Source organism: Azospirillum sp. Marseille-Q6669 (assembly GCF_965111635.1).
Map to the genome: position 1 here is coordinate 878,426 of NZ_CBCOOP010000002.1, position 113,066 is coordinate 991,491.

Sequence of the window (113,066 nt, forward strand, 5' to 3'; positions counted from 1 at the left end):
CAAAGCCGTACGCGGCGACAACGCTATTCAGAGTTACGGTGGAGCGGCTTATAAACACATACGTGAAGCGCGCTGGAAAATACAAGGAAGTCAAGAAGTTTATCTTCGACGAGCTGGAGAGGAAGGAAAAAGAAGTTAAAGAGGATCGGAAAAAGCTGTATCAGCCACAGTTGTCACATATGGTTAGCTGGGTCTGTAATGCAAGCGATCTTTTTCCCGAAGAGCATGCTCCTGAGTTGCTTGGAGCAATGAAAAAACTTAAGGATAACCTGAATGGAATAAATAAAGTGGTTCATGAAGGTGAGTTGACGAGCAGCCGCAAGTTATCAGTTATACGAGACGATTGCTGGCCAGTTATAAAGTTTATGCTCGAAAACGACCCAACGGAGCAGATATGAACTCCGATACGCCGCGCAGCATTCTATGCTGCGCAGCTCCAACCTTTTTGAGGATAACATAGAATTGCTCGGAGCCGTAGGGATAAAATACTCTCTGCCGACCAGCAGGAATCATTAGTTCCGCCACAAAAGCTCCCTAAAAGATATCATACCTCTCATCCTTGCCCTCCTCTAGAAGCTCACCCAGCTTCTGCCTGAGATAAGACACCGACTTTGTCTCACATTCCCAGACTATCACCGTGCGCCAACCGAGTTCCCCAAGAAGTTGCGTATTACGCGCATCTCGCGCGACGTTACGACGAAACTTTTCTTCCCAAAATTCAACATTGGAACGCGGCGTCGAACAACGACGGCAGCCAGCATGACGGTGCCAGAAGCAACCGTGAACAAAAATAGCAATCATATATTTCGGAAGAATCAAATCTGGTGAACCGGGGAGATTTTTGCGGTGCAGGCGAAACCGATAGCCCATGCTGTGCAGCAACCGCCTGACCGCGATTTCTGGGCTAGTATTTCGGCTACGCACTCGCGCCATCAACGCGCTGCGCGCTTCGGTTGACAGCCTGTCCATAGGCTTGAAATGGGGAATTGTACACTCAACGCAATGGGCAAATGTTGGTCGGTGAGTGCCGCAAATGTCGACGGCAATGCTGGAGTTGCCCCGGATCGGTAGCTCTCCGTCACTTTCGCCGTCTGCAATGCTGGACGGCGACCAAGATTTGGGGCCGCGTCGTCGCGGAACTGCGGGCCATGGCGCCGGATGCGGGCTAGGAGGACGCCCACATGCTAGACAGCAGTGTGGTCCGCGTCCACCGCCAATTCTCACGCGCACGATCCATAGCACCGCTTGCATGAACAGGCAGTTGTCCGCCGCCGACCAGACGAGATCGCCAGCTTTCCTAGAAGAAAGCTGTGCTAACTGCGTCCATTGGTCGCCTCGTAAAACCGTCCGATCCAGGGCCAGTTCCCTTTGCTGAGCCTTGGATCAGTTTTCGTCCGATGCTGGAATTCTCTTCTCCATTTAGATACCAACAGATCCTAGAAGACCCTCTTGCAGGAGAATGCGTCACCAGTGTAACCTCCTATGGTGGTTCTGACATGGCGTAATCATCCGACGTGGATGATTGCGCAAGTTTTTAGCATCCTTTTGCAAGAGAAATCGATACAGTAAGCAGGAACAATGCACAATTGCCCGCCACCTAAAGACGCGCTCAATGTCTGGCTTGACCCCAATGGGACAATTCATGCGGGCGTTTATGGTCATTTGCTGCTCGAACAGAAAAGCGAGATTGATGACGCGCTGATCAACGCGCTGCGTCCCTATTTCGAGTCGGCCCATCGCGACGCCCGCGAATATTTTGACAACCAGATCGGCATCAACCTTCATCCCGACGCGGGCGGCACGTTGGATATCGCCTATCCCAATTGCCTGCCGGACAAGGCCAAGCGTGGCCTGTTCGGCGAGGTGATGGCCGGGCTGGTCACCGAGGCCTATCAGGAGGAGTTTGTGGGCGGCCACGCGTGGAGGGTGCCCATCTTCTTGTTCCGCAAGCATGAGGATGTGGAAAATTATCTCTGGGCGCTGAAGTTCGATCGCGAACGCAAGCGCGAAATTTACGGCCGCCATGGCACTGATTTTATTGGCATCTCGCTAAATCGTTTCGGGGAGGTGGTCCGCGTGATCGTCGGCGAGGCCAAGTGGCGCAAGTCGCTGACCGACTCCGCGCTCGCGGAGTTGCTGTACGGGGAGAAGGTCAAGAACAAGGAGACCGGTGTTAGCGAGCACAATGGTCGGGGCATCTGGTTTGGGGTCAACCGGGATTCGCCGATTCCGTGGGGCCTCCGTCAACTCCAGCGCCTGCTCGAACATCGCGATCCAATGGGCCACGCCTCTGCGATCTACTCGATCGATCGCGCAGTGCTGGGCGTAGCGCCACCACCGCCGCGGACCGATCTGATCCTCATTGCCGGCGATGGCGCGAAGCGCCGGAAGAAGGGCATGGTCCTGATCGATCATGAGGAAGTGCCCGCCGACTACACGGCCGGCAACGACCTGCAGGTCGTGGAAGTCATTCTCGATGGCGGTGAGGCCTTGATCTCGGCGCTTTATTCTTCGCTCTGGGAGGATGCTTATGCCGGCACGTGATGAGGAACGGCTGGCGGCTGCGGAACAGGTCCGACGGGAGCTCGGCATCGAGAATGAACTGACACGCCCGCAGGCTCGGGCTTATGTGCGGTGCCTGCAATCGACCTGGCTGGTGCCGACAATCCAGTGGAGCGAACGCGATTCAGCGCGGCAGCTCAATGATGCGCGTCGTCTCCTGCATGCCGCCCATATCTTTCGCGCGATCGAAGGCGGTGATTCAGCGCGGGCCACGGATTGTTTCCGCCGCACTGGCGAGATCCTCGAATGGTTGTCGCGTGCGTCGGACAAAACGCGGCTGGTCGTCCCCATCGAGCTCCTGGCGGCGGCGGCTTATCAACTGGGCGGATTGCCCGCGATGGCCTCGGGACTGTTGCAACTGGTCGAGTCTGAGGAGGACGGCGTGCTGCTCTATGCGGCATTCCTCCAGGCGAATTTCGACTTGGTGCTGCGACGGGCGGTGCGCTTCTGGCGCAGTCATTCTGAGCTTTGGGGACGTGAGGCGGGACGCGCCCTGATCAGTGCCATGCGCACTGGGAGCGCAGGGAGGGAGGACAGCGAAGATGCGGAAGAGGATAAGGAGAGCGGCATCGCGCGCGCCTTCAGCGTCGACTTAGTGCGATGCCTCGGACTAGTGGCCGATTGCCTGAGGCGCGGTGACGATGACCGGCTCGAGATCGCGATGAAGAAGTTGCACGCGCTCGACCACATGGCGAACCGGATGCTCAGTGAGGACGCCGCGCTAGTGGTCGGGTTGATCCGAGAGGTGGCGGACGGTTATGCGGCAGCGACGATTTACAAGCCGCTCAGGGCGCTCGCGGTACTGCGACCTGAAAGAGCAAACAAACTCATCCGTTATGGACGCGACCAGTTTAGTCGTGGTCGGGGCATCCTGTGGACTTCGCAGTTGCATGGTCTGGATCGCCTTGTGCAGAAGTCATCCTTCGCGCTGTGCACACCCACGGGGTCGGGCAAGACGCTAGTGGCGAATCTTGCGCTTGTGAAGGAATTGCTGCTGCGCGAGCAGGACGGCCTGTTAGGGGCGCTTGCTCTTTATCTCGTGCCTTCGCGCGCACTGGCTGGCGAGGTCGAGGCCAAGCTCAGCGCCGAATTGCGTGGCGATGTCATCGTCACTGGACTTTATGGTGGCGCCGACTGGGGCATCACCGATTATTGGCTCACGAGCGAGCAGCCCGTGGTGCTGATCGTGACGGTTGAAAAGGCCGAGGCACTGCTGCGCTATCTGGGGTCGCTGCTCACGGCGCGAATGACTTTGCTGATTATAGACGAGGCCCATCAGGTCGTCCCTGAAGCCAATGAGGCCACCCGCATCAGTTTTTCAGACCACAGCAATCGGGCGCTCCGGCTAGAGAGCCTCGTCTCGCGCATTTTGGCGCAGCGGCCCGACGTTGTCCGGATCGCGCTGACGGCGGTCGCCGGCGGCGCGGCCGGGCCGGTCGCGCGTTGGATCGAAGGGCGCCCTGATGCAGAGCCGGTCGGCGTTCGGTATCGCAGCACGAGGCAGGTGATCGGCGTGCTGGAGACAACCCCGGGCACGCCAGGCCGGATCCTGCTCGATCTGATGAACGGTCGCCCGCTCTATGTGCGGGGCGAGGAGGATCCGGTTTATATCCCGCTGCGCCATGCAGCGATGCCTCAACTGCCGGCGGAATGGCGCAACAGCCTCAACCGATTCAACTCCTTGAGCGTTCTGTGGACCGCGTTGCATTTCGCCGAGGAAGAGCAGCGGATCCTAATCTCGGTCGCGCAGGAACCGGAACTCACCATGCGCTGGTACAAGGTGGCACTCGAACTCGGGCCATGGGCCAATATCGTCAAGTTTACGCCGCCAGAGGGCGACCTCCGCGCCCGGTTCGACGAGGCCCGGGCCGCCTGCCGCGACTATTGTGGATTGGAGTCGTTTGAACTCTTTCTTCTGGAACGGGGAATTGCGACCAGCCATGGCCAGATGCCACAGCGTCTGCGGCGCTTGATGGTTGAAATGATCGACCGAAAAATTTGCCCCATCACAGTGGCGACGGCAACGCTGACCGAAGGTGTGAATCTGCCATTCGACTTGATCTTCTTGACCTCACTCAAGCGGCGGTCTTGGGATCCGGTAGAGGAGAAGCCGGTCGTCGCGCCTCTCACGACAGCGGAGTTCCGCAACCTTGCCGGCCGGGCAGGCCGGCCAGGTGCAGCACACGGGATCGAGGGAATGACGCTAGTCGCACTTCCGACGCAGATCGCCACGTCGGCGCGGACGAAGATCGCCGTGCAACGCCGGCAGATGCGGGAGCAAAGTCAGGATTACGACCGTTTGCGTCAAGCGCTGGTGATCGAGGAGCGCGACGCAGACACGGCGGAGAGTCCGCTAGATTTGTTACTGCAAAGAATATGGCAGCAGGCGAACCAGTTGCTTGGCGTTACCCCCGAAGCCTTCATGGCGTGGCTGGAAGAGACTGCGCCAGCGGCAGTCAGCGCCGAGGCAGGCACAGGCGCGACCGATCACCGGTCACGGCTGGCCGATGCGATGGATGAACTCGACAGCGTGCTGCTGACCGCACTCGAAGAGGTCGCTCGGATCGAGGACGCGGCGATCACGCCTTCGCGCGCCGAAGAGCTCTTGCGCGACCTGTGGGGCCGGACCTTTACTGCGGCGGCGGCTGCGCGCGAGGGTTGGCTAACCGACGCCTTCATTGTTCGCGGAACCGGTCTGATCGAAAAGCTCTATCCGGACCCCAAAGAGCGAAAGCGCCTCTACCATTACGGATTTCCGCCCTTCGTCGGCCGACGCTTTGAAATGGTGGCCGGGGCGATCCTGGAGGTAATTCGCAGGGCCGACGACTACGGCGATCGGGATGCGGCAGGCCGCCTTGCCGTCTACGAGGCAATCGGTGCGCTGCTGCAGGATGATCGGGGTTTCGGGTTCAGAGTTCGCGAAACCGCGCAGGACCGACGCCTTCTCGAGACCTGGACTACGGTGCTTGGCTGGTGGATGAATGCTCCGGATGCCGAACATCCCGAACCTCAGGATCTGCGGGCGTGGCAAAGGTTCGTGACAGACAATCTCGAATTCCGGCTCGGCGTTGCGATCGGCGCAGTGGTCGCTCAAGCTTGGTCGGATGGCGCCCCGGATGCGCTGACGACGCCGAGCCTCGCCGACTGGAAGGAAACTACCGGACTACCCTGGTTCGGCTTCTGGGCGCGCGAGTTGCTGCGCTGGGGTACAAATGATCCCTTTGTCGCATTCTGCCTCTCGCAAGGCTTGGAGCAGACGCGCGAGGATGCTGCGATGCGCCGCCGCGAGTTCGAAAAATGGCTGGAAGAGGAACTCGAGGATGCTGACGCCGAAAGCCGGATCGACCCACAGCGATTTCTGGCGTGGCAACAGAGCTTCCCGCGGGAGGAAAGCAGTACCACTGCCCGCGTAGAATTCGGAGCTCAGCTAACCGGTACGCTGGGCAAACGTGGGTGCTATGCCGTAATTCCGGTTATCAGTGGCGACACTACTCATTGGCTTGATCCAGCTGGATTCGAGCTTGCGGTTACTCCAGAACAGCTAGCAATGCGCAGGAGTCAATTTCGCAACGATTATGAGCTGCGCGTCATCAGAGGCAATGCGACCGTCGAACGCGTGTTCAAGCCAGCCTAAGCTGGGCATCCATAAGGCCAAATTGCTCATGAGGCACGGGCCAATCAAGATGACACTTTCACGAAAAACCAAGCTCCACCGAAGAGGCTCCGTATCGGAATAAGGATGATACTTTAAGGGCCGCTCTCTACTTTCTTGTATTAAAGATCAATGGTCTACAGAGAAAATAAGATGATACATTAGCGTCTACATACAGTTCCGCCAAAGAAAAAGCCCCCGTCCGACCGGCGGGGGCTTTTTCGTTTCCTCACGGAGGGCCGGTCAGGATGCCCACTGGCGCTTCGGACCGACGTCCACATGGACGAAATTGCTCTCTGGATAATAGCCCACCCCGCCCCCGCGCAGGCTGAGCGCCGCGCGTTGCAGGGTGCGCAACGGCAGGCCGGGCACCCGCAGGTCGATGGCCTTGCCCTGCATGTGGAAGCTGTTCTGGGCGACGCCGCTGCCGTCCTGTTCACGCAGCCACGCGTTGGATTCGGGGGAGCGGTAGCCGGAGATGATGTGAACCGGCGTCTTGCTGCCGACCTTGCGGGTCAGGGCGTGCAGCAGGTCCAGAAGCTTCGGGTCGATGGGATGCACCGCACCGGTACGGTGGTCGCGCAGGAGGTGGTTGATTTCGCGCAGGCCGTCGCGCTGGTAGCGGCCCTTGGACCAGTATTCCGCCCGCACCCGCTCGCCAGTGTGGAGGTTGAGCAGGACCAATTGCCGCGGAGGGGCGCGCAACGCCGCCTCCGACACCTCCGGGGCCATCACCATCCCGGCGGCAGCCGTCGCCAGACCGATGCGCAACAGTTCCCTCCGGCCGAGCTTGGCTGCTGGGGTCGGTTGGAATTTGGCCTCGGTCATCATGCCTCCATGGGGTCCCGAACGGGGCTGCGCGCAGAGCACCCCCTTTTTGTCCGATGACTTTTGGCGGCAGAGCCCCCGCTTCTGTCAAGAAACCAATGGTTAATGTCTTTAAAAGGCCCGTGTTTCCTGGGCTTGCCAGGGCGGCCGTGCGATGGCCAGCAAGGCGACGGGTGCGTTACAGCGCTGAAACACAGCGCACCGCGCTTCCGATTCGCCCGAGTCTCACACTGGAACCGATCGTGACAAGGTCAGGGTAAAAAACGGCAACCATAAGGGGTAGTGCCGCGACCTTTACCGTTTAGCCTTCGGTAAGGAATCTACCCCCATAGTTTGGATAGCGAAAACAACTCCCGTCAGAATCCTGCCCGTGCCCCCCGTCGCCACAGCCCCTGCGCCGGCACCCTCCTATCTTCGGCCCGATCAGTTGGCCGAGGTGCTGGACCGGCACGCCCGTTGGATCAAGGGCCAGCCGGGCGGTGCACGCGCCAATCTGGCGCTTGCCGACCTGGAGGGCGCCGACTTGGCCCAGCGGGACCTGCGCGGCGCCCGGCTGGTCGGGGCGAAGCTGGCGCGCTGCCGGCTCAGCGGCACCAATCTGGCCGGCGCCGACCTGTTCGGCGTGGATCTGCGCGATGCGGACATCACGCGCGCCAATCTCATGCAGACGGATCTGCGCGGTGCCCGGCTGCGCTCCGCCGATTTCTCGAACGCCAACCTGCGCGGTGCCGATCTGCGCGCCGGAACGCTGGAACCGGGCGGCGGCGCCCGCCGTGGCACAGGCCCGGACGCTCATCCAGACGCCCAGGACGCCGAAGCCACCCGGCAAACCCACCGGACCGCCCTGGCCCGCCTTCAGGGCGGCGCCACGGCGGAGGGCGGCATTCCGACCGACCTGACCGGCGCCGTGCTGGCCTGTGCCAACCTGACGGAAGCCGACCTGTGCGGGGCGGTGCTTCAGAACGCCGATCTGACCGGCGCGGTGCTGACCGACGCCAACCTGTCGGGCGCGCGGCTGAACGGGGCCAACCTGACCGGCGCCCTGCTCGACGGCTGCACCTTCGACAACGCCGATCTGGTCGGCACACGGATGGTCGATTGCGACCTCTCGCAGGCCAAGCTCGGCTCCGCCTGTCTGACCCGCCCGATCGACAGCATGGGATCGGAAATCCAGAGGGCGATCTTCGACCATGAGCGTTGGATCGACAGCGTCGGCCAGCGTGGCGAGCGCGCCGAACTGGATGGGACCGACCTCAGCCGCGCCGACCTGCGCGGCGTCAATCTCAGCGCGGCCTCGCTGCGCGGCGCCAACCTGTCCGACGCGGCGCTGACCGGCGCCCGGCTGATGATGGCCGACCTGTCCGGCGCCAATCTGGAGCGCGCGAACCTGATGGGGGCCGACCTGTCCGGCGCCAACCTCAGCTTCGCCCGGCTGGCCGGGGCCGACCTGACGCGGGTCAACCTTGGCCCCGCCGAGATCAAGGACCCCAGCGGGCGTCCCACCGGCCGCTCCTGGGCCGCCAATCTGATGGGCGCCGACCTGCGGCAGGCCATGCTGACCGACTCCCGCATGGTTCAGGCGAACCTGACCGACGCCGATCTGGAGAACGCCGACCTGGATGGGGCGGATCTGGCCGGCGCGAAGCTCCAGCGCGCCCATCTCAAGGGCAAGACGCCGCGGCGGCGCTGACCCGCTCCCCTTCGTTTCCTTTCGCTCCACGACCGTCATCATCCCGCAAAGGATCGCGGGGCATAGTGCGGCACCTCGATCCGCCGGATGCTCTCCGCCATGCCCACTCTTCCCCGCCCCCTTCAGCGGCGTGGCGCCTTGCGCCTGATCCCCGCCGTTATCCTCGCCCTGTTCGTCCGCCCCACGCGGGCCGAGGACCCGCGCCTGTCCGAAATCTGGCGGTGCGGCGGCGGTGACTGCCCCGGCTACGAGTATCACCCCCGCGACGGCGACCCGGAGCACGGCGCGCCGGCGGCCACCGCCTTTCAGGATTTGCCGGCGGATTGGTTCTGCCCACGCTGCGGCGCCGGCAAGCCGGATTTCCGCCGGATGGGCGACTGATCCGAAAATTGACTTGTCATCACCTGTATGATCAGCAATTATTGCGGCTATGGACGATACAGACCGCAAAATCATTGCGCACATCCAGCAGGACGGACGCGCTTCCTACGCCGACATCGGGACGGCGGCCGGACTCTCGGTGTCCGCCGTGAACGAGCGGCTGAAGAAGCTGCAGGCCAACGGCGTGATCCAGGGTTGGGGGGCGCGGCTGTCGCCCAAGGCCGCCGGCCTTGATGTGCTGGCCTTCGTCGAAGTGCTGCTCGACCGTCCGGAGCATGACGCGCCCTTCCGCGACGCCATGCGCGCCACGCCGGCGGTTCAGGAGTGCCACCACGTCACCGGGGACTGGTCCTATCTGCTCAAGGTGCGCGTGGCCGACACGGAGGCGCTGGAGCGCTTCCTGTCCGACCGGCTGAAGGCCCTGCCCGGCGTCGTGCGCTCCCACACCGTGATCGCGCTCTCCTCGGTCAAGGAAACGCCGATCCTTCCCATCGCTTCAGATTGAGCCACCCGGAGCACCCGCCATGGACACGCTGCCCGCCCTGCTGAAGGGCCTGATCATCGGATTCAGCATCGCGGCCCCGGTCGGGCCGATCGGGCTTCTGTGCATCCGGCGCACCCTGGCCGACGGGCCGGCGCATGGCTTCGTCAGCGGACTCGGCGCGGCCAGCGCGGACGCGGTCTATGGCGCCATCGCCGGCTTCGGGGTGGTTCTGGTCACCGACGCGCTCCTGGGCGCGCAGGTGGCGCTGAAGCTGGTCGGCGGGCTGATGCTGCTGTGGCTGGGCTGGAGCACCCTGCGCGCCCGTCCGGCGGAGCGCGCCGCGGACGCCCGCGGCGGCGGTGGTCTGGCCGGAGCCTACGCCTCCACCTTCGCGCTGACCCTCGCCAATCCGGCGACCATCCTCAGCTTCGCCGCGGTGTTCGGCGGGCTGGGCGTGTCGGCGGGCGACGGGAGCAGCACCGGCGTGGCCGCCCTGCTCGTGGCGGGCGTCTTCACCGGGTCGGCGATGTGGTGGTTGGGGCTCAGCGCCTCGGTCGGGGCGCTCCGGCGCCGGGTCACGCCCGCCGCCATGCTGTGGATCAACCGCGTCTCGGGTGCGGTGCTGGGAGTGTTTGGGATCGCGGCCCTCGCCTCCCTCCTGTGAGGAGACGGGATACGCCGGTCACCCGTAGCACATCAGAACAGAATGGTCACCGGGCCGCCCAGCGCGACCGCGGCGACGATCAGGATGGCCACCGCCGTCAGCTTCTCCGCCGCCGACCAGCGCTGCCAATCCTTCTTGAAACTCTTGAGATCCTGGGCCATGGCAACCTCCGCCATCCCTGACTGTCCGTGTTGAGAGCGACATTGGACGCTTCCAGTTGATGTTTGGTTAACGTCGCCCGGAAACTCTTTCATCCATCGCAATGCCACAGGTAATCGGAAGAAAAACTGATGCAAGTCAAATAGAGGGCAAAAGCGGGTACAATTTTCGGCATCCCCCATGAGGAGGGCTCCGGGCGCGTCCCGCGTCCCCCGGATGGAAGGGTTTCCACCGACGGTCCGATGCCCCAAATCCTTTTGGACACCCATCGACGCGTCGGCGCCGGACAAGCCTGACCAAGCCCACAAGACATGAGGTGCTGGCGGTGAGCGGACTGAAGATCGGACTGGCCCTGGGCAGCGGGGCGGCGCGCGGCTGGGCGCACATCGGCGTTCTGCGCGCGCTGGAGGAGATCGGGGTCGAACCCGACGTGATCTGCGGAACCTCCATCGGCGCGGTGGTCGGCGCGGCCTACCTGACGGACCAGCTGGACGAGTTGCAGGCCTGGGCGCAGAGCATGGGCTGGCTCGGCATGCTCGGCATCATCGACCTGACCTTCCGCCGCGGCGGGCTGCTGGCCGCCGACCGCACCTTCGACCGCTTCCGCAACCACCGCACCGAAGTCACCATCGATCAGCTGCGCAAGCCCTTCGCCGCGGTCGCCACCGACCTCGGCACCGGGCGGGAGATCTGGCTGCGCGACGGGCCGATGCTCAGCGCGGTGCAGGCGTCGGCCGCCATGCCCGGCCTGTTTCCGGCGGTGCGGCGCGACGACCATTGGCTGGTGGACGGCGCGCTGGTCAACCCGGTGCCGGTGTCGCTCTGCCGCGCGCTGGGCGCGGACGTGGTGATCGCCGTCAACCTGAACAGCGAATTGTCGCCGCTGAGCCGCCCCTCGGGTCGCGGCGCCGCAAAGCTGCGCAAGGCGGCGGAGGCGAAGCCGGCCCAGATGCAGGAAGCCCAGATGCAGCAGGCCCAGCCCGTGCCGGAAGTGGCGATGGCCCCGGCGGGGGATGCGACCTCGCCCGTCTTCTCCACCCTGACCTCGCAGATCGCCTCCTGGATGGGACGGCGTCCGGCGGCGCGCACGCGCTTCCTCGCCGACCAGCTGACGCGCCCCCCGGCTTCCAACGTCCCGCCCAATGTGATGGACGTGATGGCCGGGTCGATCGACATCATGCAGGACCGCATCACCCGCTCCCGTCTGGCCGGCGAGCCGCCCGACGTGCTCATCGCGCCACGCCTCGCCCACATCGGCATCCTGGAGTTCGACCGCGCGGAGGAGGTGGTGGAGATCGGCTACGGCGCCGCCTCGATCCTCAAACCCGCACTGGAGCTGGCCCTGCGCCGGGCGTAGCCGCGCTCAGACGGGAGCCGCCGGCCACATCCAGGTCAGCTCGTGCTTGTTGTGGTTCAGGTGCAGCACCCGCCCGCCGGGGATCGCGGCGAAGGCGCGGGCCGTCTCGTGGTCCGTCTCGGCCTGGAACTTCAGCGTGCAGATGAAGCGCTTGGCCAGCCCGCTCTCCATCCACTGATTCACCAGCCGCAGCAGGCGCGTGGGGTAGCAGATCACGTCGCAGCACAGCCAATCCACCGGCCCGACGTCCTGCGGCTTCAGGCCGAAGGCGCTCTCCTGGCGGAACTCGATGCGCGGCAGGGCGGCGATGGCCGGATCGAGCGGCGCCTTGTCGACGCTGACCACGCTGGCGCCCAGCTCGTGAAGCACCCAGCTCCAGCCGCCGGGGCAGGCGCCGAGGTCGATGCAGCGGTCGCCCGGCCCCGGCTGTTCGCCGAACAGGGTCAGCGCTTCCCACAGCTTCAGATAGGCGCGGTTGGGCGGCACCGTCCGGTTCTCGACGAAGGTGACCTCGCCGTGGCGGTAGGGGCTGGAACAGCGCGCCGCCGCGACGATGGTGTTCTCATCCAGCAGCGTCCAGGAGCCCAGCGGGGCGGTCGGCAGCGGCGACGGGAAGACCACCGGCTTGGCCGAGACATGGGGCAGGTTGTCCTGGATCAGGCTGGCCCGGCGGTGATGGCGCAGCGTCCAGAGCGCCCAGTTGCGCTGGATGGAGCGCAGGGCCCGCGCGCCCTCCTTGATCGACGCGAACTCGATTCGCACCGGGTCGTGCCAGATGTTCTGGGCCCAGGCGGCGGAACGCGCCGGCCCGTCGGCGAAGACCAGCCGGTCCTCCACCGCCGCCACGTCGCCCAGTTCGGCCACGAGGTCCTGAACGAAGCCCTCGGGCGCCAGATAGATGGTCTGCCCCAGGGGGGTGTGCGCCGGCAACGGACGGGCGGACGAAGTGTCGGATGAGTCGCTCATGCCGAGGGGCTAGCGCCCCTGGCGTTCGATTGCAAGAGCGCGGTCGAAGAAATCGGCGATCTCCGCGTTGAGCCGCTCGTGAAAGGCCGCGCGGTCGAAGCCCGGCGGGTCCCAGGCGGGCGGCCCGAGCTCCGGCGCAAGGGGCGCCGGCACCGGCATCATGAAGGCGAAGTGCCCGGCATCGCGCACGACGTCGTATTCGGGTGGCACGGGCAACCGGTCACGCAGGCCCTCGACCTGGGAAGCCGCGATCTGCTCGTCCTGCTCCGCCCGGTACAGGCGGATGGGAATCGTCACCCCGGCGAGGCCGTCCTTGGAGAAAGGAACGCCGACCGGCGCCATCAGGACGGCGGCACGGATGCGCCGGTCGCGCGCCTCGACACGAGCCTGCGTCTCCTCGTTCCCAAGATGGCAGAAGCGCTCACCGGCGGGCGGGGTGTGGCAATGGGCGGCGATGCGTCCCAGCTCAGCCACCCCGCCGGCGGCCACCAGAACCGTGTAACCGCCGGCCGAGAAGCCGAGCGCGCCGACGCGTTCGCCGTCGAGCCGGCCGGCCAGATCCGGGTCTGCCAGAACGTGATCGAGCGCGGCGGAAAGCTGGGCCGGGCGGTTCCGCCACATCCGTTCCGTGCCGGCGTCCCGGTCGTCGTCGAAGGCGTTGCCCCGGTGATGGACCGTCGCGACCACATAGCCCCGCCGGGCCAGAGCCATGGCGGTGTCCGCGTGGCCGAAAGCGCTTCCCCCGGACCCGTGGGACACAACCACCAGCGGGTGGCGCCCCTCGGCCACCGGCCCGCCCTCCGCCACCCGGAACGTGAAGGGGCCGCGCCGCACCGGCGTTTCCGGCGCGTCCGTCGGATACCAGACCACCGCGCGGGCCATGCCGCCGTCCGCCGGATCGGTGAAGGCCAGCACGCGCATGCCCATCTCCGCCGCGGCAGCACCAGCCCAAAGGACCGCGCCCCCGGCGATCAGCAGCCACCCCATTCGCAGCACCGCATCCTCCCACCGCGTGAAGAAAGGCATCGACGACGGAGGTAGCCGCATCCCCCGTTCGCCAGGGCTGTGACATTCCGCCGCAATCCGCTCAAATTTGGTCGTCATGATTCAGATCAATTGACAATCATTCTCAGTCGCAGCACATTGGCCCCAGCACGACCGCACAACACGCACCGCTGCCGGGGGCCCATGTACGTCTGCATCTGCCACGCGCTGAACGACAAGCAGGTTACCAAGGCGCTGGAGAATGGCGCCCGCACCCCGGCCTCCGTCTTTCGGCATTACGAGCGTCAGGTCCAGTGCGGCAAATGCGTGCCGATGATGCGGGAGATGGCCCAAAGCCATTGCGCGAACCAGTGCGAGGCCTGCCCCAGCCACGCCTCAACGCAGCAGCCAGCCCTGTTGCCGGAGCCGGCCAACGCCGATAGCTTCCCCTACGGCGTCGCGGCCGAGTAACGGGCGCCGCCCTCCCCCTCCCTCCAAGTCACAGCAACAACAGCCGCCATCCCTTCGACGCGAACGTCTCCTTTAATCCAGAAGTCCGCCGATTTATTTCGAGGCTGGCTCACCGTTTTTGTGCCGCATTTCTGCCTCTCGGCACCAATCGGGATCTTCCATTGGGCTGCGACAAATCGCCATAGTCTTATACCCCTGGCCCGCTTGACGGGGCGGGGCCGATGATGCAGAAAGAGTCCGGACGGATTCAAGAAATCCGAAGACTTCGGAGCGGCATGGAACGCTTCCGATTGGGCCAGATACACAAAACGTCAAGTTCTTGGGAACTGGAAATGCCTTTCATACGTCTATGAAAGGCAACCAGAGGGATTTCTTATTTTGGCGCCGCAGCAGAGATTTTGCTGCAACGCACAGAATGCGGAAAATGGCATCCGCAGTGCAGCGCCGCCCCGGACCATAAGCCTGACGATCAGGCGAACGGCCCCAAGCGATCCGAAGGGAGGAGCGAGAGATGAGCTGCCGCAACCGGCACGCTTACGACGTCGAATGCCGCGACCTTCTCCAGGCAACCGCCGACCGGTTGGACCGGCTGCGGTCGCTGGTGGAGCGGTCCGGTCCCGAGGCTCGTGAAGCCATGAGCCGGGAGGACATGGAACGCGCGCTGGACGCCCTGCGCGGCCAGCACAACCGGCTGTGCGCCCGCGTCGAGGCGGCGCGCATCGCCACGGACGATGCCTGGGCCTTTGCCCGCGCCATCGCCGACCAGGCCGCGGAAGAGCTGGTCAGCGGCCTCGACCACATGGAAGCCTGCCTGAGGCGCAAAGCGGCCTGACCGCCACAGACCCGGCACCGGACCGCATCACTCCGCCTTGAACAGCAGGACGGCTCCACGTTCGGCGGGCGGAGTGGGCGATGGGGTACCGGGAAGGACGATGTTCACCACCGTGCCTTCTCCGGGGGCGCTGCTCAACGTCAGCCGACCGCCGTGGGCTTCCACAAAGCGCTTGGCGAGCGGCAGCCCCAGCCCCGTGCCGGAGTGGGCCTTGGTCATGTAGCTGTTCACTTGGCGGAACGGCTCCAGCGCGATCTTGATGTCCTCCGGCGACATGCCGATGCCCGTGTCGGCGACGGTCAGCGACACGCAGCCGTCCCCGCCACGCGCCGCATCCACACGCACCCGTCCACCCGCCGGCGTGAATTTGATGGCGTTGGACAGCAGGTTCAGGACCGCCTGCCGCAAGCGCATGGCGTCGGCCATCACCGTCAGGCCGGGTTCGACGGGAGAGCATTCCATCCGCACCCCCTTCTGGCCGGCCAACGCCTCCACCAACTCGACGCACTCGCCGAGCAGGACGGCGACCTGAACCGGCTCCGGATACAGTTCCAGGCGCCCCGCCTCCACCTTCGCCATGTCCAGCACATCGTTGACCAGCGACAGAAGATGCTGGCCGGAAACATGGATGCTGGCGATGTACTCCTGATGCTTCGGCGGGCTTGGACCGAACAGGCCGGACATCAACGCCTCGCTGAAGCCGATGATCGCGTTCAGCGGTGTGCGCAGTTCGTGGCTCATGTTGGCGAGGAAGTCGGACTTCGCGAGGTTCGCGGCCTCCGCATGCTCCTTTTCCGCCTCCAGCCGGCGGCGCTGCTCCGCCAACATGGCCTCGCGGGCCTGACGGGCCTCGCGCTCCGCATGGCGGCGGCGGCGGACATGGCGCGTCACCACCAGCGACAGCACCAGCGTCGCCAGACCGGCCCCCGCCGCACCGGCCAGGACGGTGGTGCGCGTCTGGTTCAACTGCCCGCTGATCTGCTCGAACGGGACGGCCACGATGATCGACCATCCGGTCTGCTGCGAGCGGTGGACGAGGACCAGCGCCTCATGCCCTTCCCGGGTCGTCGCCGAGAACAGCTTCGGATGCGGCTCCATCAGCCGGGGCACCATCATATCCCTGACCTTCTGACCGACATGCAGGTCAGGGTCATGGGAGCGCGCGGCGATGACCATGGAGGGATCGACCACCGACACCGTCCAAGCCGGAGGAATTCCCGATCCTCGCAGCACGGCGCCCAACCCATCCAGCCCGACCGCCAGCGACAGGACGTGCCGGACAGGCGCGCCCGGAGGGCCTTCCGGGTCCAGGATCGGCGCACGGACGATCAGTGCCGGGCGTCCCGGCGGCCCTCCCGGGGGCAAAACCCCACCGACCACCGTCCGCTGCGTGGTGACCACCTGCCGGGTCACCTCGTCCAGACGCGGGGGCGGCAGGGGGACGCCCAGCGGATATTGGGTATGGAATTGAAGGGACATATCCTCCACCCTCACCATTCCGATCGCCAGCCAGCCCGGCTGGCTTCGCACGGCCTCCGCGGCCTCCGACTTCAGCAGGGCGAGATCGTCCACCGTGTTGCGGCTCAACGCGGCCAGAAGCTCCAGAGGGCGGGCCTTGCTTTCCAGCTCCCGGTCGATGGCGACCATCACGGAACGGGCCTGCGCCGCCAACTCCGCCGCCAGCACGTCCTGCTGCCGGAGATCCAGAATCCAGACCACCACCGCCAGAAACAGCAGCAGCGGGGCGATGGCGGCTAACCCCAGACCAAGCGTCGATGAGGGCAGGCGCAAGGCACTCTCCGACCTTTGACGGAAATGGAATGGCGACCGGACTGGACAGGGGAAGGCAGCATGCACGTCCTACCCCAATGGGTCGCCCGCATCGGTCCGCCTGTCAAGCCCGTCGGTTGCTTTCCTTTGCTCCTCACCCCACCGCCGCGAGTATGCGGGCAAGCTCCACCGCCGTCTTGACGCCCATCTTTTCGAAGACGTGGGCGCGGTGCACCTCGACGGTCCGCATGCTGATCCCCAGCTCGTCGGCGATGACCTTGTTCAGCTTGCCGGCCACCACCAGCCCCATCACCTGCCGTTCGCGCTGGGTCAGGGTCGCCAGCCGGGCGGCGACGCCGGCCTGCCCGGCCTGCCGCGCCCGCTCCCCGGCGTCGAAGGCCAGCGCCTCGATCACCCGGTCGACGAGGTCGTTGTCGTTGAAGGGCTTCTCCACGAAATCGCGGGCACCCTTCTTCAAGGCCGACACGGCGATGGGCACGTCGCCGTGGCCGGTCAGGAACAGCACGGGCATTCGGCAGCCCATGGCGGACAGCCGGTCGAACAGCTCCAGCCCGCTCATCCCCTCCATGCGTATGTCGAGCAGAAGGCAGCCGGCCATGGCCGGGTCGTAATCGGCGAGGAACGCCTCCGCCGACGGCCAGGAGGCCACCGGAACGTTGCGGGACTGGAACAGCCAGCCGAGAGCGTCGCGGATCGCCTCGTCGTCATCGACGATGTGCAGCTTTGGCTCACACATCAGTCGCTCTCTCGTCGTGGGAGTCCGCCGCGCCGGTCACCGACGGGTCGCACAGGACCGGCAGGGAGAAGAGGAACACGGTGCCGCCGTCCGCTGCGGGCTCGAACCACAGGCGCCCCTGATGATGTTCGATGATGGACCGGCAGATGTTCAGGCCCATGCCCATGCCCTCGGTCTTGGTGGTGAAGAAGGGAGAGAACAGTTTTTCCGCATTTTCGGGCGAAATGCCACAACCGCGGTCCTGGATGCGCGTCAGGACCGCCCCGTCCATCGCCTGCACCGTCACGCTCAGCCGGCGGCGGTCGCGGCGGGTCGAGGCCATCGCTTCGATGCCGTTGCGCATCAGGTTCACCACCACCTGCTGCAGCAGGATGCGGTCGGCCATCACCGCCGGCAGGCCACGCCCGATCTCCAGCACCAACTTAACCCCTTGCTGGCGGGCGTCGGCCTCCATCAGCGCCACGCAATCCTCCAGAACCTCGGACAGGCAGCAGGGAGCGACGTTCGGTTCGCTCTTGCGCACGAAGTCGTGGATCCGGCGGATGATCTGGCCGGCACGCTTGGCCTGCCCGGACAGCTTCTCCAGCGCCGTGGCCAGCTCGTCCGGCCGGATGCTGCCGGCTTGGAGGCGGTTGAGGCAGCCGGTGCAATAGCTGGCGATGGCCGACAGCGGCTGGTTCAGCTCATGAGCCAGGGTCGAGGCCATCTCGCCCATGGTGATGAGCCGTGCCGTCTGCTGGAGCCGTTCCTGCTGCTGGCGGGCCAGCTCCTCCGCCCGCTTGCGCTCGGTGATGTCGAGGACGGAGCCCATCCAGCCGGTGTGCCGCCCCTTGGCGTCGATCAGCGGGGCCTCGTAGATCAGCGCGTCGAACCGCTCGCCGTTAGCCCGGCGGAAGCGCAGCTCGAAGCCGTTGGCCGGCGCGTTGCCGGCCAGGACGGCGCGGAAGACCTCCTCGGTGTGGACGAGATCCTCGGGCAGCCAGTAGGGCATGATCGGCCCCGCCCCCACCAACTCCTCCGCCGACCAGCCGACCATGCGGCAGAAGGCCGGATTCACATAAATGATGCGCCCGTCCAGGTCGCGGGCGCGCATGCCCACCGTCAGGCTGTCCTCCATCGCCTTGCGGAAGGCGTGCTCGGCGCGCAGGGCCTCCTCCGCCCGGATTCGCCGGGCGATGTGGCGGCGCACCGCCCACAGGCTCCACAGGGCCGAAACGGTCAGCGCGAAGATGGCGGCGATCAGGATGTTGCGCCCGAGGTTGCCGGACAGCTGATGCAGCGTGGCGACCAGGGTCAGGCCATGCCCCGGCGGATCGAAGGGCACGATATGGCTGCGCCGGGGCTCCGGCATCGCGATGCGCGACTTGGTCCCCAGCACCGCGCCATAGGGGTCGATGACTTCCAGCTGGTAGCGCTGGGCGAACCACCAGGGCACGTGATGGGTCAGCAGGGCGTCGATCGACAGCACGCCGGCGAGCGCGCCCGCGAACTGGTCCCCGCGGAAGATGGGGATGACGATCTCGAAGGCGGTGTCCGCGGCCCCCAGCCGGTAGGGCGCCGAATAGGCGCGGCGGCCCGAGGAGCGGGCGATCAGGAAGGCGTCGGCGCGCGGGCTGGGGCCGAAGGCGTCGTCCAGCGCCGGCCCGTCGTCCACCGGCGGCTCCGACCGCACCGGCCGGCCCTGCGGGTCCAGCCGCACCACCCGCTGGATCGCCGGATTCACCGTCACGATGTGGCGCGCCATCACCGAGTAGTTCACCGGTGTGGTGTCCTCGCGCCCCAGCGATTCGGCGAGATACTGCAGCTTCTCCTCGTCGGAGGTGAGCTGGAAATGCAGGTTCTGCTCCACCCACAGCACGTCCTTGATGAGGGTGAGAGTCTCCTCCTCCCGCTCGCTGCGGTGGAGCACCCACAGGAAGACGCCGAACAGAAGGACGACCAGCGCCATCGCCACGATGGGCATGGCCTGCACCGGGCCGCGCTGACCGAGGCCATGGGCGGCGCTGGCCGCACCGCCGGTCATGGGGGGGAGAGGTGTTGGCACGGCAACCAATATGTCACGTTCACAGCTACGGATTTCCACAATAGCGTCAGGGGAGAAATTATCGAACAATGAAAGAATACCAAAGGCCGGACCATCAGTCTGACCAACAACAAGTGGAGGATGACCCCTATGAAGTTCGTTTCGCTGCTGTGCGCCACCGTCGCCGCCGGCTGCCTGATGGCCGCCACCGCCGCCACCGCGCAGGAGCCGATCGTCATCAAGTTCAGCCACGTCGTCGCTCCGGAAACCCCGAAGGGCAAGGGCGCCGAGAAGTTCAAGCAGCTGGCCGAGCAACGCACCGCCGGCAAGGTGAAGGTCGAGGTCTACCCGAACAGCCAGCTCTACAAGGACAAGGAGGAGCTGGAGGCCCTGCAGCTCGGCGCCGTGCAGATGCTGGCCCCGTCGCTGGCCAAGTTCGGCCCGCTGGGCGCCAAGGAATTCGAGATCTTCGATCTGCCCTACATCTTCCCCTGCAAGGCCGCCCTGGTGAAGGTCACCACCGGCACGATCGGCAAGCAGCTGTTCCAGAAGCTGGAGAACAAGGGCATCACCGGTCTGGCCTATTGGGACAACGGCTTCAAGATCATGAGCGCCAACAAGCCGCTGCACGCCACGGCGGACTTCAAGGGCCTCAAGATGCGCATCCAGTCCTCGAAGGTGCTCGACGCGCAGATGCGCGCGCTCGGCGCCCTGCCGCAGGTGATGGCCTTCTCCGAGGTCTATCAGGCGCTGCAGACCGGCGTCGTCGACGGCACCGAGAACCCGCCGTCCAACATGTACACCCAGAAGATGCACGAGGTGCAGAGCCACGCCACGCTCTCCGACCACGGCTATCTGGGCTACGCGGTCATCGTGAACAAGAAGTTCTGGGACGGCCTGCCGGCCGACGTCCGCACCCAGCTCGACGGCGCGATGAAGGAGGCGACCGAGTACGCCAACAACATCGCCCAGGAAGAGAACGACAAGGCGCTGGAGGCGATGAAGGCCGCCGGCAAGACCAAGTTCTACGAGCTGACCAAGGACGAGCGCGCGTCGTGGCGCCAGGCCATGCTGCCGGTCCACGAGGACATGGCGTCGCGCGTCGGCAAGGAATTGCTGGCGAGCATCAAGACCGAGACCGACGCCGCCAAGTGCGAGTAACACGGTTCGGGTAACCGGGCGGCACCCCCGCCCGGTCTTTCAAGAAAACAAGACAAAAGCACGGCCTTCGGCAAGCGCCCGCGCACACGACGCGGGCGCTTCCTCCTGCGCGCGGAGCCACCATGCCCATGAAAATCCTAGACCATCTGGAGGAGATTCTTATCGCCTTCCTGATGGCCGCGGCGACGACGATCATCTTCGTCGCTGTCGTCCACCGTTATGCGTCCGGCATCCCCGTCATCCAGGACTACATCCTGCATTGGAATCTGGCCTGGGCGCAGGAACTCTGCATCTACATGTTCGTCTGGATGGCAAAGTTCGGCGCCGCGTACGGCGTTCGCACCGGCATCCATGTGGGTGTGGACGTGCTCATCAACAAGCTGTCCGTCCCGATGCGGTCGAAGTTCATCGTGTTCGGCCTGCTGGCCGGCGCGACGTTCACCGGCGTCGTCGGCACGATGGGGTCCACCTTCGTCTGGCACATGTCGAACACCGAGCAGGTCTCGGCGGACCTGGAATGGCCGATGTGGATCATCTATCTGGCGATCCCGGTCGGCTCCTACCTGATGTGCTTCCGTTTCCTTCAGGTGATGGTCAACTTCCTGCGCACCGGCGAGCTCCCGCACCACGACCACGGCCATGTCGAGGGTCTGGAGGAGGACACCACCGACCCGCAGCGCGCCGCGCAGGACGTCAACTGGTACGAGATGGACGACAACCTGCACCCGCACGACATCGCCCATCACGAGGGCCGCAAGCCCGGAAATGGCCCGGCCGCTGGCCCGACCGCCGGTAAGGGACCGAAGGAGAACGACCGATGAACGCCGCCATCATCTTCGGCCTTCTGCTGGTTCTGATGCTCACCGGCATGCCGATCTCGATCTCGCTCGGCCTGACGGTTCTGACCTTCCTCTTCACCATGACCCACGTGCCGATCGAGGCCGTGGCGCTGAAGCTGTTCACCGGCATCGAGAAGTTCGAGATCATGGCGATCCCGTTCTTCATCCTGGCCGGCAACTTCCTGACGCACGGCGGCGTGGCCCGCCGCATGATCAACTTCGCCACGGCGATGGTCGGCCACTGGCACGGCGGCCTCGGCCTCGCCGGCGTGATGGGCTGCGCCCTGTTCGCAGCGGTGTCCGGCTCCAGCCCGGCGACGGTGGTGGCCATCGGCTCCATCGTGCTTCCGGCGATGGTCGCCCAGGGCTTTCCGAAGCAGTTCGGCGCCGGCGTCATCACCACCTCAGGCGCGCTGGGCATCCTGATCCCGCCGTCCATCGTGATGGTGATGTACTCGGTCGCCACCAGCGGCAGCCCGCAAGCCGCCTCGGTCGGCCAGCTCTTCATGGCGGGCGTTATCCCCGGCCTGATGCTGGCCTTCGTGCTGGGTGGCGTCACCTGGTACCGCGCGCGCAAGTTCGGCTACCCGCGTCTGCCGAAGGCCAGCTTGGCCCAGCGCCTTAAGGCTCTGCGTGAAGCGATCTGGGGCCTCCTGCTGATCGTCATCGTCATCGGCGGCATCTATTCCGGCGTCTTCACGCCGACCGAGGCCGCGGCGATGAGCGCCGTCTACGCCTTCATCATCGCGGTCTTCGTCTACAAGGACATGCCGCTGCGCGGCGTGCCGAAGGTGCTGCTGTCCTCGGCCAGCATGTCGGCGATGCTGCTCTACATCATCACGAACGCGGTGCTGTTCTCGTTCGTGCTGACGTCGGAGAACATCCCGCAGGGCATCGCCGACTGGATCGTCGCCCAGGGGCTGGGTGTGATCGCCTTCCTTCTGGTGACCAACATCCTTCTGCTGATGGCCGGCAACTTCATGGAACCGTCGTCGATCGTGCTGATCATGGCGCCGATCCTGTTCCCGGTCGCCATCAAGCTGGGCATCGACCCGGTCCATTTCGGCATCATGATGGTCGTGAACATGGAGGTGGGCATGTGTCATCCCCCGGTGGGCCTGAACCTCTACGTCGCGTCGGGCATCACCAAGATGGGCATCACCGAACTGACCGTGGCCGTCTGGCCGTGGCTGCTGGCGATGCTGGGCTTCCTGGTGCTGATCACCTACGTGCCGATCATCTCCACCTGGCTGCCGCGCGCGCTGGGGATGATGTAATCCCCGGCCCCGGGCGATGGCCCCTAAGGAAAACCCCTCGCCGGAGCGCTCCGGCGAGGGGTTTTCTCTTTTCGGGGAAGCTGGAGGACGTCACGCCTTTTTGACGAATTCCGACTTCAGATTCATCGCGCCGATGCCGTCGATCTTGCAGGCGATGTTGTGGCCGTCCGCCCCGTCGACCAGACGGATGTTCTTCACCTTGGTGCCGCCCTTGACGACCAGGGACGAGCCCTTGACCTTCAGATCCTTGATGACCGTCACCGCGTCGCCATCGCTCAGCGCGTTCCCGTTGGCGTCCCGCACCCCCTGATCCGCCGTAGCCTCCGCGCCCGCGCCGCCTTCGGCCTGCGGGTTCCATTCATGGGCGCATTCGGGGCAGATCCACAGCATGCCGTCCTGATAGACATGCTCGGAGTTGCATTTCGGGCACTTCAATCCGTCGTCCATATCATCCTCGCCTTTCGGGAGCGGCATCCTAGTGCGGCGAGGCGAAATCGGGAAACGCAACTTGGCCGCGGCGGGCATGCGCGCCCATCGCAGGCAAGTTGCGTGTCATCGCGGGCCGTTTACGCCGCCTTGATCGAGGCCAGGAACTTCTGCACCTCGTCGCGCAGATCGACGAAGCGGGCTTGGAGGGTCTGGGCGACCTCCACCGACTCGCGGGCCGCCGTCGCCACCTCCGACGAGGCGCCGGAAGCGACCGCGATGCTGCGGGTCACGGTGTCGGCCTCGCCGGCCACGGTGCGGACCTTCTCGGCGATTTCACCGGTCGCGGCCAATTGCTGCTGGACCGAGGCGGCAATCTCCGCCGAACGCTGGCTGAGCTGGCCGATGGTTTCGGTGATGGCGCCGATGGCGGACACGGTCTCCTGGGTGACCGACTGGATGGCGCCGATCTGGGTGGCGATCTCCTCCGTCGCCTTGGCGGTCTGGCTGGCCAGATTCTTCACCTCGGACGCTACGACCGCGAAGCCCTTGCCGGCCTCCCCGGCCCGCGCCGCCTCGATGGTCGCGTTCAGGGCCAGCAGGTTGGTCTGCCCGGCGATGGAGGTGATGAGGCTGGTGATCTCACCGATCTTGGCGGCGCCGGCGGCCAGCGCCTCCACCGTCTTGCGGCTGGCGTCGGCGCGGTCGATGGCCTGGGCGGACATGGCGACCGACTGCTTCACGCTCTCGGCGATGCTGCGGATCGACTGGGTGAGCTGCTCCGCCGCCGCGCTGGCGGTCTGGACGGTGCGGCTGGTCTCGTCGGCGGCCCCGGCCACCGAGGCGTTGCACTGGTCGGCGCGCAGCGCGCTCTCCAGCATGCTGCCGGCGCTGCCCTTCATCTGCGAGGCGGCGGTGGAGGCCTCGCCGACCGTCGCCTGGACCGAACGGTCGAAGGCGGCGGCGAGGCGGGTCAGCCGCTCGCCCCGTTGCGCCTCCTCCACCTGCCGGGCCAGCTTCTCGGCTTCGAGCTGCTGGCGGTGCTGGGCGTTCTGGCGGAGCATGTCGATGGTGCGGGCCATGGCCCCCATCTCGTCACGGCGGTCCAACGCCGGCACGGCGACCGCGTAGTCGCCCTGAGCCAGCCGCCCCACCATCGCGGTGATCTGCATCAGCGGGCGCGTGATGGCCGAAACGACGAGGTAAAGCGCCGCCATGATGGCGAGGAAGGCGACCGCCCCGACGGCGATCTGGGTCACCGCGTCGGCGGTCACCCGCGCCTCCACCCGGTCGGTGCGCAGGCGCAGGACGAACTCGCCGATGGTCTTGCGCTGCCCGGCCTGCCCGCCGACGATGGGTTTCACCACCTCGATGAAGCCCTTCGCGGCCTTGGTGTCGCCCACCTCGGCGACCACCTTGGCCTTGTCGTCGCGCACCTGGGCGCCGAGGAAATCGGGGTCGGAGGACGGCGCCTTGGCGACCTCGCGCACCTGCTCGGTGTCGAAGTCGAAGAGCGGGATCGCCGCCGCGCGGGCCTGCAGCGACGCCACCATGTCGGCGCGCGCCGCCAGCGTCTCCTTCGCCTGGTTGGCCGAGCTGTGCACGCCCCAGGCGATGGCCAGCACCTGATAGACCAGCAGCACGCCGCCGATCAGCAGCAACGCCCGCAGGCGCAGCCCCAGACCACCGCCTTGATTCCCGCTGTCCTGCGTCCCGTCTGCCGCGCCGCTGACCGTCATGATCCGCCCTTTTCTCTTGCTGAACAATCGGTTGCCGAACGGTCGGCGTCCACCTCGGCGCTATTGGGTCGCCTTGAACCCGGCTTCGAGCTTCGCCAGAACCGCCGCGGCGTCGGGGGTCTTCTTCGACACGACGATGTAGACGTCCAGGCTCTGGACCGGCGTCGCCTTGAGGTCGGCGAGCGTCTTCCCGCCCAGCACCTGCTGCATGGGCAGCGAGTATTGCAGCAGCGTCGGCGCCCGCCCAGCCTGGAGCAGTTGAAGCGCTTGGTCGGCGGTGCGCGCGTCGACCAGCTGCACCTTGTTGGCCGGGTCCTCCATCCAGGCGCGCCAGCCGCCGTAGGAATAGCCGTTCAACGCGATGACCGCCTTGCCCGACAAATCCTCCTTCGCCTTGACCGCCGGGGCTTCACCGATGCCGTAGGCGTTCAGCTCGATCCGGGCGATCGGGGCGGCGCTGATCAGCGTGGAGCCGTCGAATTCCTTGACGGTGCGGATGCCCAGGAAGATGTTGAACTCGCCGTCCGCGATGCCGGAGAAGAGGCGGCGGGCCGGGGCCGATTCGGCGGTGTAGGCGATCCCGGCCGCCATGGCGGCCTTGTCGAAGGCCTCGATCAGGCTGCCCTTCGCGGCCCCGCCGTCGGTCTGGGTGTAGGGCGGGAATTCCACATAGCCGAGCTTGACCCCGTCCGCCCACGCCGTGGCGATCCCCGGAGCGGCCATGCCGGCAACGGCTCCGACCATGGCACCGAACAGGCTGGCGAACACCCCGGCCCGCAGCGTCCGCCGGGCGCCTCCGGCAACATTCGCGATCATACGGCTTCCCCTTGCTGTGTCGTTCCGCGCTCGCCTCGGCGCACAGGCCGCTTTATGCGAGTATTTTCTGAAAAACATACATCTTTCCGCGACGCACCTCCACAAGGATAGGGCTGCAATATTGAAATCTGATGGCAGTCCTTAAACAATCCTGACCGGTTGCGGAATGCCGGACGCCGGACATAAGCTGACCGTCGCTTTTTCCCCGCCGAGGCGTCCCTCCGTGAACTCCGTCTTCCTGCCGACCGCCTGCCCGCACGATTGCCCCAGCACCTGCGCCCTCGAAGTGGAACAGGTCGCGCCGGACCGCATCGGCAAGGTCCGCGGGGCCGCCGCCAACAGCTACACGGCGGGCGTCATCTGCGCGAAGGTCAGCCGCTACGCCGAGCGCGTCCATTCTCCCGACCGGCTGAGGACGCCCCTGCGGCGCACCGGCCCCAAGGGGTCCGGCCAATGGGCGGAAATCGGCTGGGGCGAGGCGTTGGACCGCATCGCCGACGCATTTCTGAACGCCGAGCGGGTCCACGGCGCGGAAGCCGTCTGGCCCTATTTCTACGCCGGCACCATGGGGCTGGTGCAGCGCGGCGGCATCCAGCGGCTGCGTCATGCGAAGGGCTATTCCCGGCAGATCAGCACGGTCTGCGACACGCCGGCCAACATGGGCTGGCTGGCTGGCCACGGCGACATCCGCGGCGCCGACCCGCGCGAGATGGCCGACAGCGACCTGATCGTGAACTGGGGCGGCAACCCGGTGGCGACCCAGGTCAACGTGATGACCCACGTCAGCCGCGCCCGCAAGGGCCGCGGGGCGAAGCTGGTCACCATCGATCCCTACCGGACCGGCACGGCGGAGGTGTCGGACCTGCATCTGATGCTGCGCCCCGGCACCGACGGGGCGCTGGCCTGCGCGGTGATGCATGTGCTGTTCCGCGAGGGGCTGGCCGACCGCGCCTATCTCGACCGCTACGCCGCTGGGGCGGACCGGTTCGAGGCGCATCTCGCCACCCGCACGCCCGAATGGGCGGCGGCGATCACCGGCCTGACGGTGGAGGAGATCGTCGGCTTCGCCCGGCTTTACGGCACGACCAAGCGCAGCTATCTGCGTCTGGGCTACGGGCTTACGCGCGCCCACAACGGCGCGGCTCAGATGCACGCGGTGTCCTGCCTGCCGGTGGTCACCGGCGCCTGGGCGCACAAGGGCGGCGGGGCGCTCTACTGCTCGTCGGGCATCTACAGCATCGACCGCACCCTGTCGGAGGGGCTGGACCGGTTGGACACCACCGTGCGCGGCTTCGACCAGTCGCGCATCGGCGCGGTGCTGACCGGGGAGGACATCGCCAGCGGTCCGCCGATCACCGCCATGCTGATCCAGAACACCAACCCGGCGGCGATCTGTCCGGACAGCGCCCGCGTGCGCCGCGGTTTCCTGCGCGACGACCTGTTCGTGGCGGTGCACGAGCAGTTCATGACCGACACGGCGCAACTGGCCGACATCGTCATCCCCGCCACCACCTTCCTGGAGCATGACGACCTCTACCGCGGCGGTGGGCAGATGCACATCCTGATCGGCCGCAAGGTGATCGAGCCGCAGTTCGAATCGCGCGAGAACCACTGGGTCATTACCGAACTGGCCCGCCGCGTCGGCGCCGAGCATCCGGGCTTCGGCATGAGCGCGCTGGAGATCATCGACTCCATGCTGAAGACCTCAGGCCTGATCGACGCCGCCACCCTGACAGAGCGGCGCTGGATCGATGCCCAGCCGGATTTCGAGACCTCGCATTTCCTGAACGGCTTCGCCTTCCCGGACGGGCGGTTCCGCTTCGCGCCGGATTGGGCGGCGCTCGGCCCCTACGGCGCCGGCCAGTTGCCGGACCTGCCGGACCACATGGCGCCGGGCCGCCCGGCCGATGCGGAGCATCCCTTCCGCCTCGTCACCGCCCCGGCCCGGCAGTTCCTGAACTCCAGCTTCACCGAGACGGTGACCGCCCAGCGCCGCGAAGGCCGTCCCACCGTCCTGATCCATCCGGAGGACGCGGCGGACCTCGCCCTGGCCGAAGGCGACGCCGTGCGCCTCGGCAACGGGCTGGGCAGCGTCGTCGTCCACGCCAAGCCCTTCGCCGGGGTGCCGCGCGGGGTGGTGATCGTGGAGGGCATCTGGCCGAACAGCGCCTTCCTGGAAGGGATCGGGATCAACACCCTGACCTCGCCCGAGCCGATTCCGCCGGCGGGCGGTGCCGCCTTCCACGACACGGCGGTGTGGCTGCGCGCGGCGTGACGTGGCTATGGCCTCCCATCACCGGACATGATCCGTACCATCTGAACAAATCATTTTTCACGATGGCCGGACTGCCCTAGCCTCCCTCCGCGGACCATTGAAAGCGGAGGGCGGCGCGATGCCGGTTTACACCACACTGACCCAGCGCCTGGGCCTGTCCCACCCCATCGTCCAGGCCCCGATGGCCGGGGGTGCCGACACGGCGGACCTCGTCGCCGCGGTGGGCGAGGCGGGTGGCATCGGCTTCATCGGGGCGGCCTATATGACCCCGGACCAGATCGCCGAGCGGGCGGGCGCGATCCGCTCCCGCACTTCCCGCCCCTTCGGGATCAACCTGTTCGCCCCGCTGCCCGCGCCCGAAGCACCGGACGCCGGGAGGATGGACGCGGCGGTCGCGACCATCGCGCGCTACCACGCCGATCTCGGCCTGCCCGCTCCCGGGACACCGGTCCTGGGAGCCGACGGCTTCGCCGCCCAATTGGCGGCGGCGCTGGACTGCGGGGCGGCGGCCTTCAGCTTCACCTTCGGCATCCCGCCCGCCGACGCGCTGGCCGCCATCAAGGCGCGGGGCATGCTCCTGATCGGCACGGCGACCGGCGTCGAGGAAGCCATTGCGCTGGAACGGGCCGGCATGGACGCCGTGATCGCCCAAGGGGCCGAGGCCGGCGGGCACCGCGGCAGTTTCGCTACGGGCTCGGGAGAGGTGGACTTCGCCGCCGGTCTGGTCGGCACCATGGCATTGGTTCCACAGGTGATGGACGCGGTGAACCTGCCCGTGCTGGCATCCGGCGGCATCATGGACGGGCGCGGCATCGCGGCGGCGCTGGCTCTGGGCGCCGCCGGTGTGCAGATGGGAACCGCCTTCCTGACCTGCGCGGAGGCCGGCATCCCCGAGGCGCACAAGCGGGCGATCCTCGACGCCCGCGAGACGCAGACGCGCGTGACCCGCGCCTTCTCGGGCCGCCCGGCGCGCGGGATCGTGAACCGGGTCATGGAGGACATCGCGGACGGCGACGCCCTGCCCTTCCCCCTTCAGAACGCGCTGACCCGCCCGATGCGCACCGCCGCGGCGCAGCAGGGGCGCGCCGAGTTCCTCTCGCTGTGGGCCGGACAGGGCGTCCGTCTCGCACGGCGGCAGACGGCGGCGGAACTGATGGCGCGGCTGGTCGACGAAACCGACGCCGCGGTCCGGCGCCTGACGGGAATCACCTGATGGGCGGCGCTCAACCCGCCACCGTTCCCTCCGCACAAACGCGGTTCCGCCCGCCGCGCTTGGCGGTGTAGAGCGCCTCATCGGCGCGGCGCATCAGGGCCAGCAGATCCTCACCGGGACGGTACTCCGCAGCCCCGACCGACAGGGTGACCGAGCCGTAATTGGCGTTGCGCGACCGGTTGATGATCTGCCGCGACCCCACGGAGGCGCGAAGCTGTTCTGCCAGCTTCACGGCGTTCTGAAGCCCGGTGTGCGGCAGGACGACGCTGAACTCCTCGCCGCCGTAACGGGCGACGGTGTCGCGCCCCTTGACCCCTTCGGTCAGCACCTTGGCGACCAGCTTCAGGACGTGGTCGCCGACGAGATGGCCATGGGTGTCGTTGAAGCGCTTGAAATGGTCGATGTCGACCATCAGCAGGGTCATCGGCATTCCGGTCTGCGCCGCCTCCTCCGCGGCGGAGGCCAGCGCCAGATCGAAGCCACGCCGGTTCGCGATTCCGGTCAACCCGTCGGTCATCGCCTCGCGACGCGCGGAATCCAGGACAACGCGCAACTCGGCCAACTGCTGGCTGGATTCGAGAAGCTGGCTCTGCAGGCGGGTCTGGCGGTCCACGATGGCGGTCGTCTCCGCCGCGATGGCCGCCACCATGGCGCGCAGTTCGGCCAAGCTCATCGGCTGGTCCAGTTCCCCCCGGAAACCGGCCAACGCCTGCCCGTAGCGGTCCGTCTCCGAGCCAACACTGCCCAACTGGTCGAGGATGCGCCCCAAGGCGACGCGCGCCCGCTCCGACGTTTCGCGGATGGCCTGGGCTTCGGCGTCGAGCGTGAAGAAGCGTTTGTACAGTTCGTCGCAATGGCCCTGCGACAGCCTGGCGCCGTCGCGCTGAGCCAGTTCGATGGCGCGCGTCAGGTCCGGGTTCTGCCCGCCAAAATAGGCGTACCAGAGGGTAAAGTTCTCCGGGTTCGGCAAAAGCCCATGGACGGCGATCCGATCCATGGCGCGGCTCGCGAGAATCCGCGCCGTCTCGAAATCCTCTTCGCCCGCCATTGCCGCCGCCTTTCCACTGCTCATAGGGAAAAAAGGCTACCGCAGCGGGAAAGAGGCGGGCAAGCAACTTTCGGGTAAGGTTATTATAATACGGTAAGAGGCAAATTTACTTGCCGTTTCATCAGTTGCACTGTCCCACGGATTTCTCGGCGCACACCGTCGTGCCGTCGATCCAGGTGGCGCCCGACAGATCGGCGTGCCGCAGGTCCGCACCGCCCAGCCGCGCCCCGGTGAAGTCGGCCTTTTGCAGGATGGCGTTCACCAGCTTCGCGTTGCGCAGGTCCGCTTCCTTCAGGGATGCCCCGGTCAGGTCGGCGCGGGTGAAATCGGCCTCGATCAGGCGGGCGCCGTCCAGCTTCACCCCCGGCATGGTGGCGCTGAAGAACTTCGCACGATAGCCGTCGGTCTCCGACAGGTCGGCATCCTTCAGCGTGGCCCGCTGGAAAGTGGCGTCGCGCAGCATCGCCCCGGCAAGTTTCACAGACGACAGATCGCGCCCGTCGAAGTAGCAGCGGCGCCAGTTGACCTTCGGCTGCGCCGGGTCGGTGCATTCGGCCAGAGCGACGGAGGGAACCAGGGCTGTGCCCAGGAAGGTGGCAAGTACCGCGAAGGCGGCGAAAATTGTCGTCTTCATGCGCCAACAGATAGTGTCGCGCATGTCGAATAACAAAGGGTCCGGCGCAACAAAAAGCCGTGGCGGGCAGCGACTTACCGTCACGCCCCCCTCGGGGTCCGCAGCCCGACCGATCGCCCGGCCTGCGGCGGCACGGAAAGCGTGGCGTGCTCCGCCGCGGTCCAGGCCAGCCGTTCCGCAACGTCCGGAGCCAGCGGCACCGAACGGCGTTCCGCCAGATCGACATGGAGCAGAACGAATTCCGCCGTAGCGGCGAGGAAGCCGTCCTCCTCATGGCGCATTTCGTGGAACAGATGCAGCCGTTTGGCGTCCGCGCCCAGGACCAGGGACGTGAAGGTCAGCCCGTCGCCCTCCGTGACCTCGCGGGCGTAGGTCAGGTGCGCCTCCACCGCGAACATCGACCGCCCCTCGCCCTCCGCGTACGCCTTGCCGATCCCGAAATGGTCGAGCACGGCGTCGGTCGCGTGGTCGAAGGCGAGCAGATAGTAGGCCACGTTCATGTGGCCGTTGTAGTCGATCCACTCCGGGCGGACGGTTTCCCGGTGCAGGCAAAGCGGGGTGGGCGAATGGTTCATGCCCTCAAGGATAAGCGATGCCGCTGCGCTTTGGGAACCGGCTTGGATGGTCAGCCGGGCCGGTTCCGACCCTCCTGAAGGCGCCTCCTTCCCCATCGTAACGCAGGAAAGGAGGCGATGCCCCGGTCCAGGCCCCGCATCACACGCTGAAGTATTTCGCCCGCGGGTGGTGCAGGACGATGGCGGACGTGCTCTGCTCCGGGTGGAGCTGGTGCTCGTCGGACATCTCCACGCCGATCCGCCCGGCGTCGAGGAGCTTCAGAAGCTGCTCCTGGTCGGCGAGGTTCGGGCAGGCCGGGTAGCCGAAGCTGTAGCGGCTGCCGCGATAGGCCTGCTGCAGCAGCTTCTCCTTGTCGCGGCTGTCCTCGGCGCCGTAGCCCAGCTCGGCGCGGATGCGGGCGTGAACGTACTCCGCCATCGCCTCGGTCATCTCCACCGACAGGCCGTGCAGGTAGAGATAATCCTGGTAACGGTTCTCGGCGAACCAGTCCCGCGCCACCTCGGCGCAATGCTGGCCCATGGTGACGATCTGCAGGCCCAGCACGTCGCGCTCGCCGTCGTTCACGTCGCGCAGGAAGTCGGCGATGCACTCGCCGTCCTCCTTGGCCTGACGCGGCAAGGTGAAGCGGGCGACCTCGCTGGTCCCGTCCTCGGCGAACAGGATGACGTCGTCGCCGTCGGCCGCCGCCTTCCAGTAGCCGTAGACCGCCTGGGGCCGCAGGATCTCTTCCTTCGCGGCGATCTTAAGGATGCGGTCGAGCACCGGGCGAAGCTCCTTCTTCGCCCACTCCTTGAACTCCTCGAAGGACTTGCCGTCCTTCCGGTAGCCCCACTGGAGCTGATAGAGCATGCGCTCGTTGAGGTAGGTCACCAGCGTCTTCAGCGGCACATGCTCGATGACCTTCGGCCCCCAGAAGGGCGGCGTCGGCACCGGCACGCCCTCGGCCAGACGGGTGCGGCGGGCACGGGCGGCATCCTTGTCCACCGGGCCGACGGTGGCGCTCGTCGCCTGCCCCAGCACACGGCGGCGGTTGACCGCCCGGCCCGCCCGCTTGGCCTGCTGGATGGCGAGCTGCTGGTCGAAGCTGCCGCCCACCACCTGATCCATCAGGGTCAGCCCGTCGAAGGCGTCGCCCGCATAGGCCACGCGGCCCGAGCCGTAGGAGGCCACGCAGTCCGTCTCCACATAGGCGCGGGTCAGGGCGGCGCCACCGAGCAGGACCGGGACCTCCAGCCCTTCACGGGTCATCTCCTCCAGATTCTCGCGCATGACGACGGTGGACTTCACCAGCAGGCCGGACATGCCGACGGCGTCGGCCTTGTGCTCCTTCGCCGCCTGGATGATGGCGCCGATCGGCTGCTTGATTCCCAGATTGACGACCTTGTAGCCGTTGTTGGTCAGGATGATGTCCACCAGGTTCTTGCCGATGTCGTGGACGTCGCCCTTCACGGTGGCCAGCACCATGGTGCCCTTCTGCTGGCCGTCCAGCTTCTCCATGTGCGGCTCCAGCCACGCCACGGCGGCCTTCATGGTCTCCGCGGACTGGAGCACGAACGGAAGCTGCATCTTGCCGGCGCCGAACAGCTCGCCCACCACCTTCATGCCGTCGAGCAGGTAGGTGTTGATGATCTCCAGCGGCGGGTGGGTCTTCATCGCCTCGGCCAGATCGTCCTCCAGCCCGGTGCGGTCGCCGTCGACGATGCGCTCCTTCAGCCGCTCCTCGACCGTCTCGGCGCGGGCCTTCTTCTTGGCGTCCGCGGCCTTGCGGCCCTCGAACAGTGCGATGAAGGCCTGGAGCGGGTCGTACCCTTCCGCACGGCGGTCGAAGATCAGGTCCTCGGCGGTCTTGACCTCCTTCTCGGGGATCAGATGCAGCGGCATGATCTTCGACACATGCACGATGGCGCCGGTCATGCCGCGCTTCACCGCATGGTCGAGGAAGACCGAGTTCAGGACGTGGCGGGCCGCCGCGTTCAGGCCGAAGGAGACGTTGGACAGGCCCAGGATGATCTGGCAGCCCGGCATCTCGCGGCTGATCGCCTCAATGCCCTCCAGCGTCCAGATGGCCAGCTTGCGGTCGTCCTCGTTGCCAGTGGCGATGGTGAAGGTCAGCGGGTCGAACAGCAGGTCGTGGGCCGGCAGGCCGAACTCGTTGACCGCCAAGTCATAGAGGCGCTTGGCGATGGCGAGCTTGCGCTCCGGCGTCTTCGCCATGCCCTCCTCGTCGATGGTCAGCGCGATCACCGCCGCGCCGAACTTCTTGGCGAGCGCGAGACGCTTGCGGGCCGGCTCCTCACCGTCCTCGAAGTTGATCGAGTTGATGATCGCCTTGCCGCCGTAGAGCGCCAGCGCCTTCTCCAGCACGATGTATTCGGTGGAGTCGATGACCAGCGGGGCGGTGACCGAGCCGGCGAAGCGCTGCACGACGGCCTTCATCTCCGCCACCTCGTCGCGCCCGACGAAGGCGGTGCAGACGTCCAGCGTGTGCGAGCCTTCCTTCACCTGCTCGCGCGCCATCTCGACGCAGCCGTCCCAGTCGTTCTTCTCCTGAAGCTCGCGCCACTTCTTGGAGCCGTTGGCGTTGCAGCGCTCGCCGATGGCGAAGAAGGCGTTTTCCTGGCGAAGCGTGACCTGGGAGTAGAGCGAGGCGACCGCGGGCACCCAATGGACCGTGCGGCCCTTCGGGTTCGGGCGGTGCGAGCCGGCCGGGGCCAGCTTGCGCAGCATCTGGTTGGCCGCCGCGATGTGCGGGACGTTGGTGCCGCAGCAACCGCCGACGAGGTTCACCCCGTCCTCGGTCACGAAGCGCTCCAGCCAATGGGCGAAGTCGTCGGCGCGCAGCGGGTAGTGCGTCTTGCCGTCGACCAGTTCCGGCAGGCCGGCGTTCGGCTGCACGGAGACGAGGCCCGGCCAATTCTGGGTCAGCCATTTCACATGCTCGCTCATCTCCAGCGGGCCGGTGGCGCAGTTCAACCCGATCAGCGGCACGTCCAAAGACTGGATCACGGTGGCCGCCGCAGCGATGTCGGTGCCGACCAGCAGCGTGCCCGTGGTTTCCACCGTCACCTGGACGAAGACCGGCGTGTCCGACCCGGCCTCGGCGCGGGCGCGCTTGATGCCGTTGACGGCGGCCTTGATCTGCAGCGGGTCCTGGCAGGTCTCGACCAGGATGGCGTCGGCGCCGCCGGCGATCAGTCCGGCCGCCTGGACGAAGAAGCTGTCCTCAAGGTCCTGATAGGGGATGTGCCCCAGGCTGGGCAGCTTGGTGCCCGGCCCGACCGAGCCGATCACGAAGCGCGGCTGCCCGTCCGTGAAGGTTTCCGCCGCCTCGCGCGCCAGCTCGACCGCGCGCTGGTTGATCTCGAACGCCTTCTCGGAGATGCCGAACTCGCCCAGCGTCACCGGGGAGGCGCCGAAGGTGTCCGTCTCCACCATGTCCGCGCCGGCCTCGAAATAGCCGCGGTGGATCTCCCGCACGATGTCCGGGCGCGAGAGCGGCAGGATGTCGGTGCAGTTCTCGTGCCCCCAGTAGTCCTTCTCCACATCGAGGTCGAGCGCCTGGATGCGGCTGCCGAACCCGCCGTCGCAGAGCAGGACGCGGTCGCGGAGAGTGTCGAGAATGTGCGGCATGGGAAGGGTCTGGTCCGTTTCGGAAGGAAGGTCGGGCGGAAAGTCAGGGAATCAGCGTCTCAGTCGAGATCATGGCGGTTCACCGGCCACCAGCCTTCGTCAAGAAGCTGTTCAAGTCCGTAAGGGCATTCGGAAGGAAGGGCCTGTTCGTCGACGCGATCCTGTCCGAGCCCGTCGGTGGCAAAGCCGCGTCCACGGCGGAATGCGGACGGAAAATCGACATGCCCCTTCAGGCTGGGACTGTCGGCAAGCGCATCGACGGCCGCCGCACGCTGTTCGCGTACGGACTTCCGCCAACCGCTGCGCGGGTCGGAAGCCGGAGAGAATTCCAGTTTCAGAAGATGCTCGATGATACGGGCAAGGTGGCTGTTGATCGCGCGCCGGTCGTTCCTGCCCATATCCTCGATTTCCTCCGCCACATGGCCCCAGTCGATGGGCGTGTTGAGGTGTTCGCGGGCGGCTTCGCGCAGCAGACGGGCCTGCTCCTGGGTCCAGGCGTAGAAATCGTCGTCATACCCGATCCGGCTGTCCATGGCCCTTCCTCCGCGACCGCGATCATCCGCAACACCCTAGCACAGGGAGGCAGTCAGGAAACCGCCGGCTGCTTCGCCTTCACGCCCAGCATCCGGCAGATGGCCACCGTCAGGTCCGAGCGGTTCAGGGTGTAGAAATGGAACTCCTTGATGCCCTGGGCCTGGAGCGCCTGGCACTGCTCCGCCGCCATGGTCGCGGCGACGAGCTGGCGGGTCTCCGGATCGGAATCCAGCCCTTCGAAGGTTTCGGCAAAGCGTTGGGGCATCGCCGCCCCGCACTTGCCGGCGAACTCCACCGCGCGGGCGAAGTTGGTGATCGGCAGGATGCCGGGCACGATCGGCACGGTGATGCCGGCGGCGGCGCAACGATCGAGGAAGCGGAAATAGGCGTCGTTGTCGAAGAAGAACTGGGTGATCGCCCGCGTCGCCCCGGCGTCCACCTTGCGCTTCAGGTTGTCCAGGTCGAACTGCGCGCTCGGCGCCTCCGGATGGCACTCCGGATAGGCGGCGACGGAGATCTCGAAGTCGGCAACCTTCTTCATCCCGGCCACCAGATCGGCGGCGTAGGCATACCCGCCGGGATGCGGGACGTAGCGCCCGCCGACCCCGCCCTCGGTCTCCGGCGGATCGCCGCGCAGGGCCACGAGATGGCGGATTCCGGCGTCCCAATAGGTGCGGGCGATGGCGTCGATCTCCTCGCGCGTCGCACCCACGCAGGTGAAGTGGGCGGCGGCGGGGATGCCCGTCTCCTTCTGGATGCGCGTCACCGTGTTGTGCGTGCGTTCGCGCGTCGAGCCGCCGGCCCCGTAGGTCACCGAGACGAAGGAGGGGCTGAGCGGGGCAAGGCGTTGGATCGCCTGCCACAGGCTCTGTTCCATCTTCTCCGTCTTGGGCGGGAAGAATTCGAAGCTGACCGACGGGATGCCGGACGTCATGACTGGGCTCCGCTGATGGAGAGGATGGAGGGGTCGGCCGGGGATGCGCCCTTCGCGGCGCGCACCGCCGGCCAGATGGATACGGTAAGCGGTTCGCCCGGCAGATGCACCACGGCACCGCACTCCAGACCGCATTGGCGGCACCAGCCGGTGACCTCGGCGTTGGAGAAGCCCAGCCGGCGGTGCGCGTGCTCCGCCCGCAGGGATTCCAGGGCGTGGGGAGCGAAATCGACCAGCAGCAGCAGGCCGCCGGGCCGCAGCACCCGCGCCGCCTCGGCCAGAAGATCGGCCGGCGCCTCCGCGAAATGCAGCACCTGATGGACGACCGCCGCGTCGAAGGAGCCGGACGGAAAGGGAAGCTGGTACATGTCCGCCTGCCGGACATGGCAGTGGCGTAGCGCCGTGTCCTCCAGCTTGGTGCGGGCGATGGACAGCATTTCACGCGACTGGTCGACCCCCACGGCGCGCCGGGCGCGCGGCCCCAGAACCTCCAGCATGCGGCCCGTGCCGGTGCCGATGTCCAGGAGATCCCCGATCCCGTCGGCGGGGATCAGGCGCATCAGCGCCTCCTCCACTTCGCGTTCCGGGACGTGGAGGGAGCGGATTTCATGCCAGCGGGCGGCGTTCTCGCGGAAGTAGCTGGCCGCCGCCTCGGAGCGGGCGCGCTTGATCGCCTCCAGCCGCTCCAGATCCAGCGTCATGGTCGGATCGTCGGACGGGATCGCGTCCACCAGCACCCGCGCCAACTCCGCCGAGGCGCCGCGCTCCGTCAGCCGGTAGAAGGCGAAGGTGCCCTCCCGGAAACGGTCGAGAAGACCGGCGTCGCACAGCAGCTTCAGATGGCGGGACACCCGCGGTTGGCTCTGCCCCAGGATCTGGGTCAGTTCGGTCACCGTCAGCTCGCCATGAGCGCACAGCGCCAGCAGCCGAAGCCGCGTGGTCTCCGCCGCCGCCTTCAATGTCGCAAGCAGTTCGTCCATGACCGCCGACACCGTCCCGAATCGCCCCGAAGGGCCGGCCGGCCACCACGGCCCGCCATGCGGGATACAGATATAAAGATATCTTTATGCAGCGTAAACACGTTTTCACCGGTCACCCTTCCAATCGGGCGGCACCGGCTGACGGGGCACCCGGTCGGCACGCGAAGGGCGCGGCAATCCTACCACATAGGGCGGTATCCGTATGGTGACCTCGCGTGGCACGCTGGTCAAAAGGCGGCGCCTGTGTTAGGCACGGAACAAAGGGATCGCACGGATTTTCCGGGCGATGTCCTGTCCGGCAGCGCCTGTTGCCGCCCGGCGAGGGGACGAACCCTTCGGACGTGGCGCGATGGGGCCGCGGAATCGGATGCCCCGCCCAAAGTCGTGTCCCCAGAAAGAGCCGTCGCCGATGAAGCTGGCCAACCTCTCCCGCTCCCTTCTTCGCTCGGCCGCCGTAGCCGTCGTCGCCTTCGGCATGGCGGGCTGCGCAACCGCGCCCGGCAGCAACGAAGCCGATGTCACGGTCAGCGATCCCCTGGAGATTCCCAACCGATTTGTCTTCGCCGTCAACGAGACCGCGGACATCCTGCTGATCCGCCCGGCGACGGAAGTGTATGTGGGCGTCGTCCCCGACCCGCTGCGCCAGGCGGTGCACAACTTCATCCAGAACCTGCTCGGCCCGCTCTACATCGCCAACAACCTGCTGCAGGGTGATTTCGAGGGCGCCCAGGTCGCCACCGGCCGGTTCATGACCAACACCATCCTCGGCATCGGCGGCCTCGCCGACGTGGCGACGGAGGCCGGGATCGGCGACCGTCCGGAGGATTTCGGCCAGACGCTGGGCGTCTGGGGTGTCGGACCCGGCCCCTACGTGGTGTTGCCGTTCCTCGGCCCGTCGAACGTCCGCGACACGCTGGGCTATGGCGTCGACACGCTGGCCGACCCGTTCCGCATCGGCACCAACGCCGCCGGGGCGGACAACGCGATGTATGGGCGGACCGCCGCCGCAGGCCTGGACCGCCGCTCGCAGCTCCTGCGCGAGATCGACGACCTGCGCAAGAACTCGCTGGACTTCTACGCGACGGCCCGCAGCCTCTACGCGCAGCAGCGCCGCGCCGCGATCGCCAACGACATCGCGCCGGCGACGCCGGAATTCCCCGATTTCGACGAACCCGCCAAGAAATAAAGGAGGAGGCCTGCCGCGGCACGACCGTCCGCGCTCGATCCCTTGTCCGATTGAGTGTTGACAAAGCCCCCGCGGCAGCCACTTTTGCCTTGCCATGCTGACACGTCGCCTGTTTCTCGTGTGCGCGGCCCTGCTCGCGGTGAGCAGCTGGGCCGCCCGTCCCGCCGCCGCGCAATCGGCTGATCCGGGCGCGACCGCGTTCATCCAATCGCTGGGGAACGAGGCCGTCGCCACCTTCTCGAACAAGAGCCTGTCGCGCGAGCAGGCGGTACAGCGCTTCCGCGGCCTGCTCTATCAGGGCTTCGACGTGGCCTACATCGGGCGTTGGGTGCTGGGCCGCTATTGGAACTCCGCCACGCCGCAGCAGCACGACGAATACCAGAAGCTGTTCGAACGGCTGATCGTCAACACCTACGCAGACCGCTTCGTCGAGTATTCGGGCGAGACCTTCCGCATCACCGGGTCCCGCGTCGAAGGCGAGGCGGACACCATGGTCAGCACCCAGATCGTCCGCCCCAACGGCCCGCCGGTGAATGTGGACTGGCGCGTGCGCAAGCGCGACACCGCCTACAAGATCATCGACGTGGTGGTCGAGGGTGTGAGCATGGGCGTGACCCAGCGCCAGGAGTTCGCCTCCGTCATCGGTCAGAACGGCGGGCGGGTTGAGGGGCTGCTCCAGGCGCTCCGCCAGAAGGTTGGCAGCGCCGGCTGATCCTTCGCTCCGTGCAACCGGGCCATCTCACGGGCCGCCTTCGGGCGGCCCTTTTTCATGCCTGCTTTTATGGCCCTTTTTCCTGATGGTCCAAACGGCGATTCCGTGACGAACACCGCCGGAAGGGGTATGGTCGCGCCCGAAGCCTCTCTTGTGTGTTGCAGCAGCGGGCGCCCCATCCGATGGCTGACCGGACTCCGAACGAGATCGAAGAGATCAAGGCGATCATCCTCGCCCACCAGACGTGGCTGACGCGCCGCGGCGGGCGGCGGGCCGACCTCAGCTTCCGCGATCTTTCGAATCTCAACCTCGACCGGGTGAACCTGAACGGGGCGAAGCTGGCAGGCGCCAATCTGGTCGGTGCCCGTCTCATCCGGGCCGACCTCTCGCAGGCCGACCTGTTCGGCGCCGACATGGAGGGGGCGAACCTGACCGCCTCGACGCTGATCGGGGCGGATCTGCGCGGCGCCAACCTGCACCGGGCCATCCTGACCGACGCCAACCTGCGCGGCGCCGACTTCCGCGCCGGGTCGCTGATGAGCGGAACGGACGACAAACCACGCAGCGACGGCGTCACCCGCCTGACCGAGGCAAAGATGGAGCGCTCCATCCTGGCCGGCGCGAACTTCACCGGCTGCGACCTCAGCGGGGCGGACCTGAACGACGCCGATCTGACGGGCGCCGACATGACCGCGGCCGTTCTGGTCGGCGCCGATTTCTGGGGAGCCACGCTGGACGGCGTGACCTTCGACGGCACGACCATCGACGAGGCGACGCTCGACCGCAACTACCTGCCCGCCTCCCTTCCCAAGAACGCCATCGTCAGGCCGGTCTACAAGCCGATGCCGTCGGGCGCCTTCCTGGAAGCCGTCGCCGAGCATGAGCGGTGGGTGAACAGCCAGGGGGCGGAAGGCCGCCATCTCGATCTCGACCTCGTGTCGGTGATCGGGGCCGACCTGACCGGCCGCGTGCTCGCCGCGGCGCGGCTGCGCCGCTGCCGCCTGATGGGCGTGCGGCTGCGCAAGGCCAGCTTGGAGATGGCCGACCTCTCCTACACCGAGATGATCGGGGCAGATCTGACGGAGGCCTGCCTGAACGGCACCAACCTGCGCCGCGCCGGGCTGTCCCGCGCCGTCCTGGCCCGCGCCGACGCCCGCCCGGCCCGGCTTTCCGGAGACCGTCCCTGGCCGACCAACTTCGACGGTGCCAACCTGACCGGCGCCGACCTGCGCGACGCACGGATGGAGGATGCGGTGCTGCGCTCCGCCAAGCTGGGCGGGGCGAAGCTTGACGGCACGGGAATCACGGTGACGGTGGACACCGCGCCACCGCCGCTGCCAGCGCCGGAGGAACGGCGGGCGCAGAAGCGCTACGCTCACCCCTGCCTGGTTGTTCAGACCGACCGTGGCGCCCATTCCTCCCGCAACTGGTCGATCGGCGGTGTCAGTTTCTACGCTCCGGACGATCTGTTCGAGGAGGGCGAGACGATCGAGGGCCGCCTGTCCATCACCGGGCGGGACGACATCATGGCCACCGCGCGGATGGTCGTGGTGCACAAGGGCGCGGGTAAAGGCCAAGTGTCCGTGCGCTTCCACCAGTATGGCGACGATCTCAAGCAGCTCTTGAAGACCGCCTTCCTGGAGCATCAGAAGCTGGAAGGGTAACGGAAGAAGGCTCCCCCTCCCGGGTGGGGAGAGGGAGCCAGCCGGAGCCGCCGCTCAGGAACGGACCAGCGGCTTGTACTTGATGCGGTGCGGGTTCACCGCATCCTCGCCCAGACGGCGTTTCTTGTCGGCTTCGTAGGCTTCGAAGTTGCCCTCGAACCACTCCACGTGGCTGTCGCCCTCGAAGGCCAGGATGTGGGTGGCAAGGCGGTCGAGGAACCAGCGATCGTGGCTGATGACCACGGCGCAGCCGGCGAAATTCTCCAACGCCTCTTCCAGGGCGCGCAGCGTGTCGACGTCCAGATCGTTGGTCGGTTCGTCGAGCAGCAGCACGTTGGCGCCGGACTTCAGCATCTTGGCGAGGTGGACGCGGTTGCGCTCACCGCCGGAGAGCTGGCCGACCTTCTTCTGCTGGTCCGGACCGCGGAAGTTGAAGGACGAGACGTAGGCGCGGCTGGGCATCGACTTCTTGCCGAGGTCGATGATGTCCAGCCCGTCGGAGATTTCCTCCCACACGGTCTTGTTCGGATTCAGCGAATCGCGGCTCTGGTCGACATAGCCCAGCTTCACCGTCTCGCCGACGCGGAAGGTGCCGGCGTCCGGCCCGTCCTGCTCGGTGATCATGCGGAACAGGGTGGTCTTGCCGGCGCCGTTCGGGCCGATCACACCGACGATGCCGCCCGGCGGCAGGCGGAAGGACAGGCCGTCGATCAGCAGACGGTCGCCGAAGCCCTTGTTGATGCTCTCGGCCTCGATGACGACGTTGCCCAGGCGCGGCGGCGTCGGGATGACGATGCGGGCCTCGCCCGTCGCTTCCTTGCCGCTCTCGGCCAGCAAGGTCTCGTAGGCGGAGATGCGGGCCTTGCTCTTGGCCTGACGGGCGCGCGGGGACTGCCGGATCCATTCCAGCTCGGTGGCGAGCTGCTTCTGGCGGGCCTCCTCGGCGCGGCCTTCCTGCTCCAGGCGCTTCTGCTTCTGCTCCAGCCAGGAGGAGTAGTTGCCCTCCCACGGAATGCCCGACCCACGGTCGAGTTCGAGGATCCAGCCGGTCACGTTGTCGAGGAAGTAGCGGTCGTGGGTGACCAGGACGACGGTGCCCTTGTAGTCCTCCAGGTGCTTCTGCAGCCACGCCACGGACTCGGCGTCCAGATGGTTGGTCGGCTCGTCGAGCAGCAGCAGGTCGGGCTTCTCCAGGAGCAGCTTGCACAGCGCGACGCGGCGGCGCTCACCGCCGGACAGCTTGGTCACGTCGGAATCGCCCGGCGGGCAGCGCAGAGCGTCCATGGCGATCTCGACCGTGCGGTCGATGTCCCAGGCGTCGGCCGCGTCGATCTTCTCCTGAAGCTCGGCCTGCTCGGCCATCAACGCGTCGAAGTCGGCGTCCGGGTCGCCCATCGCTTCCGACACGGCGTTGAAGCGGTCCAGCAGGCCCTTGGTCTCGGCCAGGGCCTCCAGGACGTTCTCCTGCACCGTCTTCGTCGGGTCGAGCTGCGGCTCCTGCGACAGGTAGCCGACCTTGGCGCCCTGCGCGGCCCAGGCCTCGCCCGAATAATCCTTGTCCAGGCCGGCCATGATCTTCATCAGGGTCGACTTACCGGCGCCGTTGACGCCGAGGACGCCGATCTTCACGCCGGGCAGGAAGGACAGCCAGATGTTGTCCAGAACCTTCTTGCCGCCGGGGTAGACCTTGGACAGGCCCTTCATCACATAGACATATTGATAGGACGCCATGCGCCGCTCCGACCCTTCTGCACAAAAAGGAAAAATCCAGGACGCCACCCGCGGCGCCACTTCGCTCGCTCAGGGTTTTAGCGCATAAGGACGCGGCATGAAACGGCGAAGGAGGGAAGCCGGGTGGTCGAGATTTATGTGGATGCCGATGCCTGCCCGGTAAAGTCGGAAATTTACCGGGTGGCCGGGCGCAACGGAATCAAGGTCTGGATCGTCAGCAATGGCCCGCTCCGCCTGCCCAACGAGTGCCTGTCGGAACTGGTCGTCGTCGGGGCGGAGTTCGACGCCGCCGACAACTGGATCGCCGAGCACGCGACCGAGGCCGATATCGTGGTCACCGCCGACATCCAGCTCGCCGACCGCTGCGTCAAGAAACGCGCCGTGGTGATCGGCCCGACCGGCCGCCCCTTCACCGACGACAGCATCGGCTCGGCCATCGCCACCCGCGCGCTGATGCAGGATCTGCGCGACATGGGCGTGGTCAGCGGCGGCAACAAGCCGATGAGCCAGCAGGACAAGTCGAAGTTCCTGCAGACGCTCGATCAGGCGGTGCAGGCGCTGAAGGCCGGGCGGCGGCCGAAATGGCGGTAAGGCGTCACTCGGGCAAAGTTCAATCGGCCAGGATTCACTCGTGCAGGATTCACTCGGGCAGCGCGCCGGCCTGACCGGCGGCGAAGGCGCGCGCCTGCCCGTGCGTGGCGATCCCCCGCTGGTCCAGCCGCGTCAGCAAACCCGCGGCCAGCTCCGCCTCGACCAGGGCGGGGGCGAAGGGACCCATGCGGCGGTCGGTGGCGATGCCGAAGGCGGCGGCCAGTTGCTCCAGCGAGGCCTCCTCCAGCGCCGGATCGAGCGCCGCGGCGAGCCGCGCGAGGTCGAGCGTCGGCGGCGCCTCCGGCTCCGGCAGGCCGGCGTCGCGGCAGGCGCGGGCCAGCGTGCCGAGCGCCGTGTCCACTCCCCAGCCGACCACCGCGCAGCCGCGCAGGGCGTCGGCGATCACTGGCCAAGCCGCGGCGAAGGGGCGCGCGCCTTCCACCATCGCCGCGGTCACGCCGTGGAGCGCGGTGCCCTCCGCCGGGATCGGCGCGCCGGGATCGATGAACAGCTCCAGCGACAGGCTGCGGAAGACGCGCGGCCCGACCATCCGCACCGTCCCAACCGCGACGATCAGCCCCTCCTCCGGGCGCCCGGTAGCAGTGGCGACCCACAGGCTGACCATGGGCAGGGCCAGCAGCGGATCCTCGTCGCCGAGATGGGCGGGACGGGCGTTCGGACGCAGCAGCCGCCGCTCGCCGGACAACAGCGGCTGCGCCTCACCCGCCTTCGCCGGGAAGACCAGGGCGATGCCCGACTGGAGCCCGAGATCCTTGACGCGGACCGGCACCTCGCCGCCCTGGGCGCGGCGCAGCAGGGCGGAGACCATCTGGCCGTCCTCGCGCGCCCGCTCGATGGCACGGAACAGCTCGGGGCGCGACAGGTGGTCGTAGATGTCGGCCCCCGCCGCCAGCCCCAGATGAGCCGAGGCCGCGGGATTCAGCGTGTCGATCCGCCCGAAATCATCGAGCACCACCACCGGCTCCTCCAGCGCGGCGATCACGCCGGCCAGCCGCTCGCCGGGGCGATGCTCGCCGTGACGGCCATGGCGCAGCGCCTCCGCCGCCGCGCGGGCGAGGTCGCCGGCCTCGTCCTCCTTCGCATCGGTGGCAAGGGAGGACGCGCTGCGCCCGCGCCATGTCGACAGGGTCTCGCGCAGCCGCCCCAGATCGCGGAAATGGCGGTTCAGCCGGGCAAAGGCCATCCACAGCGCCAGCACGCCGAGCCCGACCGCCCCCATGTCCAACAAGGAACGCTCAGGATCGGCGACGGCCAGCCGCCCGATCTCCACCCCCAGGAAGGCGAGCGCCATGCCCGCCACCGCAAAGCCCAGCACCGCCGAACGCCACGCCCCGCCCCGCATCGGGCCGCCTCCACACACCGTACGAATGGCGCGACTGTAACGCTCCCGGGTGCCGGCGGAAAGGGAGCGGGCGGGTCAGCCCTCCCGCTCCCGCCCTGCTAATCCGCGGCGAAGCAGTAGAGCAGCCCCGCGCCGCCCGTGCTCTTCAGGGCATCCTGGCTGCAACCGCCCCGCGTCAGGTGGGAACTGTTCCAGGATTTGGCCGACGGATCGTCGCCGAGCCCGATGCGGTCGTGATGGCCGACCATGGCGGCGCCCTCCATCCCGCTGCGGGTCCAGTTGCCGCAGGTCCGGTCCTCCGCACCGTCGAAGGCCCGACCGTCCGGCTGGCTGCCGGTCAGAATATCGTGGGTGTTCGGGGTGTCGCCTCGGCCTTTGACCGTTTCGCCGGTTTCGGTCAACCCGGTCTGCTTGGTCAGGCCGTTGGTGGCGTGCAGATCCTCCACATTGCGGGCGATCACCTGCCCCTTGGCGTTCTGCCAGGGGCCGGCTCCGATGCGGTCGCGGGCGTTCACCGCGGGCCGGCCGTCCGCCGCCTGGGTGGACAGATAGGCCTTCCAGTCGCGGCTCCCCGCCCCGACGGCCTGCGCCAACTGCCGGCAATGGCGGTCCGCGCCCTCCAGCCCACCGAAGTCGGCGCCCTTTCCCGATCCGACGCTGGTGACGAAAAAGCTCATGCCCGTGGAGCCCCCGGATGTCTGCGCCGGCGCCGGTGCCGCCGTCAGCAGAACCGCCGCCGAAATCGCAGCGCCGATACCAGCCCCAAAGATGGTGCGGACCATGGATGCCCTCCCCTGCCTTATTGTTCAGACGATGGTGGTTCGTGGACGCCGGGGCGAACGGCTTTATTCCCGCATCCTTTCGGCGCATCACCCAGCCGCATGGCCGATCCTTCTTTTTTCCCCTTCCGGTGCAGCACGAAATCCTTATCGTCCCTGGCGGCTCCCTCACGCTGGCGCAGTCGCAAGATTTAATACGAATTTCGAACCACTTTATTCCCATAACAATAAAAAGGTTTGCGGAACTCATAATAATAATGAGAGAAAACGCGAACAAACACACGCCCTCGTTATCACGCTTTTAAACATTCAAAGACTTATTCGAACGCTGTTAATCGCTCATTAAGGCAAATCCGGCAGATTTGATCTTGCGTTCTCCTTCACATTTTTGGGTCCGGCGATGGTGATGGTCTACCACCCTTACGCGCTCCAGCATCGGCAGGAACGGCGCTCCGGGCGCAAGCTTGCTCTGGCCTTGATCGTCGCCCTCGGCCTCCCCCTGGCGGTGGGCGCCGGCTACACGCTGGAGACGGTGCGCGGCTACGCGGTGCAGGCCCGTCTGGCGCAGGCGGTGGACGCGGCGGCCCTGGCCGGCGGACGAGTGATGTTCGACGACCAGCGCGACGGCCACATCCGCACCTTCTTCGACAACGCCTTTTCCAAGAGCTTCCTGGGCGCCCACACCGCGGTGCTGAGGATCGAGGACGACACGAACAGCGGCGTGCTGACCGTGCGCGGTCGGGCAACCGTCAAGGCGCTGTTCACTCGCGTCCTGGGCGGCAGCGATCTGGTCGTGGAGGCGCAGTCGGTCGTCCGCCGCAACGTCCGTGGCCGCAAGGGGGCTTAAACCCCTCGAAGGGAGCGCCTCGGCGCCGTCGGATGGACAGCCACCACGGCGCCGCGCGCCCGCCCGAAATTTTTAAGGCATCGGGAAGCTTTGCGCTGATACGATGCGGGATCAGGTTCACCGACAACCCGCCGCGCTCCCGTGTCCAGCATCCTGTCCCTATCATCGCCGTCGAACGCGCAGTCCCCGTCCGGGATGGGTCGGCTTCGTCAGATGCTGGCCAGCGAGGCCATTGCGGTGCAGCCGATCCGGCGCGTGCCGGGGGAGCCGGAACGCCGAAGATCCGACGATGTTTCGGCCACCGACGATGCGCTGAAAAGCGGAAACCGGACGGAATTGGGCGGAGCGGAAGGCAACCGCGCCCGCCGCTCCGGTTCCCCATCCCGATTTGCTCTGGACGACGCGGAGGGTGGCGACCGACCGGTCACCGGCGCGTCGCCGCGCCTGAGCGCGACGCCGAACGCCGGATTCATCGCGCAGAGCATCCATCAGGACGCCATGGGCAGCGGCCTGCACATCGAACCCTGGTCCGCCGCCATCACCGCCTACCGCAAGGCCGACGCCGCGGCCTATGCGGCCGGGACGTCGGCGGGAATGTCCGTCTAGACGGCGGACCGTTCCCCATCGCTTAGGACCCCATCGCTTACGATGAAGAATCCTCGCCGTAGATCTGCTCCTGCTGGTAGGCGGTCAGGCCCACGCGCTGGATCAGGTCGAGCTGGGTTTCCAGCCAGTCGATGTGCTCTTCGGTGTCCTCCAGAATCTCCCGGAAGATCTCGCGGCTCTGATAGTCGCGCACCGCGTCGCAGTCGGCGATGGCTTCCAGCAGATTGCCCCGGTTGTGGCTCTCGATGCCCAGGTCGGCGGTGAACATCTCCGGCAGGTCCTCGCCGATCTTCAGCTTGTGCAGGTCCTGAAGGTTGGGAAGCCCTTCCAGGAACAGGATGCGCTCGATCAGCTTGTCGGCGTGCTTCATCTCGCCGATGGATTCCTCGTAGACCTTGCCCGCCAGCCGGTGCAGGCCCCAGTTCTTCAACATGCGGGCGTGCAGGAAATACTGGTTGATGGCGGTCAGCTCGTTCGTCAGAATCGTGTTGAGGTGCCGGATAACCTTCGGATCACCTTTCATCTACCCCTCCGTCTTGATTGGCCACGCGGGATCGCGCGCGGCGCGCTGTTCTTTTGCCCGACGACTGCCGCCAAGTGTAAGCCAATAGCGCAGGATCGCAATCGGCTTCCGGTTCGGCTGGCTTCAGGACCGCTCGCCGCGGACCGCCTCGGCCAGCCGGCGCAATCCCTCGTTCTCGGCCATCGCCTCGACCGGCACGCCCAGGCGGCGGCGCCAGTTGGGGTGCTGGTCCACGGTGCCTGGCAGGTTCGGCTGCTCCACCTCGCCCAGCGCATCCTCGATCTGCACCATGGCGATGCGGCCCGGCGAGCGGGCGAGGTAGCGGTGAACCGCTTCCATCAGCTCGCGCGAGAAGGGTTGCGAACCCTCATTGTTCGGGTAGCGGACCGGGCGCAACCCTTCCCGCTCCAGCGCCTGAAGCATCCACCAGCGGTCCACGCCGCGGTCCCAGATGTCCTTGTTCCGTGCCGCCTCGTCGGGATAGAGGTCCAGTTTGGCGCGCCAGTCGAGATCGCGGTTGGTCCAGAAGCCCTTGAAGGTGGCGAGGTCGTGGGTGGTCACCGTGACCATGGCTCCCGCGGGATACTCCTGCGGCGCCTTGAACCCGCCGTCGGCGCTGCGCTCGAAATACAGCACGCGGTAGCTGAGGATGCCGGCCCGCTCCAGCGCCGGGCGGAAGCCCTCCGGCACGGTGCCGAGATCCTCGCCGATGACGATGCAGCCATTGCGGCGGCTTTCCAGAGCGATGATCCGCAGCAGGTCCTCGAACGGGTATTCGACATAGGCGCCGTCGCTGCCGTCCGCAGGAATCCAGAACAGGTGCTGCAGGGCCATCACATGGTCGATGCGCAGCGCCCCGGCGTGGCGCATGTTGGCGCGCAGCATGGCGATGAAGCTGCCATAGGCCGATTCGCGCAAGCCCACCGGCGACAGCGGGGCGAGGCCCCAGTTCTGCCCCTTCATGTTGAACTGGTCCGGCGGCGCGCCGACGTTGGCCCCCTGCACCAGGATGTCTGAATCCCCCCAGGCCGCCGCCCCGCCGGGATGCGCCGCCACGGCGAGGTCGCGGTAGAAGCCGATGGGCAGCCCGGCCCGCCGCCCGCGCTCCGCCGCCGTGCCCAGCTGGCGGTCGGCCTCCCATTGCAGATACTGGAAGAACTCCACCCGCTCGGCCTGCTCGGCGGCGAAGGCCTGGACCTCGGGGCTGTCCGGCTTCTGGAAGGCCGGTGGCCAGCTCCGCCACATCCACTGGGACGGGTCGCGGCGGTAGAAATGCTCGTGCAGCGCCTCGAACACGGCGTGGCGGCGCAGCGGCTCGCCCATCTCGCGCCGGAACGTCTCGAACGCCTCGCGCCGCGCGTCGCTCTCGCCGAGCGCGCGGAAGGTGGCGTGCAACGCCTCCAGAACCGGCATTTTCAGGGCGGAGACGGCGGGATAGTCCACCAACTCCGTCGCCCGCGCGGCGGCCAGCCGCTGCCGGAACTCCTCCGACGCGACGAGGGCCTGCGCCTGCGGCGTGGCCGCCAGCTCGGGCACCCGCTCCACGTCGATGTAGAGGCTGTTGAGGAAGGTCCGGCTGCTTGGCGAATAGGGGCCGATGTGGTTGGGGTCGGCCGGGAACAGCGCGTGCAGCGGATTGAGCCCGACCAGCCCGGCGCCGAGCCCCGCCGCCGTCTCGGCGAAGCGCCCCAGATCGTCGAAGTCGCCGATGCCCCAGTCGTCGCCGCTCTTCAGCGAGTAGAGCTGCAGCCCGATCCCCCAGGTCCGCCCGCCGGGGACCACATCCTCCACCGTCAGGCAGCGCTGCGGGGCGACGATCAGCACCGTGCCGCCCTCCAAAGTCCCGCCCATGCCCTGGGGCCGGATCACCACCGACAGCCGGTGATAGCCGAGCGGCAGGGTCGGTGGCAGGCGTGTCGAGACCGTTCGCCGCTCGTAGGCCACGCCGTCGAGCACGCGCTGTTCGGCCAGCGGCAGGTTGCCGACGCGCAGCGACGCGCGGTGGGCGAGTCCGCCCTCCTCGGTCAACGTCCAGGTCAGCTGCGCGTCCTCCAGCCCGGCCGGAACGGCCAGCGCGAGGCTGAGCGGCGCGCCCTCGTCGATCACCAGGACGGGGGGCAGCATCCGCCGCCACGACCGGTCCTCCACCGCATGCAGGCTCGCCGTCAGTTCCTCGCCGGTGCCGGCGGGGTAGCCCATGGCGGCGGACAAGGCCCGCTTCGTCGCGTCGGAGGTCTCGCGCCGGTTGCCCCAGATGTCATGGTAGAAGGGCTCGATGCCAAGCCGTTCGGCAAGCCGGTCGAGATCGCTCATTCAGGGGTCCCCGCGTTTGTCGGTCGTGGCGTCTTGGTGGCGTCATTCTGGCCGCAACGGCCTGCGCGCGAGCATTGCGCGTCGGGCCAATTCCGTCCAGCCCCGAACATTCGAATTTTCACATTGACCGCAACGCTTTCGCGCACGGCGACGGGGCAAGGGTGACAACGCGCCGCAACCCTGGATGATCCGGCCTTCTTCAGCGGCTCACCGTTTGCGGGATCACGAGCCGACCGCCTCTTTCGCGGCATCGCCATTCGCCGCGGGCACGATTGTGGCGGCCCGCGCGGCCTCCGCCTTGGCCTGCGCCATCTGCTCCAGGCGGGAGCGGTAGCCGGCCACGGCGACCGACACCTCCGCCATCATCGCATCGAGCGGACGGGCCGCATCCACCGCCTGCATCAGGTCGCGGGCGAGCGCGCGGACGCGCTCCAACTCTTCCGCCGCGACAGCACCCGATTCGGTCTGAAGGCGCAAGCGTTCCGCCATCATCTTCAGGGACTTGGCCACAGACTCCGCCGCCCCCGGCTCACTCAGATCGTCGAGGCGGCGCAGCAGGTCGTCGAGGAAAGCCGGGACGCGGGCCAGATGCTCCACCGCCATACGCTCCGGCGGGCGGCCAGCCAGGCCGGTGGCGGCGAACTCGATCAGGAAGGCGACCTGGACGCTGATGCGCAGCAGCTTCTGCTCGTTGACGAAGTGGTTGGCCTCGGCCATGAGCTGCCGGGCGTTGATGTGCGCCCAGCGGTTGGTCGCCTTCAGCCGCAGCGTGTTCGGCGCGTCGAGCAGCGGCACCTGGGCGCCCTCGCGCGGCGACTTGCGCCGGTCGGGGCCGGTGTAGTCGGCGGTCACCACGAACTTCTTGCGCGATTCGATCAGGGCGGCCAGCCGCTCCTGCACCTGCTTGGGGGAAACCGGTTTCACCAGCAGATCGTCGGCTCCGCTGTTGGTGACGCGCATGACCAGAAGCGGCGTCGGCTGCCACGTCGTGGCGACAATGCAGGCGTAGGGATTGCGGGTGTCCGGCTCGTTGCGCAGGCGGCGGATGAGGCGCAGCGCCTCCGCCTCCTCCCCGTCGATGTCCAGCAGGATCAGGTCGGGGGTGGCCGCCGCCGCCATGTCCGCCGCGTCCCGGACCGAGCCGTAGGTCTCCGCCCGCTTCATCCCCAGCCGCGCCAGAACCTCGCGCAGGACGCGCTGGGTGTTGGACTGCGTGTCGATGATGGCGGCGTCAACCAGGGAATAGTCGTAATCGGGCATGCATCGATTCCGCGGAAACCGGAGGTGGAAGGGCCACCTCAGGGCAGGACGTTAGCACAGGCGGAAAAGACCGCCTATTGACCCGCATCAACGAGCGGGTGAATCAACCTGCACGAACACCAGCGCGGCCCGCCCATCCACCGGCATCGTCCGCCCGGCGAGTTGCATCCGCCCGTCGCCGGCCCCGTCCACCACGCGGGTGTCGAGCACGCAGCGCCAGCCGCGCGCGTTGGGGACCTCCGGCAGGGTGACGTTGACCGTGTCGGTGTGGGCGTTCAGCACGATCAGCAGCACCCCGTCGTCCTGCGGCGCACCGTCCACCCCGGTGTAGGTTCCGGCATGGCCGTTCAGCAGCAGCATGATGCAGCGCGCGTGGCCGTTGCGCCAATCCTCCGCCGACTTTTCGACCCCCTGCGGCGTGTACCAGACGATGTCCTTCAAGCCGTCCGCGGAGGTGCGGCGGCCGTGCAGGAACACCGGACGGCGCAGCACCGGATGGGCCTTGCGCAGCGCGATCAGCCGCTTGACGAAGGCCAGCATCGGCCCGCCCTCGCCCTTCAGCCGCGCCCAGTCGAGCCAGGAGGTCTCGTTGTCCTGGCAATAGGCGTTGTTGTTGCCCTTCTGGCTGTGGCCGATCTCGTCGCCGGCCAGCATCATCGGCGTGCCCTGCGACAGGAACAGGGTGGCCAGCAGGTTGCGCTTCTGCTTGGCACGGGCCTCGCGGATCGCCGGGTCATCGGTCTCGCCCTCCACCCCGTGGTTCCAGGAATGGTTGGCGGAATGGCCGTCGCGGTTGTCCTCGCCGTTGGCCCAATTGTGCTTGTCGTTGTAGGAGACGAGGTCGTGCAGGGTGAAGCCGTCGTGCGCCGTGACGAAGTTCACCGACGACCAGGGCCGCCGCCCGCGCTTCTCGAACAGGTCCGATGAGCCGGCGATGCGCCCCGCCAGTTCCGGCAGCATGCCGTCGTCGCCGCGCCAGTAACGACGCACGGTGTCGCGGTAGCGGTCGTTCCACTCGGCCCAGCCCGGCGGGAAGTTGCCGACCTGATAGCCGCCGGGACCGACGTCCCACGGCTCGGCGATCAGCTTCACGTCGGCCAGCGCCGGGTCCTGCCGCACCGCGTCGAGGAAGCCCGAACCGGGGTCGAACCCATAGGGCTCCCGCGCCAGCACGGTGGCGAGGTCGAAGCGGAAGCCGTCGACATGCATCTCCGTCACCCAATAGCGCAAGCTGTCCATGACCAGCTGGAGCACGCGCGGGTGGCTGAGATTCAGGGTGTTCCCGGTGCCGGTATCGTTGATGTAGAAGCGCGGGTTGTCGGGGAGCAGCCGGTAGTAGCTGAGATTGTCGATGCCCTTGAAGGACAGGGTGGGGCCGAGATGGTTGCCCTCGCCCGTGTGGTTGTAGACCACGTCGAGGATGACCTCGATCCCCGCCTCGTGCAGGCGGGCGACCATGGTCTTGAACTCCGACAGCACGCCGGTGGTCATGTAGCGCGGCTCGGGCGCGAAGAAGCCGACGCTGTTGTAGCCCCAGTAGTTGCGCAGCCCCTGCCCGACCAGATGCCGGTCGTCGGCGAAGGACTGCACCGGCAAGAACTCCACCGAGGTGATGCCCAGCGCTTTCAAATAGTCGATCACCGCGTGGGTGGACATGCCGGCGAAGGTGCCGCGCAGCGGGGCCGGCACCTCCGGATGGCGCATGGTGAAACCGCCGACATGAGTCTCGTAAATCACCGTGTCCGACCAGGGCACCGCCGGGTGGCGGTCGTGCCCCCAGGTGAAGGCGCGGTCGACCACCCGGCATTTCGGCATGCCGCGGGCGTTGTCGCGCCGGTCGAAGGACAGATCCTCGCGCGTTGAGCCGACGCGGTAGCCGTAATGGGCGTCCGACCAGCGGAACGGCCCGAACAGCGCCTTGGCGTAGGGGTCGAGCAGGAGCTTGTTCGGGTTGAAGCGGTGCCCCACCAACGGCTCGTAGGGGCCGTGGACGCGGTAGCCGTAGAGCAGGCCGGGCCGGGCCTCCGGCAGATAGCCGTGCCAGACCTCGTCGGTGTGCTCCGGCAGGACGACCCGCTCGACCTCGCGCTGGCCGGTCTGGTCGAACAGACACAGCTCGACCTTCTCGGCGTGCGCGGAGAACAGGGCGAAGTTGACCCCGAACCCGTCCCAATTCGCTCCGAGGGGATAGGGCTTGCCGGGCCAGACGGCGGTGCGCGTGGCGGTGGAGATGGACATTGGGGCAGACTCTCCACGGACACGAAGGTCGGGCGGAACCGCAAGCGGCTTGCGCCGGGCGCAGCAGGTGACTTGGCCGAAGCGGATAGCCACCTGCTGCAATAAAGGAGCGGCGCACCGGTCGCGTCAAGTGCGGAACGCTGCCGTCCTCTTGTCCCTACGGGGGAAAGCCCTTCGGTGGAAGCCCGCCCCTACCCCGCCTTGCGTTCCAGCACCAGCGTGCCCAGCGGCGGCAGGGTCAGGGTGATGGAATGCGGACGGCCATGCCACGCGGTTTCCTCGCTCTCCACGCCGCCAGCGTTGCCGACGCCGCTGCCGCCATACTCCGGCGCGTCGGTGTTCAGCACCTCCTCGTACCGGCCCGGCAGGGTGACGCCGACGCGGTAGCCGTCGCGCGGCATCGGGGTGAAGTTGCAGACCACGATCACATGGTGCTCCGGGTCCTCCCCGCTCTTGCGCAGGAAGGCGAGGACGGAGTTGTCGCTGTCGTTGGCCTCGATCCATTCGAAGCCCGCCGGGTCGCAATCGGTCTGGTGCAGCGGCTTCAGCCCGCGGTACATGCCGTTCAGGTCGCGCACCAGCGCGTGCAGCCCATGGTGCAGCGGCTCCTCCAGCAGATGCCAGTCCAGGCTGCGCGCCTCGCTCCACTCGCGCCACTGGCCGAATTCACCGCCCATGAACAGCAGCTTCTTGCCGGGATGGGCGAACATGAAGCCGTAATAGGCGCGCAGGTTGGCGAACTTCTGCCAGTCGTCGCCTGGCATCTTGTTGATGAGCGAGCCCTTGCCGTGCACCACCTCGTCGTGGCTGAGCGGCAGGACGAAGTTTTCCGAGAACTGGTAGATCAGGCCGAAGGTGAGCTGGTGGTGGTGGTAACGGCGGTGGATGGGGTCCTTCGCCATGTACTCCAGCGTGTCGTGCATCCAGCCCATGTTCCACTTGTAGCCGAAGCCCAGCCCGCCGAGATAGACGGGCCGCGACACCGCCGGCCAGGCCGTGGATTCCTCGGCCACCGTCATGATCCCCTGATGGTGGCCGTAGGTCAGCTCGTTCATCCGCTTCAGGAAGGCGATGGATTCCAGGTTCTCGCGCCCGCCGAAGCGGTTGGGAACCCACTCGCCGGCCTTGCGGCTGTAGTCGAGGTAGAGCATGGAGGCCACGGCATCGACCCGCAGCCCGTCCAGCCGGTAATGCTCCAGCCAGAACAGCGCGTTGCCCAGAAGGAAGTTCTGCACCTCCGTCCGGCCGAAATTGTAGATCAGCGTGTTCCAGTCCTGATGATAGCCCTGGCGCGGGTCGGCGTGCTCGTAGAGGTGCGTGCCGTCGAACCAGCCCAGCCCGTGCGGGTCGGTCGGGAAATGGCCGGGCACCCAGTCGAGCAGCAGCCCGATCCCCGCCGCGTGGCAGGCGTCCACGAAATACTTGAAGTCCTCCGGCGTGCCGTGACGGCTGGTCGGCGCGTACATGCCGATCGGCTGGTAGCCCCAGGAGCCGTCGAAGGGATGCTCGGTGATCGGCAGCAGCTCGATGTGGGTGAAGCCGAGATCCTTGACGTAGGGCACCAGCCGCTCGGCCAGTTCGCGGTAGGTGAGGAAGCGGTCGCCCTCTTCCGGAACCCGCGCCCAGGACCCGAGATGGACTTCGTAGATGGAGATCGGCGCGGTCAGGTCGGCGCTGGCGGAGCGGGTCCGCTGCCAATCGGCGTCCTGCCAGTCGTAGGACGGCAGGCCGTGCACGACGGAGGCGGTCTGGGGGCGGAACTCGGCCTGGAAGGCGTAGGGATCGGATTTCAGCGGCAGCAGATCGCCGCCCGCCCCCTTGATCTCGAACTTGTAGCGCTGGCCGACGGTGGCGTGGGGAACGAAGATCTCCCACACGCCGGCTTCCGTCCGCTTGCGCATCGGCAGGCGCCGGCCGTCCCAGTCGCAGAAGTCGCCGACGACGCTGACCCGCCGTGCGTTGGGCGCCCAGACGGCGAAGGCCACGCCGGCCACCCCGTCGATCTCCCGCGGGTGGGCGCCCAGCCGCTCGAAGCTCTTGAGGTGCGTGCCCTCGGCCAGCAGATGGATGTCCAACTCGCCCAGGACGGACCAGAAGCGGTAGGCGTCCTCGAACTCCACCGTCGCCAGCGGGAATTGGACGCGCAGGCGGTAGCGGAAGCGCTCCTTGCGGTCGGGCAGAACGGCGACGAAGAAGCCCTCGTCATGGACCTTGTCGGCCTCGCCCGCCGGGTCGCCCGACGCGCTGTCGACCACCCAGAGCTTTTCCGCGCCGGGGATGAAGGCGCGGACCTCGACGGGCTGATCCTTGCCGGTCTGGTGCATGCCCAGGATCGCGAAGGGATCGCCGTGGTCGGCGCGGACGATGGCCTCGATGCCGCCGCTCAACGGCGACACGGCCTTCGGCGACGCTTCCTGCGCCTTGGCACGGTTTCCCGTTCGGATGTCGTTCGGCATCGGCTGACTTTCCCCTTACCCTTGCTCGTTCCTGGGGTGTGAACATAGCGCCGGGGCGTTTGTCACACCACGCCCGCGGCGTCCTATGTCCCGTTTCGGGTTTCGGCTCAGGACTCGCCGTCCAGAAGCCCCAGCACGCCCTTCACCGGAATGCCGATCCAGTTGGGCCGGTTGGCGGCCTCGTAGGCGATCTCGTACAGCGCCTTCTCCATCAAGAAGAGCGCCAGCAGGCGGCGGTCGCCAGCGGTTCCGTCCGGCACGTCCGGGCAGGCCCCCATGGCGGCGCGGTAGGACTCCAGGAAGCTCTGCATGCTGCGCCGCTCCCAATCGAGCGCCGCCTCCATCACGGCACCGGCCTCCTCCAGCGCGCCCGTCTCGTCGATCCGGAACAGCGCCGCCCAGGTGGCGTAGTTGAAGGAGCGCAGCATCCCCGCCACGTCGCGCAGCGGGCTGTGCTTGGCCCGGCGCTCCTCCAGCGACTTCGCCGGCTCGCCCTCGAAATCGATGATGTACCAGTCGTTCTGGGCGCGCAGCACCTGCCCCAGATGGTAGTCGCCGTGGATGCGCGTCTTGTCGCCCTGCGGCGGGGTGTCGGCCAGTTCGGCCAGCCGGTTCATCACGTCGGCGCGGCGGCCCAACAGGGATTCCGCCTGCTCGCGCACGGCGGGGGCCAGCCGGTCCAGCGCGCCGGGCAGCGCGGCGAAGGCGGCCTCGGCCTGACGGCGGGCGGCCTCGCCCCAGCCCTTCAGGTCGTCGGCGGTGACCGGTTCCGGATCGAAGGCCGGATCGCCGGTCCGCTTCGCCAGCGCGCAGTGAAGCTCCGCCGTGCGCTGGCCAAGCGTCGCCATCATGGCGGCGTGCATGCCGAAAGGTTCGCCCTCGGTCGGTTCCTCCGGATCGTGGGCGAGGCCGAGACGGATGTCGTCCAGCTCGCGCACCAGCGAATCGACGGTGCTGCTCCAGCCGTCGCCCTGATTGCGGACATAGCCCTGGAGAACGAACAGCGCGGTCGGCGTGCCGTCCTCCGCCACATGCTCGACGGAGCCGAGCAGAGGCGGCGTGTTCTGGAAGCCCGCGACCTCGGTCAGGAAGCGTCCGACCTCCAGTTCCGGATGGGCGCCGGGGGTCAGCCGGCGGAAGGCCTTCAGCACAGCCTGGCTGCCGACCAGGATGGAGCTGTTGCTCTGCTCGACGCCCAGGCGGCGGATCTCCGTGTCGTCGTCCACCACGAGGTCGGCCATGCAGGCCGTCGGCGAGAAGCGCAGGTGCCCGTGCGACGCCGGGATCTCCCGCCCCTCGCGCAGGGCGGTCAGCAGGCTGCGGGTAAAGGCGTCGGCCTGCATGGCATCGTAGATGGCGCCGGTGCGCGGGCCGCGCCGGGCCTTGGCCAGCGTGAAGGGCAGCAGCGGCCAGCCGGTGTTGCCAGCGTTCTCCTCCCAGCTCATGGCGAGCGGCAGGAAGTAGGATTGCGTGCCGCCACCGGAAAGCTCGACCTCGGTGTGGAGCAGCATGAAGCCGTCGCCCGGCCCGTTCAGCCGCGCGGACACCGGAACATGCGCGCGCTCGATCCGGCGGTCCTTGGCGGCGAACCAGCGCTGCTGCGGCAAATAGGCCTGCAGAATGTCGCGCGCCAGCTCGGCCTCCGCACGCCCGCTGATCAGGCTCTTCCAGCCGTCGCGCACCACAATGGTCAGCAGGTCGGGCACCGGCTCCGGCATCGTCTCATGCCAGGAGGGCAGCGCCGCCTCGGCGGCCAGGGCGAACCAGTAGAAGCCGTAGGCGGGGATGGTCAGCAGGTAGGGCAGATCGCCGACCGGCGGGAAGACCGTGCGGCCGAGCATCTCCACCGGCACGCGGCCGCGGAACTGTTTCAGATCCAGTTCCACCGCCTGGGCGGAACGGGACAGGTTGGCCACGCAGAGGATGACCTCGTCGCCCTCTTCCGTCGAATGGCAGCGCAGATAGGCCAGAACCTTGCGGTTGCCCGGATAGAGGAGCTGGAAGCTGCCGCGCCCGAACGCCTTGTGCTGCTGGCGGACGGCGATCAGCCGCTTCATCCAGTTCAGCAGAGACGACGGGCTGCGCTGCTGCGCCTCGACGTTGATGGCCTGGAAGCCGTAGATCGGGTCCTGGATCGCCGGCAGATACAGCCGCGCCGGGTCGGCGCGGGAGAAGCCGCCGTTGCGGTCGGGAGACCATTGCATCGGCGTGCGCACGCCGTCGCGGTCGCCGAGATAGATGTTGTCGCCCATGCCGATCTCGTCGCCGTAATAGAGCACCGGCGTGCCCGGCATGGACAACAACAGGCTCTTCAGCAGCTCGATCTTGCGGCGGTCGTTCTGGAGCAGCGGGGCGAGGCGCCGCCGGATGCCCAGGTTGATCCGCATGCGCCGGTCGGCGGCATAGAAGTCCCAGAGATAGTCCCGCTCCCGGTCGGTCACCATCTCCAGCGTCAGCTCGTCATGGTTGCGCAGGAAGATGGCCCACTGGCACTCGTCCGGGATGTCCGGCGTCTGGCGCATGATGTCGGCGATGGGGTGCCGGTCCTCCATGGCGACGGCCATGTAGATTCGCGGCATCAGCGGGAAGTGGAAGGCCATGTGGCATTCGTCCCCACCCTTCTCCAGGTCGCCGAAATAGGGCAGCACGTCCTCCGGCCACTGGTTCGCCTCGGCCAGAAGCATGCGGTCGCCATAGCCCTTGTCGATCTCCGTCCGGATGGCCTTCAGGACGTCGTGGGTTTCCGGCAGGTTCTCGTTGTTGGTGCCCTCGCGCTCCTTCAGGTAGGGCACGGCGTCGAGCCGCAGCCCGTCCACCCCCATGTCCAGCCAGAAGCGCATGACGTTCAGCACCTCCTGAAGGACCTTCGGGTTGTCGAAGTTCAGGTCGGGCTGGTGCGAATAGAAGCGGTGCCAGAAATAGGCCTGCGCCTCGGAATCCCAGGTCCAGTTGGACTTTTCCGTGTCGCAGAAGATGATGCGGGTGCCCTGGTACTTCTGGTCGGTGTCGGACCAGACGTAGAAATTGCGGTGGTTCGATCCCGGCTTGGCCTGACGGGCGCGCTGGAACCACGGGTGTTGGTCGGAGGTGTGGTTGATGACCAGTTCCGTGATGACGCGCAGGCCGCGGTCGTGGCATTCGCGCAGAAAGCGCTTGAAGTCCTGGAGATTGCCGTAGGACGGATTGACCGCCTTGTAGTCGGCGATGTCGTAGCCGTCGTCGCGCAGCGGCGAGGGGTAGAAGGGCAACAGCCACAGCGTGGTGACGCCAAGCTCCTGGATGTAGTCGAGCTTCTGCGTCAGGCCGGCGATGTCGCCGATGCCGTCGTTGTCGGCGTCGTAGAACGCCTTGACGTGAAGCTGATAGATGACCGCGTCCTTGTACCAGAGCGTGTCGTTCCGATCGATCCGGCCATTGTCCGAGTTCTTCATACCGCCCCGTCGCTCCGCTGGTCTGGTGGAGCGGGGCCACCGCACGGGCGGGGAATCCCGCGCCCATCCGGCAGCCGCGCCACATCATAAACCAGTTAGAGTTGGGTCCGTTCCACGGCAAAGGCAACGTTGGACGCGAAACCTGCGATGGCGGACCACCATCGGAGGCGGTGCAGGACTCAGGCGGAGACCCACCTTCGCTTGGTGCCCGGGGTCAGGCTGCGGTAGACGCCTTGGTCCTCTTCGATGAAGTGCGCGATCAGGCGGTGTTCGACCCAGTTGGTCAGTTCGTTGGGCGTGCAGAAGACGACGCCGTACGGCCCCTCGAACCGCAGGGCCAGCAGTTCTTCGGTGATCTGCCGGTGCAGGCGCTTGTGCTTCTCGACGGCGGCGCTCTTGGCGTCGATCCAGAACTGTTCCTCGTCGGAGAAATGCTCCTCCGTGTACTTCACCAGGGCGGCGAAGGCGTTCTGGATGATCTTGTAACCCTGCCCCGCCGCGACCGCCATGTGCAACAGCCCGGCCAGTTCCAGAAGGGTCCGGTGCTGTTCGTCGATGGACTCGTTTCCGACCGTGTATTCGGACTTCCACGGGAAGCGGGCGGATGGCTGCATGGGGGGCCTGCCGACGAACGGCTGTGCTGAAGGTGCGGGGAACGCCGCAAGATAGCATCCCAAACCGTCCGCCGGGGTCGGACAACTTGCCGCAAATCGAATCCCCGCCCAACGCGATAAATACAATTTTCGGCAAATTACCACAGAAGCGCCGGATCAGCCTTTTACCGGCTTCGTCATGTAAGTCATGCCGCCACCGTAGGAGGCCAGCTTGGCCGCCAGCCCGGCCCCACCTTCATGAGGAAAAAATCCTTGCGCGTCCCAGAAGGCCCGCGCGCCGGGGGTGGAGGTCAGGGCCAGCCAGGGAAACCCCTGCCGCGCCGCCAGCGCGTTCATGCGCTCCAGGGCGGCGACTCCCAACCCCAGCCCCCGTGCCGCGGGCAGCAGAGCGACGTCGTGCAGATAGAGGCAGTCCGGCACCGCCGGCAGCGCGCCGAGCGACGAATCGAGCGGCGGCGGAACGCCCAGCCGCCCCGGATGCATGACGATATAGCCGACGCCGAGTCCATCCGCCTCCGCTATGGCGCAGCCCTCCGGGTAGAGGGCCAGACGCTCGGCGAAGACGGCGCGGTCTTCCGGGTAATCGGGGTGCACGATCTCGGCGATGGCCATCACACGGTCCAAGTCCGTCGCTTCCATGGCGCGCCATCCCGCGTTCATCCGCATTCTCCCATCCTTCCCGCCCTTTCAAGCCTTCCAGCCCAGCATCCGGGCGCGCTATGGTGACCGTTCGCACACCAGCCGACCGGAGGACCACCCATGACCGACACCGCCGCGGCGAGCCTGCTGCCCAAGGTGCGGACCATCGCCCACGAAGCGGGTCAGGTGATCCTGCGCTTCTACAACGACGGCATCGACGCCGCCACAAAGGTCGACGGCAGTCCGGTCACCCAGGCCGATCTGGCCGCCGAGCATGTCATCACCCCGGCCCTGCACCACATTGCCCCCGGCATCCCGGTGGTGGCGGAGGAGGCCGTGGCCGCCGGGCACCGGCCGGACATTTCCGGCGGACGCTTCTGGCTGGTCGATCCGCTGGACGGCACCAAGGAATTCATCAGCCGCAACGGCGAGTTCACCGTCAACATCGCCCTGATTGAAGGCGGGCATCCGGTTCTGGGCGTCGTCTACGCGCCGGCCACGGGCGATCTCTACGCCGCCTGCGGAGCGGGCACCGCCGTCCATTGGGTGGAAGGCCGCCATGACTATCCGATCCAGGTCCGCAAGCCGCCCCCCGACGGCCTGACCGTGGTCGCCAGCCGCTCCCACGGCAGCGGCAGCGAAATGGAGAGCTTTCTGGCCGGCTATACGGTGAAAAACCGGGTGACCTGCGGCAGTTCCTTGAAGTTCTGCACGGTGGCGTCGGGCAAGGCCGACCTCTACCCCCGCTTCGGCCCGACCAGCGAATGGGACACCGCCGCCGGCCACGCCATCCTCGCCGCCGCCGGCGGGCGGGTGGAGCAGCCCGACGGCTCGCCCTTTCTCTACGGCAAGGCCGACATCCTGAACCCCCATTTCGTTGCGTATGGATGGTGACGACTCTGTGTGAGGCGGCTGTCGCGGTTCTGACCACCGCGGCGCCGCTGGAGAAGGTGCGCATGACGCGGGATTACGCCGCGGCGTGGCGCGACGGACGCATCACCGGGTTCGGCGCGCTGGTCCCGCCGGAGCGCCCCGCCCGTCCGGAGCGCCCCCCGCTGATGCTGCCCCGCGACATGCCCAAGCGCGGGCGCGGCGGCAGTGCGCAGAACCGCGTCGCCCTGCTGCACGCGCTGGCCCACATCGAGCTGAACGCCATCGACCTCGCCTGGGACATCGTGTGCCGCTTCGTCGGCGAGGGGATGCCCAAGGGATTCACCGACGACTGGGTGCAGGTCGCCGACGACGAGGCCCGGCATTTCCAGATGCTGGAGGAGCGGCTGAACCAGCTCGGTTCCGGCTATGGCGAGTTGCCGGCCCATGACGGGCTGTGGCAGGCCGCGACCACCACCGCCCACGACCTCGCCGCCCGGCTGGCCGTGGTGCCGATGGTGCTGGAGGCGCGCGGGCTCGACGTGACCCCTGAAACCGTCCGCCGCCTGGGCGAATTCGGCGACGCGGAGAGCGCCGCCCTGCTCCAGATCATCCACGACGAGGAGATCACCCACGTCGCCGCCGGACGCCGCTGGTTCGGCCATCTCTGCGCCAAGCGCGGCGTGGACCCGGTGGAGACGTGGCAGGATCTGGTGAAGCGGTATTTCCGCGGCGGCCTGAAGAAGCCCTTCAACGTGACCAGCCGCCAAGCCGCCGACTTCGGCCCGGAATTCTACGAGCCGATCGCGGAGTGACGCCCGTATCGTTCGCGCCCCTCTCCCGTGTCTGGAGAGGGGCGGCTGATTCACCCCCGCAGCAGCTTCGGATTGGCGATGCCCAGCCGGGCCTGGACGATCTCCTCCAGGCATTCCATCAGCACGTCCTGGCCGTCGTGATCGAAGTCGCCCGCGGCGATCTCGATGCACAGCCGGTGCTGAAGTGCCTCCACCCGCTGGCGTAGGTCGGCGCCGGACAGGCTGTCGTCGGCGTCCTCGCCGTAGAGCAGGGCCAGCGCCGCCAGCATGGCGTGGCCGGCCTCGTCCGCGCCGGCCAGTTCGCGCTGCACGATGCCGAGTGCGTTGGCGATCATCAGCGCCGTGTAGCGCTGGGCCGGTGGAATGTGGGGAAGCAGGTCGGTGCGGAAGGTCTCCGCGACGATGCTCAGCAATTCCTGGGCGTCGAGGCTGGTGCGCATCAGGCGACCCTTTCTTCGCCGGCATCGCCGGACGGTTCGGCACCGACCGCCGCCGGGGCGGAGACCGTCAGCCCCAGCCCATGGATGTGGCGCAACAAGTCCAACTCGATCTCCGGCAGCATCCGCCCGGTCAAAGCCAGCTCCAGCGACGGCTCCTCGCCGGAGGTATGGCGGCGCTCCTGCAGGACCGCGATGGCCGCCCAGCGCATGTAGGCGGCGGTTTCCCAATAGGCGACCGCCTGCGGGTCCACCCGGCGGCCCGACGTCTCCTCATAGCCGGCGTAGAAATCCTCCCGCCCGGCCAGCCCACCCGCCTCGCGGTCGTGGCGCCCGAACCGCCAGGAGCGGGCGCAGAACCAGCCCAGATCCTCCATGGGATCGCTGAATCCCGCAAACTCCCAATCCAGGATAGCGGTCAGCCCGCCGTCCTTCACCAGATAGTTCCCGGTGCGGTAGTCGCGGTGGCACAGCACCAGATCGCCCGGCGGCGGCGCGTGAATCTCCAGCCAGCGCAGGCCCCAGGCCAGAACGGCGTCGCGCAGCGCCAGATCGCCCAGCCAGTCGCGGTAGGCGTGGACGCAGTCGAGCGCCGGCGATGCGGCCGGCACCGGCAGGTCCTCCAGCCCCGGCGTGTCCGGCCCGGCCTTGTGCAGGCGGCCCAACTGCCGGCCAAGCTCGCGGGCGAGGCCGCGCTGCGGTTGGTCGGCCTTCACCACCTTGTGCCCGGCCCCGATGCCCTCGGCGCGGCGCATGATGTAGAAGTCGGCGCCGAGAACCGCCGGGTCGCCGCAGGCGGCGATGGGTTCCGGCGCCGCCACCCCGGCGCCGAAGGCGGCGCGCAGCACGGCGAACTCCTGCGCCTTGGAAATGCTGGCCTTCATGCCGGACGCCGTTGCACCGCCGCCGGGCTGGGCACGCAACACGCAGGCGTGCCGACCGGCTTGCGGCCCGCCGTCGATGTCCAGAGTCACCGCAAGGTTGAGCGAGATGGCTCCCCCGCCGAGCGTGCCTTCGTCGGCCACCGACACGCGCGTCGCGCCGGTCGCCCCGGCCAGCCACGATTCCAGCCGCGGCCGGCTTTCCCCGTCGATCAGTGCGCCCATCCCATCACCCCCAGGCCCAGAAGCCGTCGCCCTCGTCCATGTAGAATCGCGCCAGGACCATCTTGTGGACCTCCGACGCCCCGTCCACCAGCCGGGCCTGCCGGGCGTAGCGGTACATCCACTCCAGCGCCGTGTCCTTCGAATAGCCCCTGGCCCCGCAGAGCTGGATGGCCGTGTCCACCGCCTTGTGCAGCGTGTCGGCGACATGGACCTTGGCCATCGACACCTCCTTGCGGGCGAAGTCGCCGCGGTCGAGCTGCCACGCCGCCTTCATGATCAGCAGCCGCCCGATCTCGATCTGCATGGCGACGTCGCCCATCATCCACTGCACGCCCTCGTGCCCGGCGAGCGTGGTGCCGAAGCTCTCGCGCTCGCGCACATAGGCGGCGGCGATCTCCATGGCCCGCTTCGACAGGCCGGTCCAGCGCATGCAATGGGTCAGCCGCGCCGGGCCGAGGCGGATCTGCGTCGCCTTCAACCCGTCGCCGATGTTCATCAGGACGTTCTCGTCAGAAACCTCCAGCCCGTCGAAGCGCAGTTCGCAATGACCGCCATGCTCCTCCGGCCCCATGATCGGGATGCGGCGGACGATCTCCCAGCCGGGCTGGTCCTTGTCGAACAGGAAGGCGGTCAGCCCCTTGCGCTTGTCGTCGGAGGTGCGGGCGATCAGGATGAAGTGCTGCGCCTCGCCCGCCCCGGTGATGAACCATTTGTGGCCGGAAATCACCCAGCGGTCGCCCTTCCGCTCCGCCCGCGTCTTCATCATCGAGGGGTCGGAGCCGCCGCCGGGATGCGGCTCGGTCATCACGAAGGCGGAGCGGACCGTGCCGTCGATGATGGGCTGGAGCCAGCGCTCCTTCTGCGCCTCGGTCGCGACCTTGTTGAGAAGCTGCATGTTGCCGTCGTCGGGGGCGGCGCAGTTGAAACAGACCGGCCCGAAGATGGAACGGTTCATCTCCTCATAGGCGGCGGCCATGCCAACGATGCCCAGCCCTTGTCCGCCACGCTCCTTCGGCATTTGCGGCGCCCACAGCCCGGCGGCCTTCACCTCCCCGTGCAGGCGCTCCAGCAGGGCGGGCGCGATGTTCTCATGCGCGTCGTAGGAGGCCGGGTCCGCTTCCAGCGGCAGGATGCGCTCCTCCACGAAGGCGCGCACGCGGCGGCGGAATTCCTCGATCGGCGGGGGCAGGCTGAAATCCATCGGTTCGGGTCCTCTCCGTCGTTTTTTCTTGATTACAAGGTGCTGACCAAGTGCCCGCCGTCCACCGGCACCACCGCTCCGGTCATGTAGGCCGACGCGTCGGAGCAGAGCAGCAGCAACGGCCCGTCGAGGTCCGCCAGCCGTCCCAGCCGCCGCTGCGGCACCCGCCGGATCAGCGCCTGCCCGGCGTCGGTCGCCAGGAAATCGCGGTTCAGGTCGGTTTCCATATAGCCGGGGGCCAGCGCGTTGACGCGGATGCCGTAACGCGCCCATTCCAGGGCCAGCGCCTGGGTCATCTGCACCAGCCCGGCCTTCGACGCGGTGTAGGCCACCACATGGCCGGCCACCCGCAGCCCGAGGATGGAGGCGATGTTGACGATCGACCCGCCCCGCCCCTGCTCCCTCATCACGCGCGCCGTCTCCTGCGCGGTGAGGAAGGCGCCCTTCAGGTTGGTGTCGATGACGCGGTCCCACTCCTCCTCCGCGTAATCCAGCGCGGGCTTGGCGACGGTGGCGCCGGCGTTGTTGATGAGGATATCCAGCCCGCCGAGCGCGCCCGCCGCCTCGCGGACGCCGGTGCGGACGGAGGCGGCGTCGGTGACGTCCAGCGGCACGGCGATGGCCTGCCCGCCTGCCGCTTCGATTTCGGCGACGGCGGCGTCCAGGCTCTCGCGCCGCCGCGCGGCCAGAGCGACGCGGGCGCCCGCCGCGGCCAGCACACCGGCGAAGTGGCGGCCCAGGCCGGCGGAGGCCCCGGTGACCAGGGCGGTGCGGTTGGTGAGGGAGAGGGTCATGGGGGTCCTGGATTTATGAAGGTGGGGTTCATGCGTCGGGCCCCCTCCCTGACCCTCCCCCGCTTCGCAGGGGAGGGAACGGCTCCTCCCCCTGCGCAGCGGGGGGAGGTTGGGAGGGGGGCCCGATGCGACCACTCCCTCACAACCCCCTCGCCTGCTCGCGCAACACGAACTTCTGGATCTTCCCGGTCGACGTCTTCGGCAGGCCCCCGAACACCACCGTCCGGGGCGCCTTGAAATGGGCAAGATGGTCGCGGCACCAGCCGATCACCTCGGCCTCGGTCACCCGCCCCTCCGATCCCGGCTTCAGCGTGACGAAGGCGCAGGGAGTCTCGCCCCATTTCGCATCGGGACGGGCGACGACGGCGGCCTCCATGACGTGGGGGTGCTTGTAGAGAACCTCCTCGACCTCCAGCGAGGCGATGTTCTCGCCGCCGGAGATGATGATGTCCTTGGCGCGGTCCTTGATCTCGACGTAGCGGTCGGGGTGCAGCACGGCGAGGTCGCCGGTGTGCAGCCAGCCGTCGCGCAACGCCTCGTCGGTCGCTGCGGGGTTCTTCAGGTAGCCCTTCATCACCGTGTTGCCGCGCAGCGCCAGCTCGCCCAGCGTCTCGCCATCGGCGGGCACCTCGCGGCCGGTGTCGGGGTCCAGCACGGTCTGCTCTGACATGGTGACGTTGGGCACGCCCTGGCGGGCCATCTTTACGGCCCGTTCCTCCAGCGGCAGGTCCGCCCAGCTCTCCTGCCACGCGCAGCCGGTGGAGGGGCCGTAGCATTCCGTCATGCCGTAGAGGTGGGTCAGGCGGAAGCCCATCCGCTCCATCCCCGCGATCACCGCGCTGGGCGGCGCGGCACCGCCGGTCGCCACCTGCACCGGGCCGTGGTCGAAGCCGCGCTTCACCGCGTCCGGCGCGTGGATCAGCATGGTCAGCACGACCGGCGCGCCGCAGAGGTGGGTGACCTTCTCCTCGGCGATCAGGCGGAAGATCGCCGTCGGGTCCACAGCGCGCAGGCAGACATGGGTCGCCCCGACCGCCGTCACCGCCCAGGGGTAGGTCCAGCCGTTGCAGTGGAACATGGGCAGCGTCCACAGATAGACGCTGTCAGGCCGCAGCCCGAAGGTGATGACGTTGCCGAGCGCGTTCAGATGGGCGCCGCGGTGATGGTACAGAACACCCTTGGGGTTGCCCGTGGTGCCGGAGGTGTAGTTGAGCGCGATGGACTCCCACTCGTCCTCGGGCGTCCGCCAGGGCGCCTCGGGATCGCCGGTCTTGAGGAAATCCTCATACTCCAGCTCGCCCACCGGGTCGGCGTCCTGCGCCGCCGGGTCGTCGATCCACACCACCCGCGGCGGGGCCGCCATGCGCTCCAGCGCGGCGCGGGCCACCGCGGACAGGCCGCGGTCCACCAGGAACAGGCGGCTTTCGGCGTGCTCCAGGATGAAGGCGACGGCGGGCGGGTCGAGGCGCGTGTTGATGGCGTTCAGCACCGCCCCGGCGCCGGGGATGCCGAAATGCGCCTCCAGCATCGCCGGGGTGTTGAAGGCCAGGACGGACACCACCTCCCCCGGCAGGACGCCGGCCCGGCTCACCGCGGAAGCCAGCGCGCGGGCGCGGCGCTCCACCTCCGCCCAGCTCCGCCGCAAGGGGCCGTAGACCACGGCGGTCTTGTCCGGATAGACCATCGCGGAGCGGCGCAGGAAATCCAGCGGCGTCAGCGGCACATGGTTGGCCGTGCGCCTGGATAGGTCTGCGGACGGAGTGGTGGCGCCCACGCTCGTCTCCTTCCCTGTTCTGCAGTCCCGGATTCAGGGCCGGCACCTCATACCGGGCGCCTTGCTGACGATGGTAGTCACGAACCATTGGGCAGAACAAGATTCACCTTTGGTCGGTCCCTTCCCCTATGCCCGCAAGAACGTGGCAGGGACGGGCGAGCGCGTTACCGCCTCTGGCGCTGCGGTTGCAAGCCCTCCGCCCGCTACACTGTCTGGCATCGAGCCGTATGGGGGCGACCATGACGACGGTGCGAATCGCGTTCGACAAGGAACTGGTGCTGTCCGGGCATTTCCTGCTGAAGCATCTGGAGAAGCCGGAGTTGCAACGCCTCGCCGCCAGCGCCCGGCTGGCCTATTTCCGGCCCGGCGCGGTCATCTTCCAGAAGGGCGACCCTGGCGACAGCATGATGGCGGTCATCCGCGGGCGGGTGAAGATCTGCTCCCACTCCACCGACGGCAAGGAGCTGGTGCTGAACATCATCAACAAGGGCGGCCTGTTCGGGGAGATCGCCCTGCTCGATGGCGAGCCGCGGACCGCCGACGCCGTGGCGCTGGAGGAGACCGACCTCCTGGTGCTCGACCGCTCGAAGTTCGTGCCGCTGCTCAACGAGCGTCCGGCGGTCGCGCTCCAGCTCATCACCGTACTGTGCAAGCGGCTGCGCCAGACCAGTGAGCATCTGGAGGACACGCTGTTCCTGGAGGCGTCGTCGCGCTTCGCCCGCGCGCTGATGCGCCTGGCCGATGTGTTCGGAAAGCCGGCACCGGGCGGGTTGAAGCTGGACATCAAGCTGTCGCAGCAGCAGCTTGGATGTCTGGTGGGCGTCTCGCGGGAAAGCATCAACAAGCTGCTCGGCGAATGGCAGCGCAACGGCGTGATCGCCATGGAGTCCGGGCGGATCACCCTGCTCGACCGCAATGCGCTGGAGGAGATCGCCGAGGCGAATGGGTGAATGGTCGTTTCGGACCCCACCCCTCAATTTAACTCTCTCAACACCCTCACCCCGTTGTTCAGGTACCGCACGTCGGGATCGTAGAACAGCCGCGCCGTGTCGGTGATGTCAGCCAAGCCGCCCCGCCAGGACCCGCCGCGCAGCACGCGCTCCCGGCAGTTGGCCGGGGTCCAGGCGCTGCCGTCCGTCGGCGCGCCCGCATAGTCCGCGTGCCAGCAATCGGCGACCCACTCCGCCACCCCGCCGTTCATGTCGTGCAGCCCGAAGGGGTTCGGCTTGTAGCTGCCGACCGAGGCCGGGGTGAGCCGCTCCTGCGCCCCGCCGCAGTCCTTGCAGTTGGCGAGCGTTCCCGTCTGACCGTCCCACCAGTAGCGGCCAGTCGTGCCGCCGCGCGCCGCGTATTCCCACTCCGCCTCGGACGGCAGGCGGTAGCGCTGGCCGGTCTTTTGGCTCAGCCACTTCACATAAGCCTGGGCCTCCAGCCAGGAGATGTTGTGGATCGGGGTGCTGTCGGTGGGCTTGGTCATGCGCGGCATGCCGCCGGTGCAGCCGCCACCCTCGACGCAGGCGCGCCACTCGGCCACCGTCACCTCGTAAGCGCCGAGCGCGAAGGGCTTGGCGATGGTGACCTTGTGCACCGGACGCTCCGAGCGGTCGCCCTGGTCGCTGCCCATGCTGAAGCTGCCGGGTGCGATCCGCACCATCACCGGACAGGCCGGGCAGTCCTGGAAGCTGGCCGACCGGCTGTGGTTGCGCACCGCGCTGTTCCCATTGCCATTCGGGGGCGCTGCGGCCACCTGCTCCGGCGCTGGCACGGGCTGCGGCGATGTCGGTGGGGGCGGCGCCGGTGGGGGCGGTGCCGCCGCCTCGACCACTGGAGCCGGGGGCGGGACCGGAGGAGGAGCCGATTGGGCCGGTGGCGGCGGCCGAGCCGATGCGACCTCCGGCGGCTTGGCGGAGGGGGTGAGCGCGCCCAGCTTCTCGCGCGCCGGCTTGGCGTAGGTGCCGCTGCCGAACAGGCGCAGGAAGGCCTCGAAGTCGGCGGGCTCGCGGCTGCCCTTGACCATCTGCCACAGCGATTCCTCAAGCGCCGGCGCGGCCGGAGCGGCGCCCGGCGGGGCGATCTCCAGCGTCACCGTGCCGGTGGCCTTGCCGCCCTTGCCGTCCTCCACCTGATAGGTGAAGGCACCGGCGGCTCCCGCCCGCTCCTGCTCCGGGTCGAAGGTCAGCCGGGTCAGCCCCTCGGCCGGCAGGCGGTCGCCAGGGCGGATCAGGGTGGCGCCATCGCGCACCTTGCCGCGGTCGGGCACGGCGGTGACGGTGATGGTCAGCGGGTCGCCGTCGGGGTCCACCGGCGCCTCGATGGCCAAGCGATTCGGCAGGGCGCGGATGGTGCGCGCGCCGGCCACCACCGGCTCACGGTTGCTCGGCTTGATGGTGATCGCCACGCCGCCCCGCGCCACGCCGCCCCGCCCGTCCATGATCGCGAAGTCGAAGCGCCCGGCATTCCCAACGACGGTCGCGTCCGGCTTGAAGCTGGTGGCGGCGAGTTGCTCCACGGTCAGGTAGTCGCCGATCAGCACGATGCGGTCGCCGATGCGCACGCTGCCGCCGCGCGGCAGGCCGGAAATCTGGGCGAAGAGCTGGTCGTCGTCGGGATCGGTCGGGCGCCCGATGCGCAACGGCTCGGCGTCGGCGCGGTCGGACAGCTCCAGCGGGCGGATCTCGCCGAGCACCGGCGGCCGGTTCGGCGGGCGCGGGTTGAAGTAGAAGGGCGCCGCCCCCAGCGAACCAAAGATGTAAGGCTCCTGCCGCCCGTTGGTCGCCTGCCGCACGGTGTCGCGCACGTTGCGGAAGAACAGGCTCAGCTCCAGCCCCGGCGTCTGGAGATGCTGGAGCAGCGCGTCGGTGTAGGGGCTGTGGTCGCCCTGCCCGTCCTCGGCCAGCTGGTCGGCGCGGGTGGCCATGGCGACCAGCGTGTCGCTGGGCGTGTCGTCGACGCGGGCGAAGCCGTAATTGACCTGGATGCGGTTCTGTCCGGCCTGCTTCAGCCGATCCACGAAGGGGTTGTTGCGGCAGGAATCGAGCATCAGGATGCCCAGCTTGCGCGCCTGCGACAGCTCGCCCATCATCAGATTCAGCGGCATCGCCTCGTAGACGAGGTCGCGCTCGCGCTCCAGCCTGGCGTCGGCCGGGACGATGTAGTTGTTGCCGCCCACCTGGATGCCGTGCCCGGCGTAGAAGATCACCGCCACGTCGGCCTGCGAGGCGCGGATGCCGAAGTCGCGCAGCGCCCGCTCGAAGCTGCGGTTGTCCATGTCGAACTTCTCGTCCACGTCGAACTGAAGCGTGCGCAGGGCCTCGGCGATGGCCTTGGCGTCGTTGACCGGGTTCTGGAGTTCGGGGGCGAACTCGTACTTGCCGATGCCGACGACCAGCGCGATGCGCTTCTCCGGGGACTGGGAGGCCTGGGCTGGTGGAGATTGAGGGGGAGAGGATTGGGCGGCCGCGCGTGGAGCCCATCCGAAGAGGCCCAGCAACAGCAGGACGAGGGCGAGCGACCAGAGGTCCCTGCCCAAACGAAGCTGCGTCGAGTGTCCGTCGAACATCGGCCGGCTCCATGGTGGGAAGGCGGTTGCGCACCCCATACCCGGCACCCGTCGGCATAAAATTGCCAATTAGCCGATCTTAATATTTCGATTCCTGCGCACCAAGCGTTCATTCAGCCTAATCCCGAATACGGAGAATGGGTGATTACTCCCCAGCCTCCGCAGCGGGCCGCACCTCCTCCCCCTCCCGGTCGAGGACCAGCCAGGCGCGCACCGCCTTGCGCTTGCCCTTCAGCGCCATCTCGCCCACCGGCAGTCCGGCCACCGTGCCCTGCACCGCCGTCCAGGTCGGTTCCCCGATGACGATCCGGCAATGGGGGGAGGAGCGCATGGCCACCGTCTTGCCCAGCGCCTCCAGCCGGGCCGCCGTATTGGCGGTGTCGCCGAGCAGCGAATATTCCATGTGCCGCAGCCCGCCCAGGCTGCCCGCCACCAGCGGACCGGTGTGGATGCCGACGCGGATGCCGATGGCCGGCAGCCCCTCCGCCTGCCAACGCTTGTTCAGCTCCCGAAGCTCCCGCCCCATCTGGATGGCGCAGCGCACGGCGCGCTCGGCGTCGGCGTCGATCTCCGCCTGGGTGGTGCGGGCGACGGGGGCGCCGAAGACCGCCAGGATGGCGTCGCCGATGAAGCGCAGAACGATCCCGTCATGGGCCGCCACCACCCGCACCATGGCGTCGAGATAGCCCTCCAGCCAGAGGATCAGCGGTTCCGGCTCCAGCGCCTCGCAGACGGTGGTGAAGCCTTCGATGTCGGAGAAGAAGACGGTGGCGGTCAGCTCCTGCGGGCGGGGGCGCCCGCCGGCCAGGAAGGTCGCGCGCTCCCGCCATATCTCGTCGGCGACGGGCTGGGAGACGTGGTTGGCGAACAGTTGCATCAGGCTGCGGCGGTCGGTGCGCTCCTTCAGCGACAGATGCGCGGTCATCGCGGCGATGCCGCCCAGCCAAGCCGCCGAGGGTGCCATCATCGCCACCAGCGGCCCGCCCTGGGCGAACAGCGCCAGCGCCGCCGCCCACAGGGCGAGCAGCCCGAGCAGGCTGGCCGGCACCAGCAGCCACACCGGCCAACCGGCCACCGCCAGCGCCACCCCGGCGGCACCCAGCACCAGCACCAGCGCGATGACCCCGCCGAAGGACAGGTCGCGGCTGGTCCGGCCGTCGAGGATCTGGGCCAGCGCGTGGGCCTGGATCTCCACCCCCGGCGTGGACAGGCCGGCGACCGACAGCGGCGTGCGGTGCTGGTCGACCCCGACCAGGACGGTGCCGACCACGGCGATCCGCCCGGCCAGCCAGCCGCGCGGCAGCATCCCCACCATGTCCGCCGGATAGGTCGGGAAGGGCGGCGCGTCCGGCGACGGGCGGGCGTGCCAGTCGATGCGGAAGGGCTCCTCCGGGACCGCCTTCCCTGCCATCCCCCCTGCCGCCCCCCCTGCCGCCCCTCCGGCAAGCTGGGCCATCCGCGCCGGGAAGCTGGGCAGTCCGTCCGGCCCGCGCGGCACATGCCAACGCACCGTGCCGTCCAGCCGGTCCTTGGCGAGGTTGGCGTGGCCGTGCGGAATGCCGCCGAGGAACCGCCCGAGATAACGGCGCTGCCCCTCCGTCAGCGCCGTGTCGCCGAGCGCCGTGATGGCGACCACCGGCACCTTTGCGCGCTGGATGCGCTGGCGCAACCGCTCGTCGAGTGCCGGCAGGGTCGGCTGGTCGAACAGGATGTCCAGCCCGATCGCCCGCACCCCCGCCGCCTCCAGCGTCCCCACCAGATCGGCGAGGAAGCCGCGGTCCACCGGCGACCGGCAGGCCAGCGTGGCGAACAGATCCTCTCCCAGCGTCACCAGCACGATGCCGGGATGCTGCGGGGCGGGCGGCGTGAAGTAGGCGATAGCGAGGTCGCGGAAGCTCTCATCGGCGGAGCGCAGGGGCGGCACCAAACGGGTCAGCCCCAGTGCCGCCGCCGACACGCCGACCACCGCGGCCAAGCCGACCAGTCCTTTGGCGAGCCACGGGGCTTTCGCCCAACCCGGCCTGCCCCCCGATGTCCCCAACGGCGGCGCCCTCACTCCACGCGCAGGATCACCTGCGCCATCACCAGTTCGGTCTGCTTCAGCGAGGCGAGTGTCCGCTCCAGCCGGGCCGCCGCCTCGTCGGACAGGGGCCGGAAGGCGTCCTGACGCCCTGGCAGGTCAGCGCCGAGATCGCGCCCGGCGGCGAAGCAGCGCACCTCCTGGTCGGCGGACAGGCTCCCCGACCGCTCCGCCGCGCGCAGCGGCACCGGCATGCGGTCGCCGGCCAGCGTCAGGGTGCGGTGCCCCTCCACCAGCGAACTGGCCGATGGGCCCGGCGGGTAGATCGGCGTCAGCTGGCCGCGCGTGTTGCGCAGGTAGCAGTAAAGGTGCGCGTCCCGGTTCGTCTGGAGCACCAGCGTCACCGCCTCCCCGGACCGGTAGGTCGGGTAGAGGCCTCGGTCGGTGGCGAGATAGAGGTTCAGCGGCGCCACGCTGTCCCGCACCGGGTCGAGCAGGGCCGCCGCCTGCGCGGCGCAGCCGGCGCCGGCCAGCCGGATGGCCAGCTCCGCGCCTTGTCCCGTCCCGATGCCATCTGCGGCGATCACGCGCAGGGTCAGGCTGTGGCGCACCCGCCCGTCCGGCCCGGCGACCGAGACGGCGGTGCCGTCGGTCATCGAAATCTCGCGCGGCCAGGGCACCGCGGCTCCCTTGTCCCAGCGCAGCGTGGCGGCCTCGCCCCCTCCCGCGCGCAGGGTGGCCGGGATCAGCGCCGGATCGGCGGGCTTGCGCAGCAGCACGGTGCCGCCGGACTTCACGCATTGGGTTCCGGCCCGGCCGGGGTCGAGGGTGAAGACCTGCTCCTCCCCCTTCTGCATCGGGGTTCCGACCGCGCGGGCGGCCCCCAGGTCGGTCTGGAAGAAGCGCTCCCCGCCGACGAGGCTGCCCACTCCGCCCCAACCCGAGGCGTCGGGCATGCGGTCGAGCGACCCGTCGAACGGTCCCTTGATCCGCAACATACGCCCGTTGGCGAAGAGGAACATGGCGTTGGCACCGTCCGGCACGGTGACCGCCGCGCCGTCGGGAACCAGTTGCCCCTGGGCGTAGCCGGGGGCAGTGGAGGCGACGACCACCGCCTGCTCCGCCGCCGCGCGGCCGGCGGTGAAGCCGACCGCTCCGACGGCGGCCAGCGTCAGGGCCGCCACCACGAGTCCGCTCAGGGTCCTGTGCGCCATGCTGGCCTCCACCGGCGGGGATCGCGGAATCATTGGCGTTTCCCGGACGCCTGTCCAGGCGGCGAAGGGGGAAGGACGGGGCTGCGGACCCGGCCCAAAGAAGGGCGGACGCCGTGAACGGACGAGCATGGTCGGACCTCCGAAATGATGCGCACCGGCCAAACCGCCGGCCCGTCGAGGCTAGACGGCGGAAGACGGCGGCCGCTGTGAGGCGCAGCACAAAGTTGCGCAGAAGTTGGGCACCCTCCAACGTACTGAGTGTGGCGGGCGCCACAGCGCGGCCCGGTCCAGCCCCTTAGAGTGCCGGGCAGGACCGGCGCCCCGTTGGTCCGCCCCAGCGCCCGAGGAGACCGACCATGACCGCCCGCCGCACCAAAGCCGATGTCGCCGAAGGTTTCGATGACCGCTTCGCCCGTCATGGAATCTTGGAGGTCGCCTATCTGCGGTCGGTGGAAATCGACGGCCTGCCCGCCTACGCCGTGTACGCCGCCAATGGCACCTGCCTGTGGCTGGACACCGACCGCGCATCGGCAGGGGCGACACTTCAGGAGCATGGGATGGAGCTGGTCAGCGTGCATTGAGAAAGCGGAGTTGATGGGGGCATTGCCCCCACCCTCCCCACGTCGTGGGTCCCCTCCCTCCCCGCTTCGCAGGGGAGGGACTTTTCGTGCGTGCAACGCCAATTCCCCCCTGCGAAGCGGGGAGGGTCAGGGTGGGGGCAATACTCCCCATTCATCATTCCTTCGGGCTCAACAGGCACGACGTCCGGTTCCGCGTCACGATGGCGAGGCTGTTCTCCGGCTCGCCGGCCCGGCGGAAGCGCAACGCGTTCAGTTGGCTGGCGACGCTGAGCGACAGGACGTTCAGATCCGTCTCATCGATGATCTTCTCGCCGTCCTGCCAGCACTGGATGCGCACGCGGCCCTTCGGGACCCCGACGTCGATCCCGCCGGGCTGCACGCCCGCGTCGCTGCTCTTCTTGCGGACCACCGTCGCGTCGGCGCCCCCCGACGAGGGGGAGCGCCGCGACCGCCACCAGGAGAAGGAGTTTCCGGACCATGGCGCGCCCTCCTTCCCGATCGATCACTGGATGGGCCGGAACTCGACGCGCCGGTTGCGGCTGTCGGTCGGGTCGGGGGTCAGCGGCTGGCTCTTGCCCAGGCCGGCGATGGCGATGCGCTGCGGCTCGATGTGGTGGACGCGCACCAGATACTCGCCCACCGACACGGCCCGTCGCTCGGAGAGGGCGAGGTTGTACTGCTCGCTTCCCACGGCGTCGGTGTGCCCCTCGATGACGAGGCGGAGCTGCGGGTCCTGCGACATCAGCCCACCGACCGCGTCGACGTAGGAATAGAACTCCTTCGGAACGTCGGCGGAGTTGAAGGCGAAGTTGATGCGGAAGCCGAAACCGTTGGTCGGCCGGCTCTCCGCCGGGGTTTCCGGCGCGGAGAGGGTGGCCGGCTGCACGCCGTTGGAGCGGCGCGGGGCGGCCGGCGGCGGGGCGACGGGCGGGGCCGCGGCTTCCTGAACGGGCGCGCGCTTGGGCTTCGGCTGTGGCGCCGGCTCCGCCACCGGGGCGGTCGGCGGGCTGTAGCTCGGCGGGCTGTAGCTCGGCTGCGGGGCCGCCTGCTGTTGAGCGGGCGCGCCGTAGTTCACGCTGTCGGTCGGACGCGGGCGGTTGGCGCTGTTCATGCCGCCGCCGATGATCTCGATGCTGCGGGTGCGGATCTTCGGCTGCTCGCTGCCGTCCGTCGCCGCCGGGCCGGGCTTCACCGCCTCGCGCAGCTCGTCCACGGTCGGCGGGCGCTCGAACATCATGACCCGGTTGCCGCCGGAGCCCTCGACGGTCTGCGCCCGCGCCGGGACGGCCATGCAGGCCAGGGCAATCATGGGCAGGGCCAGAACGGGAAGCGCCACGCCGTTCAGCCGTCGGGCGATGGTCTTGGAGGTCGGTCGCGGCATCGCTGGTCTCCCATGATTCGGCGCCATGATCTGGCGTGGTGTTCTGCTGCCCCTTCTTTACCCCCGTCCCCCACCCCCGCGCTGTGAGGCGGCCCACAACTGCCCGCTCTTACCGCTGCGCCGATCCTATCGTTGAGCCGACACGGCGGGCAGCACCTGCACCGCCATCTGCCGGCTGCGCACGTTGGTCCCCTGGATGCTGCCGTAGGCGCCCACCACATCCTCCAGCGTCGCGCCGGGGATGGGCTGAAGGTCCTCGGTCTTGTAGCGGTCGGCGATGCGCGTCCCGAGCTCGTCGGGCGAGACGACGCAGGCGATGGTCTCGGAGGCGCCGGGACGGTCCATGCGCAGGTTGAAGGGCTTCTGCGCTCCCGGCGGGACTTCCACCTGCTGGTTCGCCTGGACGAAGCTGTCGGGCTGGAAGCGGTTGGGGAAGATGCGGGCCACCGACCCGGCGGCGTCCTGGTAGTAGCAATAGACGAAGCCGTTGGCCGTCGGCTGCACCTTGACCACCAGAGCCTCCCCGGCACGGTAGCGCGGCTGCGGCCCGCGGTCGGAGCTGAGGACCAGATCGGGCGGCGCCCCGGCCGGCGCCGGCGTGGCGCGCGGCAACCCCTCCCCGCCCGCGTTCGACACCGATTGCAGGCGCGGCGCCCCCGGCCCCTTCTGGCCGCTGGGCTGGGCGAGCATGCGCTGATAGAGGTCGAAGTCGATGCGCCCCGTGGCGATCAGGTCGTTGTCCGCCTGATAGCGGGAAATCGCGTCGCGGGTGCGCTCGTCGAGCTGCCCGCTGTCCGATCCGTCGTAATAGCCCTCGGCCAGCAGGACGCGCTGGACGTAGGCGACGCGCTGGGACGGCGCCATGCCGTCGAACCAGTCGCGCGCCTGCCCGGCGAAGGCCGGGTTGGTCTGGTCGATGCCCAGGCACTGCCAGTAGGGGGTGCGGGTCATCTTGCCCAGCACCTCGATCGTGCTGAGTTCGATCAGCGTGCGCACCGCCTGATGCAGCCCTTCGGACTTGTTGAGCGAGACGTTGAAGGACAGGCCGGCCTTGCCGATCACCGCCCCGGCGTCCGCCCCTTTGCCCGACGAGATGATGGCGAGCGAATTGCTGGCCGACAGGCCGGGAATGATCTGGCGGGTCGCCAGCTCCCCGATGTTCAAATCCACCGAGATCACCGACATCACCTGATCGGCGGAGATGCCCAGGTCGAAGGTTGGCAGGGAGATGCCGGCGCTGGCCGCCTCGCTCACCACATTGTCGTCGAGTTGGGTGATGGCGCCGCGCACGTAGTAGGACGGCGCGCGGAAGTTCGGCTGCACCCCGATCATCCAGTAGAGCGCGTTCACGTCGTCCAGCGTCGGCTCGAAATCGACGAAGCGGAAGGCGTTCGACCGCTCCGACATGCGCGACACGGCGGTGATCAGCATCTCCTTGGTGCCGCCGGCCACCCGGCCCGTGGCGTCGGGGATGCCGTTGGAGGTGATGAAGATGTCGCGCTTGCCATGGTTCCACATCAGCGTGTCCATGCAGCGCAGCGCCTCGCTGAAGTTGGACACGGTGCGCACGGGCGGGGTCTTCGGCTTCTGGACCACGGTCGCCTGTTCGCCCGAAGTGACGCAGGCCCCCATCAGCAGGAGCGATGCGACGGCCGCCGCTCTCGCGACACCGGTGCGCCGGAGGAATCCCATGGTACCAAACCCCAAGGCCTCAAATCCCATGGCCTCACTCCCTGGACGTTCAGCGGACTGGATCAGCGGGCCAGATCAGCGGACCGACACGCGCGTGCTGTCGCCGCCCGGACGCACGGTGATGGTGATCTTCTTGGACAGGATCGGCGGGTCGTGCGGGATGTGCTCCGCATCGCCCAACAGAAGCTGAAGCGTGTGCCGGCCCGGCGGCAGCTCCAGATAGGTCTCCGTCTGGCCCTTGCCGAAATGGATGTAGTTGCGGTTGTTGGGGATCGGCTCGTCCATCGGCGGCAGGTCGGCGTCCACCAGCAGGTGATGGTGGCCGGTGTTGTTCTTGCGCACGCCCGCCGGGGCCACGCCGAAGTTGCGCAGCCCGAACCACACCTTGAAACGGCCCCTCACCACCTCGCCGTCGTTGGGCCAGCCGATGTAGATGTAGGCGTCCTTCGGCGCCGCCGTCCGCCCGGCCTGCGCCGCATCGGGGGTGGAGGGCGTGCTTTCGTGCTCGTGCCCGGGGCTGGCCGGCTGCTGCGTGTTGGTGGTGTCGGACAGCGGCTTGTCGAGCGGGTCGGCCTCCGGCGACGACTGCGCGGCGACCGGCCCGGCGGAGAGCAGGACGGCCAGAAGGACCGGGACGACGGTGCGCATCATGACTTCCTCCCTGTCGCGCTCCCGTTAGGGCACGATGGTTCCCGTTAGGGGACGATGATGGTGACCTTCTGCGACATGATCGGCGGGTCGTGCGGCACATGGTCCGCGTCGCCCAGGATCATCTGGAGCGTGTGCCGGCCCGGCGGCAGCTCCAGCCGCACCTCCGTCTGGCCGCCGCCGAAATGCAGCGACTGCTTGGTGTTCGGGATGGGTTCGTCGTAGGTGGCGAGGTCGGTGTCCACCAGCAGATGGTGGTGCCCGGTGTCCTCCTTGCGGATGCCAGCCGGGGCGATGCCCATGTTCTGCAAGCCCATGCGGACCCACAGCTTTCCACCGGAAATGGTGGTGCCGTTGGACGGCCACATGATGTAGGCGCGGGCACCCTCCGGCGCCTTCTCCCGTCCATTCGTGCTTTGGGCGTTTGCGCTTTGGGCCGACGCCGCGCCCGGCAACAGGAGCAGCGCGGCCGCCACGATCATGGCAGCATGAGGCATGGACACCTCGCTCTTCTGGCTCTTCTCTTTGGGAGCTTCAATCTTATGCTTGGTGGGCGGACAATGTTCGCGGTTTTTCGGACCTCATCCTTTCTCTCCCCACCCTCCGAATATTAAGGAGCGAAGGCGTTCACCAACCACCCCACTTTGCGCGAAGGCCGGGGCCGCTTCGCCTATTCCTATTTTGGGCTTGACGGTTGCGCTCGCGGTGCGAAGGTCACGGGGCAGGAGGTTGCCGATCCCGCATGCCCGATTCATCCCGCCTCGCCCCGCTTCCCGTCGGCCCCACCGGCGCGCCGTCGCGCCTCGGTTTCCGCCACCTGCTGGCCCCGGCGCTGCTGACACTCGGGGCGGCCGCTTTGGCCGGGCAGCGCCCCTGGCTGTCCGGCCACATCACGCCAATCGCCGGCGCCATGGTGGCGGACGCGCTGACCTCTCTGCTCGCCGTGGTGGCGTGGCTGGCGGCGGCGTGGCTGGGGTCGCGGGTCATCGACCTCGTGGTGGCGAGCCACCCCCGCGCCACGCCGATGCCGCGCCTGCTGACCGACCTGCTGCGCGCTCTGCTCTACGGGCTGGCGGTGCTCGGCATCCTGGCCTTCGTGCTGGGGCAGCCGGTGACCGGGCTGGTCGCCACCTCCGGCGTGGTGATCGCGGTGCTGGGCTTCGCGCTGCGCAACATGATCGCCGACATCTTCTCCGGCATCGCGCTGAACGTCGAGCATCCCTACCGCATCGGCGACTGGGTGGAGCTGACCCCCGGCGTTACCGGGCGGGTGGACGAGATCAATTGGCGGGCCACCCGGCTGGTCACGCTGGACGGCACGGCGCTGGTGGTGCCGAACGGGCTGGCCGCTGGCAACCGCATCACCAACTACAGCCAGCCCGGCACCGGCTTCCGCGCCGGGGTTCCGGTGACCCTCGACGCCGAGGTGCCGGTGGCCCGCGCCAAGCGGATCATCCTGTCGGCCATCGTCTGCTGCGACGCCGTCCCCACCGAGCCGCGGCCCGATGTGGTGGTGGACTCGATCACGCTGAACGGCGTCACTTATCAGGCGCGCTTCTGGGTGGCGGATTATTCCCGGTTGGCCGCCACCCGCGACGCCGTGGCGACCACCATCCTGGATCATCTGGCCCGCGCCGGTCTGGAGCCGGCCAGCCCCAAGCAGGAGATGCGCCGCCGCAGCAACCGCCCTCCGCCCTGTTCGGCACTGGGGCTGGGGCGGGACCTGCTGTCCCATGTGGATCTGTTCGCCGCCTTCCGCCCGGAGGAGATCGATGAACTGGCGTCCGGCATGCATCTGCGCCACGTCGCCGCCGGTGAGGCGGTGGTCCGCCAGGACGAGACCGGGACTTCCCTCTTTCTGGTGGCCGAGGGCGCGCTGGACGTGCGCGGGGCCTTCGGGGGGCGGACGCTCCTGCTCGACCACATGGGGCCGGGCGACGTGTTCGGGGAAATGTCGCTGCTGACCGGCCAGCCGCGCAGCGCGTCGGTGATTGCCAACACCGACGCCGTGGTCTACGAGCTGGACAAGGAAGCGCTCGACCCCGTCCTGCGCCGCCGTCCGGAGCTGGCCGCCCGGCTGGCCGACCTGATGGGACTGCGCCAGCGCCGCAACGACGCTCACCGCCGCGCCAGCGCCCCCACCGCCGTGACCCAGACGACGACCGAGCATGACCTGCTGGCCCGGCTGAAGACCTTCTTCAGCCTGTGACTCAGCTGTTCAGCGGAGAGAAAGGCATCCCCGCCTGCTCCAGCGCCTTTTCGATCACCTCCGCCGAGGTCTGGTCGAACAGTTGCAGCAGCAGGTCGTCGATCTCCCGGTCCTGGCTGTTGCCGCAGGCGTCGAACAGGGTGGCGATGGCCTCCGTCTGGAAGCGCTCGCGCCCCTCGTCGCCGCCGCGGTAGTCCAACGCCTTCGCCACCGCGATGGCAACGCGGAAGGGCTTAAGCAGGGTGAAGGACAGGCCCGCCTTGGCGAACAGCCCCTTCAGCGCATGCGGCCCGCCGTCCCAGGCGAGCTGACGGGCGTTCTCCGGCGGCAGGTTGGCGCGCACCGCGATCCCGGCGTCGAACAGCGCGATCTCCCCGGCGCACAGCGCGCGGAAGAGCAGCGGCGCCGACAGCCGCCCGCGGATCAGCAAATGCCGGGCGAGAAGCTCCACGTCCGCCTCGCGCGGGGTCAGCGGCTTCAGCAGAAGCAGGGTCGCCGCCTCCCGCGCCCGCTCCACCAGGACGCCGATCAGGCGGGGGTTGAGCCGGTGGCTGCGGATCAGCCGGTTGCGGATCTCCTCCGACACGAAGAGGATCAGTTTTTCCACCACCGCCGCCGACAGGTCGGGGCGCGCCGCCATGGCCTCGTTCACCGTGGCGACGCCGCCCCAGCGGTCCAGCACGCCGTGCAGGGACGGTTCCGGGATGACCGCCCCACGGTTGCGCAGAAGCTCGGTGATGACGATGACGTTGCCATTGCGCACCAGCGCGTCGGACACCGCGGGCGAGACGGAGCGGCGCCCGGCGATGGCCAGTTCCTTCGCCGGGCGCCGTTCGCGCAGGATGTCCAGGAGCAAGCCTTCGCTGAGCTTTTCCGCGTGGCGCAGGATGGGAAAGGCCACCCGGTCGACGTCGCGGGCCAGCTTCTCCGCCAGCCCCTCCGTCAGCAGGGAGGAGTTGTGGATCTGCCACGCCACCGCCTCGCGCACGGCGGTCACCGCGTCGGCGGCGAAGCGCTGCAGGATGTCCATGGCCAGCGCCCGCTCCGCCTCGGCGAGGTCCCCCGCCTCCAGGTCGCGCACCAGATGGGTCATGGTGTCGATGCGCGCCTGGGCGTCGGGCGCGGCCAGCAGGCGCTCGACATCCTTCTGGCTCAGGGACCGCTGTGACATGCGCTGGGTCTTCCGGAACGGACGCTCGGGATCAGAATTCCGGCGTATCGTAGCGGATCAGATCGCTCCACGCCCGCTCCAAACGGCGCAACGTGCGGTATGTCGTCTCCAGATCGGCGGCTTCCTCGTCGGTGCGGATCAGCGCGTCGCCCCGCACGGCCTCCAGCCCGCGCAGCGCCTCGCACAGCTTCAGCCCGCGCTCCGACAGGCGGAGCCGCGCCGTGCGCCGGTCGCGCTGCGAGGCGGAGCGGTCGACATAGCCCGCCTCCACCAGATGCTTCAGGTTGTAGGAGGCGTTGGAGCCGAGATAGTAGCCGCGCTCCAGCAGGTCGCGCACCGACAGCTCCTCGCCGCCGATGTTGATCAGCATCAGGGCCTGGCCGGGGCTGAGGTCGTCGATCCCGATCCGCGCCAGTTCCATCCGCAGCACGTCCAGGAAACGCCGGGTCATGCTCTCGATGATGCGGCCAAGGTCGGTGTAGACGGCGGGCAGGGACGCGCCCACCGGGGCGACGCTGTCCGGCGTGGCTCTCTCCGGCACGGCTGGGGTCGGCTGCTGCTTGGCGGCGGCGCTCATCGCGATACTCCCGCTTTGGAAAAAACCTTCATGGTATGGCGTGTTTCCAATTCCGAACGGTGGACGGTTTCCCCGTCCTTCTGTCGCAAGAATGATAAGATTTTAGTTTAATTTGTGGAAACAATGTTGAGACATGGCGGCTCTGCACGCCGGAACCGCCCCATTTACCTCCTGTTGCCCCCCTGTCCCTGCAATCCGCCCCTGCAACCCGGAGGAGCCCGACCATGCCGCAGTCCACACGTCATCCCGCCGCGCCGCAAGCGTGCACTCGGAGGGTCCGCTGATGCGCAGCGGCTTGGCTCTCGCGGCCGGTTTGCTGGCCGGCCTTTGGCTGGACACCCGCCACCGCACCAACCGGGCGGAGCAGGAACACCCGCCGACCGGTCATTTCATGAGCGTCGGCGGCACCCGCCTGCACTATCTCGACCATGGGCCGAAGGACAGCGCGTCGCCCCCCGTGGTGTTCCTGCACGGCAACGGCACCACCGCCGACGACTGGGCGCTGAGCCTTCTGGACGAGGCGGCCCGACACCGGCGCTGCGTCTGCTTCGACCGGCCCGGCCATGGCTACAGCGAGGCGACGCCACGGCGCGACGCCGGTCCCGCCGCCCAGGCCGCGCTGCTGCGCGCCGCCACCCGCAAGCTGGGGCTGGAGCGTCCCATCGTCGTCGGCCATTCGCTGGCCGGGGCGGTGGCGCTCGCCTGGGCGCTGGATTTCCCGGAGGAGATCGGCGGTCTGGTCATCCTGTCGGCCTTCACCCACCCGACCCCGCGGCTCGACTTCCTCCCCATGATGGGACCGGCCATTCCGGCGGTCGGGCCACTGCTCAGCCACACCGTCCTGCCGCCGCTGGACCGGCTGATCCTGCCGGCGATGATGCGCCGCATCTTTGAGCCGAACCCCGTGCCGCCCAGCTACAACGAACTGTCTCCCGACCTTCTGCTGCGCCCGACGCAACTGGAGGCCGCCGCAGCTCAACTCGCCGCTTTGATTCCCGGTGTGGCGGCGATGGCGCCGCGCTATTCCGAGATCCGCTGCCCGATGGCGGTCGTCGCGGGACGGGAGGACCGCATCGTCGATCCCCACGCCCACGCGGTGCAACTGCACAACGCGGTCCGCGGATCGACGCTGCATCTGCTGGCGGAAACCGGGCACATGCCTCAGCACGCCCGCCCGGACGCGGTGATGGCCGCCATCGAGCGGGTGGAGCGGGCCATGACCAGCACGTCGGTTCACGCGGAGGCATGAGTCGTTCCTCCTGATTCGGCGACCGGGGATTGCGACTCGAAAAAAGCGACTCGTGGCGACTCGGGTGAGGGATGGTTAACAGTTTGGTTACGATCCAAGCGCTAACCTTCGGCCATATCGCACACTTTCAGCGCCTCAAGGATTACGCCGATGTCCATGGCCGCCGACGTTGACACCATCGAACGCACGTCCATCGTCGCCTACACCCTCCTCAACGAGCTGCACGACGTGCTGGCTCTGCCCAAGGCGCCCGATGACGTGACGCTCGGCATTCTGATGGGGCTGTCCATGTTCATGGACGACAAGGTCGGTCCGATGCGCTCCAAGCGCCTGATGTCGGAGGCGCCGACCATCGTCCTGAAGACCGACGCCCACGTCACGTCGGACCAGATGCAGCGGATCATGCCGGTCCTGCGCGCCTTCGGCGATCACCTGAAGGACATGCGCGCCAAGGCCGCCCGCCCTGTCGACGACACCGTCGCCTGACCGCGGAGCGCAACCCCGGTTTCACGAAAGGCCCGGCCGGCAACGGCTGGGCCTTTTGCCGTTCCGGTGCCCGGCTTGACCCGCCCGGCAATTCATCGGATGCTGAAACCATTGGTTCACCGGAGGGTCGCCGCCGGTGACCCGGACGCAACGCAGGGGCGGCTTCGGCCATGGAACTGCCAACGGGGGATTGGATCTGGGCTCTGGCCATCGCCGCCCTTCTGACAGGCGCGACGGTCAGCGTCATCGTGCTCGCCGCCGTCGGCTCGATCCGCCGCAGCGTCAACGAGGGCGGCGCCCGCCAATCGCAACAAATCCGCAAGCTTGCGGAGACCGTCGCCACCCTGAACGCCCAGCAGCAGGCCGCCGAGGGCCGCGTCCAATCCCTGACCGAGGCGAACCGCAAGCTGGCGGAGGAGGTCGCGGCGCTGAACGAGCGGCTGCGCGACGCGGACTCCGTCCCCCGCATCACCGGCATCGCAAGGCTTCTCCACTGACCATGCCCGACTTGTCCACCCGCCCCATCGACGGCGACGCCGAGCGCGCTCGCTGGACCGCCAGCGCCGACGCCTGGGACCGCTGGGCCGACCCGATGGCCGATCTGGCCGACAAGCTGAACCAGCCCCTGCTCGATGCCGCCGGGGTGACGGCGGGCGACCGGCTGCTGGACCTCGCCTCCGGGGCCGGCGAACCAGCGCTGAGCGCCGCCCTTCGGACAGGTCCGGATGGGCTGGTGGTGGGCAGCGACCTCGTGCCCGGCATGATGGCCGGCGCCCGGCGCCGCGCCGCGGGGATCGCGGACGAACGGCGCCCGGCCTTCGCCGCCGCCGACATGACCGCCCTGCCCTTCGCCGCGGAGAGCTTCGACCGGGCGACCTGCCGCTTCGGCATCATGTTCGTCCCCGACGTGGCGGCGGCCCTGGCCGAACTGCGGCGCGTGCTGCGCCCCGGCGGGCGGGCGGCCTTCATGGTCTGGGGGCCGCGCGCCGGCAACGCCCTGTTCAACACGGTGGGCGACGCGGTCGCCACCCAGTTGGGCGAGGACCGCAGCCTGGACCCGCTGTTCCGCTTCGCCGCTCCCGGCCTTCTGGCGGAGGCCATGCGCGCCGCCGGCTTCGCCACGGTGACCGAGACCGACATCACCCCGGTCCGCAAGGCCCCCCAGGGCCAACCCTTCTGGCGCGCCACGCTGGAGATGAGCTTCGGCCACCGCCTGCACGACCTCACCGCCGGGCAGCGCGCCGACCTCGACGCCGAGGTGACCCGCCGCTTCGACGCGCAGGCCCAGGGCGGCACGATCCCCCTGCCCATCCACGTCCGCATCGTCATCGGCGCCTAATTCCCTCCCCCGCCCAGCTCTCGCGCAAACCGAGGGTTTGCGCTGACGCAGCAGGCGGACCTTCGGTCCGCCGAAAGCGGGGGAGGGTCAGGGAGGGGGCAACCCTCGCAACCCAACAACGCGCCCAAGTGCCGCAGCCATCCCACCGAGCCACATCCCCGGTTGACCTCGCCCGCGCATTCCTTTGGATGGTGCGTGCCGACGGGCCCTGCCCGTCCGGCATTCGAGAGGAGGTGATGCGCTTGAAAAGGTACCTGAAGTGGTTCCGACGCTTCTGGTTCCGGATGAAGTTCGAGTTCGAAGCCGGCTTCAACCAGGACCGCGATCGCTAAGGAACCAATGGGCGGGGTCGGGAAACCGGCTCCGCCTCCAGGAGACCGAAGGCGCATCACCTCCTTGCCTCACAAAATACCACAGCGCCGAAAGCCGTCAACGGGACGCAAAAGCGCTCCCGTTCTTGCTCCGTTCGATTCGCGACACTATTCTTTCCGGTCTCAGCGAATCATCCGGTCCTTCATGCCCGATCTCCCCTCCCCCCTCCTCCCCGCCAACGTCCAGGGCTGGTTCCGGTCGCGGGGCTGGGCGCCGCACCCGCACCAGCTCGCCATGGTCGAGGCGGCGGCGGCCGGGGACAGTGCCCTGCTGATCGCGCCGACCGGCGGCGGCAAGACGCTGGCCGGCTTCCTGCCCTCGCTGATCGATCTGGCGGAGCGCCCGCGGGAGGGGCTGCACACGCTCTACATCTCGCCGCTGAAGGCGCTCGCGGTGGATATCCAGCGCAATCTGGAAGAGCCCGTCGCCGAGATGCGGCTGCCCATCCGCACCGAGACCCGCACCGGCGACACGCCCGAATCCAAGCGGCGGCGGCAGCGGGCCAACCCGCCGCACATCCTGATGACCACGCCGGAAAGTCTGGCGCTGATGATCGCCTACGCCGACGCGGCGACGATCTTCCGGCACCTGCGCTGCGTCATCATCGACGAGCTGCACGCGCTCGCCGGGACCAAGCGCGGCGACCTGCTGGCGCTGGGGCTGGCGCGGCTGTCCCGGCTGGCGCCGCAGGCCCGGCGGGTCGGGCTGTCGGCCACGGTGGCGGAGCCGGCGCAGCTTCTCGCCTGGCTGTCCAAGACCGGGCACGCGGATGGCGGCGACGTGCGGCTGGTCACCGGCCGGGCCGGCGCCTCCGCCGATGTGGACATTCTGACGACGCGCGAGCGGCTGCCCTGGTCCGGCCGCATGGCCATGCACGCGCTGAAGGAGGTGTACCAGCGCATCCGCGCCCACCGCACCACGCTGGTCTTCGTCAACACCCGCGCCCAGGCGGAACTGGTCTTCCAGGAACTCTGGCGCCTCAACGACGAAACCCTGCCCATCGCGCTCCATCACGGCTCGCTGGCGGCGGAGCAGCGGCGCAAGGTCGAGGCCGCCATGGCGGCGGGCAAGCTGCGGGCGGTGGTGGCGACCTCCTCGCTCGACCTCGGCATCGACTGGGCGGCGGTCGATCTGGTGGTGCAGATCGGCGCGCCGAAGGGGGCGAGCCGGCTGGTCCAGCGCATCGGCCGCGCCAACCACCGGCTGGACGAGCCGAGCCGCGCCCTGCTCGTCCCCGCCAACCGGTTCGAGGTGCTGGAATGCCGCGCCGCGCTGGACGCCGTGGCGGCGATGAGTCTGGACGGCGAGCGGCCGCGCCCCGGCGGGCTGGACGTTCTGGCCCAGCACATGCTCGGCATGGCCTGCGCCGAGCCCTACCGGCCCGACGACCTGTATGACGAGGTGGTCCGCGCCGCGCCCTACGCTGGGCTGTCGCGGGATGAGTTCGACGACGTGCTGGACTTTGTGGCGACCGGCGGCTACGCGCTCGGCAATTACGAGCGCTTCCATCGGCTCAAGCTGCGCGAGGACGGGCGCATGGCGGTGGCCGGGCCGGCGGTGGCGCGGCAGTACCGCATGAATGTCGGGACCATCACGCAGGAGGCCATGCTGCGCGTGCGCCTGAGCCGCGGTCCGGTGCTGGGCGAGGTGGAGGAGCATTTCATCCAGGGCCTCACCCCCGGCGACACCTTCGTCTTCGCCGGCCAGTTGCTGAAGTTCCTCGGCATCCGCGAGATGGAGGCGCAGGTCGCCAAGGGCGGCACCGGGGAGCCGAAGGTCCCGGCCTACGCCGGCGGGCGGCTGCCGCTGACCACGGCGCTGGCCGACCGGGTGCGCGCCATGCTGGCCGACCCGGCGCAGTGGCCCGGCCTGCCGGAGGACGTGCAGGAATGGCTGCGGCTGCAGCGCTGGCGCTCCGTCCTGCCGGCGCGCGACGGGCTGCTGGTGGAGAGCTTCCCCAAGGCGGGAAAGCGCTTCCTCGTCGTCTACGCCTTCGAGGGGCGGAACGCGCACCAGACCCTGGGGATGCTGCTGACTCGGCGGATGGAGCGGATGGGCTGCGGCCCGCTCGGCTTCGTCGCCACCGACTATGTGCTGGCGGTGTGGTCGTTGCGAACGCCGAAGGACATGGACGGGCTGTTCGACCAGGACATGCTGGGTGACGATCTGGAGGCCTGGATGGACGAGTCCTCGATGTTGCGGCGGACCTTCCGCAACGTGGCGCTGATCACCGGGGTCATCGACCGCCGCCATCCCGGGCAGGAGAAGTCGGGGCGGCAGGTCACCTTCTCCTCCGACCTGATCTACGACGTGCTGCGCAAGCACGATCCCGGCCATGTGCTGCTGCGCGCCACCCGCGCCGACGCGGCGGGCGGACTGACCGACGTGCGGCGCCTGTCGGATTTCCTGGTCCGGGTGAAGGGCCGCATCACCCACAAGGACCTCGACCGCATTTCCCCCCTCGCCGTGCCGGTCATCCTGGAAATCGGGCGGGAACGGGTGGACGGTTCCGCCACCGACGAGCTTCTGGAGCAGGCCGCCGCCGATCTGGTGGCCGAGGCGATGCCGGAGCTGGGGTCCGACGGTGACAGCCAAGGCCGCTTGACGTTGTGATGACGATGGACACGACGATGACCCTGCGCGGCGCCGCGCTGGCTCCCGATCCCTCCGGCGCGCTGGTCTGGCCGGCGGAGCGGACGCTGGTGGTCGCCGACCTGCATCTGGAGAAGGGCTCGGCCTTCGCGGCGCGCGGGCGGATGCTGCCGCCCTACGACACGCGGGCGACGCTCGGCCGGCTGGCGGAACTGGTGGAGCGGCTGGCGCCGGAGCGGGTGATCTGCCTGGGCGACAGCTTCCACGACCGCCGGGCGGCGAGCCGCATGGAGGCCGGCGATGTGGCGCGGCTGCGCGACCTGACCGGACGGGTGGCGGACTGGCTTTGGGTCACCGGCAACCACGACCCGGAACCGCCGGAGGGCTTCGGCGGGCGCATCCTGGACGAGCTGACGCTCGGCCCGCTGACCTTCCGGCACGAGGCGGTGCCCGGCGCCGTGGGTGAATTGTCGGGGCATCTGCACCCGGTGGCCGCCGTCGTCGTGCCGGGCCGGCGGGTGCGGGAGCGCTGCTTCGCCTTCGACGGGGGAAAGCTGATCCTTCCGGCCTTCGGCGCCTTCGCGGGCGGGCTGAACGTGCTGGACCCGGCGGTGTCGAACCTGCTGGCGGCGCGGTTCGAGGTGCATCTGCTGGCCCGCGGCAAGGTCCACCGCTTCCCGCGCAGCCGCCTGTCTCCCGACAAGGCTTAAAAAGAAAAAGCCCGGAGAGTCGGGGGAACTCTCCGGGCGAGTGGTCCTGCCGGAACCGGCGGTGAGACGTCCGGCAGGAGGGACCTCAAGAAAAAGCAGAACGTCAGTTCGGCATCATGACCGTGTCGATCACGTGGATGACGCCGTTGGACGCCATGATGTCGGGCTTCACGACCTTCGCGTTGTCCACCATCACGCCGCCCTTCGTCGCGTCGATGTCCACAGTGGTGCCCTGCACGGTTTTCGTCGATGCCGTCTTGCCGGCGATATCGGCCGAGGTCACCTTGCCCGACACCACATGATAGGTGAGTACGGAGCGGAGCTTCTCGCGGTTCTCCGGCTTCAGAAGATTTTCGACGGTGCCGGCGGGAAGCTTGGCGAAGGCCTCGTCGGTCGGGGCGAAGACGGTGAAGGGACCACTGCCCTTCAGCGTGTCCGCGAGCCCGGCGGCCTGGACGGCCTGGACCAGCGTCTTGAACTGGCCCGCCGAGACGGCGGTGTCCACGATGTCCGCCGCCTTTGCGGACATGGCGGCGAGGGACAGCGGCAGGGCGACGGTGGCGGCGGTCAGCAGGCGTGACAGGCGGGACATGTGGTTTCCTCCGTTGATGGCGTCTCGTTCCTCCCCCGACCGTGGAACCGGTGCCGTCGGCCGCCGTGCCTCCGGCTCCACGTCGTGGCAGCGAAGGCGGAAATAGCGGCGTAGAAACCTCGGTCAATAGGATTTCCCCAGGAAAAATTTTTGCCGTCGCGGTGATCCGGAGCAATCGGCGCCGCGTAGCAAGAGCCATTGACCGTGGTCATTGGCTGCGGCGTTTTGGCATGCCTGTTCTTCTGTCCATTTCCTTAAAGTTGGCCGATGAAGACCGATCATTCACCCATCCTCGTCTGGTTTCGCAACGATCTTCGCCTTGCCGACAACCCGGCGCTCAGCGCCGCGGCGGAGGATGGGGCGCCGGTCATCCCGGTCTTTATCCGGGAGAAGGACGACCACGATCCCTGGCTTCCCGGCGGCGCCTCCCGCTGGTGGCTGCACGGCAGCCTGGAGCGGCTGGGCGAGGCGCTGGCGAAGCTCGGCTCGCCTCTGGTGCTGCGCAGCGGCGACCCCGCCGTGGTGCTGGCGGCGCTGGCGGAGGAAACCGGCGCCGACACGGTGCTGTGCAACCGCCGCGCCGGCCCCACCGCCATCGCCCGCGACCGCCGGGTGGGCGAGCGGCTGACCGCGCGCGGTGTGACGGTTCATCCCCACAACGCCGCCCTGCTCTACGAGCCGGGGACCATCCGCACCAAGTCGGACACGCCCTTCCGGGTGTTCACGCCCTTCTGGAAGGCGCTGCTGTCCATGCCGGAGCCGCCGCGCCCCACCCGCGCGCCGGCCAAGCTGACGCCGCCGGCCAAGCCGGTGTCCAGCGAGCCGCTGACGGATTGGGGCCTGCTGCCCACCGCTCCGGATTGGGCCGATGGCCTGCGCGAACGCTGGGAGCCTGGGGAGGAGGCGGCGCGTGAGCGTCTGGCCGATTTCCTGGATGGTCCGGTCGCCGCCTATCCGGTGGAGCGCGACCGCCCGGATCATGACGGAACCTCCGCGATGTCACCGCACCTCGCCTTCGGAGAGATCGGCCCGCGGCAGATCTGGCACGCCACCCGTCACGCCGCCGACCAGCGGCATGAACTGGCCGCCGGCGCCGAGGCCTTCCTGCGGGAACTCGGCTGGCGGGAGTTCAACCACCATCTGCTGCGCGAGGAACCGGGGATTCCGGACACGCCGCTGGACGACCGCTTCGCCCGCTTTCCCTGGCGGACCGACAAGGCGGGCTTGCGCGCGTGGCAGCGCGGGCGGACCGGCTACCCCATCGTGGATGCGGGGATGAGGCAGCTCTGGCGGACCGGCTGGATGCACAACCGCGTGCGCATGATCGTCGGCTCCTTCCTCATCAAGGACCTGCTGATTCCCTGGCAGGAGGGCGAGGCGTGGTTCTGGGACACGCTGGTCGACGCCGACATCGCCAACAACGCCGGCAACTGGCAATGGGTGGCCGGCTGCGGCGCCGACGCGGCCCCCTTCTTCCGCGTTTTCAACCCGATCCTCCAGGGCGAGAAATTCGACCCGGAGGGCGCCTATGTCCGGCGCTACGTGCCGGAACTGGAAAAGCTGCCCAGCCGCTGGATTCACAAGCCGTGGGAGGCGCCGGACGAGGTCTTGCGGCAGGCTGGCGTCACGCTCGGCAGGGACTACCCGCGGCCGATCGTCGACCACGGCACCGCCCGCGACCGCGCGCTGGCCGCCTTCCAGGAGATCAAGAAAGCCGGCGATTGAGCGGCGCGGAGTCGTGAAACCCGACCGTGTGTTTTCATTCCGCCTTCATGGGAGTGCAAAGAAACCGTCACAGGCCGCCGGTAAGGTGCGCCCGCCCCTACCCAAAATAAATTTGCGGAAAGAGACGAGGCACACCGATGGACACCCATGACCTGCCCCAGAAGGGCACCAAGTATCTGACCTTCGAGGGCCGCGAGGACATCGGCTCCAACCCGTCCGAAAACCCGACCATGGGCGACGTCATCAACGCCCGCCTCGGCCGCCGCGACATGATGCGCAGCATGCTGACCGGCGCCGCGGTCAGTGCCCTGATCGGCCCGGCCGCCCTGCTCTCCGCGCCGCGCGAGGCCGAGGCTGCTGTGACCGGCGCCCCGCGCCCGGCCAAGGCCAGCTTCTCCTTCCAGGAGGTGGCGCACGGTGTCGACGCCGACCATCACGTCGCCGCCGGCTACGACGCCGACATCCTGATCCGCTGGGGCGACCCGGTGGTCCCCGGCGCGCCGGCCTTCGATCCGATGAACCAGTCGGCCGAGGCGCAGTCGAAGCAGTTCGGCTACAACAACGACTTCGTCGGCTACGCCCCGCTGCCGCTCGGCTCGCGGTCGCCGGACCGCGCCCTGCTCTGCGTGAACCACGAATACACCGACGAGGAGGTCATGTTCCCCGGCGTCGGCGTGGAACAGCAGAAGGACAAGTTCGCCCGCATGACCAGGACGCTGGTGGACATCGAGATGGCCGCCCACGGCGGCACCGTCGTCGAGATCCGCAAGGTCAAGGGCAAGTGGGTGACCGAGCCGAACTCCAAGTACAACCGCCGCATCACCGGCGAGACGGCCTGCGCCATCACCGGCCCGGCCGCCGGCCACGCCCTGATGAAGACCAGCTATGACCCGGCAGGCACGATGGTCCGCGGCATGCTGAACAACTGTTCCGGCGGCATGACGCCCTGGGGCACCTGGCTGTCGGCGGAAGAGAACTTCAACGGCTACTTCTGGGGCAAGGTCGAGGACACCAACCCGAACGCCAAGGTGCTGAAGCGCTATGGCTTCCCCGGCGAATGGTACAACTGGGGCGTTTATCACGACCGCTTCGACATCGCCAAGGAGCCGAACGAGTCCAACCGCTTCGGCTGGATCGTCGAGATCGACCCCTACGACCCGACTTCGACCCCGAAGAAGCGCACGGCGCTCGGCCGCTTCAAGCATGAGGCCTGCCAGATCGCGCTGGGCAAGGACGGCACGGTGGTCGCCTACACCGGCGACGACGAGCGGTTCGACTATGTCTACAAGTTCGTCGCGGCGAAGAAGTTCGACCCGAAGAACCGCGCCGCCAACATGGACATCCTGGAGACCGGGACGCTCTACGTGGCGAAGTTCAAGGCCGACGCCTCGGTCGAATGGCTGCCGCTGGTCCACGGCCAGGGTCCGCTGACCGCCGAGAAGGGCTTCCCCGACCAAGCCACCGTCCTGATCAACGCCCGCCTCGCCGCCGACGCGCTGGGCGCCACCAAGATGGACCGTCCGGAGGACATCGAGGTCAACGCGGTGACCGGCAAGGTCTACGTCGTGCTCACCAACAACTCCCGCCGCAAGCCGGAGCAGGTGGACGCGACCAACCCGCGCGCCGAGAACAACTGGGGCCACATCGTCGAGATCCTGCCGGAGAACGGCAACCACGCCTCGACCAAGGCGGAATGGACGATCCTGGTCCGCGGCGGCAACCCGGCGGACGGGAAGGTCGGCGCGCAGTTCCACGCCGACACCTCGGCCAACGGCTGGTTCTCCTGCCCCGACAACGCGGCGGTGGACCACCGCGGCCGCCTGTGGATCACCACCGACCAGGGCGAGAACTGGAAGAAGGCGTCCGGCACCGCCGACGGCGTCTGGGCCGTGGAGACCGAGGGCAACCTGCGCGGCCTGTCCAAGATGTTCTACCGCGTGCCGGTGGGTGCGGAGATGTGCGGTCCCTGCTTCACCACCGACGACAAGACCCTGTTCGTCGCCGTGCAGCACCCGGCAACCGACGGCGTCGACCAGTGGGAAGGCTTCAAGGGCAAGCTCTCCTCCTTCGAGGACCCGGCGACCCGCTGGCCCGACTTCAAGCCCAACATGCCGCCGCGCCCGTCGGTGGTCGCCATCACCAAGAAGGACGGCGGCGTGATCGGTCTCTGACCGGACGCATGACCGTCCCATAATCCAGCGACACGCCTTGAAAGGGCGGCCCCCGCATCCGGGGCCGCCCTTCTTCTTTGTCTGGTGTCGGCGTCCGGCGATGTAATAAGATAACGCCATGACCGCCGATCCCCACCCCACCGCCGGCCCGGCCTCCCGCCATGGGCACGACCACGCGCATTGCATCGCCGACGCGCTGACCCGCGCCGACGCCCTGTGCGCGGAGCGCGGCGCCCGGCTGACCGCGCTCCGCCGGCAGGTCCTGGAGCTGGTCTGGAACAGCCACAAGCCGCGCGGCGCCTACGCCATCCTGGAGGACCTCAGCCAGCGCGAGGGCAAGGCCACCGCCCCGCTGACCGTCTACCGGGCGCTGGAGTTCCTGGTGGAGCACGGGCTGGTCCACCGCATCGAATCGCTGAACGCCTACATCGGCTGCGCGGCGCCGGGGGCCGTCCATTCCGGACAGTTCCTGGTGTGCGAGACCTGCGGCAACGCCGTGGAGATCGACGACCCGCGCATCCGCGCCGCCATTGGCACCATCGCCGCCGAGCATGGTTTCCAGGTCAGCCGCCCCACCGTCGAGGTGCGCGGCACATGCACCGACTGCCAGGAGAAGACCCCGTGACCGCCGCACCCACCCCCGCCGCCCCGTCGGCGCCCCGCCTGCCCGTCTCGGTGCTGACCGGCTTCCTCGGCAGCGGCAAGACCACGCTGCTGCAACGGCTCCTGCAGCATCCCGGCATGGCCCGCACCGCCGTGGTCATCAACGAGTTCGGGGAGGTCGGGCTGGACCATCTGCTGGTCGCCAAGGCGTCGGAGAACATGGTGCTGATGGACAGCGGCTGCCTGTGCTGCACCATCCGCGGCGACCTCGTCGACACGCTGCGCGACCTGTTCCTGAAGCGCGTGCGCGGCGACATCCCGGAGTTCGACCGGGTGGTGGTGGAGACGACGGGCCTCGCCGACCCGGCCCCGATCATCCACACGCTGATGAGCGACCCGCTGCTGGCCGCCCGCTTCCGCCTGGACGGGGTCATCAGCACGGTGGACGCGGTGCATGGCGCCAGCCAGCTCGACCGCCAGCCGGAGAGCGTGAAGCAGGCCGCCGTCGCCGACCGCATCGTGCTGACCAAGACCGACCTCGCCACGCCGCACACGACGCTCGCCTTGTGCCAGCGCCTGTCGGCCATCAACCCGGCGGCCCCGCAGATCCCCGCCGCCTTCGGCGAGGTGGACCCGGCCCTGCTGTTCGACGCCGGCCTCTACAACCCGGAAACCAAGAGCCCCGACGTGGCGCGCTGGCTCCGGGAAGAGGCGTACCGCGACGAGCAGGCCCATCATCATGATCATGATCACGGGCACGACCATGATCACGGGCATTACCATCACGACCATGGCGACGCCTGCGGCCCCGATTGCGGGCACGATCACGACCATCACCACCACGACGCCAACCGGCACGACGACCACATCCGCGCCTTCTGCATGGTGGTGGACGAGCCGATCCCATGGAACGGCTTCGTCGACTTCATGGAGGCCCTGATCGCCGCCGGCGGGGAAAACCTGCTGCGCATCAAGGGGCTGCTGAACGTGAAGGAAAGCCCGCTGCCCGTCGTCGTGCACGGCGTGCAGCACATGTTCCACCCACCGGTCCAGCTCCAGGAGTGGCCCGGCGAGGATCACCGCTCCAAGGTCGTCTTCATCACCCGCGACATCGGCGAGGCGGTGATCCAGCCGATGTTCGACCAGTTCGTACGCGGCGCGGAAGGGACGGCCTGAGGGCACTCTCTGCCCCCACCCCGGCCCTCCCCGCTGCCGCAGGGGAGGGTGCCTTCTGCAAAGTGGCGGCAGTCCCCTCCCCCGCTTTGCAGGGGAGGGTTAGGGTGGGGGCAACCGCCCGCCTCACCTCACCTTGTAAAGCTGGAAGTATCGCCCTTCCTGCACCAGCGTCAGATGCTCCGGCACCGGGTTGGCACGGCCCGGCTCGCTGAACAGCACATAGACGTAGCCGAAGCGCCGGGGCCAGTCGGCCCAGTAATGGTTGTCGCGCAGGCCCGGCTGACGCACCGCGTCGGCCACGTATCCGATGCGCGGCATATAGGTGAAATCACCATCCAGATCCGCGTAGTCCGGCTTCAGCAACAGCACCTGCTTGCCCGGATGGGTGAAGGCGATGGGCACGAGGCTGGAGCGCTCCATCAGCGCCAGCACCGGCGCGTGGTGCAGGCCGAAGGACAGGGCGCGATCATCGGTGAACTGGGTGGCGCGGAAGATCGACTTGTGCAGCGTCTCGTCGGCGTAGGTGGCGAGCACCGTGCTGCCCGGCTCGATCCGCTGCAGGGACTGGCGCACCTCCTCCAGCAGCGGGTCCACCTTGGCCAGCCCCACCCCGGCGTCGGCGCTGCGGAGCAGCGACAGCGCGACCACCACCGACAGGAAGGCCACCCGCATGGTCGAGGTCGCCAGTTCCCAGCGCACGAAGCCCAGCGCGACGAAGGCGATGCCGATGGGCAGGCGGCTGTCGGCGAACCAGGAGCCGAACAGGACCAGCGGCATCGCCGCATAGACCACCAGCCCCAGCGCGATGGTGATCGCGCCGACCGGATGCAGCCGCAGCGCCCCGCTCCACAGCCCCCAAGCGATGCCCAGCCCGACGGCGATTCCCGTCACGTACCCCACCGTGTCGGCGTAGCCGCCGAACAGGAAGTCGAAGCCCATCAGCTTCGCCGTGCCGACCCACAGCACCGCGTCGGCGAAGCCCGACGACGGGCTCATCAGCAGCAGAGGCGGCACGATCAGGAAGGGCAGACCGAAGGCCAGCGCGTCCGGCAGCGCCTGCCGCGGCGCGCGCCAGCCGCCGCTCCGCCACAGCCGCCATCCCTCGAAGGCCAGAAGCGTCAGCCCGTAGAGCCCGAGCGCGAACAGATGCGAGATGAACAGCAGCAGCACGACGCCGAGCGAGGCCAGCCCGCGCTGCCAGGGGGCGCGCTCCCGCATGACGATCCAGCCGGCGATGCCCCACAGCGCCAGCCCCAGCCCGAACAGGTAGTTGAACAGGCCCATGTAGGTGGACAGCGTGTAGAGGAACAGCCCGGCGGCCAGCGGCCCCAGTTCCACGCGGCCCCAGACGGCGCGGTAGAGCGCGATGGAGCCGGTGACCAGCACAAGATAGCTGGCGGTGACGAACAGCCGGCTCGCCGTGTGCACGCCGATCAGCTTGGCCAGCGGCGGCACGACGATGTCCATCACCAGATTGGGGATGATCGCCCAGCGCACCATGTAGAACTGCGCCAGCGCCGGGTCCTGGTCCAGATGGGCCAGGGCGTACATGCGGGTGACGTGGTTGACGTAGTCGCCCAGCGCCGGAATCTCGAACATCCAGACGGGGACCGAGGCCGCCACCAGGATCAGCAGGGCAGCGGGCCAGACATACACGGACTCGGCGCGCGACGCCGCCCGCCCGTCGAGGGTGAAATCCCTGAACATGCGGCCCCCCTTCAGACGCTTTTCGGGAAGGACTGGGACGGAGCGGCGGGCGCCGCGGCCGTGGGGGACGCCTGCAGGTCCTCCGGATAGCGGTTCTGCAGACCGGCCCGGTAATGGGTCCAGAAGCCGCGCAGCCCCTTCACGTCGGCGCGCCGGTGCAGCAGATAGTAGAGCGTGTATTTGACCATCATGCGGGCGATGGACTTGCGCTCGTAGGTGGCGTGGATGTAGCCCATGTTGCGGAAGAAATAGGGAGCGCGGTTCTCCGGCATCTCCTCCACCGTGCCGAGGAAGCCGCCGGCCAGCGGACGCTGGGTGCGGCGGTTGCGCGGGTGGACGTGCAGAGCGTGCACCGCCGTCCCGTCGCGCAGCCCGGCCCGCCGGGCGCGCAGCGTGAACTCCCACTCGTCGCCCCAGATGAACATCTCGCGCTTGATGTTGCCGATCCGCTCGAACACGCGGCGGCGCAGCAGGGTCCCGTTGAACAGCGCGATGGTGCCCGGCACGATGCCGTCCTGCGCCGCGGCGGCGAAGGCGTCGGCCTTGGTGAAGCCCTGCATGGCGAAGGCCAGATCGCCGCGGTCCTCCGCCGCGACCACGGTCGGCCCGACGAGGTCGAGGTCGTGCCGTTCGCCCTGGCGCAGCAGTTCGGCCAGCGCGCCGGGCGCCGGAATGCCGTCGTCGTCGGTGCTCCAGATCCAGCGGGCGCCCAGTTCCAGCGCCGTGGCGAAGGCGGTGTGATAAGCGCCGGCGGAACCGATGTTGGCCTGCCGGACCACCAGAAGCTCCGGCATCACCGCCCGCTGCTCGGCCAGCCATTCCGCGGTGCCGTCGCTGGAGCCGTTGTCCACCACGACGATGCGGTCGGGTCGCGGCTCCTGCCCATGGATGGCCGCCAGACAGGTCTTCAGCAGGGCCAGACGGTTGTGGGTGACCACCACCGCAACGACCGGCGTCTCCCAGGGCGTTTCCCGAGGCCGTTCCTGGGCTCCGGTGTCCAGCGTCCGGGGCGTCTGGGCTTCTGACATGCGGTTTCCGTCCTTCGTGTAAGCTTGGCGCGTCGGTGCCTTGGGGCTGTGCCTCGAAGAGGCCACCCCAAGTTTTTTGCTTTGCGAAGAGAGGGCAATGCCCCGGACGGAGAGGGGCGGCACCATTCGCATAGCCCATAAGGAGAAAAATCAGCTCAGACGCATCCAGCCGGTGCCCCACAGCCACAAAACGGCGAATCCCATCGACAAAAGGGTCATCGGAATGCCGCAACGGGCGTGCTCCAGGAAGCCGAGCCGGACGCCGGACGCCGCCGCCCGCTCCACCACGATGATGTTGGCGAGGCTGCCGGGGATCAGCAGGTTGCCGGCCAGCGTGGACAGGATCGCCAGACCGTAGAGCGCCCCCTCCGGCGGCGACGGCCAGGCGGCGAGCAGCAGGATCACCGCCGGCACGTTGCCGATGCTGTTGCTTGCCGCCAGCGCGAGCGGGGTCATCACCGCCAGCCGGTCGGGCAGCCAGCCGGCGGCCTCCAGCCCCGACACGAACTCGGCGGGGAGGCCGGTCAGCTTCAGCGCGTGGTTGATGGCGAACAGCGCGGCGAAGAGGACCAGCAGGTGCCAGTCCACCATGCCCAGCATGCCGCGCGAGGCCAGCCGCCGGCTGATCAGCATCGCCCCGGCGACCAGCAGCACGCCGATCTCGTGCGGCAGGTCGGTGGTGAACAGGCCGAGAAGCACGAGGGTGGCCACCACCGCCTTGCCGAGCTGCGCCCGGTCGAGCGTCACCGGTTCCGCCCCGCCCTCCCCGACCGCACCGTCATCCGGCTGGCCGAAGCGGCCCCGCCAGGCGAGCCACACCACGGCATACACCACCACGAGGCCGAGCAGCGCCGGCACGCCGCAGACCGCCAGGAAGCGCCAGAAATCCAGATGGCCCATCTGGCCGATCAGGATGTTCTGCGGGTTGCCGATCACCGTCGCCGCCGACCCGGCGTTCGCCGCGCCGGCCAAGCCGATCAGGTAGGGACGCGGATCCAGCCGACGGGCCAGCAGTCCGACGCAGAGCATCGGCGTCATGGCGAAGACCACCACGTCGTTGGCGAGGATCGCCGATAGGCCGCCGCCCACCGCCACCGTCACCGCCAGCAGCCGGGCCGGAGAACGTGCCGCCTGTGCCACCCGCAGGGCGCACCAGTCGTAGAAGCCGCTGGCCGCGTACTGGGCGGACAGCACCATCAGCCCAAACAGGATGAACAGGGTCGGGAAGTCGATCGCTTCCGTCACCTGCCCCGATTCCAGCGCCCCGATGGCCAGCAGAAGGATGGCCGCGACCAGGGCGATGCCGGTGCGGTCGATGCGCAGGCCGGGAAAGCGCCCCAGCGCCATGCCGACATAGGTGAGGACGAACAGCGCGACGACCGTCAGCGTCATGGGCGGGACGGTCAAGGGAAAGGCGGACATGGATGAGGGGTTCGCTGCGCGGTGGGGGAAGCCCCTCTATAACGGCCCGGATGGGGTCAGGCCATAGGCGCCAAGCCAGGGTCAGGCCAGCGTGACCGTCATCCCTTCCCGTGCGGCGAAGCAGTCCGGGAACACCGCCTGGGCGGCCGCTTCGATGGCGGTCATGGTCACGTCGTCATGGTCGGGATCGTGATGGAACAGCACCAGCCGCTTGACCCCGGCGGCCTGCGCCAGCCGGACGCCCTCGGTCCAGGTGGAGTGGCCCCAGCCGATGCGGTTCTGCCACTCCTCGTCCGTGTAGGTGCTGTCGTAGAGCACGAGGTCGGCGCCGGCGATCAGGTCGAGGATGTTGCGGTCGGGATGGCCCGGCACATGCTCGGTGTCGGTCACATAAGCGAAGGATTTGCCGAGATGCTCGATGCGGTAGCCGGTGGCGCCGTCCGGATGGTTCAGCCGCGCCGTGCGGACCTGCACCCCTTCGCCCAGCGCGAACTGGTCGCCGGCCGTGATCTCGTCGAACACGATGTTGCTTCCCATGGTGCGCATCGGCACCGGGAACAGGGGACGCTCCATCTGCCGCGCCATGGCCGCTTCGATGCCCGGATTGCCTTTCAGATGGCCGGAGACGATGCGCAGGTGGAAGCCCTTGCTGTAGGCCGGGGCAAAGAAGGGAAAGCCGCAAATGTGGTCGAGATGGGTGTGGCTCATCAGCAGCGTCGCCTCGGCGGCGCCCTCCTTCAGCAGGCGCTTTCCGAGCATGCGGATGCCGGTGCCGGCGTCGATCACGATGCGCTGGTCGCCCGCCTGCACCTCCACGCAACTCGTGTTGCCGCCGAAGCCCATATGGGACGGCAGCGGGCAAGGGACCGTGCCCCGAACCCCCCAGAAGGTCACCGAAAAGCCCATACCGACCTCGAGACACCGATCTCCGGATCACCACGCCACACCAAGCCTGCGGGCGGGAACCGTTAAGACGGCATTTTAGCATGGTTTTCGGTTTACGCGGTGACGACCGTCACAGCCCGACCGGTTCCAAAGAGGGAGCCCGCCCCCTTCCGGATTGGACCGAGCCGATGACCTGGGTCAGCCGAAGGATCGTCAGCTGGTCCACAGGATGCTTTCGATGAGGCGTTCACAAGACCGGCGGTGATAGCAGCCGGTGCAGCCGGTGTCGGGGCAGTCCAGCCCGGCTTTCAGAACGGTCAGCCCATCCACCAGCCGGTCTTTGGTGGCCTGATCGATGACGTCCGCCACAAGCACGTCGCGGATCGCCTCCGCGACGAGGTCGTCTTCCTGTTCCGGTACGGTCACGATTTGCCTGAGAGCCTGCATGCGAAACACCTTTCCGTGCTTCAACTGCACCACAGGGGTGTTTCGCCAACATTTCAGGCGGGACGTTCAAAAGAATCGAATTGCTGCAATACGACACGCCTATTTGCACGAACTGACCGAACTCTGGACGATCACACCGAACCAGCCGAGCCCCTTGTAGGTTTCATAGCCGGGAGTCACGGCGAAACCCACCACGCGCCCCTGCTCGTCGGAGTAGCTGCCGTGCCCATGGCCGCCGGTGCGCAAGGCGAAGCTCTCCGTCAGAACACCCCTGCGGTCGGACGCGGCGATCACACGGAGACGGCTGTCCACCAGAAGGCAGCGCGTCCGCGAGCGCTCCTCGTCGGTCAGGCGGACGGAGTCGACCACGCCCTGGGATTGATTCTGCCAATCGAAGAAGATCCCCAGCACGCCGATGACGGGGCCGTTCTCCTCCCCGCCGGCCCGGATGGCCGTCGCATAGGTGGCGACGGTCGCACGGTCCAGCAGATCGCTGGTGCCGATGTCGGCCACCGCGAACTCGGTGCCGCTGCGGGTCGCCATGGCCTCGCGGAACCAGGATTCGGACGCCACCGAACTGCCTACGGCGCGGCGGTAGCGGTCAGGCCGTCCGGTCGCCAGAACCACGCCCCTGGCATCGACGACGCAGAGGTCGAGATAGACGGTGTAGGCACCCAGGATGACGCCCAGCCGTTGCGCCGCGTGGCGCCGGTTGGCCTCGGATGGTTCAGCCGCGCACTCCACCACGGCGCTGTCGGTGGCCCACCACCGCACATCGCAGGACCGCTCGTACAAATTGCGGTCCATGATGTCGATCATGTTGAGCGCCAGATCGGCCAAGCGCCCGCCGCGCAATTGCGAGACCAGGCGATTGCCGAGCGTGTTCAACTCGTCGGTCTGCACCGCCATCTGGGCTCGCAGTTCCCCACCGATGCCGGTGATCCGCTCGGAGATGGCCTTCACCTCCTGCGCCACCACGGCGAAGCCGCGTCCGGCCTCCCCGGCGCGCATCGCCTCGATCAGGGCGTTGAGCGCCAGGATCTTGGTCGTGTTCGTAACGGCCTGGATCTCATCCATCTTGCGCGTGGCAAGATCGGACACCGCGCGCGACAACGCCACGATACGCTCGGGCATGAACATCACCTCCAAGGATTATCGGTGACGACTCCCCCCAAGGACGACCGAACAGCCACTCGTCGGCTCGCTCAATCATCCGCTACCCACCCGAGCGGCATTGAATCGACGCAATCATAAATCCGCAACACGGAATGCCAACCGGAATTGCGCCGTCCCCTGCGGCGCAATGTCATCCCCCCGTATGCGGATACCGGTTCAGACCTTGTAGGCCAGACGCAGCCCGCCCCAATGGCGCCCGCGCACCGTGATCGGGGCGGACACGTCCTTCATCAGGGCGTATTGACCGCCCCCCATGTCGCGCCGGTAAGTCTGAAGAAGGAACGGCTTCGTGCTGCGCCCCGCGGCCAGACCGACCCGGTCGTTGAAGATGCGGCGGTTGCGGCAGTTGGCCGCGTTCCACGTCGGGTCGGCACCCTGGGGCTGGCTGAACCGGCGGTTGTGGGTCGGCAGATAGCCGTTGGAGTCGACCGCCACGCAGAAGACGATGCGTTCGCTTTGCCCGAGCAGCGAGTCGAGCACCCTCGGCAGCACGCGGTCGCAGAACTCCGTGAAGCGGGTCATGTGCTGCTGCGGGTTGGAGCCGGGGATGGGCTGGTAATTGCTGTCGAACAGGTCGCCTTCGCGAACCTCGCCGCGCGCCATCGCATCCTCGAAATCGGCGGAGATGCGCGACGCGGCGTCGCAAACCAGCCGGATGAACGGCGTGTCCACCGTCTCCACGTCCAGCTCGGCGGTGATGCCGATCAGCCGCTCGCTCATGCCGACCAGTGTGTTCACGCGGTCGCGCGCCTGGGCCAGATTGTCGCTGGACAGCTGCACGCCGACCGCGAGGTCGTCGATCTCGTGCTGCAACTCCTCGCAGTTGGCGCCGATCTCGGAGGAGGCCGAGTCGATCTTGTCGGTCTCGCCGTTCAGTTCCGACATGGCCCGGCCGACGGTCTCGATGACGGCGCCGATGGCGGTGGTGCCTTCGCTGACCGCGCGGGCCTTGCTGGCGCTGGACGCGCTTTCGGCCATCAGGCGCTGCGCCTGGTCGTTGAGATACTTCAGCGTGGCGTCGATCTCCGTCGTCGCCTCGCTGGTCTTCTTGGACAGGGCCTTCACCTCGTTCGCCACCACGGCGAAGCCGCGCCCGGCCTCGCCTGCGCGGGCCGCCTCGATGGTGGCGTTGAGCGCCAGCAGGTTGGTCTGCTTGGCGATGACGAAGATCTCCTTGGCAACCCGGCCCACGCGGTCGAGCGCCTCCTGAAGGCCGGCGATCTGGCCCTCGATTCCCCCCACCGCGGCGACGAGGGCATGGATGTCGTCCATGGAGCGCTGCACCCGGTCGTGGGAGGATTCGACCTCCTGCCGGGCCTGCTCGGTCACGGAACGCGCCACGGTCGCGGCGGCGGAGATGCGCTGCGTGCTCTCCGACATCTTGTTCCCGGTGCCGCGCAACTGCGCGAAAACGTTGGCCTGATGGCCGAGGCGGCCGTTGACCTCCTCCACATGGCCCGCGATGTCCGCGATCTCGATGCCGAGATTGCCCGCTTCGGTGGCAATGTCCGCGATCAGATGAGAGCGGCCGCCGAACGCACTGTCCATTTTCCCGCCATCCGTTTCACAAGAATGCGCAGAGCGCTAAAATCCAATGCAATTATTACCGAACCCTTACAATTGCGCAACGGAGGAAGGGTCATTCTAAAAGGCAATATGCTCAATTATTGCGCGCCGGTAACCCGATCGCAACCGAAGGCGGAGAAAGCGTCAATCCGCATCGTCCTCGACGACGCGTCCGTCGGCGATGCGGTGGTCCAGCCGCTCGTCCTGCAATCCGGCAGGTTCCTGGTGAATCAGGACCTCGGCACCAGGGAAGGCTTCCTTCAGGCGGTGCTCCACCCGGTCGGTGATGTCGTGTGCCCTGGCGACCGACAGCGACGGGTCGAGTTCCAGATGAAGCTCGATGAAGGCGCCGACGCCGGAGCTGCGGGTGCGCAGGTCGTGCATCCCCGCGACATCCGGTTGCACCATCACCAGCGCCGCGATGCGCTCCCGCTCCTCCGCCGGCAGTTCCCGATCCATCAGGACGTTCAGCGCCTCCCTGGCGACCTTGCGGGCGCCGAAGAGCAGATAGGCGGCGATGCCCAGACCGAACAGCGGATCGAAGGCGCTGATGCCCGTCCATCCCGTCAGCAGGATCGCCAGGATGACCGCCGCGTTCATCAGCAGGTCACCGGAATAATGCAGCCGGTCCGCCCCCACCGCGACCGAGCCGGTGGCCGTCACCACATGGCGCTGGAAGGTGATCAGGCCGGCAGTCAGCAGGATCGACAGCAGCATCACGGCAATGCCCACCGCCCCCTCGCCCACCGGCTGCGGGGTGATGAGACGGCGCACCGCCTCGATGGTCAGGAACAGGGCGGAGCCGCCGATGAAGGCGGCCTGGGCCAGCGCGGCCAGCGCCTCCGCCTTGCCGTGGCCGAAGCGGTGCGCCTCGTCCGGCGGGCGCAGCGCCGTCCGCACCCCCAGCAACGTCACCACCGACGCCAGCATGTCCGTGCTGGAATCGATCAGCGACGACAGGATGCTGACCGAGTCGGTGGCCAGATAGGCCGCCAGCTTCGCCAGGATCAGCGTGAGCGACACCGACACGCTGGCGTAGGTGGCGTACCGGCGCAGCCGGTGCGAACGCGCTTCGCTCATGAGCGTCTTCTTATGTGATGACGGCATCGGTCCTTTACGGGAAAAGACGGTCCGTCGTCCAGCGCGCCGGCTCCTGCGCCGCCGGGTCGCCCTCGCGCAGGTACAACGTCCGCTCGTGCAGGCGGAAGGGGCGGTCCTGCCAGAACTCGATTCGCCGCGGCAGGATGCGGAATCCGGTCCAGTGCGGCGGGCGGGGAACGGCGCCCAGGCCGAACTTGGCGGCGAACTGGGCGACCCGCTTCTCCAACTCGAAGCGGCCCTCCAGGGGGCGCGACTGCTGCGACGCCCAGGCGCCGATGCGGCTTTCCCGCGGACGGCTTTCGAAATAGGCGTCGGCTTCCGCGTCGGACACCTGTTCCACCGCGCCCTCGACGCGGACCTGCCGCTTCAGAGTCTTCCAATGGAAGCACAGAGCGGCGTTGGCGTTGGCCAGAAGCTGCTCGCCCTTGCGGCTCTCGGTGTTGGTGTAGAAGACGAATCCGCGCGGATCGATGCCCTTCAGGAGCACCATGCGCACCGACGGCGCCCCCTGCGCGTCCGCGGTGGCCAGCGCCATGGCGTTGGGATCGTTGATTTCGCTACGGGTGGCCTCGGCCATCCAGTCCTGGAACAGGGCATACGGGTCCCGGTCGTTGGATTCGCTCATTGTCCCCTCGTCGCGCGGCCCTAGGCCCATGGTTTCAACGTTGGGTTTCGGCGCCGGTCGCGGCGTCTTCCCAGTTCACAAATATGCCCAATTCACAGACAGGACAGCCTCGCATATATGAGTGTCCACCGGTGCGCCAGAAGCAAGGCATGCCGGCTCCCAACCTTTCGAGGCAGCATCGATGTTCGTGAAGAAGCTCGTCCCGGCGGCGATGGCGATCGCCCTGCTTGCGGGTTGCGTCAGCACCTCCAAGGAAGCCACCAAGAACGCGGAGACCGTCGGCGGCCGGATCTCGTCGACCTATGGCAACGCGTCGGGCAAGGTCGCCTCTTCGGGCACCGGCCCGCTGCTCGGCGCCTTCATCGGCGGCGCCGCGATCGAGCCGTCGGACGCGGCCGCGGCCGAGACCGCGGCCAAGCGCGCCTACTCCGCCCCGGTCGGCGACAAGATCGGCTGGACCAACCCGGCGACGGGCCATTACGGCTCGCTGACCACGACGCGTGAGGGCTACAACAACGCCGGTCAGTATTGCCGTGAGTTCCACCAAACGGTAACCACAAAGAGCCAGACCGAATTGGCCTACGGAACCGCTTGCAAACAGGCCGACGGTACGTGGAAGATCGTCGCCAATTCGTAATGCCTTATCCCCGGGCTTCGGGGTGGAATAACTCTGTCCGTGGATAGCATGCGTGACCCTTATCAAATCCTCGGCCTCCCCCGCTCCGCGAGCGCCGACGACATCAAGAAGGCGTACCGCAAGCTCGCCAAGGAGTTCCATCCCGACCTGAAGCCCGGCAACGCCGCGAACGAGGAGCGCTTCAAGGAAATCTCGGCGGCCTACACGCTGCTGTCCGATTCCGACAAGCGCGCCCGCTTCGACCGCGGCGAGATCGACCCCTCCGGCCAGGAGCGGCATCACGGCTTCGGCGGCCGCTCCCGCGCCAACGCCGGGCGCAGCCGCGCCTACAGCGGGGCCGGTGGTGGCGCGGGCGACGATTCCTTCTTCGGCGGCGAGGACTGGTTCTCCGACCTGTTCGGCGGCGGGCGCAGGCGCGGCGGGCCCGGTGGCGGCGCCGCGGGTGGGGCTGCCGGCGGCGGCTCGCGGTCGCGTGGCAGCGACATCAACTATTCGGTCTCCGTGCCCTTCATCGAAGCGGCGCAGGGCACCAAGCGGCGCATCAGCCTGTCCAACGGCAAGAGCATCGACGTCGCCGTTCCGCCGGGGACGGAGGATCAGGCGAAGCTGCGGCTGAAGGGCCAGGGACTTCCCGGCGCCGGCGGCTTCGGAGCCGGCGACGCCATCGTCGAGGTCCATGTCGAGGCCCACCCCTTCTTCACCCGCCAGGGCTCCGACATCCATGTCGAGGTGCCGATCACGCTGAACGAGGCGGTTCTCGGTGCCACCATCCGCGTGCCCACCGTCAGCGGCCCGGTCGCGCTGAAGATCCAGCCCGGAGCCAACACCGGTTCCACTCTGCGGCTTCGCGGCAAGGGCGTGATGAACCAAGCGACCAAGCAGGCCGGCGACCAGTATGTGAAGCTGAAGGTCGTCCTTCCCGACCCGCCCGACGCGGAGCTGGTGAAGTTCATGGAGGAATGGTCCCGGACGCGCAGCTACGACGTGCGCAAGAAGGCCGGCCTGGAGTGACTCCGGGCCGTTAACCCTCTCCTTACTTTTGGGTCAAAGAAAAGTCCTGGACCGAATGCGGTTGATGCGGGGCGGTGGCGCCTTCATCAATGATGGTGATGTGCCGGAAACGGTTTTCACCGCCTTCGTAGGACGCCATGCCGCCGATCCCGAAAAAGTACCTGACCGCCGCTGCCGTTGTTGCTGCGCTTCTGCTTGGCTGGTTCGCCTTCGCGGCCTGGACCGACTACGCGCGTGACGGCGCCGAGGAGGTCGCGACCTACAGCGACTTGGTGGCGGCGGCCGAACGGGGGGACATCGTGTCGGTCACCTTCCGCGGCGACGGGGCGCACGCCGTCACGCCGGACGGCCAGCGGCTGCGCGCCGTCGTTCCGGTCACCGACGACCTGCTGAAGGAGCTGCGCGGCCGGAAGATCGCCATCGCCTTCGAGGAGGAGGCCGGCGGGCTGGTCTCCGGTACCGTCTCCGTCCTGGAGAAGCTGGCCCCCTTCCTGGTGATCGGCCTGCTGGTCGGCGCGTTGTTGCTCAGCGGCGGGCAGTTCCTCGGCGGCAGCCGCGCCACCCGCGTCCGCCCGCGCGACACCGGCACCGTCTTCGCCGACGTCGCCGGGGTGGACGAAGCGAAGGACGAGCTTCGCGAGACCGTTGAGTTCCTGCGCGACCCGCGCCGCTTCGCCATGGCCGGCGCCCGCGTGCCCAAGGGCATCCTGCTGGTCGGCCCGCCGGGCACCGGCAAGACGATGCTGGCGAAGGCCGCGGCCGGCGAGGCCGGGGTGCCCTTCTTCACCGTCTCCGGTTCCGACTTCGTGGAGATGTTCGTCGGGCTGGGCGCCGCACGGGTGCGCAACGTCTTCAAGACGGCGCGTGCCGCCGCCCCCTGCCTGCTGTTCATCGACGAGGTCGACGCCCTGGCCGGCAAGCGCGGCGAATCCAACTCCCATTCGGAGCGGGAGCAGACCCTGAACCAGCTCCTGGTCGAGATGGACGGGATCGTGAACGGCGGCGCGGGCGGCGGCGAAGTGGTGGTGATCGCCGCGACCAACCGCGCGGAGATGCTGGACCCCGCCGTGACCCGGCCGGGCCGCTTCGACCGCCACATCCATGTCGCGCTGCCCGACGTGGCCGGGCGCGAGGCCATCCTGGGCGTCCACACCGGCCGGCTGCACCTCGCCCCCGACGTCTGCGTCCGCACGGTGGCGCGGGGCACCCCCGGCTTCTCCGGCGCGGAGCTGGCCAACCTGACCAACGAGGCCGCCCTGTCCGCCGCGCGCAACGGGCGCGTCATCGTCGGCATGGCCGATTTCGAGGCGGCGAAGGACCGTGTCCTGATGGGCAACGAGCGGCGCAGCCTCGCCCTCTCCAGCCACGAGCGGCGCCTGACCGCCTATCACGAGGCCGGCCACGCGCTGGTCTCCATCCGCTGCCCGGAGGCCGACCCCATCCACAAGGCCACGATCATCCCGCGCGGCCGCGCCCTGGGCATGGTGGTGCGGTTGCCGGAGGGTGACCGCGTGTCGGTGTCGCGCGCCAAGCTGCTGGCCGACATCGCCGTCGCCATGGCCGGGCGGGCGGCGGAGGATCTGGTCTTCGGCCCGGACGCCGTCACCACCGGGGCGGAGGCCGATTTCCGCGCCGCCACCGACCTCGCCCACCGCATGGTCACCGCCTGGGGCATGAGCGACGCCATCGGCTATGTCGCCCACGCCGGCAACGACCCCGCCGTCGTGCGCTCGGAACGCACCGCCTGGCGCATCGACGAGGAGGTGCGCCGCATCACCGACGAGGGAATGGAGCGCGCCCGGCGCATCCTGGCCGCCGACCGCGCCGCGCTGGAGCGGATCACCGCCGCCCTGCTGGAGCGCGAGACGCTGAGCGGCGAGGAGATCGGCGCGCTGGCCGAGGAAGAACGGGAAACGGCAGCGGCGTGACGGCGAAATTTCTCGTTCACATTCAACGACAAACATTGCTGCATACGCGCATACATTGGTAAAATGCCGTGGATTTTTCGCACGGCTTTGCGAACAGCATCGGGGCTGAGGATGGCAAAAGCGGTTGCCCGCCGGACGATACTGGCCTTGGCGCTCGCCGGACTGACGGCGGGCGGCCTGCCGTCGTCCGGCCTTGCCGCGACGGCCGAATCCGCACCCGCCGAGTCCGCAACCGCTCCGGTGACCGTCAAGGTCGGTGGCTACGAGTTCCCCCCCTATGTCACCGAGTCCGGCGGCGGCGTCACGCAGGCCCTGCTCGACCTGCTGAACGTGGAGCAGAGCGACTTCCGATTCGAATTGGTCCGCACCTCCCCTCAGCGGCGCTACGAGGACATGGAGCGGGGCCGCTTCGACATGATCGCCTTCGAAAGCCTCGCCTGGGGCTGGAAAGGGCGCCCCGTGGAGGCCTCGCGGGTGTTCCTACGCGACGCGGAGGTGTTCGTCGCCAAGGCCGGCCCCGGCATGGACCAGAGCTATTTCGACCGGCTCGACGACAAGACGATCCTCGGGCGGCTCGGCTATCATTACGCTTTCGCCGGCATGACCGCCGACCCGCAAATCCTGGAGAAGCGCTTCAACACCCGCCTGACCGTCACGCACGAAGGCAATGTGCGCAGCGTCGCCGCCGGGCGCGCCGCGCTGGCCATCGTCACACGCTCCTTCCTGGCGCAGTTCCTGAAGGCCAACCCCGACATGGCGCCGCAACTGCTGGTGTCCGACCGCACCGACCAGATCTACGAGCACACCATCCTGGTCCGCCGCGACGGCCCGGTCGGTATCGACTGGGTCAACGGCACGCTCGACCGGCTGGAGCGCAGCGGCGCCCTTCCGGCGCTGTGGGCCCGGCAGGGAATCGCCCCGTGACCGAACTGCGCTCCCTCGCCGTTGGACGGCGCGACCGTTCGCTGCTGACCCGCATCGGCAGCGTCATCCTGGTCACCGCCGCCGCCGTTGGGATGGTCGCCGTGGCCGTGTCGGCCAACATCGTGGAACACCAGCAGGTCTCGGCTCTGACCAAGCGGGCGCAGCTGGTCGCCGCCATGCAGACCGACGCGCTGGCCAACCCGATCTGGGAGATCGACGACCGCGCCGTCCGCAACATCATCGATTCGCTGCGCGAGCGCGACCCGGCCATCCTCGCCGTCTCCGTCTTCGAGCCGGGGCGCAGCGAGCCGATGGCGGTGTCCGGCGACCTCAGGACCTCCGCCGACTCCACCACCGTCGAGAAGATCATCGATCTGCGGGGACGCGACGGGGTGACCCGGCAGGTGGGAACGCTGCGCCTGCTCTATTCGACGGAGGAGGTCCACCGCAACACGCTGGAGGCGCTGCTGCCGGTGGTCGGGCTGCTTCTGCTGTCCCTGGTCACCGCCATCGCCATCATCAGCGTCATGCTGAACCGCGTCGTGCTCCGTCCGCTGCGGCGGCTGACCCAGGCGACCCAGGCGGTTTCCCGCGGCGACTACGGCGCCCGCCTCGCCACCGAGCGGGAGGATGAGATCGGCGTCCTGACCAAGACCTTCAACCGCATGGCCGAGACGGTCCAGGACTACACCCAGACGCTGGAGTTCCGTGTTCAGGAGCGGACGGAGGCGCTGGCCGACATCAACCGCCGCATCATGGACAGCATCAACTACGCCCAGTTGATCCAGTCCTCCATCCTGCCGAAGCCGGAAGTCCTGGACAGCGGGCTGGCCCAGCATTTCGTCCTGTGGCGTCCGCGCGACGTGGTCAGCGGCGACTTCTATTACTACCGCGAGGTCGAGGGCGGCTTCCTGATCGGTGTGGCCGACTGCACGGGCCACGGGGTCCCCGGCGCCTTCATGACCATGACGGCCAGCGCCGTGCTGAACAACGTGGTGGACGGCATGGGCGCCGCCGACCCCGCCGCGCTGCTCGCCACGGTGGACGACAAGGTGCGGGCAGCCCTGCACCAGGACGGTGACGCGGCAAGCTGGGAAGGCGGATTCGACAACGGGCTGGATCTGGCGCTGTGCTACGTCCAGCCGGCGCAGCGGCGGCTCGTCTATGCCGGCGCCCGCCTGCCCCTGGCCGTCGCCGGCCCGGACGGATTGAGCGAGGTCCGCGCCGATCGCCGCAGCCTGGGATACCGCGCGTCCGGCCCCACCCCGGCCTTCACGAACCATAGCCTGGAACTGCAGCCGGACCAGACCTTCTATATCTGCACCGACGGGCTGACCGACCAATGTGGCGGAGAGCGGGGGCGGAGCTTCGGCAAGCGCCGCCTGCACGGTGTGGTCGAAGAGTGCCGCGCCCTGCCGCTCGACCGGCAGAAGGAGCGCATCGAAGCCAGCCTGTCCGGCTTCCAGGGCGACCGCCCGCAACGCGACGACATCACCATGATCGGCTTCCGGGTCCGGCTGGCCGGCGATCCCGCGGCCCCGGCGCGGAACACCCTGTGGGAAATCGCGTAACTACCCTTCGAAAGATTGCGTAATAGTGCAGCAGGGGGCCGTCGCGGGCCGAAGTCACTCGACCTACCATTCGACTTCATATAGTTTCCGCGCCGGCCCTATGAACAATAAGCACCGGTAACGGGGGAGCAGAGGGGATGGCGGCCGTTACGATCGTTGTCGTCGAGGACGAGGCGTCTCTGCGACGTGACATGATCGAGTACCTGCGCAGTTGCGGCTTCGACGCGATCGGAGCGAAGAATGGACGCGAACTGGACGAGCAGATCGCGTCACGCCCGGTATCCTTGGTTGTTCTGGACGTCAATCTTCCGGGTGAGGACGGGTTCAAGATCGCCACACGGCTGCGCGAGAATCCCGCCATCGGAATCATCATGGTGACCGCCCGCGGCTCCACCGTGGACCGGGTGGTCGGACTGGAATTGGGGGCCGACGCCTATCTTGTGAAGCCCGTCGAGATGCGCGAGTTGGAAGCCCAGGCAAAGGCCCTGCTCCGCCGTCTGGAGACGAGCAACGCCGGCGCCACCCCGCCGGCCTCGCAACCCTCCGGCCATCCCGCGATGGACGAGGGCAGCTGGATTCTGGACGCCACGGCCTGGGCGCTGACCAGCCCGGCGGGCGTGCGCGTCAGCCTGACCAGCATGGAGATGAAGCTGGTCTCCCTGCTGGCCGGACAGGCCCGTCAGCCGGCGACCCGCGACCAGATCTCCGTCGCGCTCTACAACCGCCGCTGGAACCCGGACGACCGTTCCATCGACACGGTGGTCGGGCGCCTGCGCCACAAGGTGGAGAACGCGATCGGCGAAACCGCTCCGGTCAAGTCGGTCCACGGCGTGGGCTACGTGTTCTCCGCCCCGGTCCGGGTGATCTGAACGGCGGGGATTCCGACGCCGTTCAGGCGGATGCGTCGTCCGCAGGCGTGTCCTTCGGGAAGGTCAGGACGAAGCGTGTTCCCCGCCCCGGCGCGCTGTCCACGGAGATCGTCCCCTTCAGCGCCCCGACCGCCAAGTTGTGCACGATGTGCAGGCCAAGCCCGCTGCCCCCTTCGCCGCGTCGGGTGGTGAAGAACGGATCGAAGATCCGCGGCAGATGGTCCGGCGGAATGCCCCGGCCGTCGTCGGTGTAGACCAGCCGCACGGTGCCGGGCTCCGGCTCGTCCACGGTGATCGACAGGCCTCCGCCCTGCCCGTCCGCGCCCTGCGCGTCGACGAAGGCATGGGTGACGGAGTTCATCACGAAATTGGTCAGGATCTGCGACAGGGCGCCCGGATAGGTGTCCACCACCAGCCCGTCGGGGCAGGACACGGCGATGGTGTGCTTGCCTTGACGGAGCTTCGGCTCCAGGCTGACCAGCGTTTCCTG

97 protein-coding genes and 1 pseudogene (2 of these 98 running past the window's edge) are annotated in these 113,066 nt (G+C 68.1%); 42 read left to right on the top strand and 56 right to left on the bottom strand.

Annotated features, from left to right (window positions below):
* Positions 1-398, top strand: partial view of an ATP-binding protein gene (locus ACWPXE_RS15445; RefSeq protein ID WP_454018529.1) — the end only. The gene continues 1,384 nt to the left of window position 1, outside the view; the window shows 398 of its 1,782 coding nt (coding positions 1,385-1,782); its start codon lies beyond the left edge, outside the window; it ends in the stop codon at positions 396-398.
* 136 nt (positions 399-534) lie between these two features.
* On the opposite strand, the gene ACWPXE_RS15450 is transcribed toward ACWPXE_RS15445, so the two are convergent.
* A complete protein-coding gene (locus ACWPXE_RS15450) occupies positions 535-969 on the bottom strand; it encodes a very short patch repair endonuclease (protein ID WP_454018530.1) in 435 nt (144 codons plus the stop codon).
* 252 nt (positions 970-1,221) lie between these two features.
* A pseudogene (locus tag ACWPXE_RS15455) lies at positions 1,222-1,362 on the bottom strand (IS5/IS1182 family transposase); the annotation flags it as partial.
* A 216-nt stretch (positions 1,363-1,578) separates the two neighbouring features.
* On the opposite strand from ACWPXE_RS15455, the gene ACWPXE_RS15460 reads away from it, so the two are divergent.
* A complete protein-coding gene (locus ACWPXE_RS15460) occupies positions 1,579-2,544 on the top strand; it encodes a hypothetical protein (RefSeq protein WP_454018531.1) in 966 nt (321 codons plus the stop codon).
* Positions 2,531-6,196 carry a DEAD/DEAH box helicase gene (locus tag ACWPXE_RS15465; RefSeq protein WP_454018532.1) on the top strand — a complete coding sequence of 1,222 codons (3,666 nt, stop codon included), beginning with the start codon at positions 2,531-2,533 and terminating at the stop codon, positions 6,194-6,196. The genes ACWPXE_RS15460 and ACWPXE_RS15465 overlap by 14 nt, the downstream gene beginning before the upstream one ends.
* A gap of 261 nt (positions 6,197-6,457) precedes the next feature.
* Here ACWPXE_RS15465 and ACWPXE_RS15470 read toward each other — a convergent pair whose 3' ends face one another.
* Positions 6,458-7,042 carry a DUF882 domain-containing protein gene (locus tag ACWPXE_RS15470; RefSeq protein WP_247887505.1) on the bottom strand — a complete coding sequence of 195 codons (585 nt, stop codon included), beginning with the start codon at positions 7,040-7,042 and terminating at the stop codon, positions 6,458-6,460.
* A gap of 370 nt (positions 7,043-7,412) precedes the next feature.
* Between ACWPXE_RS15470 and ACWPXE_RS15475 the strand changes: the two genes are divergently transcribed.
* The 4 genes from ACWPXE_RS15475 to ACWPXE_RS15490 all read left to right on the top strand — a co-directional run bounded on the left by ACWPXE_RS15475 (position 7,413) and on the right by ACWPXE_RS15490 (position 10,261).
* Complete coding sequence (locus ACWPXE_RS15475; RefSeq protein WP_454018533.1) at positions 7,413-8,732, top strand: pentapeptide repeat-containing protein; 1,320 nt, start codon at positions 7,413-7,415, stop codon at positions 8,730-8,732.
* Between the two features lie 99 nt (positions 8,733-8,831).
* A complete protein-coding gene (locus tag ACWPXE_RS15480) occupies positions 8,832-9,113 on the top strand; it encodes a rubredoxin (protein WP_454018534.1) in 282 nt (93 codons plus the stop codon).
* A gap of 49 nt (positions 9,114-9,162) precedes the next feature.
* Complete coding sequence (locus ACWPXE_RS15485) at positions 9,163-9,618, top strand: Lrp/AsnC family transcriptional regulator (protein WP_454018535.1); 456 nt, start codon at positions 9,163-9,165, stop codon at positions 9,616-9,618.
* Positions 9,619-9,637: 19 nt separating this feature from the next.
* Positions 9,638-10,261 carry a LysE family translocator gene (locus tag ACWPXE_RS15490; RefSeq protein ID WP_454018536.1) on the top strand — a complete coding sequence of 208 codons (624 nt, stop codon included), beginning with the start codon at positions 9,638-9,640 and terminating at the stop codon, positions 10,259-10,261.
* Positions 10,262-10,293: 32 nt separating this feature from the next.
* Here the strand turns inward: ACWPXE_RS15490 and ACWPXE_RS15495 are convergent, their stop codons facing one another.
* Positions 10,294-10,422, bottom strand: a complete 129-nt coding sequence (locus ACWPXE_RS15495) for a hypothetical protein (RefSeq protein WP_256380053.1) — start codon at positions 10,420-10,422, stop codon at positions 10,294-10,296.
* Between the two features lie 314 nt (positions 10,423-10,736).
* On the opposite strand from ACWPXE_RS15495, the gene ACWPXE_RS15500 reads away from it, so the two are divergent.
* A complete protein-coding gene (locus ACWPXE_RS15500) occupies positions 10,737-11,777 on the top strand; it encodes a patatin-like phospholipase family protein (RefSeq protein ID WP_454018537.1) in 1,041 nt (346 codons plus the stop codon).
* 6 nt (positions 11,778-11,783) lie between these two features.
* Here the strand turns inward: ACWPXE_RS15500 and ACWPXE_RS15505 are convergent, their stop codons facing one another.
* The gene (locus ACWPXE_RS15505) at positions 11,784-12,743 is read right to left on the bottom strand and encodes an SAM-dependent methyltransferase (RefSeq protein ID WP_454018538.1); all 960 of its coding nucleotides are present in this window, start codon (positions 12,741-12,743) and stop codon (positions 11,784-11,786) included.
* A 9-nt stretch (positions 12,744-12,752) separates the two neighbouring features.
* Entirely contained in the window at positions 12,753-13,730 is a 978-nt protein-coding gene (locus tag ACWPXE_RS15510) for an alpha/beta hydrolase family protein (protein WP_454018782.1), read from the bottom strand.
* 201 nt (positions 13,731-13,931) lie between these two features.
* On the opposite strand from ACWPXE_RS15510, the gene ACWPXE_RS15515 reads away from it, so the two are divergent.
* Both ACWPXE_RS15515 and ACWPXE_RS15520 read left to right on the top strand, forming a co-directional pair.
* Positions 13,932-14,198 carry a (2Fe-2S)-binding protein gene (locus tag ACWPXE_RS15515; RefSeq protein ID WP_454018539.1) on the top strand — a complete coding sequence of 89 codons (267 nt, stop codon included), beginning with the start codon at positions 13,932-13,934 and terminating at the stop codon, positions 14,196-14,198.
* A 511-nt stretch (positions 14,199-14,709) separates the two neighbouring features.
* Positions 14,710-15,030, top strand: a complete 321-nt coding sequence (locus ACWPXE_RS15520) for a hypothetical protein (protein ID WP_014240637.1) — start codon at positions 14,710-14,712, stop codon at positions 15,028-15,030.
* A gap of 27 nt (positions 15,031-15,057) precedes the next feature.
* On the opposite strand, the gene ACWPXE_RS15525 is transcribed toward ACWPXE_RS15520, so the two are convergent.
* The 3 genes from ACWPXE_RS15525 to ACWPXE_RS15535 all read right to left on the bottom strand — a co-directional run bounded on the left by ACWPXE_RS15525 (position 15,058) and on the right by ACWPXE_RS15535 (position 19,580).
* The gene (locus ACWPXE_RS15525) at positions 15,058-16,821 is read right to left on the bottom strand and encodes a sensor histidine kinase (protein ID WP_454018540.1); all 1,764 of its coding nucleotides are present in this window, start codon (positions 16,819-16,821) and stop codon (positions 15,058-15,060) included.
* Positions 16,822-16,954: 133 nt separating this feature from the next.
* Positions 16,955-17,557, bottom strand: coding sequence for a response regulator transcription factor (locus ACWPXE_RS15530; RefSeq protein WP_237903409.1), 603 nt, complete (start codon positions 17,555-17,557; stop codon positions 16,955-16,957).
* Positions 17,550-19,580: a sensor histidine kinase gene (locus tag ACWPXE_RS15535; RefSeq protein ID WP_454018541.1), complete on the bottom strand. Its 2,031-nt coding sequence runs from the start codon at positions 19,578-19,580 to the stop codon at positions 17,550-17,552. Before ACWPXE_RS15535 ends, ACWPXE_RS15530 begins: the two co-directional genes overlap by 8 nt.
* A 150-nt stretch (positions 19,581-19,730) precedes the next feature.
* On the opposite strand from ACWPXE_RS15535, the gene ACWPXE_RS15540 reads away from it, so the two are divergent.
* The 3 genes from ACWPXE_RS15540 to ACWPXE_RS15550 all read left to right on the top strand — a co-directional run bounded on the left by ACWPXE_RS15540 (position 19,731) and on the right by ACWPXE_RS15550 (position 22,857).
* Positions 19,731-20,741, top strand: a complete 1,011-nt coding sequence (locus ACWPXE_RS15540) for a TRAP transporter substrate-binding protein (protein ID WP_454018542.1) — start codon at positions 19,731-19,733, stop codon at positions 20,739-20,741.
* Between the two features lie 122 nt (positions 20,742-20,863).
* The gene (locus ACWPXE_RS15545) at positions 20,864-21,562 is read left to right on the top strand and encodes a TRAP transporter small permease (RefSeq protein WP_454018543.1); all 699 of its coding nucleotides are present in this window, start codon (positions 20,864-20,866) and stop codon (positions 21,560-21,562) included.
* Entirely contained in the window at positions 21,559-22,857 is a 1,299-nt protein-coding gene (locus tag ACWPXE_RS15550; protein WP_454018544.1) for a TRAP transporter large permease, read from the top strand. The genes ACWPXE_RS15545 and ACWPXE_RS15550 overlap by 4 nt, the downstream gene beginning before the upstream one ends.
* Before the next feature lie 90 nt (positions 22,858-22,947).
* Here ACWPXE_RS15550 and ACWPXE_RS15555 read toward each other — a convergent pair whose 3' ends face one another.
* From ACWPXE_RS15555 to ACWPXE_RS15565, 3 genes are all read right to left on the bottom strand, one after another.
* On the bottom strand, positions 22,948-23,304 hold the full coding sequence (locus ACWPXE_RS15555) for a zinc ribbon domain-containing protein YjdM (protein WP_454018545.1): 357 nt from the start codon (positions 23,302-23,304) through the stop codon (positions 22,948-22,950).
* Between the two features lie 119 nt (positions 23,305-23,423).
* Positions 23,424-25,022: a methyl-accepting chemotaxis protein gene (locus tag ACWPXE_RS15560; protein ID WP_454018546.1), complete on the bottom strand. Its 1,599-nt coding sequence runs from the start codon at positions 25,020-25,022 to the stop codon at positions 23,424-23,426.
* A 60-nt stretch (positions 25,023-25,082) separates the two neighbouring features.
* Entirely contained in the window at positions 25,083-25,838 is a 756-nt protein-coding gene (locus tag ACWPXE_RS15565) for a hypothetical protein (protein ID WP_454018547.1), read from the bottom strand.
* 223 nt (positions 25,839-26,061) lie between these two features.
* On the opposite strand from ACWPXE_RS15565, the gene ACWPXE_RS15570 reads away from it, so the two are divergent.
* Positions 26,062-28,113: a molybdopterin oxidoreductase family protein gene (locus ACWPXE_RS15570; RefSeq protein WP_454018548.1), complete on the top strand. Its 2,052-nt coding sequence runs from the start codon at positions 26,062-26,064 to the stop codon at positions 28,111-28,113.
* 118 nt (positions 28,114-28,231) lie between these two features.
* Positions 28,232-29,326, top strand: a complete 1,095-nt coding sequence (locus ACWPXE_RS15575) for an NAD(P)H-dependent flavin oxidoreductase (RefSeq protein WP_454018549.1) — start codon at positions 28,232-28,234, stop codon at positions 29,324-29,326.
* Between the two features lie 10 nt (positions 29,327-29,336).
* On the opposite strand, the gene ACWPXE_RS15580 is transcribed toward ACWPXE_RS15575, so the two are convergent.
* From ACWPXE_RS15580 to ACWPXE_RS15610, 7 genes are all read right to left on the bottom strand, one after another.
* Entirely contained in the window at positions 29,337-30,398 is a 1,062-nt protein-coding gene (locus ACWPXE_RS15580) for a GGDEF domain-containing protein (protein ID WP_454018550.1), read from the bottom strand.
* A gap of 97 nt (positions 30,399-30,495) precedes the next feature.
* Positions 30,496-31,008, bottom strand: a complete 513-nt coding sequence (locus tag ACWPXE_RS15585) for a pentapeptide repeat-containing protein (RefSeq protein ID WP_454018551.1) — start codon at positions 31,006-31,008, stop codon at positions 30,496-30,498.
* A gap of 80 nt (positions 31,009-31,088) precedes the next feature.
* On the bottom strand, positions 31,089-31,583 hold the full coding sequence (locus ACWPXE_RS15590) for a thioesterase family protein (protein ID WP_454018552.1): 495 nt from the start codon (positions 31,581-31,583) through the stop codon (positions 31,089-31,091).
* Between the two features lie 139 nt (positions 31,584-31,722).
* The gene (gene metH / locus ACWPXE_RS15595; RefSeq protein WP_454018553.1) at positions 31,723-35,214 is read right to left on the bottom strand and encodes a methionine synthase; all 3,492 of its coding nucleotides are present in this window, start codon (positions 35,212-35,214) and stop codon (positions 31,723-31,725) included.
* 59 nt (positions 35,215-35,273) lie between these two features.
* On the bottom strand, positions 35,274-35,747 hold the full coding sequence (locus ACWPXE_RS15600; RefSeq protein WP_454018554.1) for a DUF29 domain-containing protein: 474 nt from the start codon (positions 35,745-35,747) through the stop codon (positions 35,274-35,276).
* A 53-nt stretch (positions 35,748-35,800) separates the two neighbouring features.
* A complete protein-coding gene (gene metF / locus ACWPXE_RS15605) occupies positions 35,801-36,682 on the bottom strand; it encodes a methylenetetrahydrofolate reductase [NAD(P)H] (RefSeq protein WP_149648620.1) in 882 nt (293 codons plus the stop codon).
* The gene (locus tag ACWPXE_RS15610) at positions 36,679-37,662 is read right to left on the bottom strand and encodes an ArsR/SmtB family transcription factor (RefSeq protein ID WP_454018555.1); all 984 of its coding nucleotides are present in this window, start codon (positions 37,660-37,662) and stop codon (positions 36,679-36,681) included. Before ACWPXE_RS15610 ends, metF begins: the two co-directional genes overlap by 4 nt.
* Before the next feature lie 409 nt (positions 37,663-38,071).
* Between ACWPXE_RS15610 and ACWPXE_RS15615 the strand changes: the two genes are divergently transcribed.
* The 3 genes from ACWPXE_RS15615 to ACWPXE_RS15625 all read left to right on the top strand — a co-directional run bounded on the left by ACWPXE_RS15615 (position 38,072) and on the right by ACWPXE_RS15625 (position 41,224).
* Positions 38,072-38,848: an MlaA family lipoprotein gene (locus ACWPXE_RS15615; protein ID WP_014240617.1), complete on the top strand. Its 777-nt coding sequence runs from the start codon at positions 38,072-38,074 to the stop codon at positions 38,846-38,848.
* Between the two features lie 94 nt (positions 38,849-38,942).
* A complete protein-coding gene (locus ACWPXE_RS15620) occupies positions 38,943-39,560 on the top strand; it encodes an MlaC/ttg2D family ABC transporter substrate-binding protein (protein WP_149648618.1) in 618 nt (205 codons plus the stop codon).
* Positions 39,561-39,742: 182 nt separating this feature from the next.
* A complete protein-coding gene (locus tag ACWPXE_RS15625; protein WP_454018556.1) occupies positions 39,743-41,224 on the top strand; it encodes a pentapeptide repeat-containing protein in 1,482 nt (493 codons plus the stop codon).
* Between the two features lie 54 nt (positions 41,225-41,278).
* Here ACWPXE_RS15625 and ettA read toward each other — a convergent pair whose 3' ends face one another.
* Positions 41,279-42,955 (bottom strand): energy-dependent translational throttle protein EttA, encoded by a 1,677-nt coding sequence (gene ettA / locus ACWPXE_RS15630; protein ID WP_014240614.1) that lies wholly within the window; start codon positions 42,953-42,955, stop codon positions 41,279-41,281.
* 123 nt (positions 42,956-43,078) lie between these two features.
* Here ettA and ACWPXE_RS15635 point away from each other — a divergent pair, with 123 nt between their 5' ends.
* Positions 43,079-43,546, top strand: a complete 468-nt coding sequence (locus ACWPXE_RS15635) for a YaiI/YqxD family protein (RefSeq protein ID WP_454018557.1) — start codon at positions 43,079-43,081, stop codon at positions 43,544-43,546.
* A gap of 49 nt (positions 43,547-43,595) precedes the next feature.
* On the opposite strand, the gene ACWPXE_RS15640 is transcribed toward ACWPXE_RS15635, so the two are convergent.
* Positions 43,596-44,909, bottom strand: a complete 1,314-nt coding sequence (locus ACWPXE_RS15640) for an exonuclease domain-containing protein (RefSeq protein WP_454018558.1) — start codon at positions 44,907-44,909, stop codon at positions 43,596-43,598.
* Positions 44,910-45,007: 98 nt separating this feature from the next.
* Positions 45,008-45,691, bottom strand: coding sequence for a hypothetical protein (locus ACWPXE_RS15645; protein ID WP_454018559.1), 684 nt, complete (start codon positions 45,689-45,691; stop codon positions 45,008-45,010).
* Positions 45,692-46,094: 403 nt separating this feature from the next.
* Between ACWPXE_RS15645 and ACWPXE_RS15650 the strand changes: the two genes are divergently transcribed.
* Positions 46,095-46,535: a hypothetical protein gene (locus tag ACWPXE_RS15650; RefSeq protein ID WP_237903388.1), complete on the top strand. Its 441-nt coding sequence runs from the start codon at positions 46,095-46,097 to the stop codon at positions 46,533-46,535.
* Between the two features lie 213 nt (positions 46,536-46,748).
* On the top strand, positions 46,749-47,141 hold the full coding sequence (locus tag ACWPXE_RS15655; RefSeq protein WP_454018560.1) for a hypothetical protein: 393 nt from the start codon (positions 46,749-46,751) through the stop codon (positions 47,139-47,141).
* Positions 47,142-47,178: 37 nt separating this feature from the next.
* Here the strand turns inward: ACWPXE_RS15655 and bfr are convergent, their stop codons facing one another.
* The 8 genes from bfr to ACWPXE_RS15695 all read right to left on the bottom strand — a co-directional run bounded on the left by bfr (position 47,179) and on the right by ACWPXE_RS15695 (position 60,615).
* Positions 47,179-47,664, bottom strand: a complete 486-nt coding sequence (gene bfr / locus ACWPXE_RS15660) for a bacterioferritin (protein ID WP_014240606.1) — start codon at positions 47,662-47,664, stop codon at positions 47,179-47,181.
* A gap of 123 nt (positions 47,665-47,787) precedes the next feature.
* Positions 47,788-49,977 (bottom strand): 4-alpha-glucanotransferase, encoded by a 2,190-nt coding sequence (malQ, locus tag ACWPXE_RS15665; protein WP_454018561.1) that lies wholly within the window; start codon positions 49,975-49,977, stop codon positions 47,788-47,790.
* Positions 49,978-50,199: 222 nt separating this feature from the next.
* Positions 50,200-51,237 carry a response regulator gene (locus ACWPXE_RS15670; RefSeq protein WP_454018562.1) on the bottom strand — a complete coding sequence of 346 codons (1,038 nt, stop codon included), beginning with the start codon at positions 51,235-51,237 and terminating at the stop codon, positions 50,200-50,202.
* Positions 51,238-51,324: 87 nt separating this feature from the next.
* Positions 51,325-53,475, bottom strand: a complete 2,151-nt coding sequence (gene glgX, locus ACWPXE_RS15675; protein ID WP_454018563.1) for a glycogen debranching protein GlgX — start codon at positions 53,473-53,475, stop codon at positions 51,325-51,327.
* 191 nt (positions 53,476-53,666) lie between these two features.
* Positions 53,667-55,931, bottom strand: a complete 2,265-nt coding sequence (gene glgB / locus ACWPXE_RS15680) for a 1,4-alpha-glucan branching protein GlgB (RefSeq protein ID WP_454018564.1) — start codon at positions 55,929-55,931, stop codon at positions 53,667-53,669.
* Positions 55,932-56,038: 107 nt separating this feature from the next.
* A complete protein-coding gene (gene treS, locus ACWPXE_RS15685) occupies positions 56,039-59,362 on the bottom strand; it encodes a maltose alpha-D-glucosyltransferase (RefSeq protein ID WP_454018565.1) in 3,324 nt (1,107 codons plus the stop codon).
* Between the two features lie 179 nt (positions 59,363-59,541).
* The gene (locus ACWPXE_RS15690; RefSeq protein WP_454018566.1) at positions 59,542-59,976 is read right to left on the bottom strand and encodes a bacteriohemerythrin; all 435 of its coding nucleotides are present in this window, start codon (positions 59,974-59,976) and stop codon (positions 59,542-59,544) included.
* Positions 59,977-60,132: 156 nt separating this feature from the next.
* Positions 60,133-60,615, bottom strand: a complete 483-nt coding sequence (locus ACWPXE_RS15695; RefSeq protein ID WP_454018567.1) for a GNAT family N-acetyltransferase — start codon at positions 60,613-60,615, stop codon at positions 60,133-60,135.
* A gap of 120 nt (positions 60,616-60,735) precedes the next feature.
* Here ACWPXE_RS15695 and cysQ point away from each other — a divergent pair, with 120 nt between their 5' ends.
* Complete coding sequence (gene cysQ, locus ACWPXE_RS15700) at positions 60,736-61,509, top strand: 3'(2'),5'-bisphosphate nucleotidase CysQ (protein WP_454018568.1); 774 nt, start codon at positions 60,736-60,738, stop codon at positions 61,507-61,509.
* Positions 61,503-62,300 carry a ferritin-like domain-containing protein gene (locus ACWPXE_RS15705; protein ID WP_454018569.1) on the top strand — a complete coding sequence of 266 codons (798 nt, stop codon included), beginning with the start codon at positions 61,503-61,505 and terminating at the stop codon, positions 62,298-62,300. Before cysQ ends, ACWPXE_RS15705 begins: the two co-directional genes overlap by 7 nt.
* 50 nt (positions 62,301-62,350) lie before the next feature.
* Here the strand turns inward: ACWPXE_RS15705 and ACWPXE_RS15710 are convergent, their stop codons facing one another.
* The 5 genes from ACWPXE_RS15710 to ACWPXE_RS15730 all read right to left on the bottom strand — a co-directional run bounded on the left by ACWPXE_RS15710 (position 62,351) and on the right by ACWPXE_RS15730 (position 67,612).
* Entirely contained in the window at positions 62,351-62,740 is a 390-nt protein-coding gene (locus tag ACWPXE_RS15710; RefSeq protein WP_454018570.1) for a DUF6285 domain-containing protein, read from the bottom strand.
* Entirely contained in the window at positions 62,740-63,843 is a 1,104-nt protein-coding gene (locus ACWPXE_RS15715) for a phosphotransferase family protein (protein ID WP_454018571.1), read from the bottom strand. The genes ACWPXE_RS15710 and ACWPXE_RS15715 overlap by 1 nt, the downstream gene beginning before the upstream one ends.
* A 4-nt stretch (positions 63,844-63,847) precedes the next feature.
* Complete coding sequence (locus tag ACWPXE_RS15720; RefSeq protein ID WP_454018572.1) at positions 63,848-65,044, bottom strand: acyl-CoA dehydrogenase family protein; 1,197 nt, start codon at positions 65,042-65,044, stop codon at positions 63,848-63,850.
* A 32-nt stretch (positions 65,045-65,076) separates the two neighbouring features.
* Positions 65,077-65,838, bottom strand: coding sequence for an SDR family NAD(P)-dependent oxidoreductase (locus tag ACWPXE_RS15725; RefSeq protein WP_454018573.1), 762 nt, complete (start codon positions 65,836-65,838; stop codon positions 65,077-65,079).
* Between the two features lie 139 nt (positions 65,839-65,977).
* Positions 65,978-67,612, bottom strand: coding sequence for an acyl-CoA synthetase (locus tag ACWPXE_RS15730; RefSeq protein ID WP_454018574.1), 1,635 nt, complete (start codon positions 67,610-67,612; stop codon positions 65,978-65,980).
* Between the two features lie 239 nt (positions 67,613-67,851).
* Between ACWPXE_RS15730 and ACWPXE_RS15735 the strand changes: the two genes are divergently transcribed.
* Positions 67,852-68,562: a Crp/Fnr family transcriptional regulator gene (locus ACWPXE_RS15735; protein ID WP_186452934.1), complete on the top strand. Its 711-nt coding sequence runs from the start codon at positions 67,852-67,854 to the stop codon at positions 68,560-68,562.
* Positions 68,563-68,585: 23 nt separating this feature from the next.
* Here the strand turns inward: ACWPXE_RS15735 and ACWPXE_RS15740 are convergent, their stop codons facing one another.
* The 3 genes from ACWPXE_RS15740 to ACWPXE_RS15750 form a co-directional block, all read right to left on the bottom strand.
* Complete coding sequence (locus tag ACWPXE_RS15740; protein WP_454018575.1) at positions 68,586-71,171, bottom strand: SUMF1/EgtB/PvdO family nonheme iron enzyme; 2,586 nt, start codon at positions 71,169-71,171, stop codon at positions 68,586-68,588.
* A 145-nt stretch (positions 71,172-71,316) separates the two neighbouring features.
* Positions 71,317-73,137: a CHASE2 domain-containing protein gene (locus ACWPXE_RS15745; protein ID WP_454018783.1), complete on the bottom strand. Its 1,821-nt coding sequence runs from the start codon at positions 73,135-73,137 to the stop codon at positions 71,317-71,319.
* 86 nt (positions 73,138-73,223) lie between these two features.
* The gene (locus ACWPXE_RS15750; protein ID WP_454018576.1) at positions 73,224-74,405 is read right to left on the bottom strand and encodes a DUF4384 domain-containing protein; all 1,182 of its coding nucleotides are present in this window, start codon (positions 74,403-74,405) and stop codon (positions 73,224-73,226) included.
* A 356-nt stretch (positions 74,406-74,761) separates the two neighbouring features.
* On the opposite strand from ACWPXE_RS15750, the gene ACWPXE_RS15755 reads away from it, so the two are divergent.
* Positions 74,762-74,986: a DUF1150 family protein gene (locus tag ACWPXE_RS15755; RefSeq protein WP_454018577.1), complete on the top strand. Its 225-nt coding sequence runs from the start codon at positions 74,762-74,764 to the stop codon at positions 74,984-74,986.
* Between the two features lie 154 nt (positions 74,987-75,140).
* Here the strand turns inward: ACWPXE_RS15755 and ACWPXE_RS15760 are convergent, their stop codons facing one another.
* The 5 genes from ACWPXE_RS15760 to ACWPXE_RS15780 form a co-directional block, all read right to left on the bottom strand.
* Positions 75,141-75,395, bottom strand: a complete 255-nt coding sequence (locus tag ACWPXE_RS15760) for a hypothetical protein (protein WP_454018578.1) — start codon at positions 75,393-75,395, stop codon at positions 75,141-75,143.
* A 93-nt stretch (positions 75,396-75,488) separates the two neighbouring features.
* Positions 75,489-76,367, bottom strand: coding sequence for an OmpA family protein (locus ACWPXE_RS15765; protein WP_454018579.1), 879 nt, complete (start codon positions 76,365-76,367; stop codon positions 75,489-75,491).
* Positions 76,368-76,493: 126 nt separating this feature from the next.
* Positions 76,494-78,059 carry a DUF4384 domain-containing protein gene (locus tag ACWPXE_RS15770; protein WP_454018580.1) on the bottom strand — a complete coding sequence of 522 codons (1,566 nt, stop codon included), beginning with the start codon at positions 78,057-78,059 and terminating at the stop codon, positions 76,494-76,496.
* Positions 78,060-78,134: 75 nt separating this feature from the next.
* Positions 78,135-78,710: a DUF4399 domain-containing protein gene (locus ACWPXE_RS15775; protein WP_454018581.1), complete on the bottom strand. Its 576-nt coding sequence runs from the start codon at positions 78,708-78,710 to the stop codon at positions 78,135-78,137.
* 44 nt (positions 78,711-78,754) lie between these two features.
* Entirely contained in the window at positions 78,755-79,204 is a 450-nt protein-coding gene (locus tag ACWPXE_RS15780) for a DUF4399 domain-containing protein (RefSeq protein WP_454018582.1), read from the bottom strand.
* A gap of 245 nt (positions 79,205-79,449) precedes the next feature.
* On the opposite strand from ACWPXE_RS15780, the gene ACWPXE_RS15785 reads away from it, so the two are divergent.
* Positions 79,450-80,916 carry a cyclic nucleotide-binding domain-containing protein gene (locus ACWPXE_RS15785; RefSeq protein ID WP_454018583.1) on the top strand — a complete coding sequence of 489 codons (1,467 nt, stop codon included), beginning with the start codon at positions 79,450-79,452 and terminating at the stop codon, positions 80,914-80,916.
* Position 80,917: 1 nt separating this feature from the next.
* Here ACWPXE_RS15785 and ACWPXE_RS15790 read toward each other — a convergent pair whose 3' ends face one another.
* Positions 80,918-82,087 carry a DUF2336 domain-containing protein gene (locus tag ACWPXE_RS15790; RefSeq protein WP_454018584.1) on the bottom strand — a complete coding sequence of 390 codons (1,170 nt, stop codon included), beginning with the start codon at positions 82,085-82,087 and terminating at the stop codon, positions 80,918-80,920.
* 31 nt (positions 82,088-82,118) lie between these two features.
* The gene (locus ACWPXE_RS15795; protein ID WP_454018585.1) at positions 82,119-82,664 is read right to left on the bottom strand and encodes a MarR family winged helix-turn-helix transcriptional regulator; all 546 of its coding nucleotides are present in this window, start codon (positions 82,662-82,664) and stop codon (positions 82,119-82,121) included.
* A 283-nt stretch (positions 82,665-82,947) separates the two neighbouring features.
* Here ACWPXE_RS15795 and ACWPXE_RS15800 point away from each other — a divergent pair, with 283 nt between their 5' ends.
* From ACWPXE_RS15800 to pdeM, 6 genes are all read left to right on the top strand, one after another.
* A complete protein-coding gene (locus tag ACWPXE_RS15800; RefSeq protein ID WP_454018586.1) occupies positions 82,948-83,913 on the top strand; it encodes an alpha/beta fold hydrolase in 966 nt (321 codons plus the stop codon).
* A 156-nt stretch (positions 83,914-84,069) separates the two neighbouring features.
* Entirely contained in the window at positions 84,070-84,399 is a 330-nt protein-coding gene (locus ACWPXE_RS15805) for a hypothetical protein (RefSeq protein ID WP_237903362.1), read from the top strand.
* A 170-nt stretch (positions 84,400-84,569) separates the two neighbouring features.
* Entirely contained in the window at positions 84,570-84,896 is a 327-nt protein-coding gene (locus ACWPXE_RS15810) for a hypothetical protein (RefSeq protein ID WP_454018587.1), read from the top strand.
* A 2-nt stretch (positions 84,897-84,898) separates the two neighbouring features.
* A complete protein-coding gene (locus tag ACWPXE_RS15815) occupies positions 84,899-85,738 on the top strand; it encodes a class I SAM-dependent methyltransferase (RefSeq protein WP_454018588.1) in 840 nt (279 codons plus the stop codon).
* A gap of 516 nt (positions 85,739-86,254) precedes the next feature.
* A complete protein-coding gene (locus ACWPXE_RS15820) occupies positions 86,255-88,723 on the top strand; it encodes a ligase-associated DNA damage response DEXH box helicase (protein ID WP_454018589.1) in 2,469 nt (822 codons plus the stop codon).
* Complete coding sequence (pdeM, locus tag ACWPXE_RS15825; protein ID WP_454018590.1) at positions 88,723-89,412, top strand: ligase-associated DNA damage response endonuclease PdeM; 690 nt, start codon at positions 88,723-88,725, stop codon at positions 89,410-89,412. Before ACWPXE_RS15820 ends, pdeM begins: the two co-directional genes overlap by 1 nt.
* Positions 89,413-89,515: 103 nt before the next feature.
* On the opposite strand, the gene ACWPXE_RS15830 is transcribed toward pdeM, so the two are convergent.
* Positions 89,516-90,004, bottom strand: coding sequence for a fasciclin domain-containing protein (locus ACWPXE_RS15830; protein WP_454018591.1), 489 nt, complete (start codon positions 90,002-90,004; stop codon positions 89,516-89,518).
* Positions 90,005-90,271: 267 nt separating this feature from the next.
* Here ACWPXE_RS15830 and ACWPXE_RS15835 point away from each other — a divergent pair, with 267 nt between their 5' ends.
* The 4 genes from ACWPXE_RS15835 (at position 90,272) to ACWPXE_RS15850 (ending at position 95,679) form a co-directional block, all read left to right on the top strand.
* The gene (locus ACWPXE_RS15835) at positions 90,272-91,729 is read left to right on the top strand and encodes a cryptochrome/photolyase family protein (RefSeq protein WP_454018592.1); all 1,458 of its coding nucleotides are present in this window, start codon (positions 90,272-90,274) and stop codon (positions 91,727-91,729) included.
* Between the two features lie 137 nt (positions 91,730-91,866).
* On the top strand, positions 91,867-93,900 hold the full coding sequence (locus ACWPXE_RS15840; RefSeq protein WP_454018593.1) for a PhoX family protein: 2,034 nt from the start codon (positions 91,867-91,869) through the stop codon (positions 93,898-93,900).
* Positions 93,901-94,018: 118 nt separating this feature from the next.
* Positions 94,019-94,525, top strand: coding sequence for a Fur family transcriptional regulator (locus ACWPXE_RS15845; protein ID WP_454018594.1), 507 nt, complete (start codon positions 94,019-94,021; stop codon positions 94,523-94,525).
* The gene (locus ACWPXE_RS15850; protein WP_454018595.1) at positions 94,495-95,679 is read left to right on the top strand and encodes a CobW family GTP-binding protein; all 1,185 of its coding nucleotides are present in this window, start codon (positions 94,495-94,497) and stop codon (positions 95,677-95,679) included. The genes ACWPXE_RS15845 and ACWPXE_RS15850 overlap by 31 nt, the downstream gene beginning before the upstream one ends.
* A gap of 123 nt (positions 95,680-95,802) precedes the next feature.
* Here the strand turns inward: ACWPXE_RS15850 and ACWPXE_RS15855 are convergent, their stop codons facing one another.
* The 9 genes from ACWPXE_RS15855 to pdxH form a co-directional block, all read right to left on the bottom strand.
* The gene (locus tag ACWPXE_RS15855) at positions 95,803-97,386 is read right to left on the bottom strand and encodes a hypothetical protein (RefSeq protein WP_454018596.1); all 1,584 of its coding nucleotides are present in this window, start codon (positions 97,384-97,386) and stop codon (positions 95,803-95,805) included.
* Between the two features lie 11 nt (positions 97,387-97,397).
* Positions 97,398-98,414 (bottom strand): glycosyltransferase, encoded by a 1,017-nt coding sequence (locus ACWPXE_RS15860; protein WP_454018597.1) that lies wholly within the window; start codon positions 98,412-98,414, stop codon positions 97,398-97,400.
* A gap of 150 nt (positions 98,415-98,564) precedes the next feature.
* A complete protein-coding gene (locus tag ACWPXE_RS15865) occupies positions 98,565-99,806 on the bottom strand; it encodes an SLC13 family permease (RefSeq protein ID WP_454018784.1) in 1,242 nt (413 codons plus the stop codon).
* A 111-nt stretch (positions 99,807-99,917) separates the two neighbouring features.
* Entirely contained in the window at positions 99,918-100,742 is an 825-nt protein-coding gene (locus ACWPXE_RS15870) for an MBL fold metallo-hydrolase (protein ID WP_454018598.1), read from the bottom strand.
* Between the two features lie 192 nt (positions 100,743-100,934).
* The gene (locus ACWPXE_RS15875; RefSeq protein WP_454018599.1) at positions 100,935-101,168 is read right to left on the bottom strand and encodes a hypothetical protein; all 234 of its coding nucleotides are present in this window, start codon (positions 101,166-101,168) and stop codon (positions 100,935-100,937) included.
* A gap of 99 nt (positions 101,169-101,267) precedes the next feature.
* Positions 101,268-102,302: a methyl-accepting chemotaxis protein gene (locus ACWPXE_RS15880; RefSeq protein WP_454018600.1), complete on the bottom strand. Its 1,035-nt coding sequence runs from the start codon at positions 102,300-102,302 to the stop codon at positions 101,268-101,270.
* 198 nt (positions 102,303-102,500) lie between these two features.
* Positions 102,501-103,892 carry a methyl-accepting chemotaxis protein gene (locus tag ACWPXE_RS15885; protein ID WP_454018601.1) on the bottom strand — a complete coding sequence of 464 codons (1,392 nt, stop codon included), beginning with the start codon at positions 103,890-103,892 and terminating at the stop codon, positions 102,501-102,503.
* A 162-nt stretch (positions 103,893-104,054) separates the two neighbouring features.
* Positions 104,055-104,990 (bottom strand): cation diffusion facilitator family transporter, encoded by a 936-nt coding sequence (locus tag ACWPXE_RS15890; RefSeq protein ID WP_454018602.1) that lies wholly within the window; start codon positions 104,988-104,990, stop codon positions 104,055-104,057.
* 34 nt (positions 104,991-105,024) lie between these two features.
* On the bottom strand, positions 105,025-105,636 hold the full coding sequence (pdxH, locus tag ACWPXE_RS15895) for a pyridoxamine 5'-phosphate oxidase (protein WP_454018603.1): 612 nt from the start codon (positions 105,634-105,636) through the stop codon (positions 105,025-105,027).
* Positions 105,637-105,817: 181 nt separating this feature from the next.
* On the opposite strand from pdxH, the gene ACWPXE_RS15900 reads away from it, so the two are divergent.
* The 6 genes from ACWPXE_RS15900 (at position 105,818) to ACWPXE_RS15925 (ending at position 112,576) form a co-directional block, all read left to right on the top strand.
* Positions 105,818-106,273: an RT0821/Lpp0805 family surface protein gene (locus ACWPXE_RS15900; protein WP_454018604.1), complete on the top strand. Its 456-nt coding sequence runs from the start codon at positions 105,818-105,820 to the stop codon at positions 106,271-106,273.
* Positions 106,274-106,321: 48 nt separating this feature from the next.
* Positions 106,322-107,284, top strand: coding sequence for a DnaJ C-terminal domain-containing protein (locus tag ACWPXE_RS15905; RefSeq protein WP_454018605.1), 963 nt, complete (start codon positions 106,322-106,324; stop codon positions 107,282-107,284).
* 137 nt (positions 107,285-107,421) lie between these two features.
* The gene (gene ftsH / locus ACWPXE_RS15910; RefSeq protein ID WP_454018606.1) at positions 107,422-109,212 is read left to right on the top strand and encodes an ATP-dependent zinc metalloprotease FtsH; all 1,791 of its coding nucleotides are present in this window, start codon (positions 107,422-107,424) and stop codon (positions 109,210-109,212) included.
* 111 nt (positions 109,213-109,323) lie between these two features.
* Positions 109,324-110,136: a substrate-binding periplasmic protein gene (locus ACWPXE_RS15915; protein ID WP_454018607.1), complete on the top strand. Its 813-nt coding sequence runs from the start codon at positions 109,324-109,326 to the stop codon at positions 110,134-110,136.
* Positions 110,133-111,707 (top strand): SpoIIE family protein phosphatase, encoded by a 1,575-nt coding sequence (locus ACWPXE_RS15920; protein WP_454018608.1) that lies wholly within the window; start codon positions 110,133-110,135, stop codon positions 111,705-111,707. The genes ACWPXE_RS15915 and ACWPXE_RS15920 overlap by 4 nt, the downstream gene beginning before the upstream one ends.
* Positions 111,708-111,844: 137 nt before the next feature.
* Positions 111,845-112,576 (top strand): response regulator transcription factor, encoded by a 732-nt coding sequence (locus tag ACWPXE_RS15925; RefSeq protein WP_454018609.1) that lies wholly within the window; start codon positions 111,845-111,847, stop codon positions 112,574-112,576.
* A gap of 22 nt (positions 112,577-112,598) precedes the next feature.
* Here ACWPXE_RS15925 and ACWPXE_RS15930 read toward each other — a convergent pair whose 3' ends face one another.
* A protein-coding gene (locus ACWPXE_RS15930; protein ID WP_454018610.1) for a sensor histidine kinase crosses the window boundary here: on the bottom strand, positions 112,599-113,066 show its 3' end. 582 nt of this gene lie beyond the right edge of the window; the window shows 468 of its 1,050 coding nt (coding positions 583-1,050); its start codon lies off the right edge, out of view — the gene reads right to left on this strand; its stop codon occupies positions 112,599-112,601.

What these genes read in the sequence shown, in the direction of transcription:
- ACWPXE_RS15450 (WP_454018530.1), bottom strand. Translation starts at nt 969, where the DNA reads ATGGACAGGCTGTCAACCGAAGCGCGCAGCGCGTTGATGGCGCGAGTG.
- ACWPXE_RS15460 (WP_454018531.1), top strand. Translation starts at nt 1,579, where the DNA reads ATGCACAATTGCCCGCCACCTAAAGACGCGCTCAATGTCTGGCTTGAC.
- ACWPXE_RS15465 (WP_454018532.1), top strand. Translation starts at nt 2,531, where the DNA reads ATGCCGGCACGTGATGAGGAACGGCTGGCGGCTGCGGAACAGGTCCGA.
- ACWPXE_RS15470 (WP_247887505.1), bottom strand. Translation starts at nt 7,042, where the DNA reads ATGACCGAGGCCAAATTCCAACCGACCCCAGCAGCCAAGCTCGGCCGG.
- ACWPXE_RS15480 (WP_454018534.1), top strand. Translation starts at nt 8,832, where the DNA reads ATGCCCACTCTTCCCCGCCCCCTTCAGCGGCGTGGCGCCTTGCGCCTG.
- ACWPXE_RS15485 (WP_454018535.1), top strand. Translation starts at nt 9,163, where the DNA reads ATGGACGATACAGACCGCAAAATCATTGCGCACATCCAGCAGGACGGA.
- ACWPXE_RS15490 (WP_454018536.1), top strand. Translation starts at nt 9,638, where the DNA reads ATGGACACGCTGCCCGCCCTGCTGAAGGGCCTGATCATCGGATTCAGC.
- ACWPXE_RS15495 (WP_256380053.1), bottom strand. Translation starts at nt 10,422, where the DNA reads ATGGCCCAGGATCTCAAGAGTTTCAAGAAGGATTGGCAGCGCTGGTCG.
- ACWPXE_RS15505 (WP_454018538.1), bottom strand. Translation starts at nt 12,743, where the DNA reads ATGAGCGACTCATCCGACACTTCGTCCGCCCGTCCGTTGCCGGCGCAC.
- ACWPXE_RS15510 (WP_454018782.1), bottom strand. Translation starts at nt 13,730, where the DNA reads ATGGGGTGGCTGCTGATCGCCGGGGGCGCGGTCCTTTGGGCTGGTGCT.
- ACWPXE_RS15515 (WP_454018539.1), top strand. Translation starts at nt 13,932, where the DNA reads ATGTACGTCTGCATCTGCCACGCGCTGAACGACAAGCAGGTTACCAAG.
- ACWPXE_RS15520 (WP_014240637.1), top strand. Translation starts at nt 14,710, where the DNA reads ATGAGCTGCCGCAACCGGCACGCTTACGACGTCGAATGCCGCGACCTT.
- ACWPXE_RS15530 (WP_237903409.1), bottom strand. Translation starts at nt 17,557, where the DNA reads ATGTGTGAGCCAAAGCTGCACATCGTCGATGACGACGAGGCGATCCGC.
- ACWPXE_RS15535 (WP_454018541.1), bottom strand. Translation starts at nt 19,580, where the DNA reads ATGACCGGCGGTGCGGCCAGCGCCGCCCATGGCCTCGGTCAGCGCGGC.
- ACWPXE_RS15540 (WP_454018542.1), top strand. Translation starts at nt 19,731, where the DNA reads ATGAAGTTCGTTTCGCTGCTGTGCGCCACCGTCGCCGCCGGCTGCCTG.
- ACWPXE_RS15545 (WP_454018543.1), top strand. Translation starts at nt 20,864, where the DNA reads ATGCCCATGAAAATCCTAGACCATCTGGAGGAGATTCTTATCGCCTTC.
- ACWPXE_RS15550 (WP_454018544.1), top strand. Translation starts at nt 21,559, where the DNA reads ATGAACGCCGCCATCATCTTCGGCCTTCTGCTGGTTCTGATGCTCACC.
- ACWPXE_RS15555 (WP_454018545.1), bottom strand. Translation starts at nt 23,304, where the DNA reads ATGGACGACGGATTGAAGTGCCCGAAATGCAACTCCGAGCATGTCTAT.
- ACWPXE_RS15560 (WP_454018546.1), bottom strand. Translation starts at nt 25,022, where the DNA reads ATGACGGTCAGCGGCGCGGCAGACGGGACGCAGGACAGCGGGAATCAA.
- ACWPXE_RS15565 (WP_454018547.1), bottom strand. Translation starts at nt 25,838, where the DNA reads ATGATCGCGAATGTTGCCGGAGGCGCCCGGCGGACGCTGCGGGCCGGG.
- ACWPXE_RS15575 (WP_454018549.1), top strand. Translation starts at nt 28,232, where the DNA reads ATGCCGGTTTACACCACACTGACCCAGCGCCTGGGCCTGTCCCACCCC.
- ACWPXE_RS15580 (WP_454018550.1), bottom strand. Translation starts at nt 30,398, where the DNA reads ATGAGCAGTGGAAAGGCGGCGGCAATGGCGGGCGAAGAGGATTTCGAG.
- ACWPXE_RS15585 (WP_454018551.1), bottom strand. Translation starts at nt 31,008, where the DNA reads ATGAAGACGACAATTTTCGCCGCCTTCGCGGTACTTGCCACCTTCCTG.
- ACWPXE_RS15590 (WP_454018552.1), bottom strand. Translation starts at nt 31,583, where the DNA reads ATGAACCATTCGCCCACCCCGCTTTGCCTGCACCGGGAAACCGTCCGC.
- metH (WP_454018553.1), bottom strand. Translation starts at nt 35,214, where the DNA reads ATGCCGCACATTCTCGACACTCTCCGCGACCGCGTCCTGCTCTGCGAC.
- ACWPXE_RS15600 (WP_454018554.1), bottom strand. Translation starts at nt 35,747, where the DNA reads ATGGACAGCCGGATCGGGTATGACGACGATTTCTACGCCTGGACCCAG.
- metF (WP_149648620.1), bottom strand. Translation starts at nt 36,682, where the DNA reads ATGACGTCCGGCATCCCGTCGGTCAGCTTCGAATTCTTCCCGCCCAAG.
- ACWPXE_RS15610 (WP_454018555.1), bottom strand. Translation starts at nt 37,662, where the DNA reads ATGGACGAACTGCTTGCGACATTGAAGGCGGCGGCGGAGACCACGCGG.
- ACWPXE_RS15615 (WP_014240617.1), top strand. Translation starts at nt 38,072, where the DNA reads ATGAAGCTGGCCAACCTCTCCCGCTCCCTTCTTCGCTCGGCCGCCGTA.
- ACWPXE_RS15620 (WP_149648618.1), top strand. Translation starts at nt 38,943, where the DNA reads ATGCTGACACGTCGCCTGTTTCTCGTGTGCGCGGCCCTGCTCGCGGTG.
- ACWPXE_RS15625 (WP_454018556.1), top strand. Translation starts at nt 39,743, where the DNA reads ATGGCTGACCGGACTCCGAACGAGATCGAAGAGATCAAGGCGATCATC.
- ettA (WP_014240614.1), bottom strand. Translation starts at nt 42,955, where the DNA reads ATGGCGTCCTATCAATATGTCTATGTGATGAAGGGCCTGTCCAAGGTC.
- ACWPXE_RS15640 (WP_454018558.1), bottom strand. Translation starts at nt 44,909, where the DNA reads ATGCGGGGCGGGGCGTGGCGTTCGGCGGTGCTGGGCTTTGCGGTGGCG.
- ACWPXE_RS15645 (WP_454018559.1), bottom strand. Translation starts at nt 45,691, where the DNA reads ATGGTCCGCACCATCTTTGGGGCTGGTATCGGCGCTGCGATTTCGGCG.
- ACWPXE_RS15650 (WP_237903388.1), top strand. Translation starts at nt 46,095, where the DNA reads ATGGTCTACCACCCTTACGCGCTCCAGCATCGGCAGGAACGGCGCTCC.
- ACWPXE_RS15655 (WP_454018560.1), top strand. Translation starts at nt 46,749, where the DNA reads ATGCTGGCCAGCGAGGCCATTGCGGTGCAGCCGATCCGGCGCGTGCCG.
- bfr (WP_014240606.1), bottom strand. Translation starts at nt 47,664, where the DNA reads ATGAAAGGTGATCCGAAGGTTATCCGGCACCTCAACACGATTCTGACG.
- malQ (WP_454018561.1), bottom strand. Translation starts at nt 49,977, where the DNA reads ATGAGCGATCTCGACCGGCTTGCCGAACGGCTTGGCATCGAGCCCTTC.
- ACWPXE_RS15670 (WP_454018562.1), bottom strand. Translation starts at nt 51,237, where the DNA reads ATGCCCGATTACGACTATTCCCTGGTTGACGCCGCCATCATCGACACG.
- glgX (WP_454018563.1), bottom strand. Translation starts at nt 53,475, where the DNA reads ATGTCCATCTCCACCGCCACGCGCACCGCCGTCTGGCCCGGCAAGCCC.
- glgB (WP_454018564.1), bottom strand. Translation starts at nt 55,931, where the DNA reads ATGCCGAACGACATCCGAACGGGAAACCGTGCCAAGGCGCAGGAAGCG.
- treS (WP_454018565.1), bottom strand. Translation starts at nt 59,362, where the DNA reads ATGAAGAACTCGGACAATGGCCGGATCGATCGGAACGACACGCTCTGG.
- ACWPXE_RS15690 (WP_454018566.1), bottom strand. Translation starts at nt 59,976, where the DNA reads ATGCAGCCATCCGCCCGCTTCCCGTGGAAGTCCGAATACACGGTCGGA.
- ACWPXE_RS15695 (WP_454018567.1), bottom strand. Translation starts at nt 60,615, where the DNA reads ATGGAAGCGACGGACTTGGACCGTGTGATGGCCATCGCCGAGATCGTG.
- cysQ (WP_454018568.1), top strand. Translation starts at nt 60,736, where the DNA reads ATGACCGACACCGCCGCGGCGAGCCTGCTGCCCAAGGTGCGGACCATC.
- ACWPXE_RS15705 (WP_454018569.1), top strand. Translation starts at nt 61,503, where the DNA reads ATGGTGACGACTCTGTGTGAGGCGGCTGTCGCGGTTCTGACCACCGCG.
- ACWPXE_RS15710 (WP_454018570.1), bottom strand. Translation starts at nt 62,740, where the DNA reads ATGCGCACCAGCCTCGACGCCCAGGAATTGCTGAGCATCGTCGCGGAG.
- ACWPXE_RS15715 (WP_454018571.1), bottom strand. Translation starts at nt 63,843, where the DNA reads ATGGGCGCACTGATCGACGGGGAAAGCCGGCCGCGGCTGGAATCGTGG.
- ACWPXE_RS15720 (WP_454018572.1), bottom strand. Translation starts at nt 65,044, where the DNA reads ATGGATTTCAGCCTGCCCCCGCCGATCGAGGAATTCCGCCGCCGCGTG.
- ACWPXE_RS15725 (WP_454018573.1), bottom strand. Translation starts at nt 65,838, where the DNA reads ATGACCCTCTCCCTCACCAACCGCACCGCCCTGGTCACCGGGGCCTCC.
- ACWPXE_RS15735 (WP_186452934.1), top strand. Translation starts at nt 67,852, where the DNA reads ATGACGACGGTGCGAATCGCGTTCGACAAGGAACTGGTGCTGTCCGGG.
- ACWPXE_RS15740 (WP_454018575.1), bottom strand. Translation starts at nt 71,171, where the DNA reads ATGTTCGACGGACACTCGACGCAGCTTCGTTTGGGCAGGGACCTCTGG.
- ACWPXE_RS15750 (WP_454018576.1), bottom strand. Translation starts at nt 74,405, where the DNA reads ATGGCGCACAGGACCCTGAGCGGACTCGTGGTGGCGGCCCTGACGCTG.
- ACWPXE_RS15755 (WP_454018577.1), top strand. Translation starts at nt 74,762, where the DNA reads ATGACCGCCCGCCGCACCAAAGCCGATGTCGCCGAAGGTTTCGATGAC.
- ACWPXE_RS15765 (WP_454018579.1), bottom strand. Translation starts at nt 76,367, where the DNA reads ATGCCGCGACCGACCTCCAAGACCATCGCCCGACGGCTGAACGGCGTG.
- ACWPXE_RS15770 (WP_454018580.1), bottom strand. Translation starts at nt 78,059, where the DNA reads ATGGGATTCCTCCGGCGCACCGGTGTCGCGAGAGCGGCGGCCGTCGCA.
- ACWPXE_RS15775 (WP_454018581.1), bottom strand. Translation starts at nt 78,710, where the DNA reads ATGATGCGCACCGTCGTCCCGGTCCTTCTGGCCGTCCTGCTCTCCGCC.
- ACWPXE_RS15780 (WP_454018582.1), bottom strand. Translation starts at nt 79,204, where the DNA reads ATGCCTCATGCTGCCATGATCGTGGCGGCCGCGCTGCTCCTGTTGCCG.
- ACWPXE_RS15785 (WP_454018583.1), top strand. Translation starts at nt 79,450, where the DNA reads ATGCCCGATTCATCCCGCCTCGCCCCGCTTCCCGTCGGCCCCACCGGC.
- ACWPXE_RS15790 (WP_454018584.1), bottom strand. Translation starts at nt 82,087, where the DNA reads ATGTCACAGCGGTCCCTGAGCCAGAAGGATGTCGAGCGCCTGCTGGCC.
- ACWPXE_RS15795 (WP_454018585.1), bottom strand. Translation starts at nt 82,664, where the DNA reads ATGAGCGCCGCCGCCAAGCAGCAGCCGACCCCAGCCGTGCCGGAGAGA.
- ACWPXE_RS15800 (WP_454018586.1), top strand. Translation starts at nt 82,948, where the DNA reads ATGCGCAGCGGCTTGGCTCTCGCGGCCGGTTTGCTGGCCGGCCTTTGG.
- ACWPXE_RS15805 (WP_237903362.1), top strand. Translation starts at nt 84,070, where the DNA reads ATGGCCGCCGACGTTGACACCATCGAACGCACGTCCATCGTCGCCTAC.
- ACWPXE_RS15810 (WP_454018587.1), top strand. Translation starts at nt 84,570, where the DNA reads ATGGAACTGCCAACGGGGGATTGGATCTGGGCTCTGGCCATCGCCGCC.
- ACWPXE_RS15815 (WP_454018588.1), top strand. Translation starts at nt 84,899, where the DNA reads ATGCCCGACTTGTCCACCCGCCCCATCGACGGCGACGCCGAGCGCGCT.
- ACWPXE_RS15820 (WP_454018589.1), top strand. Translation starts at nt 86,255, where the DNA reads ATGCCCGATCTCCCCTCCCCCCTCCTCCCCGCCAACGTCCAGGGCTGG.
- pdeM (WP_454018590.1), top strand. Translation starts at nt 88,723, where the DNA reads ATGACGATGGACACGACGATGACCCTGCGCGGCGCCGCGCTGGCTCCC.
- ACWPXE_RS15830 (WP_454018591.1), bottom strand. Translation starts at nt 90,004, where the DNA reads ATGTCCCGCCTGTCACGCCTGCTGACCGCCGCCACCGTCGCCCTGCCG.
- ACWPXE_RS15835 (WP_454018592.1), top strand. Translation starts at nt 90,272, where the DNA reads ATGAAGACCGATCATTCACCCATCCTCGTCTGGTTTCGCAACGATCTT.
- ACWPXE_RS15840 (WP_454018593.1), top strand. Translation starts at nt 91,867, where the DNA reads ATGGACACCCATGACCTGCCCCAGAAGGGCACCAAGTATCTGACCTTC.
- ACWPXE_RS15845 (WP_454018594.1), top strand. Translation starts at nt 94,019, where the DNA reads ATGACCGCCGATCCCCACCCCACCGCCGGCCCGGCCTCCCGCCATGGG.
- ACWPXE_RS15850 (WP_454018595.1), top strand. Translation starts at nt 94,495, where the DNA reads ATGCACCGACTGCCAGGAGAAGACCCCGTGACCGCCGCACCCACCCCC.
- ACWPXE_RS15855 (WP_454018596.1), bottom strand. Translation starts at nt 97,386, where the DNA reads ATGTTCAGGGATTTCACCCTCGACGGGCGGGCGGCGTCGCGCGCCGAG.
- ACWPXE_RS15860 (WP_454018597.1), bottom strand. Translation starts at nt 98,414, where the DNA reads ATGTCAGAAGCCCAGACGCCCCGGACGCTGGACACCGGAGCCCAGGAA.
- ACWPXE_RS15865 (WP_454018784.1), bottom strand. Translation starts at nt 99,806, where the DNA reads ATGACGCTGACGGTCGTCGCGCTGTTCGTCCTCACCTATGTCGGCATG.
- ACWPXE_RS15870 (WP_454018598.1), bottom strand. Translation starts at nt 100,742, where the DNA reads ATGGGCTTTTCGGTGACCTTCTGGGGGGTTCGGGGCACGGTCCCTTGC.
- ACWPXE_RS15875 (WP_454018599.1), bottom strand. Translation starts at nt 101,168, where the DNA reads ATGCAGGCTCTCAGGCAAATCGTGACCGTACCGGAACAGGAAGACGAC.
- ACWPXE_RS15880 (WP_454018600.1), bottom strand. Translation starts at nt 102,302, where the DNA reads ATGCCCGAGCGTATCGTGGCGTTGTCGCGCGCGGTGTCCGATCTTGCC.
- ACWPXE_RS15885 (WP_454018601.1), bottom strand. Translation starts at nt 103,892, where the DNA reads ATGGACAGTGCGTTCGGCGGCCGCTCTCATCTGATCGCGGACATTGCC.
- ACWPXE_RS15890 (WP_454018602.1), bottom strand. Translation starts at nt 104,990, where the DNA reads ATGAGCGAAGCGCGTTCGCACCGGCTGCGCCGGTACGCCACCTACGCC.
- pdxH (WP_454018603.1), bottom strand. Translation starts at nt 105,636, where the DNA reads ATGAGCGAATCCAACGACCGGGACCCGTATGCCCTGTTCCAGGACTGG.
- ACWPXE_RS15900 (WP_454018604.1), top strand. Translation starts at nt 105,818, where the DNA reads ATGTTCGTGAAGAAGCTCGTCCCGGCGGCGATGGCGATCGCCCTGCTT.
- ACWPXE_RS15905 (WP_454018605.1), top strand. Translation starts at nt 106,322, where the DNA reads ATGCGTGACCCTTATCAAATCCTCGGCCTCCCCCGCTCCGCGAGCGCC.
- ftsH (WP_454018606.1), top strand. Translation starts at nt 107,422, where the DNA reads ATGCCGCCGATCCCGAAAAAGTACCTGACCGCCGCTGCCGTTGTTGCT.
- ACWPXE_RS15915 (WP_454018607.1), top strand. Translation starts at nt 109,324, where the DNA reads ATGGCAAAAGCGGTTGCCCGCCGGACGATACTGGCCTTGGCGCTCGCC.
- ACWPXE_RS15925 (WP_454018609.1), top strand. Translation starts at nt 111,845, where the DNA reads ATGGCGGCCGTTACGATCGTTGTCGTCGAGGACGAGGCGTCTCTGCGA.